Below are 114,260 nucleotides of genomic sequence, written 5' to 3' on the forward strand. Positions count from 1 at the left end.
GTACGCCGCGGTCCTCGGTCGACACGCCGCGAAGGCCCTGCCAGCACCGAGCCGGCAGGGCCTCCGGCGTCGGGTGAGCGTCAGGCTTGCCTCGAGCCTCGGCATCGACAGCTGGCTGGCGGCGGAGCACGCCTCCGGAGCGCGCCGCCGCTCCCGCGCTCGGATGGCCGGCTCCGGCCGGCAGCGCGGGCAGTCCGACAACGGAGCCGGGGCTTGCCGCACGCCCGCCGACCCCGCGCAGGCGGCTGTCCGGGGCTCGCCGGCCAGGCGGCGGTGAGCGGCCGTGGACGGCTCTGGACGGTGGGAACCGGACTGCGCCCGGGCCGAGGCTTCCCGAGTCGGGAGGCACGGACCGCGCCTCCTCGTCCAGGAGGCAACGATGACCCCTCAGCTCGCCACCTCTGCCGGCCTCGGGCCGCTACCCTTCCCCGACCCGCTGACCCGCGCCCGTCCCGCACGCGCGTCGAGCGCTCTGGTGCTGCTTTCCGCTGCCCAGTTCCTCGTGCTGCTCAGCGCATCGATCGTCAACGTGGCGCTTCCCTCGGTGCGCAGCGGGCTGCAGCTGACACCGGCCGCGCTCACCTGGGTCGTCAACGCCTACGTCGTCGCGTTCGGGGCGTTGCTGTTGACCGGCGGCAGGGTCGCCGACGTCAGGGGGCAGCGCCGCACCTTCCGGGCCGGCCTGGCTCTGTTCACGGCGGCGACGCTGGTGGCCGGGCTGGCACCGAACGCCACCGTGCTGCTTGCGGCACGCGCGCTGCAGGGAGCGGGGGCCGCCCTGCTGTCCCCGGCGGCCCTCGCGCTGCTGCTCCGACTGCACCCCGAGCCGCGGCAGCGGGCGGGAGCGCTCGCGGTCTGGGGCGGTGTGTCCGCCGCCGGCGGCGCAGCCGGGGTGCTGCTCGGCGGGGTTCTCACCGCATGGCTCGGATGGCGGTGGATCTTCCTCGCCGCCGTCCCGTTGGGGCTCGCGACGCTGGCGCCCTCCGCCGCGCTGCTGCCCGCCGACCCGGCTCGCACGCGTCGCGCACTGGACCTGCCCGGCGCGGGGCTGGTGGCCGCGACGCTGGTGCTCCTGACCTACGCGGTCGTCCATGGCGGGAGCACCGGCTGGACGACGCCTGCAACGCTCGGCAGCGCCGCCGCCGGCGCCGCGCTGCTGCTGGTGACCGTGGCCGTCGAGCGGCGAGAGCCCGACCCGCTGCTGCCGCTCGGACTGCTTGCCGACCGCCCGGTGCTGCGGGCCAACACGGCCATGGCACTGCTGGGAGCGACCTGGGTGGGGCTGTTCGTGCTGCTTGCCCTCTACCAGCAGCAGGTGCTGGGCTGGTCACCCCTGCGCTCGGCGGTGACGCAGCTCCCGCTTGCGCTGGCCAACGCGGTCGCGGCTGCCGCCACGGCTCCCGCCGCGCGACGACTCGGTGCGCGTGCGACCACGAGCGGCGCTCTGCTCCTGCTGGCGGCCGGGCTCGCTTGGCTGGGCGCGGCGGCCCAGACCGGCGGCACCTTCCTGCGCTCCCTGCTCGGCCCCACCGTCCTGATCGGTCTCGGCATCGGAGCCGCCTTCGTGCAGCTCACGTCCGCGGCCACCATCACCGTCCGCCCGCACGAGACCGGCGTGGCCGGTGGCCTGATCAACACCACCCGCCAGATCGGCGGTGCTCTCGGCCTGGCCGGCGCCCTGGCCATCGCCGCCGCACGCACCTCCTCGGTGGACGTCGTGCCTCACACCGCCGCCCTGGCGGCCGGCTACCGCGCCGGACTGCTCACCCTGGCCGCCGCCGCTGCGCTCGCCGCCGCCGTCACCGGGACGGCACACCGGCCGACGCCCAGCTCCTGACCCGACTCCCACCTCCCAGCCACCCCCCACGAACGAGGAGAGCTCGATGTCCGTCACGGCCCGCCCCTCCGTCGACCTCACGGCCAAGCCTTACCTACGCGGCCACTACGAGCCCGTCGTCGACGAGATCACCGCAACCGAGCTCCAGGTGCACGGCACCCTGCCGACCGAGCTCGAGGGCCGGTACTTCCGTAACAGCCACAACCCGATGCCCGGCGTCACTCCGACGAACTGGTTCGCCGGCTCCGGCATGATCCACGGCGTGCGCCTGCGCGCCGGCAAGGCGGAGTGGTACCGCAACCGCTGGGTCCGCACGCCCGCTCTCGAGGGCGTCCCCTACCGCCGAGCCGACGGCAGCATCGATCTGACCGCCAGCGTCGCCGGCACCAACGTGATCGAGCACGCCGGCAGGATCCTCGCCCTGCAGGAGCAGAACCTGCCCTTCGAGCTCACCCGCGACCTCGACACCGTCGGCCCGTACGACTTCGCCGGCAAGCTGCAGACCTCCATGACCGCCCACCCGAAGGAGGACCCGGTCAGCGGTGAGCTGCACTTCTTCTCCTGGTCCCCCTTCCCGCCGCACGTCACCTACTACGTCGCCGACCGCGACGGCGACGTCGTGCGCGCCGAGGCGGTTCCCGGAGCAGGCCCGACGCTGCAGCACGACTTCGGGCTCACCGCCAGTCACGTCGTGTGGCTGGACATGTCGCTGGTGTTCGACCACACGGCCGCCGGGCTGCCGTTCTCGTGGAGCGAGACCTACACGCCGCGGATCGGGGTCATGCCGCGCACCGGCCCGGCGACCGTGCGGTGGTTCGAGATCGAGCCCGGCGCGCTGCTGCACGTCGGCAACGCCTACGAGGACGCCGAGGGCAACATCGTCGTGGACGGCCCCCGATACGACCGGTCCGCCTGGGAGGTCACCGACAAGTTCAGCCGGGGCGCTCCGGGCTGGCTCGAGACCCCGAACGGCGGCGCGGTAGCGACCCGCTGGGTGCTCGACCTCACCAGCGGCAAGGCCTCCCAGCACCACGTCGACGACTTCGTCACCGAGTTCCCGAGCATCAATGAGGACTACCTCGGCCGCCAGAACCGCTACAGCTACGCGATGGCCTCACCGGGCGGCGGGCTCGACGGGTACGCGGTGGTCAAGCTGGACGCCACCACCGGGCAGACCCGCATCGCCGAGACGGGCCCGGACCGCATGCCGGGCGAAGCGGTGTTCGTCCCGGCGCAGGGCGCCAGCCGCGAGGACGACGGCTACCTCATGACCCTCGTGAGCGACATCGCCGCCAACGCCTCTGCGCTGCTGGTCCTCGACGCCGGCAGCCTGGAGACCATCGCCGCCGTCGAGCTGCCCCGCCGGGTCCCCTCCGGCATCCACGGCAACTGGATCCCGGACGCCGACCTGCACTGACCGGCGCAGCAGCATCCGCCACGGCGCGGGGCCCTTGCAGGGCCCCGCGCGGCCGGGCGTCACCTTGCCTGCAGCTCCCGCTCCCACAGCGACTCGCACACACCGGCGACCGCGAAGCGCAGGTGCCGCCGGTAGGTGCCGAACGGCAGGCCGAGCCGGCGGGCGGCGGCCTCGTGCGTGGGCGCACCGGAGAAGTACGTCGCCACCAGCGCCGCGTGCGCCTTCACCCCGGCCAGGTCACGGCGCAGGCCCTCCACGGCTTCCTCCACCACCGCGCGCAGGACCACGACCGCGTCCTCACCCCCCGCTCGGCACAGCGCACTGTCGAGCAGCCGGTTCGTGGCGAACCCCTCGGGGTGACGCCAGGTCCGCAGGGCCAGGCGCACGCTCTCGTCGAACTCCTCGCGCTCGAGCCGCAGCTGCGAGACGTCACGCGCGCCCTGCGCCTGCCGCGGGACGCTCGGGCCCTGGCCTGCGACACTGGCCGGAACCTGCTGGCGGACCACCGCGGCGAACCAGTCCTCGAACGGCTCCAACCGCCAGTCGCTGACGAACAGCCCGTACGTGCGGCCGCCGACCACGGCCCGCTCGCCGGAGTCAGCCATCGCACTGCCCAGCCGCGCCGCCCACGCCTCGACGTCCTGGTACACGAGGAATCCCTGGGCCCGCCCGCTCGCCCGGTAGGCCTCCACCAGGCCTCGCCAGTGGTTCAGCTCGAGCACCGGAGAAGGCTGCTCGTAGGCCGCCGGGTAGACCGCGAAGCGCGTGACCGCGAGGTGCTCCCCCGACCGGGCCGGGCGGGTCTGCGTGCTGTAGCGCCACGCCGCCGCCACCACCGGGTCGATGGCCACCTCCTCCGGGTCGGGAGGCGCCGGCAGCGTCAGATGCGCGGAGAACGCGACCAGGTCCCCGGTCCGGGTGTCACGGAAAACGTGGAAGCCGGCGGGCTGGCGCGCGTACCAGAACCGGACGAGGGCGGCCGACTCCGCCCCCTCGACCTGCTCGGCCAGGGCCGCGACGTGCTCGAGCAGCTCGGGACGCATCACGTCCTCGTAGACCCCGCCCTGCCGGGACCAGGCGTACATGTCGCGCACGATCGGCACGTCGCGGTAGAGGTAGATCGCCCGGCCCATCGCCTCCAGCATCGCCGACTCCGGCGCCTGCCTGGCCTGGCGCAGGTGCTCGCGCAGCAGGCTCTCGCGGACCGCCTCGAACGCCTGAGGCGCACGCCACCGCAGGTCTGCGACCAGGACTTCGCGGGCCGCGTCGTGCGGGAACAGCCCCTGCGGCGCCGACTCCATGAACGGCAGCTCGCGCAGCCACTGGAACAGCGCGGGGACGTCCTCGTCGGTGAGCGCCGCGTGCAGAAGCTCCTCCGTGGTCGTCCACGCCTGCGCCGCGACCTCGAGCGCGCGGCGGTGCCGAGCGGAAGGAACTTCCCCGATCAGGCGCGTCATCAGCACCGCGAGCACCTCGGCCTGCGGGGCCCAGTCCTGCTCCTCGGCGCCCGACCCGCGCGGCACCGCTGCGGTCAGCGACAGGACGAGGGGGTTGCCGCCGGCGAACGCCAGCCGGGAGGCGACATCCTCCGCCCGCACGCCCCGAGCTGCCAGCAGCGCCGCGGACTCCTCCACGTTCAGCGCCGCAAGCTCCAGGACCTCCATGGCGGTGGCCCAGCCCGCGTCCACCGACCACTCGACCTCGGGGGCAGTGCGGCCGCTGACCACGACCAGCGCGCCGGGCGCCGACCTCGGAAGGAACCGTTCACGCAGCCACGGCTCCAGCCAGCGGCACTGCTCGAAGGTGTCCACCACCAGCACGGCACCGGGCTGCTGGAGCAGCGCTGCGGCGGCATCCTCGAAGTCCTGCGGGGACGGGCCGATGAAGTGCCCGTCGAGCTCGACGACCGTGCGCCCGGCCGCCCGGGCCTCCTGCGCCCAGAGCCGGGTCAGCGTCGACTTCCCGATCCCGCCGGGGCCGTGCACCCACAAGAGCGCGACAGCGCCAGGGTCGTCCAGGGCGCGCCGGAAGACCTCGCACTCGCGTCGACGCCCCACCAGGGCCTGCGCGCGGGCGGCGTGCAGCCGCCGCGCCAGCGGTCCCGCGCCGGTCGTGCTCGTCGTCGCGTTCTCCTCAGGGGGCATGGGCTCCTCCTGCAGTCCGCCGCTTCCCCAGCTCCTTCGCCGTCGGGCCCTGTCGCCTGATCATGCCAGTCGCCCGGTCGGCACGAGCGCGCTCCACCGGGCGCGAGCGGGCCGCCGTGGACGCTCGTGGCCCCTCGTGGCTGGACCCCTGCGGGACCGAGGGTGAGGACGAGCGGGCGCCACGGGCGCGCCCGACGTCCCACCTCGAGAGGCAGACCCATGAACACCAACGCCACGCACGGCGACTCCACCGCGGACGTGGGCATCGACGACGCCGCTCCCGTCATCACCCGGGACAGCATCGTGGTCGGCGCACCCCTCGCGCTGGTCTGGGACGTGCACACCGACCTGCTGTCCTGGACGGAGTGGCAGCCGGGGGTGGGCGGGCTCGAGCTGCTCACCGAGGGGCCGCTGCGCCCCGGGACCTCGTTCCGCTGGTGGGTGGAGGGCCTGGACGTCACCTCCACGGTCCGGCAGGTCGAGCCGTACCGCCGCCTGGTCTGGGGCGGCCCGGCCAACGGCATCGACGGTCGGCACGTCTGGGAGTTCGAGACGGTCGAGGGCGGCGTGCTGGTCCGCACCGCGGAGTCCTGGAGCGGGGAGCCGGTGGAGGCGGACGTGGCGTACGCGCAGGCCGCGCTGGACGCCTCCCTCGCCCAGTGGCTGCGCGGGCTCAAGGGCCGCGCTGAGGCACTGGCCGCCGCGGCTGCTGCCCATTGAGCCACGCGGACAGGAAGCCCCGCAGGTCGATGACCTGCGGGGCGCCCTGTCGATTGCTCAGACTCTAGGCTCGTCGCCGGGACCACGAGCTCTCCGTGAGGTGGGAGCCCCGTCGCTCAGGCTCGTGCAGCGAGGCCCGCAGCGACCCCACGGGCGAAGCCCCACGCGAAAGCAGCCAGGGTGCCCACCGGGTGAGGGCCGTGCGGCCGCAGCGTGGTCAGCATGCGCGCGACCTCGAGCGCCGGGATCCGCAGCTCGCCGTCCTCGTCGCCCCAGGCACCGGCGGTGCCGACCGCGGCCTGCATCCGTGTCACCGCCGCCCACGGCCCGCCCGTCCCACGCCAGACGCGCTTGCTGCCGTGCACCTGCCGTTCCTGGCCCTGCGCGTCCAGGAACGGCAGGACGTAGCTCATGCTGCGCCCCTTGGGATGCGGCGCGAGAAGGTGCAGCCGGCCGGCATGCACCGGGGTCGGCCCCGCGGTCACTCCCGCGATCTGCACCGTCCCGGACACCTCCAGCGCGTGCACGGGGTCGGCCAGGACCGCGGCGAGGTCCGGGGCATGCACGTGCAGCCGAGCCTCGGCAGCGCGGGGGACGCCGTCGACGAACAGCACCCCGCGCATGCGCTCGGTGAAGCGAAGCCCGCGGCGGGGAGCCAGCCGCTGCGCCGGCGCACGGCGCGCCACCTCCACGGCCGCGTCCTCCGGCAGCTCGGGACGCACCGCGACCGCATGCTCAGGCGCCCGCCACGCCGGGTCGCCCAGGAGCGCCCGGACGAGCCGCTCCACGCAACGCTCAGCGACGGCCGCGATCGTCAGCGAAGGGTTCGCGCCGGTCGCTCCCGGCAATGCCGCGCCATCGAACACGTAGAGCCCCGGATAACCGTGGACCTGGCCGTCGCTGTCGACCACACCGGCGCGTGGGTCCTCGGACATCCGGGCACCTCCGAGGTTGTGGACCGTCACCGGCTGGCGCAGCAGCCGCCAGGTGGGTGTCACCAGCGGCTCCGCCCCCAGAGCGCGGACGAGCTCGCCAGATGCGGCCTGCTCGGCGGCGTACAGCGCGGAGTTGCGCGCGACGTCCCAGCGAACCCGCAGCCTGCCCCGCGGCGTCAACTCGAGCCGGCCGTCGGCCCTGTCGCGCCCCATCGCCAGCATGACCAGCGTGCGGTCGTCGTCCTGCTCCAGCGTCGAGGCGAGATCAGCGGCTTCGCGCACCACCCTGCGCGCCCCACTGCGCAGCAGAGCAGCAACGTGTGCCGGGAGGGCCGCAACATCCAGCATCCGCACCAGCTGCGCCAGATGCCGTGAGTAGCCGCCGTCCTGCAGGACGAACCACGAGTCCCGTCCCTCACCCTGCGCGCGCACCAGCGCAGTAGTCGTGATGGTCGGCCCTTGCGAGGGGTACGCGGCGGCCGCCGTGCCACGGCCGAAGCTGAGGAAGTCGCCGTTGCCGGAGAACCCGTGCCCCAGGGCGGTGGACAGCGCCGGCAGCGTCCGCAGCTCGTCACGGTTGCGCAGCAGCAGCTCCGTCGTGCCCACCGCGCCCGCGCACAGCACGACCGTGGCAGCGGTGACCGTGCGCTGGGTCGACCGGTCGCCGTCATCCGGGTCGTGCTCCCGCAGCACGACCCGGAACCCCGGCCGCAGCGGCTCGATCGACACGACCTCGGTCAGCGTCCCGATGTCAGCGCCGCAGGACTCAGCCAGCGCGAGGTAGTTCTTGTCCAGCGAGTTCTTCGCCCCCGTGTTGCAGCCGATGTCGCACTCCCCGCAGAACGAGCATCCCGGCTGCGCCACGCCGAACCGGTTGACCACCGGCGTGGACGGGTCGCCGAAGGTGATCGCCAGGTTCGGGCGCAAACTCGTGCTGGCTCTGCCGGTACGTTGGTGCGCCTCCTCGACCAGCAGCGTCTTCGGTGGAAGCTCGCCGGTCGCCGGGTCGTGCTGCACGGGGCCGACGCCGAGCATGGTGGAGGCCAGGTCGTAGTAGGGGTCGAGCTCTGCGCGGGTCCAGCCCGCCGGCCACTGCTCGTCGAACACCTCGGCAGGTGGACGCAGGGCGACGTTCGCGTAGACGAGCGAGCCGCCGCCGTACCCGGCTGCACTGATGGACATGATGTCGTTGAGCGGCCGGACGTCGTAGAGGCCATGCCCGCACGGCCACAGCCAGCCGTCGTCGATGCGCGTCACCTTCCGCGGGAAATCCCCGGGCCCGAAACGGCGGCCACGCTCCACGACAGCGAGGTCCACTCCTGCCTGCGCGAGCCTCGCGGCGGCGACGGCTCCCCCGAAGCCCGTGCCGACGACCAGCGCGGCGTACGAGTCCTTGGACAGGCGATCGACGGTTCCCATACTCGGCCTCCTCGGCTCGTGACGATCAGGCAGCGGCGGAACGCAGAGGAGCGACCGACTCGACGCTCGAAGCGTGGCCAGCAGGGCGAGACCCAGCTGGACCGGGCTCGACGTGGCCCCCGATCAGAGTTGCGAGCTGCCGGCGACGTCGCCGCCACGGCTCCGCCCGCTGCTCCGCGAGCTGCGCGCGCCGGGAGCCGGGCGCGTAGAGCCATCGCGCCCACGGGCTGCGCGGCTCGGCCAGCCTGCTCGCGGGCACCAGCCCCACCACGGGCACGACGACGCAGACCAGGGCCAGCCAGAGCTTGCCCTTCAGCGCGGTGACGACCGCGACCCCCAGGTTGAGACCGACGTAGCCGACGACGACCCACCGTCCGGCCTCTTGCCGGGCTGTCGCATCCGGGATGCCCAGAGGCGCCCAGCCGACGAGCAGCATGAGGGTAACGCCGGTGACCACGAGCACTGCGTCGATGGATGCGCGTCCCTGCTCCTGCCAGTACACGTCCTCGAGGTGCAGCAGCAGAGCGAACTCGTCGAGGACCAACCCCGCGCCGACGCCGAACATGAGACCCAGGAGGTCGCGCCACGGAGTCACGGGCGCAGCGGTGAAAGCCAACAGCCCGCTCGCAAGCATCAGCAGGACGCCGAACAACTCGTGGTGCAGGTGGACTCCCCGCACCGAGATGTTCCCAGGCCACCACCGCACCTGCGCCCGGATCAATCGCGTGCTCGTCCTGCTCGCAGCAAAGGCACTCACGAGACCGGCAAGCAACAGGAGAACCGGCTGCTTGCCGGGGTCCACGATGCTCGTCTCGTAACAGGCGACGAGGGTCTCCCAGCTGTGACGAGGTGGCACGACGGCGCTCCTTCAACTCGATGAGCTAGGACGGCCCGAGCGTCACATCTGGCATGGGCGCTCCGACAGCGTCCGGAGGGGTCCACGACTGTCTGGGAGCGTCCGCAAGACAGCGGGACAGCGCCCCGGAGCACGCCCCAGCACGAAACCGGGGCGGAGCGTCCCTCACCGTGGCGCTCGTACGTGCAACCTCAGCTATGCACACGGTCGCCGATGAGTCGGCTGGTCGACGATCGTCAACGCGGGCATGAGCCGCATCACCGTCCAGTGCCACGTCACCCTCGACGGCCTCATCGAGTCACCGCCGGAGGCGCTGCTGCCCTACATGAGCGACGAGGGCCGGCAGGCCACCTTGGAGCTCGCCCTCGCCGTCGACGCGCTGCTGCTGGGGCGGGTGACCTGGGAGCGGTTGGCGCCCGTGTGGCGCGAGCAGTCCGGCCCGTTCGCCGAGCGGCTCAACGCGATGCCGAAGTACGTGGTGACGTCGACCCTGACCGCGTTCGACGCCTGGCCGCACTCGCGAGGCGTCCGCTACGCCGACGTCGCGGCCCTGCGCGAGCAGCACGACCTGCTCGTCTACGGGTGCGGGGCGCTGGCCCGCGACCTGCTGCGCGACGAACTGCTCGACGAGATGCACCTCAACATGACGCCCGTGGTCGCCGGTCGCGGCAGACGCCTCTTCGACGAGCCCTCGGACCTGCTGGCCCTCGACCTGGTCAGCACGCACCCCTACCCGACCGGCGCACTCCGCCTGGTCCTGCGGCCGTCGCCGGGCCCAGAGGCCCACGGCAGCGCCGGGGGCAGTTGACGGAGGCGCGGCGGGCTCCGCGGCGATGCCGCCGACGGGCCCTGCCCCGGTAGCAGCGGGCATGATCGCGTGCCACCTCGTGCCCGCGCCATCGACCTCGGTCACGACAGCTGCGGGACATCACACGCTTCTCGGCGCACCGTGCACGCACTGCCCTCGCGATCTACGAGGACCAGCACCCCGACGACAGCAGAGCGCGCGAAGCCATCGAGGCGGCTGAGGCCTTCGCCCGATGGCGGCCGACGCGGCGCAGCCCAGCGGTCGATCGCGTGGGCGGCGCACCGCGCAGCCCGTGAAGCCGAGACACCGGCGGCGCGGGATGCGGCGAAGGCTGCCGCGCACGCAGCCGCAAGCGCCTACCTGCATCCTCTCGCCGACGCACATCAGGTCAGGCACGTACTCGGGGCAGCAGCCCTCGCAGCTCACGCACTCGAACTGCTCGCCGACGGGGACTGCGCCATCGGGCAGCGGGAGATCGCGCAGGCAGGAGCGTGTGCACCGCCCGGACTCCGCGCCGTGCTGACCAGGCTGCCACCGGCCCCGTCGGGCGGCGGCAGGGCGGGCGAGCTGATGCGCGCCCTGGACCGGTCCCTGCGCGACTGACAGGCGCTTCAGCTCCAGCGCCGGGTCCCGGATCGAGCGCGACGGGATGAGCACCCCCGCGCGACAAGCTCGGGTGCGCCAACCGCCCGTCCCAGCGCAGCCGGTCAGTCCGAGAAGGCCTGCCAGCAGATGTCGTTGCGGCGGGCCTGGTCGTCCAGGACCAGCAGCCGGACCGGCTCGGGAAGCCGAGCGCGCTGCCATCCGGCGCTCACGTCGGGCTGCATCCGCGTCCGGGGCTCGTGTGCTGCGTACGGCCTTGATCGCGTAGGCGGCAGCACCGAGGTCGTGCTCGGCGACGTGCCCGACACACGCCGCCTGTCCGGCGGCGTAGGCGGCGAAACGGGCGGCTCCCCGGAGGGGCCTGGCAGCACCCATGGCGTGTCCAGCGGCGGCGCGCGCCTGCATCATCGGCAGCTCGCCCCGAGCCCGTGCGCGGGCGGCTGCGATCGCATCGCGCGGTCGGGCATCGTCCGGCCGCTCGCGTTCGCGTGCTCGAGGACGTGCTCGGCGCAGTCGGCCGCCCACAGCGCCAGCGACGGATGGTCGTGATCGGACAGGGTGTCGCCGCGACGCACGGTGACCATACGGGGGGTCACGGAGGCCGGGCGGGATCACAGCGGCCGCGTTCTCGGAGGCCCGGAGGCGACGGGACGGCTCACCCGGTGAGGCTGCCAGAGCGACACCATCGGCGTCGAGGCGACGGCCTGCCGCTCGTGCCCGATGGCAGCGCTGCCGCGGTCGCATGGCCTGCCGGAGGTGCACAACGGCGCAGCGCCTTTGGCTGAGACGCCTGAGGCCACGTCCCGCGCGGGGCCATTTGTTCAGTTGCCGTTCAGCCGCGACGGGGTCGATCTCCGCACGTCTCGAACGGCAGGCTACGGCTCGTAATCGAGTCATCACCACATCAGGAGAACGAGATGAAGAAGCTCCTCTCTGTCGCCGCGTCCGCAACGCTGGGCGCCAGCGCCCTCGTCCTGTCCACCCCCGGCACGGCGGTGGCGGGCAACTGCACGCCCATCGACGGCGGCGGCTACCTGCACTACTTCTGCGGCAAGGTGTTCAACCGCGCCACGAAGAGCGTCGCGGTCGCCAAGGGCAGCCCGTCCACCTTCTACAAGTACGTCGCCCCCGGCGGCTACGCCGGCTCGGACGGCTACGGGACCCCCGGGGTCGACATCGACGGGTTCCGCATCCCCTTCGGCTGCAGCATGACGTGGACCTACGTCGGCTCCGCCCCGTCCCGCTACTCGACCGACGGCGTCGGCGCCTGGTACAAGATCAACGACCTCACCCAGGTGACGATCAAGACGGTCACCTGCTGATCTCGCCCACTCGTGGAGCGCCCGGCCGGCGGCAGAGGCCGGCCGGGCGGCAAGCAGCGTGCTCGCAGACAGCAGCACCTGCCTGCAGGTCCTCGTCGTCGGTCGAGCGCTGGGGACCTCGACCTGACCCCGGCGAACGCCCGGCGCAGGACCGGCGGCACGACCGGGCCCAGGCGGGGTCCGGCCGGCGCCGACGGCAAGGACCCGCGCTGGCACCCGCTGGGCAGGTCGTCCCGTCGCCCGCCGCTTAGGGTTCGGCTCATGACGCAGGAGCCGCCGGACGACGCCTTCCGGGTCGTGACGTGGAACGTGAACTCGGTGACGGCGCGCGTTCCGCGCATGCTCGACTGGCTGGCCGCGACGCGCCCGCACGTCGTGTGCCTGCAGGAGACCAAGTGCACCGACGACGCGTTCCCGGTCGCGCAGGTGGCCGAGCTCGGCTACGAGACGGCGTCGCACGGCAACGGCCGGTGGAACGGTGTGGCGGTGCTCTCGCGCGTCGGGCTCGCCGAGGTCGTCCGCGGCCTGCCCGACGCCCCGGGCTACCCGGGTCCGAGGGATGTCGAGTCGCGGGCGGTGGCGGCGACCTGCGGCCCGGTGCGCGTGTGGTCGGTCTACGTGCCCAACGGCCGGGAGCCCGGGCACGAGCACTACGCCTACAAGCTGCGCTGGCTCGAGGCGCTGCGCGGGGCCGTGACGGCGGACGCGGCCGGCAGCCGCCCCTTCGCGGTGCTCGGGGACTTCAACGTCGCGCCGACCGACGCCGACGTCTGGGACGCGAAGGCGTTCGCCTCGTCCACCCATGTGACGCCGGCGGAGCGGGCCGCCCTGGCCGGGCTGCGCGAGACGGGCCTGTCCGACGTGGTGCCGCGCGCACTGAAGTACGACATCCCGTTCACCTACTGGGACTACCGCGCCGGCATGTTCCACAAGAACCTCGGGATGCGCATCGACCTCGTGTACGCCAACCCCGCGTTCGCGGGCGCCGTGGCCGATGCCTACATCGACCGCGAGGCACGGAAGGGCAAGGGCGCCTCGGACCACGCCCCGGTCGTCGTCGACCTGCGGCTGCCTCCTACGGTGGCGCCATGAGCGCGATCCCCACCTCCGTGATCTCCGCCGGCTCGCTCCTGGGCGGCTACCTGACCGGGCGCGCCACCGGCGTACGCCCGGCCGGCGGGGTCGTGCTGCTGGCGGGAGCTGTCGCGTGCGGGCGCCGCTGGCGGCGCACCGTCGGCCCGGCCCGGACGGCGGCGCTGCTCGCGACGTACGTCGGGGCGTTCGGGGCCTCCCACCCGCTCGCGAAGCGGATCGGCGCCTGGCCCAGCGTTGCCGTCGCCACCGGAGCGGTGGGGGCCGCGGCGTACGTCCTCGCCGACCGGTCAGCGCGCGGCTGACGCGTCCGCGACGGCAGCCCGCAGCAGCGCCTCCCGCTCGCTGATCTTCACCCGACGCCGCCCGGAGGCGACCCCGAGAGCGAGCTCGGCCTGGTCGATGGCGCGCCAGCCGTTCCAGCCGACCACCTGGACGCCGCGCGCGGCCAGCAGGCGGTCGACGTCGGCAGGCTCGCGGTGCGGTGCCCGGGGCAGCCGCTCGAGGTCCTCGAGCAGGGCACGGACCGTCTCGTGCGCGTCGTGCTTGTTCGTGCCGATGACCCCGGTCGGGCCGCGCTTGATCCAGCCGGCGACGTACTCGCCCGGCACCGGCTCCCCGTCCCGGAGCACCCGCCCGCCGGCGTTCGGGATCACGCCGTCGCGCTCGTCGAACGGCAGGCCCGGGATCGCGAGCCCGCGGTACCCGACCGAGCAGAGCACCAGCTGCGCGTCCAGGACGGACAGCTGGCCGGTGCCGGCGGCGCCACCGCTGCCGTCCAGCACGGTCCGCTCGACCTGGACCCCACTGACCCGCCCCTCGCCGAGGACGGCGTCCGGCCGTTGCAGGAAGCGCAGGTGCACCCTGCGCGGACGGCCCGCCGCAGGCCGCTCCGCCCAGCCCCGCAGCACCTCCAAGTTGCGGCGCAGCGTCGCGTCGGCCGCCACTGCGGCCTCGCTCGCCTCGTCGAGCTCGAGGTCGGCGGGGTCGACGACGACGTCAGCGCCGGCGATGTCCCCGAGCTCGCGCAGCTCCTTGGTGCTGAAGCGTGCCTGCGCCGGGCCGCGACGGCCGACGATCGACACCTCCTCGACCTTGCTGTCGGCGAGGACGCGGAGCACGTGCTCGGGCATGTCGGTCTGGCGCAGCGCGTCGATGTCCTTGGCCAGCAGCCGGGCGACGTCGAGGGCGACGTTGCCGAGGCCCACCACGACGACGCTGCGCGCCTCCAGCGTGAAGCGGTCGACCTGCGCGTCGGGGTGGCCGCAGTACCACGCGACGAAGTCGGTGGCGGAGAAGCTGCCGGGCAGGTCCTCTCCCGGCACGCCCAGCCGACGCCCCAACGCCGAGCCGCACGCGACCAGGACCGCGTCGTAGTGCTCGTGCAGGTCGGCGACGGTGATGTCCCGGCCGACCTCGACGTTGCCCAGGAACCGGACGTTCGGCTGCTCGAAGACCCGGTGCAGCGTGGCGGTGATGGAGCGGATCTTCTCGTGGTCCGGGGCGACGCCGTAGCGGACCAGCCCGAACGGGCAGGGCAGCCGGTCGAAGACGTCCACGGCCTCGTGGTGCTCGGCCAGCGCGCCGGCGGCATAGACACCCGCCGGCCCGGAGCCGACAACGGCTACGCGCAACATCGGCCCACTCTGTCACCTCGCCGCGTCGGGCGCTACGGTCGGCGCGGGCGCGGCGCACGACCGGAAGCGGCCGCTTGCAGGAGGGGGCCGCGAGTGACGGGCAGCGTGGGCGCGGTGGCGGGGCAGCTGCGGGACGCGCAGCCCGACCCCGGCGAGCGGCAGGCGTTCGTGGTCGACGTGCTGCACGACGCGCTCGGCGCGCTCGTCACGGCCGACCCGCCGGCGCTGCGCAAGAAGTTCCGCAAGATGGCCGCCGAGCCCTTCGCGTTCTACCGCGGCAGCGCCTGGCTCTTCTACGCCGACCTCGCGCCACTGGCCGACCCCTACGCCGACGAGCGCACCGGGCGCGTGTGGATCCAGGGGGACCTGCACGCGCAGAACTACGGCACCTACATGAACGACCGCGGGCGGCTCGTCTTCGACGTCAACGACTTCGACGAGTCCTACGTCGGGGCCTTCACCTGGGACGTCTCGCGGATGGCCGCCTCGCTCTACCTGCTCGGGGTGCAGAAGGCGCTGCACGACGACGACATCGACGAGATGGTCACGACGTACGCCCGGTCCTACGCCGAGCAGGTGTGCCGGTTCGCGACGGAGGAGAACGACCAGGACTTCGCCCTCCGGCTGGACACCACGACCGGTGCGCTGCACGCCGTCCTGCAGGCCGGGCGGCAGGGCAGCCGGGTCCAGCTGCTGGAGCGCAACACCGCCATCGAGGGCTTCGAGCGGGTGTTCGTCGACGGCCCCGGCGTGCGCCGGCTGGACAGCACGGAGCGGGAGGCGATCGAGGAGGCGTTCCGGGCGTACCTGCAGACGATCCCGGAGGAGAAGCGGCGGCCGGTCAACAGCTACCGGGTCAAGGACGTCGTCGGCCGGTCCGGTTTCGGCATCGGCTCCGCCGGGCTGCCGGCGTACAACATCCTGCTCGAGGGCGCGACCGAGGCGCTCGAGAACGACGTCATCCTCTCGATGAAGCAGGCGAACGTCGCCGCGCCGAGCCGTGTGGTCACCGACCCGTCGATCGCGGGGTACTTCCTGCACCACGGCCACCGGACCGTGCTCTCCCAGCGCGCGCTCCAGGCGCACGCGGACCCCTGGCTGGGCTACACCCAGGTCGACGGCACGGGATACGTCGTGGCCGAGCTCTCGCCGTACGAGGCCGACCTCGACTGGGACGACCTGGCCGACGACGACCTGCTGCCGGTTCTCGCGGCCCTCGGGCAGGCCACCGCCAAGGCGCACTGCGTGGCCGACGAGACCGCCGACACGACCCTCGTCCCCTTCTCCACCGAGGAGGCGATCGCGGCAGCCATCGACGGACAGGGCGGGGTCGAGGAGTTCGCCGGGCAGATCCGCGACGTGGGGCGGGTGTACGGCGAGATCGCGCGAGCGGACTACTCGCTCTTCGTCGACGCCTTCCGGAACGGCGTCATCCCCGGCCTCTGACGGTTTCCACACCTGTCGGCCCCGGGCGCAACCAGGTTCCGACGCGTCCCGCGGACGACTCCACGCTGTACGTCGACCTCTACATCCCCTCGACGTCGAGCTGGGTGCCCGTGGGCCCACCGTGCAGGTGTTCTTCTACGGCCCTACGGTGGACGCGCCGGTCGACCGCTCCCTGGACGCCGGGCGCATCGCCACCACCGACGCCGCCGAGGCCAGGCAGCTGGTGGCGGCCGCGAGGAGCTGGCACGCGCAGGGCACCATGCGCCGGCCGCGAACGGGCTGGAGAACGTGCTCGACCACCTCTCCCACCGGATGACGGGACGCGGGGGCGAGGGCAGCCCTGCTGCGCGACACGCAGGCGCTGCTGACCTCCTCCGGCGGTGGCGGCACCGTCGCCGTCTGCTCGCTCTGACGCCTCCTGCACGAGTGACCGGCCCGCGGCGCTACCCGCGGGCCCGTCGTGCTTCGTCCTCAGGCGTCGGGAGGCGCGGCGTAGCGCGCCGCGATCGCCGCCGCACGCCCGTGCAGGGCGGTGCGCAGCTCCACCGGTGACAGCGCCTCCGCCGCAGCGCCGAGCTGCCACAACGCCCAGGTCGCGTGCCGGATGTCCTGGAATGCCGCCTCCAGCCGCAGCCAACCGTCCGGGTCGGCCCGCTCCCCGCTGACGGCCAGGGCCGTCCGGTCGAGCTCCTCGCGCCGCTCGGGCCGCAGGCGCAGCGACACCAGGACGCGCTCCCCGCTATTCCTGAACCGGGTACCCCGCGCGGCCCAGACCTGCTCCAGGTCCACCGGGCCCGGCCGCTCGGCCGGCTCGTCGAGCTCCTGCGCAGCGAGGACGCGGCAGACCCGGTAGGTCCGGTCCTCGCCTGCCCGTGTGGCCAGCAGGTAGCCCTGGCCGCGGACGACGACCAGCCCGACGGGGCTCACCGTCCGCCAGCCCGGCTCACGGCCGACCGGCGCGTAGCGGATGCGCACCAGACGGCCCGAGACCACCGCTTGCCGCAGCTGGGCCATCACCGCCTGCGGAACCTCCTCCGTCTCGCGCAGCCGCCGGGAGAGCAGGTCGGCCGCCGGGTCGATGAGCATCCGCTGCGCACCGTCCACCGCCCTGTCCCGGTGGCTCTCGGGCAGCGCATCGACGACCTTGAGCACGGCAGCCGCGAGCGCCGGCCCGAGCCCGAGGGCCTGCACCCCCGGCCGCGAGCCCGCGACGAGCAGGGCGACCGCCTCGTCGTGGGTGAGCCCGGTCAGCTCCGCCTGGAAGCCGGGCAGCAGCGCGAAGCCGCCGTGCCGGCCGCGCTCGGCGTAGACGGGGACGCCGGCCGCGGACAGCGCCTCGATGTCGCGCAGCACGGTGCGGGTCGACACCTCGAGCTCGCGCGCGAGCGCGGCAGCGGACAGCCTCCCGCGCTGGCGCAGCAGGAGAACCAGAGCGACCAGCCGATCAGCCCGCACGCCCGAGATCCTGGCAGGAATACCTGACACGAGGTGACGTCATTGGCAGCGAGGCTGGTCGGTACCAGGGGCTCGAGCCGATCGGCCCCGTACGCAGGAAGAGGGCTTCTCGTGACCATCGAACGCTCTGCGATCAACCCGTGGGCCTGGTCCGTGCCGCTCGGCTACGACCAGGCGCAGGCCGTGTCGGGGCACGCCCGGACCGTCTACTGCTCGGGCCAGGCCGCCATGAGCAGCGACGGGGCTCCCCAGCACGCCGGCGACATGGCGGCGCAGCTTGCCCTCAGCCTGGACAACCTGCAAGCCGTCCTCGAGGCCGCCGGCACGGCACTGGCCGACCTGGTGCGGCTCACCGTCTACACCACGGACGTGGACGCGCTGTTCGCGCACTACGCCGTGCTCACGTCGCGGCTGGTGGCCGCCGGGGCCGCCCCCGCGACGACGGTGCTCGGCGTGACCAGCCTGGCGCTCCCGCCCCTCCTGGTCGAGCTCGAGGGCACCGCCGCCGTCTGACCGGGCCCGCCGGCTCCTGCGTCACACCGTCGTGTCCCTGGGGCTGTCGGAGTGGCCGCGCACGGAGCCGGCGTGGGCGCGGGCCGTCGGGTCGCGCCGCACCTTGATCAGGCTCGCGACCGTCGTGACCGTGAGGATGACCGCGATGATCCCGAGCGAGAGCAGTGTCGGGATCTCGGGCACGTCGTCGTTGACCGTGTGGCCCCAGTGCAGGATCAGCTTGACCCCGATGAGCGCGAGGACGAGCGCCAAACCAGTGGACAGGTAGACGAGCCGGTCGAGCAGCCCTTGCACGAGGAAGAACAGGGCCCGCAGGCCGAGCAGGGCGAAGGCGTTCGCCGCGAAGACGATGAACGTCTCCTGGGTGACGCCGAACACCGCCGGGATCGAGTCCAAAGCGAAGAGGAGGTCGGTGCTGCCGATCGCCACGAGCACGATGAACAGCGGCGTGACCACGCGCTTGCCGTCGATGCGCGTGACCAGCCGGCCCTCGTCGTACTCGGTCGTCGTGGGCAGGACGCGCTTCACGCCGCGGACGAGGGCGTTCTCCTCGATCTCGGGGTCCTCGTCGCGGTGCCGGTACAGCTGCACCGCCGTCCACACGAGCAGCAGGCCGAAGAGCAGGAACATGAACGAGAAGAGCTCGAGCAGGGCGGCGCCGAGCGCGATGAAGATCACGCGCATGACGAGCGCCAGCACGATGCCGAAGGTCAGCACCTTCTGCTGGTGCCGATCGGGCACGGCGAACGTCGTCATGATGATGACGAACACGAAGAGGTTGTCGACCGACAGGCTCTTCTCGACCAGGTAGCCGGCGAAGTACTCGGTGCCGTAGTCCCAGCCGGCTATCGCCCCGAGCACGAGGCCGAATGCCACGGCGACACCGATGTAGAACACGGACCAGGCCGTCGCCTCGCCGAACCCGACGTGGTGCGGCCGGAGCGCGCCGACCGCGAGGTCGAGCGCCAGGAGCGCGAGGACGAGTCCGACTGTGGCAGCCCACGCCGCCGTGGTGACCTCCATGAGCGGACGCTACCGCGAGCGGCATCGGCCGTGCAGCGCGCGTGCACCCGCACGCAGCGGGCCCGCGGCCGGACGGCCGCGGGCCCGCGGACGTTCTCGTCTCCTCAGACGTCCGCGCACTGCCCGTGGCCGCGGCCCGTGGCCGTCGTGCCGGTCAGCGTGGGCGGCGTGGCGTTCCCGTCGCAGCGGAGCTTGCCCTTCACGGCCGTCCCGCTGAGGTCCGGCGGGAGGGAGGACGTCGTGCCGTCGACCCGCACCTGCCCGGCGACCTCGGCATCGACGAGGCGCAGCATGCGCGTGGTGCCGGTGACGGCCACGGTGCCGTTGACAGCGGTGTCGGTGAGCGCGACCACCCTGGCCCCTTCAGCCACCAACGAGCCGCGGATGCTGCTGCCGTTCGCGACGAGCGACGCGCCCGGCCCGACCTTCACGGCCCCGCGCACGTCGGCGCCGGACAGACAGGTGACACCCGAGGCCAGGGTGAGCGGGCCGCTGACCCGACCGCTCAGGGACGTGGTGCAGGCCTGCGGCGCGAGCGCGGAGAGCCGGTCGTACTCCGCTTGCGTGACCGGCAGCACGGTGCCGTGGCGCGGCCGCGCCGGCAGCTGGTAGCTCGTCGACAGCCTCCAGCTGCCGGACTCGAGGTCCGTGGTCTCGAAGGGGACGTATCCGCGCCCGCCGTTCTCGTCAATGAAGAGGTACCACTTGTCCTCGGTGTTCGACTTGAAGACCGTCGGCCCCTCGGCCTGGCTGACGACCCCCTGTCCGATACAGGTCTTGATCATGCCCCAGTTCCTCGACAGCACCGAGTCGGCCTTCTGCTGGAACGGGAACTTGCCGCACGGGGCCGCCGTGGACCGTCCGCGCTCGTCCTTGGTGAAGCGGTAGTAGGTGTCGCCGTTCTTGATGACCGTGGAGTCGATGACGGCATAGCCGGGGTCGTACCAGACCTCGGGCTCGGAGAACGTGTGGAAGTCCCGGGTCGTCGCGTACATCATCTTCTGGTACTGGCTACCGGTGTGGTTCGGGTCGTCGGCGGCGTAGATCTTCGACGCCCAGAACACGACGTACGCGCCGAGGGCGTCGTCGTAGTAGGCCTCGGGCGCCCAGGTGTTGCCGGCTTCCTTCGGCGAGACCAGGACGTGCCGCTGCTCCGACCAGCTGACCAGGTCGGTCGACTCCCAGACCTCGATGTAGCGGCTGCCCTGGGCCTGGGCGCGGGTCCAGTCGCCGTTCCCGTAGATCTTGAGGTCGGTGGCGATCATGTAGAACTTGTCGCCCTCGGGCGAGCGGATGATGAAGGGGTCGCGCAGCCCCTTCTCCCCCACCTGCGAGGTGATGACCGGCTGGCCGCCATCGAGCTCGCGCCAGCGCAGCGGGTCGTTGCCCTGGCTCAGCGCGAAGTAGATCTGCTCGCCGTTGGCCGTCCCCTCCCCCGTGAAGTAGGGGAACGTGTAGCCCTTCAGCGGAGCCTGCAGCGGGCGCTTGCGCACCTTCGCCGTCACCTTGACGGTCTCCGTGGCGCTGCCGTTGGTGACCGTGGCCGTCAGCTCGACGGCCTGGTCGCGAGCTGCGGGGCGACGCACGATGCCGTCGGCGGACACGATCGACGCGTTGGCCGACCTCCACGAGACCCGGGAACCGTGCTTCCCTGAAGTGGGCAGCGTCAGGTTGCCCCGGACGTCGTCGGCGTTGTTCACGACGAGCGCCGCGGCATCTCGCTGGGCCTTGTCGGCGTCGCTGAACTCGGCAAGGACGCGGACCTCGAACGACCTCGTGTCCGAGACCCCGCCGCTCGTGAGCGTGGCCGTCAGCACGGCGCGCACGTTGCCCGCTCCAACCGCCGGGCGGGTGACCCGGCCGCTGCTCGTGATCACTGCCGCGTTGCTCGTGGACCAGGTGATGGCGGACCCGTTCGCCCCGCTGGTGGGCAGCGGGAGGTCGTTCTCCAGGTCCCACAGCGGGCCGAGGTCGAGCGCGGCCTTGTCGAGGGCCACGGCTCGGGAGGTGACGGCGCTCGCCAGCTGAGCCACCTCGCGCGGGGCAAGTGCGCGGTCGTAGACGCGGAAGTCACGCAGACGGCCGTTGAAGTACCGGTCACCTGAGTAGAGCGAGCGGCCGATGTAGTTGGCGGTGGTCACCCCGTTGCCGATCCCGCCGGGGGTGATCGTGACGTTCGTGTTCCGGCCGACCTCCAGCCCGTTCTCGTAGATCACGCCGACACCGCCGCTGAGCGTGTAGGCGATGTGCTTCCACACTCCCCGCGTGAGGTTGCGGCTGGGGGACGGGCGCGTGGTCTGCTCCGTGCTCCAGTTGCCGGTCGCGATGGTCGTCCGGTAGTCGTTGCCCGTGGTGAACAGATAGCCGTTCCCGTACGCTCCGCTGGAGTTGCCCATCCCCCAGATGAAGTACGGCGTGGCCTGCCCGGTGTTGATGAGGACGTCCGCGGACACCGAGATCGAGCTCAGGCCCGCCATCACGTCGTTCGGCATGCGGACGTACGTGTTCGATCCGTTGAAGGCGAGGCCCTGCCCCGGGGCCTCGACCGCCGTCCCGTGCAGGGTGCCGTTGCGGCCGTTGCCGGAGGAGTCAACCGCGACTCCTCCGGTGTCGCCCTGCAGGCTGTAGTGGAGGAGCAGTCCCTCGGTGACGTCGGCGGCGCGGGCCGGCGCGGGGCCGGTGGCCACCGTGCCGACCAGCAGCGACAGGGACAGGGCCGAGGCAAGCGCCCCCAGACGAGCCCTGGGACGCGGGCCGGAACGGCTTTTGGTCGGGGTCCCGCGGCGGCGGACGTGCATCGGCTCTCCTCGCTACGACAATGTGAGCGCTAACAGCTGACCCGCGACAGTGTTGGTGGACCCGGGGCGGAGCGTCAACGGCAGGCCGGTCACGATCCGGCCACGGACACGACAGGCCCTGCCGGAGGTCGGCGGGGCCTGTCGTCCGAGCGTTGCGGCGTCGGTCAGAGCGACACGAGCATCGTCCGCGACACGCGCTTGCCCCCGGCGGAGGCGGTCACCGACAGCCGGTACTGGCCCTTGACGGCCTTGCCCCTGATCCGCTTGTTCCACACGATGGCCCGCTCGCCCTTGCCCACGACCCGCGCGGACAGCTTCGTGTACGTGCCCGTCTTCCCCTTGCGCACGGGGGCAGCCTGCAGCGTCACCGTCGATCGCTTGTCGACCGTGATCTCCACCCGGACCGAGGCCTTGGCCACCGTCGTGCGGCAGCTGCCGCGGGCCCTCAGCCCGCACAGCGCCAGCTTCGGCGCGGCCGGCTGCGCGACCGGCCCGGTCGTCGGCGGTGCCGGCGGGGCTGGGGCGACCGGGGGCGCCGGCGTGGTGGGCGGAGCCGCGGCGCCCTGCGGGGTGGGGGCGTACGCCAGGCCCGTCGCGGCGAGGCGGCCGACGGTGTTGGCTCCGCTGTCGAGGAACCACAGCGCCCCGTCGGGGGTGAACGTGAAGTCCTCGACGCGGTAGTTGCCGAGGGAGGCGTAGGAGAGCGACCCGTCCGGGTTCGCCCGCGCGAGGACTCCGGTCTTGGCCCCGTCCACCTCCACCTGCATCGCGAAGTAGACCAGGCCGTCGGGCCCGCGCTCCATCGCGTGCGGAAGGTAGTCGCCCTCGAAGCTGATCGTGCGCGGGGTCGTGCCCTGCAGGTACCCGACCGTCCCGCCGCGGGCGGGATAGGTCATCCCGCCCGGGGCGAACTGCGCCCACCACAGCCGGCCCTGCGCGTCGAAGGCCAGGGAGTTGAGCCGCTCGGCGCCCCGGTCCGGGATGGGGATGTTGACCTGCCGGCCCTCGGGGGTGAGGTGCTTGAGGTAGCGCCAGCTGTCGCCGTACCAGACGGACCCGTCCCCGACGGCGACCAGCGGCCCGTCGTCGTAGTCGGCGGGGTAGCGCTGCAGGTGCGTGGCTGCGCCGTTGATGCGGCGGACCTCCTCACCGATCGAGTCGGTCTGCCAGACGCCGCCGTCAGCAGCCGCCGCGAGGTCCTCGGTCACCCCGTCGTTGCTGCTGCCGTCGTCCACCAGCGCGATCTGGCCCCCCGGGGCGATGCGCGAGACCGCACGGTTCACGTCGTGGCTGAACCAGAGGTAGCCGCCGGAGCTCACGATGTTGTCCGGGCCCCAGTCCTCGTCCAGGTCGTCCGGCTCGTACGCGTAGGGGATCTCGGTGATCTGCCCGGTCGCCGGGCTCACCACGCCCAGCCGGTGCCCCTGCCGCTGGGTGAACCAGAGGTTCCCGTCGGGCCCGACGACGATCTCGCGGGGGTTGCTGTCGGCCGTCGGGATCGGGAACAAGTCGACGGTCGCGGCCCTGGCCGCTGACCGCTCCGCCCCGGGCGAGGCGGCCGCTGCGGCGGGAGCCGCCAGCGCGAGGACGGCGGCGGCGACGGGCAGGGCACGAAGAGCGTTTGCGAATCGCACCCGAGGCAGTCAAGCAAAGCTCGGCCGTTTCCGGAACCCGTACGGTTCGCCCCGTCGTGTCCGGAAGCGGTCGGGGGCGTGAACAACCGGCGACTCAGACCTCGATCTCGGCGAGGACGCGGGGGATCTCCCCCAGCAGCTCGCGGGCGAGGAAGCCGAGCTTGCCCACGGACGCCGCCAGCCGGTCACCGGCCCGCTTGTGCAGATGCGCCCCCCACACGGCCGCCTGGGCCGGCTCGGCGCCCCGAGCGGCCAGGCCCACGACGACGCCCGCGTGCACGTCGCCGGAGCCGGAGACGCCGAGGCCGCTGCCCCCGCTCTCGTCGCGCCAGGACCGGCCGTCGGGGTGCGCGGTCCAGGACTCCGCGCCCCCGCTCGTCACCACGGCCGAGGTGGCCCGGGCGGCGGCGAGCACGGCCCCCCGGACGTCGCGGTCGACGCGCTCCCGCTCGACGCCGAGCATCATCGACAGCTCGAGGTTGTTCGGAGTCAGCACCGTCCGGCCGGCAGCACCCTGCAGCCCGGGACGGCCCTCCTCCACGACGGCCACCGCGAGCGCGTCCAGCACGATGCTGCAGGGCGCCTCCCGCAGCACGCGCCCGGCCAGCTCGACGGTCTCGTCCTCCCCGACCATCCCGGGGCCGACCAAGGTGGCCGCCGCGTCTGCGGCCAGCTCGAGGACGCGGTCGGCGCCCGAGGGGTCGATGCCGCCGGACCGGGTCTCGGGCAGCGCCCGGACCAGCGCCTCCGGCAGCGCGACGGCGAGGTGGGGCGCCATCGACGCTACCGTCGCGACCTGCAGCTTGCCGGCGCCGCAGCGCAGCGCGGCCTCGGCGGCCAGCAGCACCGCGCCGGGGGTCTCGGCGCTGCCGCCGACGATGAGCGTGCGGCCGCGGGCCTCCTTGTCCTCGCCTGGCGCGGGCAGCGGCCACTGGCGCAGCACACCCGAGGTGACGACGACAGGGTCAGACATCGCCGGCCGGCACGTCGGGCTCGTCGGTGACCGCGGCGCCCTGGGCCTGCAGGTGCGTGGTCTCGTTGTACGTCCGCAGCCGCAGGCTCGCGCCCGAGCGCCCGTAGGTGGTCACGGACGCGTTCGCCAGCGTGTCGTCCTTCTGGATCGCCAGCACCTCCTGCTCGGTAAGGCCCTCCAGGACGTACCGGAAGACCATGATCACTGCTTCGTGCGCGACGACCAGCACGTCCTGGCCACCGCAGTCGAGGCGGATCGAGTCCAGCACGCTGCGGACCCGCAGCGCGACGTCGGACCAGGACTCCCCGCCCGGGGGCCGGTAGTAGAACTTGCCGAGGTGGTCACGGCGGGCGGACTCCTCCGGGTACGCCTGCCGGATGCCTGCGCCCGTGTAGCCGTCGAGGACACCGAGGTCGCGCTCGCGCAGGCGCTCGTCGCGGACGAGCGGCAGCTCGATGCCGGCCGCACGCAGGGCGATCTCCGCGGTGGAGCTCGCCCGGGCGTACGGGGAGCAGAGGGCGACCGTCGGGGGCCCGGCCTGCCGGGAGAGCCACCCCCCCAGGCTCTGGGCCTGCGCCCGGCCGGTGTCGGTCAGCGGCACGTCCGGGTCCCGCGTGGACAGCTCGAGGCGTGGCGAGCCGGCCTCCCGGGCCGTGCGGTCGGCGACGTTGCCGGTGCTCTCGCCGTGGCGAGCGAGCCACAGCTGCCGCGGCCAGTCCGAGTCGATCACGCGGCTGGCGTACCCACCGGCGGCCCGCTCGACGCGCCGAGCGGTGCCTTCAGGGGGCGGGCGGCCGGTGGGGCGTCGCGGCTAGCCTGCCGCGATGACGGTACGGACGGTGCTGCGCGGGGCCAGGTGGCCAGGGGACGTCGCGATGCAGGACGGGCGGATCGTGGCGGTCGGCTCGATCGAGCCGCTGCCGGGCGACCGTGTGGTCGACGTCGCGGGGGACGTCGTGACGGCGGGGCTGGTCAACACCCACCACCACCTCTTCCAGTGGGCGACCCGCGGGCGGGCGGTCGACAGCGACCTGTTCGGCTGGCTCACGACGCTCTACCCGCTGTGGCAGCGGCTGGGCCCGGAGGACGTCCACGCAGCGGCGGTCGTCGGCCTCGCGCAGCTCGCGCTGACCGGGTGCACCACCGCCGCCGACCACCACTACCTGGTGCCCCGCGGGGACGACTCCGTCTTCGACCGGATCGCGGACGCGGGCCGCGAGGTCGGGATCCGCATCGCGCTCGCGCGCGGGTCCATGGACCTCGGGGAGTCCGCCGGAGGGCTGCCCCCGGACTCGGTGGTCGAGGACCGCGACGCGATCCTCGAGAGCACCGCCGCGGTGGCCGACCGGCTGCACGACGGGGCGCGGGTGCAGGTGACCGTGGCCCCGTGCGCCCCCTTCAACGTGACGCCGGAGCTGATGCGGGAGTCGGCCGCTCTGGCCCGCTCGCTCGGCCTGCGGCTGCACACGCACCTGGCCGAGACCGTCGACGAGGAGCGCGACTGCCTCGCCCGCTTCGGCCGCCGGCCGGTCGACCTGCTCGACGAGCTGGGCTGGATCGCCGACGACGTCTGGGTCGCGCACGGCATCCACTTCGACGACGCCGAGGTGGCGCGGCTCGGCGCGGCGGGGACCGGCGTGGCGCACTGCCCGTCGAGCAACGCGCGGCTCGGCGCCGGACTGTGCCGGGTCACGGACCTGACAGCGGCGGGCGTGCCGGTCGGGCTGGGCGTCGACGGCGCCGCGAGCAACGAGGTCGGTGGGCTCTTCGCCGAGATCCGGCAGGCGCTCTACGTGGGCCGGCTGCGCGGCGGCGCCGATGCGCTGGGAGTTCGCGACGTGCTACGTCTCGCGACCGAGGGCGGCGCCCGCTGCCTGGGGCGGGACGACATCGGCCGGCTCGAGCCCGGCGCGCGCGCCGACGTCGCCGTCTGGCCCGGCGACGACATCGCCGACATGCCGGACCCGCTGGCCGCGCTGGTGCTCGGCCCGGACCGGCTCGTCCGCCATCTGTACGTCGAGGGGGAGCCGGTCGTGGCGGACGGGGAGCTCGTGGGGCTCGACCTGCGGGCCGCGCGGGAGCGGCTGGCCGGGCGGGCGCGCCGGCTCTGGGACTAGGCCTGCTCGGGACGGGGCCTGGCCCGCGCTGTCACCCGACCCCCCCGCCGCCCCGGGGGCGACGCCGGGGCGCTCCCGTCCACCACCCCTGGCGGCGGGCTACCTGTACTCGGCCGTCAGGTTGGTGACACGGGTAGGCGGCTGGCGGGGACGGCGCCCTTGAGTGCGTGGTGTGCTCGTTCATTGTTGTAGTGCTCGAGCCAGGGGACGAGGGCGGCGGTGCGTTCGGCGTTGCTGGTGAAGACCTGCCGGTAGGCCCATTCGGCTTGCAGGGTGCGGTTGAAGCGTTCGACGTTGCCGTTCTGCCAGGGGCAGTGCGGCTTGATGAGGACGTGCCTTGCGCCGAGGTCGTGCAGCACCGACGTCATGTCGGCGCTGCGGGTGTAGGACCAGTGGTTGTCTGTCATGACCCGCTCGACGGTGGTGATTCCGGCGGCGCGGAAGGAGGCGGCGGCGCGGGCCAGGAACGCGGCGCAGGTCGAGCCCTTCTCGTCGGGCAGGACTTCGGAGTAGGCGAGCCGGGAGTGGTCGTCGACGGCGGAGTGGACGTAGTCGAACCCGATCCGGGCCTTCTTCTTCGCGGCGGTGCTGCCCATCTGGCGGCCGTGGGCGCGCCAGCCGCCACCGTCGGGGATCCGGCCGATCTTCTTGACGTCCATGTGGATCAGCTCGCCCGGCCGGGCGCGCTCGTAGCGGACCGCGGTGGTCTTCGAGGCCCGGATCCGGTCCCCGGTCAACGGGTCGCACTCGGCCAGCCGTGGCACGTCGTGCCGGCGCAGGACCCGGGTCACGGTGCGCTCAGGGACCCCGCACTCGGCGCCGAGCCAGGCCGGGCCGCGCCGGTGCTGAGCGCGGGCAGCGAGCACGCGCTGCTCGGCCTCAGCGCTGGTCCGGGTCGGGGTCGAGTGAGGGCGCGAGGACCGGTCCAACAGGCCGGCCGGTCCTTCGGCGTCGTAGCGGGCCACCCAGCGGTGGGCGCACTGGCGGGAGACGCCGAGCTCCTTGGCCACGTGCGCGACGGGGCGCCCGTCGGATCGGACGCGCCGCACCAGCAGGAGCCGCCCATGAACGGTCAGGCGGGCGTTAGCGTGGGCCACGAAGACCTCCGGGTTTGGTGACTGACTTCGCAATCACCACCGCACCCGGAGGTCTTCGTCATGATCAAGCCGACACGCCCGCTGTCACCGACGTCCTGGCCGAGTACAGCTACCGGGCTCGCTCCACGACAACGGCGGCCTGGATAAGCCCGGCGTGCCGGCGGTAGCGCCCGCGCAGCCGGCGCACCCCGGATGGGCCCTCGTCCACCAGCGCGGTGACGACGAAGGCCTGCGCCTCAGCCTCGAGCACCACCTCGCCCTGGTCGAACTCGAGCGGGACTCCGGTGAGCGGGAACCACGCCTTGTAGAACGCCTCCTTGGCACAGAACAGCAGCCGGTCCCAGTTGGCGTCGGGCCGGCCACGGGACAGCAGGAGCAGCCGCTGCCGCTCGGCGGGGCGTGCGACGAGGCCAAGCACCCCGTCGGGCAGCGGCTCGTCGGGCTCCGCGTCGATGCCGACACCGGCGACGTCGGCCGCGTGCGCGACGGCCGCGGCGCGGTAGCCGGCGCAATGGGTGATGGACCCGACGACGCCCGTCGGCCAGAGCGGCTCGCGGCTGGGACCGGAGAGCACCGGCCCCGGTGGGAGGCCCAGCCGGGCCAGCGCCTCGCGGGCGCACCGCCGACCCGTCGCGAACTCCGCCCGGCGCTTGGGCACCGCCGCGGCCACGAGCAGCTCCTCCGCGGGGAAGAGCGGGGCCGGGGCGCAGTCGTCGTACGCCTCGGCGACGACGACGGACGCCGGCAGGAGCGAGGCCAGCCCGGAGCCCGTCGGCCCGGCCGGCCCGCTCAGTGCGCGGCCTCCCGCACGAGGACGGGGACGCGCTGCACGAGGTTGCTGGCCATGCCCTGCCGGTTCCACGCCTGGTCGACGGGCTGGACGTTGCCGGCCTCGTCGGTGGCGCGGCAACACAGCACGGTCGGGCCGGGCACCGTCGCGTCCCACGCGAAGGACCACGACCTCCAGGCCCAACGCCCCTCGTCGGCGCCGAGGGACGCCTCGTGCCACTCGGCCCCGCCGTCCGTGCTCACCTGCACCCGCGCGACCGGCGCCATCCCCGACCACGCCCGCCCGGTCAGCACGTGACGGCCGGTGTCCAGGACGCGCGCCCGGGTCATGAAGTCGGGGAAGCCGGGTGGCTGCAGCAGCGCACGCGGGCGGATGCGGGTCACCGGCTCGCCGTCCTCGTCGCCCTGCTTGAGCCGGTAGGCCACGGTGTTCTGGAACCCGTCGAAAGGACGGTCCAGCACGGAGATCTCGCGCAGCCACTTCACCGACGCCATGCCGTACCAGCCCGGCGCGACGAGCCGGAGCGGCGCCCCGTGCTGCGGCGGCAGCGGGACGCCGTTCATCTCGTAGGCCAGCAGGACCTCGGGCGCGGTGGCGTCGGCGACCGAGAGGCCGCGGGCGTAGTCCTGCTCGACGCCCCGCTCGATGCCGTGGTCGTGCCCGGTGAAGGAGACGTCGACGGCCGAGGGCAGCAGCCCGGCCTCGGCGAGCAGCGGGGCCAGCGGCGTGCCCGTCCACTCGGCGGTCCCCACGGCCTCGTCGAGCCAGGGCTGGCTGACCGGGCGCGGCAGCAGGCGGGCCCGCCCGTTGCCCGCGCACTCCAGCGTGACCCGGGTGGTGACGCGTGGCCGGTCCCGCAGGTCGGCCAGCGAGAGGGCCAGCTCTCGCTCCACGGCGCCGGACACGCGCAGCGTCCAGGTGGCCAGGTCGACGTGCGGGATGTCGTAGTGCACGAGCAGGTAGTGCATCCCGAGCGGCGTCACGTCGTAGCGCAGCGCCTCCAACGGGAGGCCGGAGTTGCGCGCCGCCAGCCGCAGCTCGTCGAGCGACACGGCCTCGTCCGGCTCGGCGATGCGGGCGGCGGTCTCCAGCAACTGCTCGCTCATCGAAGCCTCCGCGCTGAGGGCGGCTCAGGAAGCCGCTCGGTAGGGATTGCCCGAGGAGCCTACTGCGCCCGGCACCTCTGCCCTCGCTGCCGCCCCGCACGCACGAGCCCGCCGCTCAGAGCTTGATGAGGCCGCCGTCGCCGTCGAGGTGGTCCACGTCCGAGTCGTCGAACCAGCGGCCGCCGTCGCCGAGGTAGCGGAAGCGCACCGGGCGGCCCGTGGGCAGGGTGACCGCGACACTGCGCGTGCCGTTGCTGCGGCGGCGCAGCAGGTGCGCGCCCGGCTTCCAGTCGTTGAAGTCGCCGACGACGGAGACCGGCCCCTCGTGCGCCTGCTCGTCGATGACGAAGGTGACCTTGATGGAGTCGTGCTCCCCAGTGCGCTGACGGCGGATCACGGCTGTTCCCCTCGCTTCGTCGTGCCCGTGCCGGGCGTCTGACTGTCCTGCCCCCGCGCACGCCGCGACGGAGCGCCCGGCCGTCGTCGCCCGGTGGACGCATTCTGAGGCACCTCGCCCCGGCCCGGCGGAATTTGTCGGGCGTCGGCGCGTCGAAGCCGGCGCCCCACGGACGTCCGGGCGAGCCGCCGCGCGCGGCCTACCATGCGCCATGCAGACCTACTCCCGGGACGGCCTCGTCTTCCCGGTGCGCGACCAGGGCCCGCCCGACGGCGAGGTAGCCGTCCTGCTGCACGGCTTCCCGCAGGACGCGTCGGCCTTCGACGCCGTCGCCGCCCGGCTGCACGAGACGGGGCTGCGCACGCTCACGCCGACCCAGCGCGGCTATGCGGCAGGCGCGCAGCCGCGGGGCCGGCGGGCGTACGCCCTGCAGGAGACGACCGCCGACGTGCTCGCCCTGCTGGGCGCGGCGGGCGTGGAGAGGGCGCACGTGGTCGGGCACGACTGGGGCGCCGGCCCGGCGTGGGCGCTCGGGGCCGCGCACCCGAGCCGCGTCGCCTCGCTGACCATCCTGTCGACGCCCCACCCCGCGGCGATGGCCCGCTCGCTGGTGCGCAGCACGCAGGCGCTGCGCTCGGCCTACATGGCCTTCTTCCAGCTGCCCGGGCTGCCGGAGCTGGTGCTGCGCCGCCGGCTGGCGCCGCTGCTCCGGGCGTCCGGCCTGCCCGCCGAGCACGTGCGCCGCTACACGGACGTCCTGCGGTCCGACGGGGTCGCGACCGGAGCGCTCAACTGGTACCGCGGGATCCCGTTCTCGTCCCGCCCGCTGCTCGGCCCCTCCCGCGTCCCCACGACCTATGTCTGGGGGCGGCACGACCCCGCCCTCGGCCGCGCCGCGGCCGAGCGGACCGGCGCCTTCGTCGAGGCTGCGTACGCGTTCGTCGAGCTCGACGCCGGGCACTGGCTGCCGGAGACGCGCCCGGGCGACGTGGCCGCAGCCGTGACCGCCCGGGTGCGGGAGGCGGGCCGGGCGTGAGGCGCTAGAGGCGGACGCGCCGGGGGTTGGCGAGCAGTGGGTTGGCGAGCAGTGGGTTGGCGAGCAGGGTGTCCATGCCGTACGTCACCGAGACCTCGTCGGCGCGCTCGACCGTCGTCTCCACGGACCGCTCCCTCCGTCGTCTGCCTGCTGGCCGGAGCCTGCGCGGCGCCTCCTGGGGGCGTCGCAGGGACAGCCTTCCCCGCCTCTGTTGCCGGCAGGTGACGTGCGTGTTCAGATCGGGCAACCGGGCGGCGGCGCCCATCCGGACCGCCTCCTCTGATGAGCGACCGAACGGTGGCTGAACGCTCAATCACCGACTACCATGACGTCATGTCCGAGACGGCGTTGCGATCCCCCCGCTGGCTCTCCGCGGACGAGCAGCGCGCCTGGCGGGCGTACCTGCAGGCGACGCGGTTGCTCGCCGAGCACCTCGAGGCCCAGCTGCAGCGCGACTCCGGGATGCCGCACGCCTACTACGAGATCCTCGTCCAGCTGTCCGAGACCCCGGACCGGCGGCTGCGCATGAGCGAGCTGGCCGAGCGCACCCGCTCCTCGCGCAGCCGGCTCTCGCACGCGGTGGCCCGGCTGGAGGACGCCGGTTGGGTGCAGCGCACCAACTGCGCGGAGGACCGCCGGGGCGCGTTCGCCGAGCTGACCGACGCCGGGTTCGCCGCGCTCGCCGACGCCGCGCCCGGCCACGTCGAGGCCGTGCGGGCCTACCTGGTGGACCGGCTCACCCCGGCGCAGGTCGTCCAGCTGCGCGAGATCAGCGAGGCGGTCCTCGCCGGGCTCGACGGGCAGACGGCCGCCGACGGCGTCGGCCCGGGATGCCCGCATCCCTCCGACGGCTGACGAGGGCCGGCGCCGCCGTCTCCGACACCCGTCTACAGACAGCTCCTCGGCCACGGCCGTAGCTTCCGGAGACCTCGGACCACGACGTGCCGCGGAGGTCGCCGGATGCCTGTCCCCCTGTCCACGGACGTGCCGTCCCCCACCCGGGGCCGGACGCGCCCGCGCGGTCGGCGAGCCGCCACCCTCACGGCCTTCGCCCTCGCGGTCGTGTCGCCGTTGGCGGCGGCACCGTCGGCCTCGCCGGCGTCGGCCGCCCCGGCACCGGCGCCTGCGGTCCCGACCTTCGTCGACGGCCTCTCGCAGGCCGTCTTCTCGACCAGCCGAGCGGACTGGGTGACCCAGGAGCTGTGGGTCGAGGCCGAGGTCGACAGCGACTTCGACGGCAGGAAGGACCGCATCCACGTCGACGTCACCCGGCCGAAGGAGACCGTCACCGACGGGCTCAAGGTGCCGGTGATCTACGAGGTCAGCCCGTACTACTCCGGTGGCTCGCGGGTGACCAACTGGGGCGTCGACCACGAGATCGGCTTCCCGCCCTCGACCAAGGGCGACTGGGACCGCAACTGGACGGCGCCCAACCGGAGCCCGAACATCTCCGACACGTTCGAGAACGTCTGGCTCCCCCGCGGCTACGCCGTCGTGCACGCCGAGTCCGTCGGCACCGGCCACTCGGACGGCTGCCCGACCTCGGGGGGGCGCAACGAGACGCTCGGGGCCAGGGCCGCGGTCGACTGGCTCAACGGCAACGCGGTCGGCTACACGTCGCGCACCGGCAGCGAGACGGTCGTCGCCGACTGGACCACCGGCAGGACGGCCATGATCGGCACGTCCTACAACGGCACGCTGCCGACCGCGGTCGCCACGACCGGGGTCACGGGCCTCGAGGCGATCGTGCCCATCTCCGCGATCTCCAGCTGGTACGACTACTACCGCGCCAACGGCACCGTCCGCGCTCCCGGCGGGTACCAGGGCGAGGACCTCGACGTCCTCGCGGACTACGTCTACTCGCGCGCCGACCGCGCGGTCTGCCGACCGGTCATCGACGCTCTCGTAGCGCAGCAGGACCGGTCCACGGGCGACTACGGCCCGCTCTGGGACGAACGCAACTACATGAATGACGCTTCCAACATCAAGGCTGCGACGATCGTGGCCCACGGCCTGAACGACTGGAACGTCCAGACGAAGCACGCAGCGGTGCTCTACGAGGCGCTGAAGGCCAACGGCGTCCCGCACCAGATCTACCTGCACCAGGGCGGCCACGGCGGAGCGCCGCCGGACGTCATGCTCAACCGCTGGTTCACCCGCTACCTCTACGGCCAGCAGAACGGCGTCGAGAGCCTGCCGAGGGCCTGGGTCGTGCCGCAGGGCGGCACCGCGGCCAACCCGCAGCCGCAGCCGGAGTGGCCGGCGCCGGCGGCGGCCCCCGTAACGCTGTCGCTGGGCAGGAGCGCGGACGGCACCGCGGGCAGCCTCGGCCTGCTGCCGACCGCCGCGGGCACGACCGAGACGATCGTGGACGACGCCACGCAGACGCTGGCCACCCTGGCGACCGCCGCCACCTCCCCGAGCCGGGCCGTCTACAAGACCGCTCCGCTCATTGCCGACACCCGCATGAGCGGCACGACGACGGCCGCGCTGAAGGTCTCGTTCAGCAAGCCGGCCGCGAACCTCTCCTTCGCCCTCGTCGACTACAACCCGAACGGCACCGTCAAGCGCGTCGTGACGCGCGGCTGGGTGGACCCGCAGAACGCCGGCGGCCTCCACGGCAGGGGCACCCCGCTCGTCCCGGGGCAGCAGTACTCGGTCACGTGGGACGCGCAGCCGCTCGACTGGGTCTTCGTCAAGGGCCAGCAGCTCGGCATCGTCGTCTACTCCAGCGACCGCGAGTTCACGGTCCGCCCCGCGCCCGGCACGCAGCTGACCCTGGACACGGCCGCGAGCAGCATCACCATCCCGATCGTCGGGGGCGCCACCGCGTTCGCGACCGCGACGGGCGTGAGCGCCCCGACCGCCTCCGTCGCGCTGACCCCGGCGGCGCCGACCGGCTCCGGTGGCTGGTACACGGGCGACGTCGGCGTCGACTGGACGGTCGCCGACGGCGGCGCGCCCGTCACCACGTCCGGCTGCACCGACACCACCATCACCCAGGACGGGGCCTTCACCCTCGCCTGCACCGCCACCAACCTGCTCGGCACCGGCACGGAGTCGGCCACCGTACGCCGGGACGCCACCTCCCCCACCGTGACGCCCACGGGCGTGCGCAACGGCGGCACCTACGGTGACTCGACGACACAGGCCCTTGCCTGGACGGTCGGCGACGCCACCTCCGGCGCCGCCTCCTCGACCGCGACGCTCGACGGGACGGCCGTCACCAACGGCGCCACCATCGACCTGTCGACGCTGACGCTCGGGGCGCACGCTCTCGTTGTCACCGCGAAGGACGTCGCGGGCAACACGACGGTGGCCACCATCACCTTCACCGTGGGCACGTCGACCACCGACCTGCAGGCACTGGCCGACCGCTACCTCGCCGCCACGGCCATCTCGCAGGGCACCGCGACGAACCTGCGCAACCGGCTCGAGGGCGCGGTCGAGGCGCTCGCCGAGGGCGACACGGTCAAGGCCGCGCGCTACCTCACCCAGTACGTCGAGCACGCGCAGCGCCGCGTCGACGACCCCGCCGCCCGGGCGCTCCTGATCCGTGACGCCCGCGCCCTGCTCGCGCAGCTGCAGCCCGGCTGACCCCGCTCCCGCCCCGCCGGGAGGCCCGGCGGCAGCTCGCCACGAGCCGCCGCCGGGCCTTCGGGCGTCCCGGAGCCGAGCTCGGGTAGAACGGTGCCGGGCCGCCGCGTACCGGCGGGCTGTCCGCCTGAACACCTGGGAGCTTCCTCGATGACCTACGTCGCAGCCGACGACCGCTACGACCGCATGCCCTACCGGCGGACCGGCCGGAGCGGGCTCAAGCTCCCTGCCCTCTCGCTCGGCCTGTGGCAGAACTTCGGCGGCGACCGCCCGCTGGAGACCCAGCGCGCCATCCTGCGTCGCGCGTTCGACCTCGGCGTCACGCACTTCGACCTGGCCAACAACTACGGCCCGCCGTACGGCTCGGCGGAGGAGAACTTCGGCACCATCCTCGCCAAGGACTTCGCCCCGTACCGCGACGAGCTCCTCATCTCCACCAAGGCCGGCTGGGACATGTGGCCGGGCCCCTACGGCGAGTTCGGCTCACGCAAGTACCTGCTGGCCAGCCTGGACCAGAGCCTGCAGCGCATGGGCGTCGACTACGTCGACATCTTCTACAGCCACCGCCCGGACCCGGAGACCCCGCTCGAGGAGACGATGGGCGCGCTCCACTCGGCCGTGCAGCAGGGCAAGGCGCTGTACGTCGGGATCTCGTCCTACTCCCCCGAGCGCACCCGGCGGGCGGCCGAGATCCTTCGGGAGCTGGGGACTCCGCTGCTGATCCACCAGCCGTCCTACTCGATGCTCAACCGCTGGATCGAGAACGGCCTGCTCGACACCCTCGACGAGGCCGGCTCCGGAGCGATCGTCTTCTCCCCGCTCGCCCAGGGCCTGCTCACGAGCAAGTACCTCGGCGGCGTGCCCGAGGGCTCGCGGGCGGCGCAGGGCGGCAGCTCGCTCTCGAACGACATGCTCACCGAGGAGAACCTGCAGCGCGTGCGTGCCCTCAACGCCGTCGCCGAGCGGCGCGGGCAGAGCCTGGCCCAGCTGGCCATCGCCTGGGCGCTGCGCGACCCGCGCGTCACCTCGGCCCTGGTCGGCGCCAGCAGCGTCGGCCAGCTCGAGGACAACGTCGCCGCGCTGGACCGGCTGGACTTCACTGCCGAGGAGCTGGCGGAGATCGACGAGCACGCGCAGGACGCGGGCATCGACCTGTGGCGCGGCGAGTCCGCGCACGGCTGAGCCTTCGTGCGGGACGGCGCGCCACCGCTCCGCTCCTCGCGAAACTGGCCCCCGTCGGGCAACGATTCCGGCGGGGGCTGCACCCCGACCGCCCTTCGATCGCTAGGGTCCCCTCGTGCCGCAACTGCTGACGACCGATCGCCTGCTGCTCCGTGACTGGGAGCCCGACGACGCCGAGGCCGCCCTGGCGGTGTTCGGCGACGCCAACGTGGCGCGCTGGCTCACCCCTGCCCTGACGCGGCCCGCCGACGCCGAGGAGATGCGTGCGCACCTCGAGCGCTGGGCCGCCGAGCAGCCCAAGCTCGACCCGCCGTTCGGTCGCTGGGCGCTCGTCCGGCTCGAGGACGACCGGGTCATCGGGGGCATGGAGCTGCGGCCGCTCCCGCCGCACAACGAGGACGTCGAGATCGGCTGGCAGCTGGCGCCCGGTTTCTGGGGCCACGGCTACGCCACCGAGGCCGCGCGCGGCCTCGCGGGCTGGGCCTTCTCCCAGGCGACCGACGAGGTCTTCGCGGTGGTGCGCCCCGGCAACGAGCGCGCGACCGCGGTCGCGACCCGCATCGGGATGCAGTGGGTCGGCGAGACGGACAAGTACTACGACCTCGTGCTGCAGGCGTACCGGCTGCGCCCCTCCGACCTGGCAGAGAGCGCGCCGGCACGCTGAGCCCGCGTCACCGGCGGACGTACTCCCGCATGCCGCGGGCGTACAGCCGGGTGTAGCCGGCGATCATCAGCCGGGCCACCGGCGGGGCGAGCCGGGCGAAGGGCTGGACGGGCCGCGCGACCGAGCGCGCGCGGAACGTCACCGCGCCGTTGGCCGCGCGTTGCACGAGGAAGCTCTCCTCCCCCTGCTCGGGGTGGAGCGGCAGCGTGCCGTAGGCGAACCCGTAACGGTCCGGCTCGTCGACCACCCGGACGATGCGGCACGTCGCGACGATCGCGGCCACCCGCAGGTGGACGGCGAGCGCGACCACCGTGCCCTCCTCGAGCACCGGCGACGGCGGGGCGACGCGGATCCGGGCGCCGCGGTGCGCCGCCCAGGTGTCGAGGCCGCGCCGCGCGCGCTCCCACACGTCGTCACCGGCCCCCAGCGCCGCCACCGCCACCGACTCGTTCCACCCCGGCGGCACGACGCCGTCCTCCAGGCTCACGCCCACCTCGTCGTAGGTCAGCGGCCGCCCCGCCTCGCGCTCGCTGAGGTCGACCAGGGCGCGCTCGGTGGGCGCGCGCAGGACGAGCGTCCGCGGGCGGCGGCCCGCACCGCTCACGAACTCTCGCCCGCGCGGGTCTGCACCTCGCCGGCGAGCTCGTCCAGCGCGGTCTCGAGCGCCTGCTGCAGGCCGGCGGGGGCGTCGGCCTCGAAGAAGCTCAGGTGCAGGGTCACCTCGCTGGCCCCGGCCCCGCCATCCGTCACCTGCAGCCAGCCGGCGTACGCGTCGGCCCCCCGGCTGCCCCACTCCACCCGGAACTGCTCGGGCCGGCTGCGGTAGAGCCCCTCCGCGTCGAGCTCCTGGCCGCCGACCGTGCCGTGCACGTGCACCGCGTCGGGCCCTGTGGCGGACACCTCGTCCAGCGCGGGCACCCAGCGGTGCACCAGCCCGGGGTCGGACGCCACCTCGAAGACGACCTCGCGCGGTGCCGGCATCCCGCGGCTCGCCTCGAACTCCTGGTTGGACGCCATCGCTCCTCCTCCGAATCCCTGCCGGCGCCGGGGTAGGCGCTGGCTCCCGGGCTGCCGTACCCACGCGCCCTCGGTCGGAAGCGCGCCGCGGTGCCGGCCTCAGCCCTTGCCCCCTCCCTTGCCCCCTCCCTTGCCCCCTCCCTTGCCCCCTCCCTTGCCCTTCGCCTGGCCGTTGCCCTTGCCCTTGCCGCGCTCCCCGCCGGCTGCCCGCTGCTCGCGCCGCTCGGCCTTGGCGGCCCGGTCGCGCTGCTTCTCCGCCTGCCGACGCGCCTGCTCGGCGGCCTTGTCCGCCCGTTGCCCCCGCGCCCGGGCGGGTGGCCGCGCTGATCCGGCCTCCCGTCGCGTCGCGGGCGGCGCTGTCGTCCGGGGTGCCGTCGTCGCTGGCGGCCTGGTGGAGCGAGGGCTCCGCGATGCGGCCGGGCTGCCGGCCGCGACGGCTGGTGCCGAAGCCGGCCGGGCGGCCACGCCCGGGACGGACGGCGCGGTGATGGCGCCCGGCGATGTCGGGGCTGTCGTCGGGGATGTCGTGGGGGCGCCCGCAGCCACCCCCGGCGCCGGGCCCCCGTCCAGCAGCACGGGGGCCACGAAGGCGGCGCCTCCCAGCAGCGGGACGAGAGCGGCGGCGGCCCAGGCGAGGCGGTGGCGCGGGCCAGCGGCCGGCGGGCGCGCAGCGTCTGCCGGAAGGAGCGGGGCAGGCACGACCGTGGTCGGCGCGGGCGGGACGGCCGCTGCCCGCGCCTGGGCCACGGGGGCCGCCGCTGCACCGACGGGGTCGGCGCCCTCCGCGAGAGGCTCCAGCGCGGCGCGGACGGCGTCCGGAGCGGGCCGAGCCGCGGGGTCCTTGGCGAGCAGGGCGCCCACGACGGGGGCCAGCAGGGGTGACGTGGTCGGCGCCGGGTCCTGCTCCAGTGCAGCGTGGACGATCTCCACCTCGGAGGCGCCGGAGAACGGCGCACGTCCCTCCGCCGCGAAGTAGAGCGTCGCCCCCAGGCCCCAGAGGTCGCCGGCCGCTGTCGCCGCCTGCCCGCGGGCCCGCTCCGGAGCGAGGTACGCCGCCGAGCCGACGATCGTCCCGGTCGCCGTCAGCGCCGCCTGCCCGGGCCCCAGCGCGATCCCGAAATCGGTGATGACCGCCCGTCCCTCGACGAGCATGACGTTCGCCGGCTTCACGTCGCGGTGCAGCACGCCCGCGGCATGGATCGCCTCGAGGGCCTCGGCGAGGTCCCGGCCGACCCGGGCCACCTCGGCCGGTGGCAGCGCCCCGTCCGCCTGCACCCGCTGGTGCAGCGACTGACCGTCCAGGAGCTCCATGACCAGCCAGAGCTGCCCCGGAGCGGGCTCGAGCACGTCGAAGACCGTGACGGCGTACGGGCTGCGCACGCCCGCCGCCGCCCGCGCCTCGGCGAGCGCCCGCGCGTGTTCCAGGCCCCCGTCCGAGCCACCCGGCCCCTCGGCGAGCCGGACCTGCTTCAGGGCCACGCGCCGCCCCAGCAGCTCGTCGCGCGCGACCCAGACCGTCCCGCCGCCGCCCCGGCCGGCGACGTCGAGCAACGTGTAGCGCGAGCCGATCGACGAAGGGCCGCCGCCGGTCACCCGGCGCCCGGCAGCCGCACCTGCACGCGGCCGGCCTCGACGCGCACGTCGAACGACGGCTGCGGCGCGGTGGCCGGGCCCGCGACGACGTCGCCGTCGTCCAGCCGGAAGGTGCTGCCGTGCCACGGGCAGGTGATGCACGCCTCGCCGTCGACGTCGTGCACCCGTCCCTCGTGCAGCGGGCCGGACAGGTGCGAGCACTTGTCGGCGAGCACGTCGATCGACTTGCCCCGGCGCACGGCCACCACCGGGGCCTCCCCGACGAGCCGGCGGACCGGACGGCCGTCGGGCAGGTCGTCGATCGCGCACAGGTCGTGCCAGCCGGGAGTTACGAGGTGCGGGACGTCCTCGACGTGGTTGGCGCCCGCGGCCTGCCGGTAGGACAGGTGCCCGCCGAGGAAGCCGCCGGCCATGACGGCGCCGAACCCGGCGTACGACAGCGCGCGGCCCGCCGCCCGCCTCCCGCGCAGCCGGGCGGCGAGGCTGGCGGCGTACAGCGCGAGGCCCGCGGTGTTGGCCACGGCGTGCACGAGGCCGACCCGCTGCTGCTGCGGGTGCAGCTCGGCCCAGTCGACCAGCCCGGCGGCCGCGGCGGGGGCCGCGGAGGCGATGCCGGTCGCGATGAGCACCGGCACGGCGGGCCCGGTGCGCGGGACCAGGTCGAGCACCGCCGCCGAGGTCCAGGTGCCGACCGGGACGAGGACGAGCGCGGGGTGCAGCGGGTGCCCGACGGGGACCCCGTGCAGCAGGTCGGCGATGCGCGCCTGCTTCTCCCCCACCGCGTGCACCGCCTCGCTCAGCGGGCGGGCGACCTTGTCCAGCAGCGCGGCCTCCTCGATCGCGTGCATGCCGCGCTCGATGGCGCTCTGCAGCGGGCCCGGGAGCCCTGAGCTGCGTCCGATCATCGATCCTGGTGCCCATGCCATGTCCGGCCTGATTCCCAGGGTCCGGCGTCGCGGAACGTCGCTGCGGCACCACCGCTGCGGCACGGGCGGCCGGGTGCCGGCGGCACGCCGGGCGGGGCGCGCTGTGCGGGGGCCGGCCCCGGCGCTGTGATTGCATCTCGGCACCGACGGCGCCGCCGTCCCACCGCATCTCTGGAGGCAACAGTGGCCGGCTCCACCCCCCGGGCGCAGCACCTGATCGACGGCACGTGGGGCGCGGCGGCGGGCCGCACGTTCGACGTGCTCGACCCCGCGACGGGCGAGCTCGTCGGCAGTGCGCCGGTCGCCGAGGCGGCGGACGTGCGCGCGGCGCTGGACGCGGCGCTCAAAGCCCGCGACGCGTGGGCCCGCACGGCGCCGGCCGAGCGCGGGGGCTGGCTGGCCCGGGCCGCGTCCCGGGTCGCCGCGGCCGCCGACGAGCTGGCCGAGCTGACGACGCGCGAGATGGGCAAGCCGTTGGCCGACGCCCGCGGCGGGGTGCTCGCCGGGGCCGGGACCCTGGCGCAGTACGCCGAGCTGGGGCCGTTGCACCGGGGCAAGGCGCTGCAGGGCGGGTGGGCCGCGAGCGACCTGATGATCCCGCAGCCGCGTGGAGTGGTCGCGGCCATCGTGCCGTGGAACGACCCGGTCGCGGTCGCCTGTGGCCTGCTGGGCGCCGCGCTGGTGACGGGCAACGTCGTGGTGCTCAAGCCGAGCGAGCGGGCGCCGCACACGCTCGTACGCCTCGCCGAGCTGCTCGCCGAGGACCTGCCGCCCGGGGTGCTCGGGGTGCTGTGCGGCGACGGCTCGACCGGCGCCGAGCTCGCCGGCGCGCCGGAGGTCGACCTCGTCGCTCATGTCGGGTCCACCTCTGCGGGGCGGTCGATCGCGGCGGCCACGGCGCGGACCGGGGCGAAGGCGCTGCTGGAGAACGGCGGCAAGGACCCGCTGCTCGTCGACGCCGGGGTCGACCCCCGCTGGGCCGCGGCCCAGGCGGCGCTGGGCGCCTTCGCCAACGCCGGCCAGATCTGCACCTCCGTCGAGCGGGTCTACGTCCACGCCGACGTCGCCGAGGAGTTCCTGGCAGCCCTCGTCGAGCGGGCCGAGGGCCTCCGCCTCGGGGCCGGGGCCGACCCCTTCACCGAGCTCGGCCCGCTGGTCGACGTGCGCCACCGGGACGAGGTCCACCGCCACGTGACCGAGGCCGTGGCCGCGGGGGCACAGCTGCTCTGCGGCGGGAAGCTCCCCGACGGCCCGGGCGCCTTCTACCCCGCCACGGTGCTGGCCGGCTGCACCTCGGACATGCTCGTGATGCGCGAGGAGACGTTCGGCCCGGTCGCCCCCGTCCAGGTCGTCCCGTCGTTCGAGGCGGGCCTGGCTGCGAGCGCGGAGTCCGAGTACGGCCTCGCGGCCACCGTCCTGACCGCCGACATGGAGCACGCGCAGCGGGCGTGGCGCGAGCTGCCGGTCGGCACCGTCAAGGTGAACGCCGTGTTCGGCGGAGCGCCCGGGGGCGCGGCCGAGCCCCGCGGCGCCAGCGGCGCCGGCTTCGGCTACGGCCCGGAGCTGCTCGACGAGATGACCACGACGAAGGTGGTGCACGTCGGCACTCCGAGCCGCACGGCGTGATGAATCAGATCTGACGCGGTTTTCGGGTCGTGCGCGGCTGGGAATGCTGATCTCGTCCCCGAGCGAGCGAGGAGCATTCAGCATGAGCACCGTCGAGCAGTCGATCGACGTCGAGGTCCCGGTCTCCGCTGCCTACAACCAGTGGACGCAGTTCGAGACGTTCCCCCAGTTCATGGAGGGCGTCGAGCGGATCGACCAGGTCAGCGACACGATGACGCACTGGGTGACCGAGATCGCCGGCCAGAAGCGCGAGTTCGACGCGGAGATCACCGAGCAGCACCCGGACGAGCGGGTCGCCTGGAAGTCGGTCGACGGCACGACGCAGGCCGGCGTCGTGACGTTCCACCGGCTCGACCCCAACACGACCCGCATCATGGTTCAGATGGACTACTCGCCCGACGGCTTCGTCGAGCAGGTCGGCGACAAGCTCGGCTTCGTCGAGCGCCGGGTCAAGGGTGACCTGGAGCGCTTCAAGCGGTTCATCGAGAGCCGTGGCGGCAACGAGACCGGCGCCTGGCGCGGCAACGTCGACGCGCCGCCCACCGCCTGACACCAGCACTCGAAGGGCCGTTTCCTACTTCAGGGAACGGCCCTTCTGCTTGTTCTGCCGGCAGTCCCCGAGGCCCCACGGCGGCTTGCGAGGCGGCTAGCCTCGAGTGTGCTCGCTGACGTCGTCGCCCTGCTGGAGTGCCCGGTGTGCGCAGCCCCGCTCGCGTCCGCGGGAGCCGCGTTGCGCTGTGCCGAGGGGCACTCGTTCGACATCGCCCGTCAGGGGTACGTGACGCTCCTACCGCCGTCCGGGCGCCTCGACACCGGGGACAGCGCCGAGATGGTGGCAGCCCGGGCGGCGTTCCTCGGCGCGGGCCACTTCGACCGGTTGCGGGCGGCAGTGACCGCACAGGCCGTGGCGGCCGCGGAGGGCTCGCCCGGCTGCGTGCTCGACCTCGGAGCGGGCACGGGGTGGTACCTCGCCTCCGCGCTCGAGGCCGCACCGGGGCGCCTGGGGCTGGCGCTCGACGCGTCCAAGCCGGCCCTGCGCCGGGCGGCCCGCGCCCACGTACGGGCCGGCGCCGTCGCGTGCGACGCCTGGCACCGGCTGCCGGTGCGTACGGGGGCCGCGGCCGTCGCGCTGAACGTCTTCGCACCGCGCAACGGCGCCGAGCTCGCTCGCGTGCTCGCGCCCGGTGGAGCCGTCGTCGTGGCCGCGCCCACGGCCCGGCACCTGCACGAGCTCGTAGCCGGCCTCGGCCTGCTGACCGTGGCGCAGGACAAGCGGCGCCGGGTGGACGCCGCCCTCGGCGCGTCGTTCACCGCGACGGCCGAGGAGACGGTCGAGCACCGCGTCGACCTGTCCCGCGCCGAGGCGGCCGCCCTCGTCGCGGCGGGGCCGAGCGCCAGGCACCTGGGCGCGGAGGAGTTGAGCCGGCGTACGGAGGCCCTCGACGAGCTGACGTCGGTGACCGTCTCCGTCACCGTCACCACCTACCGCTCGCCCACCTCCCCCCGCTAATCATGCGCACGGGGGTCAGTTGTCCACGGCCGCGATGGCCGGCGGCAACTCACCGCCCGCCCTTCAGCAGCGAGGGGTGGGGTGGGGCGCGGTCAGGAGGTGGAGGTGAAATCTGCTTCGCGGATGCGAGCTTCCTGCTCCAGCGCCTCGCGAGCAGCCCGGGCGAGCCCGCGCTGCGGCCAGTGCTGCAGGTCGTACTGCTGAGGCAGCTTGGGGTGAGAGTGCGTCGTGCCCGCCTGCTGGGTGGGGACGACCCGCTCGGCCAGGAAGACCAGCTCGCGGTCGCCGACGGCCTCGGCGAGCGCGGGCAGCAGCCCCGATCGCTGCTCGTTGGCGAGGTCGACCGTGGTGTCCGTGAGGGCACGCAGGGCCACGCCCGCCGCCTCGGACTCCGGGTCCAGCCCCTCGAGGGCGACGACCCGCTGCTCCAGGGCGTCCAGCCGCGCCGTCACCGTACGGGCGTGGTGGTCCCCGTCGGACAACGACTCGCGCACCACCGGGAGCAGGAAGTGGCGCTCGTACACGCTGACCCGCACCGCCTCAAGGGCGAGCTTGCCGACCAGGGCACGGGACCCGCGCAGCCCCTCCGCGTGCTCGTCGCGGGCCAGCTCCGCGAGCTGGGCGAGGTCGTGCACGTAGCCGGCGAAGAGGGCGTCCAGGGGGACTCGACTGCTCATGCGCAGCCGGTACCCGCAGGCCCGCCCCGGCATGCCGCCGCGGCCCGCACGTGATCAGCCGGCAAGCGCCCGTGCAGCCGCGTCCAGGACCTCGTCGGCCGGGACGTCGAGCAGCTCCGGCACCGGGTGGTCGGCGAAGACGTCCCCCACGTGCCACGGGTCCGAGGCGTCGCCGTGCCAGAGGACGACGTGGCTGCGGTGGACGGGCGGGCCCCAGCGCGCCGGCGGGGCGGGCCCGAAGACGGTGACGGACGGCCGCTCGTAGGCGAAGGCCAGGTGGGCGATCCCGGTGTCCCCCGAGACCACCAGGGCCGCCTCGGCCACCAGGGCGGCGAGGTCGAGCAGGGACGTACGCCCGGCGAGGACGTCCGCCGCGGGCAGCCCGGCGCGGGCGGCGAGCTCCCCGGCCAGCGCCCGCTCCGTACCGGACCCGGTGACCACCACGCGCCGGCCGGTGCGGCGCAGCTCGGCCGCCACCGTGGCGAAGCGCTCGACCGGCCAGCGTCGGCTGGCGTACGCGGCGCCGGGGTGGACGACGACGGCTCCCGGCACGGGGGCGGCGACCGCCGGCCGCTCGAGACGCAGGTCGTCCGGGGCACACGGGCCCAGGGTGCCCGCGACGAGACGGCACCACCGCGCGCGCTCGTGCTCGTCCGGCCGCCACTGCGGCCCGTCGACCCCGGCCTCCGCGCTCGCGAAGGCGACCAGCCGACCGGGGCGCAGGCCGGCCAGGAGCCGGTGGCTCTGCGGCCCGCTGCCGTGCAGGTTGACCGCGAGATCGGGCGGCTGCCGCAGCGCCGGCGGCGAGCCGTCGAGGCCGCCGACGTGGAGGACCTCGTCGACGGCCCCGGTGAGCAGGGCGACCGGGGCCAGCGCCGACGGCGCCGCCAGCACGAGCCGGTGCCCCGCCAGCGCCCGACGCGCCCCGCGCAGGGCGGGCACGGCGGTGAGCAGGTCACCGAGGCCGAGAGCGCGCAGCAGCAGCGCAGTCGGCCGCGGGTCGGGTGCCCTGCCCCGTCCGGCGTCCGGCAGGCCTACGGCCAAGAGCTCTCGACGCTCGCCGCGACGAGCAGCTCACGGACCTCGCAGCCCTGCGGCTGCTTGAGCGCGAAGAGCACGGTCTGCGCCACGTCCTGCGGACGGTTGAGCTTGGCGTCCGGGCCCGGCTTGTACTGCGGGTCGCGGTCGTCGAAGAAGTGCGTCTGCATGCCACCCGGGATCAGCAGCGTGACGCCGATGCGGCCCTGGGTCTCCGCGTTCAGCGCACGGGTGAACCCGACCACGCCGAACTTCGAGGCGGAGTAGGCGGTGGCGTCCGACAGCGCGCGCAGGCCGAGCGTCGACGCGACGGTCACGACCTTGCCCTGGCTCTCGAGCAGCGCCGGCAGGGCGGCGCGGACCACGGCCGCGGTGCCGAGCAGGTTGACGGCGATGACCCGCTCCCACTCCTCGGCGGCGACGTCCTCGAGGCGGCCGCACCGGTCGATGCCGGCGGCGGTGACCACCGCGTCGAGGCCCCCGGCCCGCTCGGCGACGCGACGGACGGCCGCCTCCGCGGCGCGGGTGTCGGCGATGTCGACGAACTCGTGGTCGACGTCCGCCTCGGGTGCGACCCGGTCGAGGACGTACGCGGTGCCGCCGTCGGCCCGGACGGCCTCGACCACAGCGGCGCCGAGCCCGGACGAGCCGCCCGTCACGAGGACGCGGCCGACGGGGTTGCTCATGTTGTCTCCTTCGTGCTTCAACGAATCAACCAAGTGCGCATCAGACATCCGCGAATTGCGAATTGCCGCTCGGCAGTGCGGCGCCGCGGTCCCGGGCCGTCTTGACCAGAGCCGTGGTCGAGCGGCCGTCGAGGTAGGGCAGCACCACGGCCGCGCCGCCCCAGGACCGGACCAGCGTGGACTCGGGCAGCTCGGTCCCGGCGTAGTCGCCGCCCTTGGCCCAGACGTCGGGCCGGAGGCGGTCCAGAGCGGCCTCGGGGGTGTCCTCGTCGAAGACCACCACCGCGTCGACGCAGGCGAGTGCCTCCAGCACCCGGCGGCGGTCGCCATGCGGCTGCAGCGGGCGCTCCGGGCCCTTGAGCCGGCGCACGGAGGCGTCGCTGTTGAGGCAGACGACGAGGCAGTCGCCCAGCGCCCGGGCCGCCTCCAGCGTCGCCACGTGGCCGGCGTGGAGCAGGTCGAAGCAGCCGCCCGTGGCGACCACCGTGCCACCGGCCGCCCGCGTGGCGGCGATGACGTCGGCCGCGCGGTCCTGCCCGCCGACGACCGGCGCCACCGTCGGCCCGGCTCCGTCGACCCGCACGGCCGAGGCGCCACCCGCCGCGACGAAGGCCGAGGCGGCGGCGACGGCCCCCGCGACGGCCTCGCTGGCCAGCGCCCCGTCGGCGAGCAGCCCGGCGGCGGCGGCGGCGAAGCGGTCCCCTGCGCCGCAGGGGTCGGCGCACGGCACGAACGGCGCCGGCACGACGAGCGGTGCGCCCTCGCCGTACGAGAGCAGGGCGCCCCGCGCCCCGAGGGTGACGGACACCGCCGACGCGCCCCAGCCGCGGACGAGCGCGTCGCCCCGACGGCTCGCCGCCGCGACCGCCCCGTCGAGGTCGGCCGGAACCCCGAACTCCACGGCCGCCCGCGCGGCCTCCGAGCCGTTCGGCGTGCACAGCCGCGCCCCGGGCACGGGGGACGCACCCCGCGGGTGCGGGTCCCAGACGAGCGGGACGCGCGCGGCGGCGCGGGCGAGCAGCGTGCGCAGCGCGGGCGAGGCGGTCGCGCCGCGGCCGTAGTCCGCGACGAGCACCGCGGACGCAGCCGCCAGCGCCTCCGTCACCTCCGCGCCCGGGTCCCCTACGGGGCCGTCGGCCCCGCCGGTGTCCAGCCGCACGAGGGACTGGCCCGCCGAGCGCACCCGCGTCTTCACCGGCGTGCTGCCGCCCCAGGCCAGCGGGACCAGCCGCAGGTGCGGCTCGAGCAGGGAGCGCAGCCGGGACGCCGCCGCGTCGTCGGCGAGCGGGGCGACCAGGACGACCTCACGGCCGTCGCGGGCGGCGAGCAGTGCGGCGAGCGCCGCCCCTCCCGGCCGCGGCCGCTCCTCGCGCACGTCGAGCACCGGCACCGGGGCGTCCGGAGCGACCCGCTCCACCGCGCCGACCACGTCGACGTCGAGCAGGGCGTCCCCGACGACGACGAGCGGCCCGCTCACGCGGGCGCCGCGCTGGTCAGCGGGGGCTCCGGCAGCTCGATCCGGGCCGCGTCGACGTCGATGACGCCGAGCGCGGCGTCGAACGCCGCACAGAGCATGTGCAGCCCGACGAGGTGCAGCTCCTGGACCGTCGCGGTGAAGGGCGCCTCCACCGCGACCGCCTCGTCCGCCTCGAGCGCCAGCGGGTTGGGCCGTGGCCCGGTGAACGCCCAGGTGGTGAGCCCGGCCGCGCGGGCCCGGCGGACGGCGGCCAGCACGTTGGGGCTGCGGCCGCTCGTCGACATCGCCACCAGGACGTCGCCGGGACGGCCGTGGGCCTCGACCTGCCGGGCGAAGACCTCCTCCACCGGGTAGTCGTTGAGCAGCGCGGTCAGCGTCGAGGTCTCGGCGTGCAGGGCGATCGCGCTGTAGGGCGCCCGGTCGTCCCGGTAGCGCCCGACGAGCTCGGCCGTGAGGTGCTGGGCCTGCGCCGCGCTGCCGCCGTTGCCCAGCGCGAGCAGCCGCCCACCCGCGGACAGGACCTCGGCCAGCCGGGCGCCCCAGCGCTCCAGCGTCGCCGTCTCGGTCGTGAAGCCGTCGAGGGCTTCGGCGAGCACGTGCAGGTGCGCCTGCCCGGTCGGGGTGCAGCCCGTCATCGGACCGCCTCGCGCGAGCTCTCGGCGAGCAGGTCGATCTCGAGGTCGTCCCCGTCCTCGGCCCCCAGGCCGGGCGCCGCGCCGGACGTCTGGTGCAGCACGTCGGCGTAGACCGCCTCGGTGTCCAGCGCCACCCGGTCCCAGTTGTAGCGCGCCCGGGCCCGGTCGATGCCGGCCAGCCCGTATCCCTCGCGCCGCATCGGGTCCGACAGCAGATGGCGCAGCACCTGGGCCAGCTGGTCCGGGCGGCGCGGCGGGACGAGCGCGCCGGTCGTGCCGTCGACCACGGTGTCCTGCAGGCCGCCCACGGCGCTGGCCACGACCGGCAGCCCGCACGCCATGGCCTCGAGGGGAACGATCCCGAACGGCTCGTACCACGGCACCGTGACGAGCAGGTCGGCCGCGCGCAGCAACGAGGGCATCTGGGTGCGCCCGACCCGGCCGAGGAACACCACCCGGTCGGCCACCCCGTGCTGCTCGGCGACGGCGCGCAGCCGGCGTACCTCGGGGTCGGAGTCGAGCTCGGAGGGCTCGGGGCCGCCGGCCACGAGGAGCTCGGTGTTGCGCAGGGACGCCAGCGCGCGGATGACGTCGTCGACCCCCTTGCGCGCGACCAGGCGCCCGACCACGAGCAGGCGGTACGCCTGGCCGGCCGTCGGCAGCTCCAGCGTCGCGCCGGTCGGGGTGAAGTGGTCGACGTCGACGCCGCAGGGCACGACCGAGACCGCGGTGCGGCGCGCGCCCATGCGGACGAGCTCGAAGACCTCGTCGCTGCAGGTGGCGATGATGCGCGCCGCGTCATGGCAGACGGCGCGCTCGACGCGGATGCGGTCCTCCGGGCTGGTGTCGGCCGCCCCCTGGTGCCGGCGCTTGACGGTGCCGAGGGCGTGGAAGGTCTGCACGACCGGGATGCCGGTCCCTTGAGCGGCCAGCAGCGCGGCGAGCCCGCTCATCCAGAAGTGCGCGTGCACCACGTCGGGACGGTCCTGGGCGAACCGGGCGGCGAGCCCGGCCGCGAGCTCGCTCATGTGCGGCAGCAGGTCGTCCTTGGGCATCTCCGCGGCGGGGCCGGCCGACAGGTGCTCGACCGCGTAGCCGTCGGAGACCTCCACCCGGTCCGGCAGCGCCGGGGAGTCCCGGCGCGTGTAGACGGTGACGTCATGGCCGCGGCGCGCGAGGGCAGCCGCCAGCGCCGCGACGTGCACGTTCTGCCCGCCCGAGTCGATGCCCCCGACGCTCGCCAGCGGGCTGGCGTGCTCGGAAACCATGGCGACCTTCATCGCACCACCTCTCTCAACAAGCGGTCCCAGTCGCTGAGGAAGCGACCGAGGCCGTAGCGCTCCAGCGCGTACGCCCGGGCGGCCTTTCCGGCCAAGCGGGCGGAGTCCGGATCAGACATGAAACCGCGGACTGCGTTCGTCAGCACGTCGATCCGTGTGCTGAGGCACCCGGCTTCTTCGGGTACCGCCTCGACAGCCTCTGTGGAAGCGAGTACCACGACGGGCATGCCGAGATGCATCGCCTCGATGAGGGAAAGCCCCAACGAGGTCCAGCGCAGCGGGTGCACGTAGACCCGGCGGCGGGCCAGCTCCGCGTGCATCGCCGACTGCGGCGGGTCCTCGTGCAGCGCGACGCGGGACGGCTCGAGCCCGAATCTCTCGTGGAGGCCGGCCAGCCGCATTCCGAAGACGTCGAGCGGCGCCGCTTCCGCGAAACGCGCCAGCAAGTCACTCCCCGTGACCCGACCGCGACGCACCGGCTCATTGATGGCGATCCCGGCCCGCTCCAGCTCGCCGGTGTAGAGCTCGCCGGGGTCGACCACGCCGTGCTCGACGACCACCGTCGGCGCACGCCCGCTGTCCCAGAACAGCTCGTTGAAGTAGGTCACGTGGGCGACCGGGATGTCGTCCCGTTCGGCCAGCGGGTGCCGGCTGAGCGGCACCTCGCCCTTCGGGGTGTTGTGCTCCACGTACACCGCGGGCAGGTCCACCCCCGGCTCGCGGCCGAGCCACTCGCGGACGAGCTCGAGGTCACGCGGGCGCTGCAGCACGACGACGTCGATGTCCTCGTCGCGCAGCTGCTCCGGGGTCACCTCCCGGGCGCCGGCGGGCCAGTCCCAGGTGTGGGCGCGGCCGCCGCCGTCCGCGCCGCGGCCGGGGACGACCGGGAGCAGGTACTCGTGCCCGCCCTGGACGAACGAGGTCGTCCACGAGCCGTGCACATGCCAGAGCAGGATCCTCACGCAGAGCCCCTCAAGACCTGACCCCTCACAGTGGTGCGCCTCCTAGCTTCTCTACTGCGGCAGCGACGTCCTCCGCGGTGACGGAGGCGAGACACGGGTGACCGGGCACGGGGCACTCGCGGGCGCGGGAGCCGGCGCACGGGGCCGACGGGTCGCCCAGCAGCACCGTGGGCACGCCGTACGGGGCCCAGCGCACCGCGGGAACGGTGGGCGCGAACAGCGACACGACCGGGGTGCCGACCGCCGCGGCCAGGTGAGCCGGGCCGGTGTTGCCGACCACGACCGCCCGTGCACCGGCGAGCAGCGTGGCCGCCTGGCCGAGCGAGGTGCGGCCGCCGAGGTCGACCCCGGACCGGCCGGCCACCTGCGCGGTGAGCCCGCGCTCGCCGGACGAGCCGGTGACGAGCACACGCCAGCCACGGGCGGCCAGCGTCTCGACCGCTTCCGCGCATCGTAACGGCGTCCAGGCACGCGCCGGGACGGACGCGCCCGGGTGCAGCACGACGTACGGCTCCTCGGCGAGCGCGGCGACGTCGCCCGGCAGCGGCGGGAGCGGGCGGCGTACGGCCAGCCGCCCGTCGTCCCCGGCCGGCAGCGCGTAGCCCCCCGCGGCCGCCAGCGCGAGGTGCCGCTCCGGCTCGGGCACGTCCACCGACTCGTCGACCAGGTGCCGGACGTCGAGCAGCGAGCCCGGGTAGTCGTTGCTGGTCGCCACCACCCGCGGCACCCCGGCCAGGCGCAGCACCAGCGCGGTCGGCAGCGCGGACTGGTGGAAGGAGGTGAAGACGAGGGCCTCGTCGACCGCGAGGGCGCGGACCCGTGACACGACGTCGGCGACGGACCGTTGGTCGACCGCCGGCGCATCCCCCACGATCCACGGGCACCGCCACGTCACGACCTCGTCGACGCCCGGCAGCAGTCCGGCCGCGGCCTCCCCCTCCGGGCCGGCGAGCACGACTACCTCGGCGGCGCCCGCGGCCACGGCGCGGATGGCGGGGCCGGTGACGAGCATGTCGCCGGCGCTGTCGAGGCGTACGCAGAGGACGCGCCTGGAGGGTCGCGGGGCGGTCGGGACGAGGGTGCGGAGCGCGTCGCCCGGCCCGGTCACCGACGGTCCAGGGCCGCAGCGGCGGGCTCGAGGGACGTGCCGCCCGCGGGCGCCGGCTCGGGGACGCCCGTGTCGTCGCCCAGGAGCATCGCGACGGCCTCGGTGATGTCGGCGGCGGTCTCGTCGGCCGCGGCGACCTCCGCCGGAAGGGTCACCGGGGTGGGGACGAGAACGCCACGGGCGCCCGCCGCCCGCGCTGCCCCCATGTCCGCGCCGATGTCGCCGACGACCGCGATGCGGGAGGGCTCCACACCCAGCCGCCGGGCGGCCGCGAGGACCATGCCCGGGGCCGGCTTGCGGCAGGCGCAGCCGTCCTGCGGGCCGTGAGGGCAGACCCGCACGTCGTCGAAGGGCCCGACCAGCTCGGCCAGGCGGGCGTTCACCGCGTCGACCTGCTCGCGGGTGAGCAAGCCGCGGGCGATGCCGCTCTGGTTCGTGACCAGGCCGATGCGGACGTCGCGCGCCCGCAGCCGGTCGACGGCAGCCCGGGCGCCGGGCACGAGCTCCACCCGGTCGGGGTCGCCGTTGTAGGGCACGTCCACCACGAGCGTCCCGTCCCGGTCGAACAGGACCGCCGCGGGCGGCAGCGGGCGCCCTGAGGGCGCGCTGACGCCGACGCTGCGGACGACACGCGGAGAGCTCACGCCCGGACTCTAAGCGGAGGATCGGCGAAAGGCAGCCACTGACCCCCTCGTGTCTCCTAGATCCGCAGCGGGCCGATGGCCCGGCCGGGCTACCCGCCCGGCCGGCGCCGCCACCCGGGCGGGCCATGCGTGCCGGGCCCCGCGACACGACGGCGTGACCGGCGCGGATCGCGGGTAGGCGCTCGTCGATCGCCGAACGGTTGATCACTGCACGCGACGAAGGAGAAGGTGCCATGGCCGGGTTCCCCGCCACGCAGCTCGAGGAGCAGGACCTGCTGCGCGAGCTCGCCCACCTGCACGAGACCCGCACCGAGACGCTGCGGCACGGCTCGGACGACGCGCTGTCCGCGCACACCGAGCGCACGGCGGAGCTGGAGGCCGAGTACCTGCGCCGCCACCCCGAGCGCGAGGTCGACCCCGCCCGGCTGCGCTCCGGCGCACGCGCCCGCGACGCCGGCTGACCGGGGGTGCCCATGCGAGTCGTCGTCACCGGGGCCTCCGGCAACGTCGGCAGCGCGCTGCTGCGCGCGCTGCACTGGGCGCAGCCCGACTGGGATGTCGTCGGGCTGGCGCGCCGGCCACCGGAGGCGCGCCTGCCGGAGGCGGGCACCGATGTCACGTGGCACGCCGTCGACGTCTCCGACCCGGCGTCACCGGACGCGCTGCGCTCGGCCCTGGCCGGCGCCGACGCCGTGGTCCACCTCGCCTGGGCCATCCAGCCCAACCGCGACCAGGCGTACCTCGCGCGGGTCAACCTGGACGGGACCCGGCGGGTGCTCGACGCATCACGCGCGGTGAGCGCGGCGCACCTGGTCGTCGCGTCCTCCATCGGGGCGTACGCCCCGGCCCCGGCCAAGCCCGTGGTCGACGAGTCCTGGCCCACCACGGGCATCCGGACCTCGCACTACAGCCGGCACAAGGCAGCCGTCGAGCGCATGCTCGACGCGTTCGAGAGCGCCGGCCCCGGCCCGGCGGTCACCCGGCTGCGCCCGGGCCTGGTCCTGCAGGCTCCAGCCGGGTCGGAGATCGGCCGCTACTTCCTCGGCCGCCTCGCGCCGCTCGTACGCGCCGCCCGCTCGGCGCTGCCGGTGCTGCCGCTGCCGGACGGGCTCGTCGCGAACGTCGTTCACGCCGACGACCTCGCCGACGCGATCGTCCGCATCCTGCAGCGCCGCTCCCCCGGCGCCTTCAACATCGCCGCGGACCAGCCGATCGACCCGGCGACCATCGCGCGCTCGCTGCGCGCCCGGCGCATCCCTATCCCGTTCGCGGCCCTGCGCGCCGGTACCGAGCTCAGCTGGCGGGCCCACGTGCAGCCCACGGACGGCGGCTGGCTCGACATGGCGCGGTACGTCCCGCTGATGTCGACCGCACGGGCCAAGGCGGAGCTCGGCTGGGCGCCACGGCACACCGCCGAGGAGACGCTCACCGCGCTCGTCGACGCGCTGGCCGACGGGCAGGGCTGGACCACGCCGGTGCTCGCGCCGCGCTGACGTACTCGGAGGCGTCGACCACGCCGGCCACGCGCCCGGGGGGCCTCACTCGTCCTCGGGCGCCCGACGGCTGCGCGCGGCCCGGACCGCCAGGGGCCACGCGTACCAGAACGCCGCGAACCACACCACGGCCAGCGCGACCAGGCCTCCGACGACCCGGCCGGACTCCAGGACCACGTCGAGGACGAGGAGGACGGCCGCGGTCATCGCGAGCGCGAGCGCCAGCAGGCCGAGCTGGAACATGCGGTCCGCTGCCGAGACGAGCTCGGCCTTGAGCCCGCGCCGGAAGACGGCCCGGTGGAAGCTCGCCGGCGCGACCAGCATCGTGGCGGCGAACAGCGTGAGCACCAGCGTGACGACGTAGACGCGCTCCTGGAACGCCGTCAGGTCGTTGAACCGCTGCTGGAAAGGGATCGCGAGGACCGCGGCGAAGAGGAACTGCACGCCGGTCTGGGCGACCCGCAGCTCCTGCACCAGCTCGCCGAGGTTGCGGTCGAGCTGCTGCTCGCGGGTCTCGCCACGCGCCTCCCGCAGCTCGTCCGCGCTCCGCTTGACCATGGCCGCCTCCATCTCCGAGCCGCCCGTGCACCGGATCCACCGGGGCGGGACGGCGTACCACCGTTTGGTGCCGACCCCTCCGGGTAGCCGGTGCATCATGACGATGTCCGACCCGCGCCCCAACAACATCCCCGGCCTCGAGCCAGGCGGCGGGGTGCCTCCGGGCGAGACGCCCCCCGCGGAGGGCAGCGAGAGCTGGGCCGGCGGCCAGGCGTACCACCAGCCAGACCTGCCGCACGCCACGTTCTGGAACCGCTTCGGCCTCGTGTCCGTCATCGCGATCGGCGTGCTCGTGGCTGCGCTCTTCGTGGTGTGGGCGGTGGTCCGCGCCGTCGATCTCTGACCGGCCTCGAACCGGCCTCAGCCGGACCGGCCGCCGTAGCGAAGGGCGTAGAACGTCACCGCTGCGGCGGCCGCGACGTTGAGCGAGTCGATGCCCGCGTCCATGGGGATGCGCACCCTCACGTCGGCCGCTTCAAGCGCCCGCCTCGTGAGCCCCTCGCCCTCGGTGCCGAGCAGCAGCGCGTCGCGGTCAGCCGGCGGCAGCTCCGGCAGCGCGACGGACCCTTCGGCCGGCGTCATCGCCAGAAGCCGGAAACCCGCGTCGCGGATCTCCGAATAGCAGTCCGGCCACCGCTCGAAGCGCGCGTACGGGACGGCGAACACCGCGCCCATCGACACCTTCACCGCGCGGCGGTAGAGCGGGTCGGCGCACCGTGGTGTGAGCAGCACCGCCTCGACGCCCAGGGCGGCCGCCGCGCGGAACACCGCACCGAGATTCGTGTGGTCCACGACGTCCTCGAGCACGGCGACCCGGGACGACGACCGCAGCAGGTCCACCGGTGCCGGCAGCGGCAGGCGCTGCATCGCCGCCAGCGCCCCGCGGTGCACCGCGTAGCCCGTGACCGTCCGCAGCAGCTCCTGGTCCGCGAGGTACGCCGGCGCCCCCGCGGCGGCGAGCGCAGGCGCGATACCGGGCAGCCACCGCTCCTCCATCAGCGCCGAGCGAATGCGATAGCCCGCCTGCACCGCGCGCAGGATGACCTTCTCCCCCTCGGCCATGAAGAGCCCCTCCGCCGGCTCCCGGACGCGCCGCAGCGCGACGTCGGTGAGGTCGGTGTAGTCGTGCAGCCGTGGGTCGTCCGGGCTCTCGATCCGCTGGGCGTCGACACCGTTCCCGTTCACCGGGGAATTGTCGCGGCCGGCGCGCTCCGGGGCGCGCCGGGAGGTGCTCCTGCCTCGGACGGGGAACAACATCGGGGTGATCGTGCATCTGATCGCCGACTACGGGCAGGGCGACCTCGCGTTCGCCGAGGTGCGGCAGCGGCTCGCGCTCTTCCTGCCGGAGGCCGACGTCGTCTACACCCCGGTCCCACCGTTCGACACGCTCTCCGCCGGCTTCTGTGCCGCGCAGCTGGCCCTCACCGAGGGGCCGGCCGACCGGCTCGTCTACTCCAACGTCGCCCCGCGGAAGGACGAGGACGCGCCTCGGAGCGACAACGGCGGCGAGGGCCTGGTGGCGGCCCGGATGCCCGACGGGTGCCTGGTCGTCGGCGCGAACTCGACGTACGCGTTCTCCTTCGTGCGCTCGGAGGCGGACGAGCTGGTGGAGGTCGAGGTGCCGCCGTCCGGCTCGCAGTTCCGCTCCCGCGACGCCTTCCCCGCCCTGCTCCCCCGGCTGCTGGCCCGCGACCCCGCGCTCGGCACCCGCCCGCTCGACCCCGCGACGGTCCCCCCTCCGCCGGAGGGCTCCGTCGCCTACGTCGACGGCTACGGCAACCTGAAGACCACGTGGTCCTCGGCGCCGGCGCCGTCCGGCACGACGGTGACGGTGACCATCGGTGGCAGGTCCCTGGCCGCCACCGTCAGCGACGGGACCTTCGACGTGCCCGCCGGGGAGATGTCGTTCGCGCCGGGGAGCAGCGGCTGGACGGGCCGCGACGGTGAGGTGAGGTGGTACGAGCTGCTCCTGCGTGGCCGCAGCGCGGCCGAGGCGTTCGGGTTCCCGGCGGCAGGGGCCCGGGTCCACGTGTCACCGCGGGGCCGGCCCTGACCTGACGTCAGAGCACCAGCTGCACGATGGCGACCACGCCGACGGCCACGATCAGCCAGCGCAGGACCGGCGCGGGGATGCGTCGGCCGTACCTGCCGCCGAGCGCTCCGCCGAGCAACGCGCCCGCCGCCAGCAGCGGCACCACGGCCCAGTCCACCGGCGCGGCGAAGGCGAAGAGCACGGCGGCGACCCCGTTGACGATCGCTGCCAGCACGTTCTTCGCGGCGTTGACCCGGTGCAGGCTCTCGTCGAGCAGCGAGCCCATCAGCCCGAGGAGCAGCACGCCTTGCGCCGCCCCGAAGTAGCCGCCGTAGACGCCGGTGAGCACCACGCCGCTCGCGAGGCCGGCGCCGCCGTGGTGGGCAGGGCGGCGGTCGCGGGCGGCCATCCGGCGCGCGAGCCACGGCTGGAGCAGCACGAGCACGCAGGCGATCGCGACGAGCACCGGGACGACCGCCTCGAAGGCGTCGTCCGGCAGGACGAGGAGCAGCACCCCACCGATGAGGCCGCCCAGCGCCGACAGCGGCCCGAGCCGGAGCAGGCGCGCCCGCTGCCCGGCGAGCTCGCGGCGGTAGCCCCAGGCGCCGCTGACCGAGCCCATGACCAGGCCGATCGTGTTCGTCGCGTTCGCCGTCACGGGCGACAGCCCGACCGCGAGCAGCGTCGGGAAGGTCACGAGCGTCCCGGACCCGACGAGGGTGTTGATGCCGCCGGCCGCGACCCCGGACGCCAGGACCGCGACGGCCTCCCCCGGCGTCACGCAGGACCGGGGTACGAGCGCGCCGACACGCGGCGAAGGCTAGCTGGCGACCCGCGCCCGCCCCGCGCTCAGGCCTCCGGCGGCGGCGCCCAGTAGGTCGGCAGCGGCTCGCCGGACGTGCCGGGGGCGTCGAGGTGGGCGGTGTGGCGCAGGGTGATGCTCATGCGCGGGCCGGCGGCCCGGGCCTGCTTCGGCACCGTGTGCTCCCACTCGTGCTGGCAGGCGCCCCCCATGACCACGAGGTCACCGGCGCCCGGCTGCAGCTCGAGCGCGGTCCTGCCCCCTCGAGGGCGCAGCAGGAACCGGCGGCGCGCCCCGATCGAGACGGTCACCACGAGCGGGTTGCGGTGGGTGTTGCGGTTCCGGTCGCCGTGCCAGGCGACCGAGTCGCGCCCGTCGCGGTAGAGGTTCACCCACACCCGGTCGAACTGCACCCCGTAGCGCCGGGACACCGACTCGGAGACCGCCCGCAGCGCTGCCGGCACCGCGTCCGGTCCGTCCTCGCTCACCGCGGTCGACCAGCCCGCGGTCAGCCGCGGCTCGGGGACGGTGGCGTCGTACATGTGGACGGTGCGCTGGGAGAAGCGGCCGGTCTCGACCAGCTCGGCGAACAGCTCGTCGGAGCCGTGCAGCCAGCCCGGGCAGTACTCGACCCAGCTGCGCTCGTCGAGGTCGAAGCGGCGCAGGCCCGTGAAGGAGTCGTCGGGCGTGCTGGGGCCTCCGTCGAACAGCGAGCCCTGGTAGGCGATCGAGGACGCCACGGGATCAGCCTACGTCCGGCCGCGGCCGCGAGCGGGCCGGCGGGGCCGTGTGGTTAGGTTAGCCTAAGCGCCGTGTCGCGGACCGAGCCGATCGCTGCCGCGCCGCGCGGCACCGACCCCGGTCGGAGGCCCGACGGCGTCGCCACCTCCCTGCCCACGGCGACGACCGCCCGCGGCGGGCTCTGGCGCCGCGCCGGCGGGCTCGGGATCGCGGTCGGGCTGCTCGTCGCGGTGAGCCTGCTGAGCATCGCCGTGGGCTCGCGCGCCCTGTCCCTCGGCACGGTGCTCGACGTGCTCCTGCACCCCGATGACTCGACCGCCTCGACCGTGGTCCACGACCTGCGGGTCCCCCGCACCCTGCTCGGCCTCGCGGTGGGCGCGGCGCTCGGCCTCGCGGGGGCGCTCATGCAGGCGGTCACCCGCAACCCGCTGGCCGACCCCGGCATCCTCGGAGTGAACGCGGGAGCCGCGGCGGCCGCCGCCATCGCCATCAGCCTGCTCGGGCTCACCGACCCCGCGCAGTACGTGTGGCCCGCCCTGCTGGGAGCGGCGATCACGTCCCTCGTGGTCTACGGGCTCGGCGCGACCGGGCGCAGCGGGGCGACGCCGGTCCGGCTCGCGCTGGCCGGGACCGCCGTGTCCGCCGCACTGGGTGCCTTCACCCAGGCGCTCAGCATCAGTGACCCCGGGACTTTCGACGCGATGCGCTTCTGGCAGGTCGGCGCCCTCTCCGGGCACGACATGTCCACGCTCGTCCAGGTGGGGCCGTTCCTCGCAGTGGGCGCGCTCATCGCGCTCGCCCTCGTGCGGTCGCTCAACGCCCTCGCGCTCGGGGAGGACACCGGACGGGCGCTCGGCGCGCACGTCGGGCGTACCCGGGCCTGGTCCGCGCTGTCCATCCTGCTGCTGTGCGGGGCCGCGACGGCCGCTGTCGGCCCGATCGCGTTCGTCGGGCTCACCGTGCCGCACGTCGCCCGCGCCGTCGTCGGCCCCGACCAGCGCTGGGTGCTGCCCTGGTCCATGGTGCTGGCGCCGGTCCTGCTGCTGACCGCCGACGTGATCGGCCGCGTCGTGGCCCGGCCCGGGGAGCTGCAGGCAGCGTTCGTCACCGCGCTGATCGGCGCCCCCGTGTTCGTCGCGGTGGTCCGCCGGCGGAAGGTCGCCCAGCTGTGACATCGACCCTCCCGGGCCGCGAGGCCGTCGCGGAGCGCCGCCCGCGGCCGTGGCGGGTGCTGTCCCTGGCGGGCGGCGCGCTCTCGCTGCGCTGGACGCTGCGCCCGCTCGTCGTCGGGCTGGCCCTGGCGGCCGGGGTCGTCGTCGTGGCGGTCTGGAGCATCACGACCGGGGACTACCCGCTGCCACTCGCAGACGTGGTGCGCACCCTGCTCGGCGGGGGGACCTCGGCGACGGAGTTCATCGTGGAGACGCTGCGCCTGCCGCGGGTGCTCACCGCGCTCATGGTCGGCGGCTGCCTCGGCCTGGCCGGCTTCGTCTTCCAGAGCCTGTCGCGCAACCCGCTCGGCAGCCCCGACGTCGTCGGCTTCGACAACGGCGCCGCCCTCGGCGGGCTCGTCGCCATCCTCTTCCTCAGCGCCGGCACGGCCGGCACCGCGGCGGGAGCGGTGGTCGGCGGCCTGACGACCGCGGGCGCCATCTACCTGCTCTCGTACTCCCGGGGCGTGCAGAGCTACCGGCTGATCCTCATCGGCATCGGCGTGAGCTCCGCGCTGGTCTCGGTGAACAGCTTCCTGCTCACCCGGTCCTCGGTCGACCGTGCGCTGAGCGCTCAGGTCTGGCTGGTGGGGAGCCTGAACGGCCGGGGCTGGGAGCACGTACGCCCCGTCGCGGTCGCGTTCGCCGTGCTGCTGCCGATCGGGATCGTGCTCTCGCGGAAGCTGCGCATGCTCGAGATGGGCGACGACGCGGCCAAGGCACTCGGCGTGCGGGTCGAGCGTGCGCGGCTCGGGCTCCTGGTCCTCGCCGTCGCCGCGACCGCGGTCGCCGTCGCGTCGGCGGGGCCGATCCGCTTCGTGGCGCTGGCCGCCCCGCAGATCGCCCGCCGGCTCACCCGCAGCCAGGGTGCGGGCGTGCTGCCGGCGGTGCTCATGGGCGGGCTCGTCCTCGCCGTCGCCGACCTCGTCGCCCAGCACCTGCTCGCCACCGCGCTGCCGGTCGGCGTCCTCACCGGGGCCGTCGGCGGCCTCTACCTGATGTGGCTGCTCGCGTCCGAGTGGCGGAAGGGGCGCTCGTGAGCGCATCGGCGCAGGCCTCGACCGGGGGGGCCCGCCTGCACGCGGAGGGGCTGACCCTCGCGTACGACCGGCGGACCGTCGCCGAGGGCCTCAGCGTGTCCATCCCGGACGGCTCGTTCACCGTCATCGTCGGCCCGAACGCCTGCGGGAAGTCGACGCTGCTGCGGTCGCTGGCCCGGCTGCTGGCGCCCAAGGAGGGGACGGTCTTCCTCGACGACCAGCCGCTGCGGTCGTTGCCCTCGAAGGAGGTGGCCCGTCGCCTCGGCCTGCTCCCCCAGTCCTCCATCGCCCCGGACGGCATCACCGTCGCGGACCTGGTCGCCCGCGGGCGCTACCCGCACCAGAAGCTGCTCCGGCAGTGGTCGCCGGACGACGAGGCCGCGGTGACGCGCGCGATGGCCGCGACCGACGTCGAGGGACTTGCCCTCCGGTTCGTCGACGAGCTCTCCGGCGGCCAGCGGCAGCGGGTGTGGCTCGCCATGGTGCTGGCGCAGGAGACGCCGATCCTGCTGCTCGACGAGCCGACGACCTTCCTGGACATCGCCCACCAGGTCGAGGTGCTCGACCTGTGCGCGCAGCTGCACGAGGACGAGGGGCGCACGGTGGTCGCCGTCCTGCACGACCTCAACCTGTCCTGTCGCTACGCCACCCACCTCATCGCGATGCGCGACGGCCAGATCATGGCGGCCGGGCGGCCGGGCGACATCGTCACCGCCGAGCTCGTCGAGGACGTGTTCGGGCTCGCCTGCCGGGTGGTGCCCGACCCGGAGACCGGCACGCCGCTGGTCGTCCCGGCGGCCCGGCAGCGGCGTCGCTCCGCAGCCGCTAATTCCCCCGCAGAAAACTCTCCCGGCGGTTGAACCGCCCGGCCCGCAGTCCCGTGTAAGGCATTGCGAGTGTTGCCGCAGCCGCAGCCCCTCCCGTCCTGTCCGGGATGCTGCGGCAATTGCGGCATGCTCGCGCACGTCCTCAATCGTGCGCCGGGGGGAAGGACCGATAAACGTTCGGCACAGGCGCCGTCCGGCGCTGGGCGGACGAGCTCCCCTCGCGCTCCATCCTCGCCACGGCGAGGGAAGGAGAGGCAAATGCCCCGCAAGAAAGCCCTCATCGCCGTAGCCGTGCTCCCGCTCGCGGCTGCGGTGCTTCCGCCCACCCAAGCCGGGTACGCCGCGTCCCCGACGGTCGTCGACCCGAGCCTCGCGGTGCGCACGGTCGCCAGCGGCCTGGTCGCGCCGACGAACCTCGCGTTCCTCGGCCCGGACGACATGCTCGTGACGGAGAAGACGACGGGCCGGGTCCAGCGCGTGACCAACGGCGCCGTGTCGACCGTGCTCGACCTCGCAGTGAACTCGAACTCCGAGCGTGGCCTGCTCGGGATGGCGCTGCACCCGGGCTTCCCGGCGACGCCCTGGGTCTACCTGTTCTGGACGCAGAGCTCCACCGGGGCCGACTCGACCGTGGCCGCAGAGGTCCCGATGCTGGGCAACCGCGTCGACCGCTTCGTCTGGAACGGGTCGACGCTCACGCAGGACCGGGCCATCATCGCGACCCGCTCGCGGCAGAACGACGCGACCAACGTCAACGCCGCCGGCCAAGTCGTCGAGCGCGGCAACCACAACGGCGGCAAGATCGCCTTCGGCCCCGACGGCAAGCTCTACATCGAGCTCGGCGACCAGGGCCGCCGCGGCCAGTTGCAGAACCTCGCCGACGGCCCGGGCTGCGTGACGGCCCTTCCCTGCCCGGCGATCCCTGCCGGCAACCAGCCTGACGACCAGCACGGCGGCCCGGAGCCCGACAACGCACACCTCACCGGCGCGATCCTGCGGCTCAACGACGACGGCAGCGCTCCCACCGACAACCCGTTCTACGCCGCCGGCACCGAGCGCGGCGGCGAGGTCGGCGCCAACTGGCAGAAGGTCTTCGCCTACGGCGTGCGCAACGCCTTCGGCTTCGCGTTCGACCCGATCAGCGGCGACCTCTGGGACTCCCAGAACGGCGACGACAGCTTCGCCGAGATCAACCGCGTGCCCGCCGGCTCGAACCTCGGCTGGGTCCAGACGATGGGCCCCCTCGCGCGTCAGGCGCAGTACCGCGCGATCGAGTCGGCCCCGCCCTTCGCCGGGCTGCAGCAGACCCGTTGGGACCCGGCGAACGTCAACAACGTGCAGTCCTCCCCGGAGCTGGCGCTCGAGCGGATGTTCAAGGTGACCGTCGGTGGCACCACCTTCAAGGCGGACCTGAGCGGCTCCCGCGAGGTCCCGGTCAACTCGTCCGCGGCCACCGGTGAAGCAACGTTCGTCCTTCTGGCGGACGGCTCGCTCAAGTACCGGCTCGAGGTCGCCAACATCGCCGACGTGCGCATGGCGCACATCCACCTCGGCGGCCCGGGCCAGAACGGCCCCATCGCCGTCAACCTGTTCAACGACCCGGCCGGCGTCACCGTCGACGGCGAGACGCGGATCGCCGAGGGGCGCATCACGCCCGCCGACGTCATCGCACGGGCTCCCGGCTTCGACGGGTCCATGGCCGAACTGCTCCGCCGGATCAAGCAGGGACGGGCGTACGTCAACGTCCACACCGCCGCCCTGCCCGGAGGGGAGATCCGGGGACAGCTCTCGGCCGTCAACGGGCGCGTCCTGTCGCACTACCAGGACCCGGCCCTGAGCTGGAAGTACGAGCTGGCGCCCATCGGCCTCGGCTTCCAGGACGGCAACGCGCTCGGCAGTGCCTACCACGGTGACCTGTTCGTCGGCGCGGCCCGCAACGTGCTGCTCGGGGGCCAGATCTTCAAGATCGACCTCAACAGCCGGCGTACCGGGATCTCGTCCACCGACAAGCGCCTGCACGACAAGGTCGCCGACAACACCGAGAAGTACGGCATCACCGAGAGCGAGACGCTCCTGTTCGGCCAGGACTTCGGTGTCGCGACCGATATCCGTACCGGCCCGAACGGCAATCTGTACGTCGTCTCGAACAACCTCGGCGACGTCTACGAGATCTACCGCAAGTAGCCCTGCATAAGGCCGGAGCCCCGGGACGCGACACGTGTCCCGCGGCTCCGGCCTTCGTGCGTTGCACTGGCCGGCGTGGCGCCGCCCGAGCTCGACGGCCCCCGGGGACACGCCGCGTGTCGTACGGCGAAGCTCGACCTGGTGAGCGCTACGTGCCACGGGCGCGAGCGAGGCTCGAGGCGTCTCCTGCCGCTCCCACGACACCGCACGCCGCATGCCACGTGCCGCGCATGGGGACGCGGAAGAGGCCGGGGCCCGCCGCGGACACGCAACGGTGCCGCACGGCGGGCCTCGGCCTCGTCGGTCGAGGGGCGGTCAGGCGGGAGCCGGCCCCCTGCGCTGCAGCAGCAGGGCGATCCCGCCTCCCCCGGCCGCCCCGCCGACCAGGGCCGCGCCGGCCATGGCCGCCAGCAGGACGCCCCACGGGGGCAGCTCGCCGTCGTCGTCGGAGCCGGTCGCGGCGGCCGCGGCCAGCGTGTCGGCGACGAGGGTGGCCGGGCTCGGGGCAGCACTCGTGACGAAGTCGACCTTGAGCGAGGCGGACAGGCCGTTCGCCGCGAACGTGAGCCAGTGGTTGCCGATGGGCGTGTCGAGCGGCAGGATCACCGACCCCGCCAGCCCGCCGGCGGCATCGGCGGCGACCGTGGTGAGGGTGTCGGTGTCGTCGATCGTCACGATGACGTCGGCCGAGGCTGGGAATCCCGAGCCGGTGAAGGTCAGCTCACCGCCGGCGGTCGCCAACGAGGCGCCCAGGGTGACGGTCGCCCCGCCCGCGCTGGCACTCGCCCCCGTCGCGGAGGTGGTGCCACCGGCAGCGGCCGCACCACCGGCCGCCCCTCCGGGCGTACTCGCCGAGCCGGTCGAGCCCGCCGCCGCGACCACCGTGAACCCGGCCGTGAGCGTCGTGGGCGGGTTGGGGGCGAGGAAACGCAGCCAGTGGGCGCCGGCCGAGGTCGTCGCGGGAACCGTGACGGTGCCGGACACGTCGCCCGAGGCCGAGATGGCGAACTGCTGCAGGATGTCCTGGTCGTCGAGCTTGATCGTCAACTGCTCGCCGGCGGGAAAGCCCCTGCCGGTGAACGAGATCGTGCCGCCCGGCGTCACCGACGAGCCGCTGAGCGTCGCCTTCGCACCGGTGTTCGCGTCGCTGCCGCTCGACGCGGCGCCCGTGGCCGCGCCCCCCGCCGTCGAGCCCCCGGAGGCACCGCCCGAGCCCGAGCCCGAGCCGCCCGCAGTCGGCCCGGAGCCGGACGAGCCCGACCCGGAGCCGGACGATCCCGACCCCGCTGAGCCGCCCCCCGACGACCCCGAGGCCGCCGCCCGACCCGTCACCCGGAACGTGGCGGACTTGACGCTCGTCGCGGGGTCGGGGGCCAGGAAGCGCAGCCAGTGCGTGCCGTTCGCGGTGGCGGCCGGGATCGTCACGGACCCGGAGACCGAGCCGTCGGCGCCGATCCGGAACGTCTTGAGGATGTCGGCGTCGTCGAGCTTGACCGTCAGCGTCCTGCCGGCCGGGAACCCCGTCACCGAGAAGCTCATGGCCCGGCCCGCCTGCAGCGTCGTGGCCTTGAGGCTCGCCGCTGCCCGGCCCGCGTCAGCAGGCGTCGACGAGGACGGCGTGGGTGACGGCGAGGCGCCGGCGGCGGTGACCGTGAAGTTGTCGGAGCGGACGCTGGTCGACGGGTTGGGCGCCAGGAAGCGCAGCCAATGCGCCCCCGCCTTCGTCGCCCCGGGGATCGTGACCGTCCCGTCGACCGAGCCGTTCGCCCCCACGGTGAACGTCGTCAGGATCGCGTCGTCGTCGAGCTTGACCGTCAGGGTCTGGCCCGCGGGGAACCGGCTCGCGCTGAACGTCAGGTCCCCGCCCGCGGTGACCGTGCTCCTGCTCAGGCGGACGGCGGCCGCCGTGGGGGACGCGGTGGGCGCGGGGGTGGAGGTCTGCGACGGCCGGGGCTGCGGGGGCGCGGAGACCGTGAAGTCGGCGGACCGGACGCTGGTCGAGGGGTTGGCGGCGAGGAAGCGCAGCCAGTGGGTGCCGGCGGCGAGGTCCGCGGGGATCGTCACGCTCGCGTCGACCGTGCCGCTGGCGGAGATCGGGTACGTCGACAGGATCGCGCCGTCGTCGATCTTCACGGTGAGGGTCTGGCCCGCCGGGAAGCCGGTGACGCCGAACGAGAGCGCCGAGCCGGCCTGCACGGAGGCCGCGCCGAGGGAAGCGGCGGCGGGAGCCGGGGCCGGCGGGGTGGGCGCCCCGGTCACCGTGAAGTCCGCCGACCGGACGCTGGTCGAGGGGTTGGGGGCGAGGAAACGCAGCCAGTGCGTGCCGGCCGCGACCGTGCCGGCGATGGTCACGGAGCCGCTGACGGTCCCGTCCACGCCGATCGGGAAGGTCGTGAGCGTCGTGCTGTCGTCCAGCTTCACCGTCAGCGTCTGGGAGGGCGGGAAGCCCGTGCCGCTGAACGAGATCGACTGGCCGGCCTGCACGGCCGACGCTCCGAGGGACACCGCGGCGGGGGCCGGGGCCGAGGTCACGGAGAAGTCGGCGCTCCTGACGCTCGTCGCGGGGCTCTGTGCGAGGAAGCGCAGGGTGTGCGCCCCCACCGCCACGTCCGACGGGATCGTGACCGTTCCGGTGAACGAGCCGTCCGCGCCGGCAGTCAGGGCCGTCAGCGTGCGGGCGTCGTCCAGCTTGACGGTGACGGTCGCCCCGGCCGGGAACCCGACGCCGGACACCGGAATCGCGCTTCCGGCCTGCACCGAGGTCGCGCCGAGGGTCACGGCTGGGGGCACGGGGGCGGCCTGCACGGTGAAGTCCGCGCTGCGCACGCTGACGCCCGGCGTGGCCAGCAGCTGGAGCCAGTGGGTGCCGGCGGTGGTCGCGCCGGGCACGGTCACGGACGCGGTCAGCGTGCCGTCCGCGCCCGCGACGAAGCGGCCGTCGGCTTCGGCCGGGTTGCTCAGGGTGGTCGTGCTGTCCAGCTTCACGGCCACGCGCGCCGCTGCAGGGAGTCCCACGGCCGTGAGGGTGACCGCGGTCCCGGCCGTGACCGGGGCGGCGGGCACCGTGGCCGCGGCGACCCCGAACGGCGCGCTCTTGATGCTCACGCCTCCGGACGCGAGGAAGCGCAGCCAGTGCGAGCCGACCGCGGCGCTCGGCGGCACGGTCACCGAGCCGGCCAGCTTGCCCTCCCCGTCGACCACGAAGCGCCCGTCACCCTCGGCCGGGTTGGCGAGCGTCGCCCCGTCGTCGATCGTGACCGCGATGCGCGCGCCCGGCACGAAGCCCGTGCCCGTGAAGCTCTGGGCTCCACCTGCGTGCAGGGTCGCGAGCCCGAGGCTCACGCTCGCCACGGTGACGTCGGCCCGGATGCTGACGCCGTTCGCGGCGAGGAAGCGCAGCCAGTGCGGCCCGACCGGCGTGTCAGCGGGGATGACGACGACGCCCGAGAGCGCGCCGTCGGCCGTGACGCCCCACCGTCCGTCGGACTCCGTGGGGTTCCGCAACTGCAGGCCGTCGTCGATCTTGACCGCGACCCGCGCGTCCGCGGCGAAGCCCGTGCCGCTGAACGTCACCGTCCCGCCCGCCGGCACGCTGGCGTTGGCGAGGGTGACGGCAGGCCCGGCGCTCGCGGCGATCGCTGCACCGCCGACGACGGCGCTGCCCGTGGCGAGGACGAGCGCACCGAGCAGGGCGGCCAGCAGGCGCGGCCGGCGTCCGGTGAGGACGAGCCGCCGTCTCGGGCGCGGCGCGCGGTGGGATCGGGTCGGGCTCACGGTCGGTCACTCCTCGGGACGGACAGCTTCGGGTCCTGCGTCAGGCGGTCCGCGACGGCGGCACCGATGGTGCGCAGCACGTCGGGGCGTACGAGCTCGGGATGGGTGCAGGCGACTTCCATGACGTCGAGCTCGCCGGTCAGGTGAGCCCCCCATCCGGAGCGGTCGAGCGAGCCGTCCGGGACCGCGAAGAGCGGCCGGTCGACGGGCGTGGTGGCGGCCACGAAGAACGCGTCGCCCTCGAGCGTGCCGTGCCGGTGGGAGCGCATCAGGGCGGCGTTGTTCGCGACGACGCCGACGACCGCGGCGAGCGTGCCGGCGTCGAGGCCGCCCACCGCGCTGCCCTGGGCGCGCAGGTGCGCGATGACCTCGTCCCGGCGCAACGGCTGCGGCAGCGGCGCCGCCGTCGGGTCCACGCCGGCCATGAGCAGCAGCGCCGTCAGGGCGTCGGACTCGTCGGGCGGCGGCAGGCTCGCCCACTGCTCGCTCGGGTACGCGTCGAGCAGGGCGACCAGGCCGACCTGCTCGCCCGCCTGCTGCAGCTGCACCGCCACCTCGTGGGCGATCACGCCGCCGACCGACCACCCCAGCAGGTGGTACGGCCCCGCGGGCTGCGCCGCACGGATGCGCCGCACGTAGTCGGCCGCCATCTCCTGCAGCGAGGCGGGCAGCGTCGCGGTGCCGTCGAGCCCCTGCGCCTGGACCGCGTAGACGGGCCGGTCCTGCGGGATCTCCTGCAGGAGCCCGACGTAGCACCAGCCGAGCCCGCCGGCCGGGTGCAGGCAGAACAGCGCCGGCGCCGACCCACCGGAGCGGAGCGGGAGCAGGCCGGCCAGCGCGTCGCCGGCGCGGCCCTCCTCGACGAGCTCGGCGAGCCCGGCAGGGGTCGGGGCCGCGAACACCGACGCCAGCGGGACGTCGCGCCCCAGCACGGACCGGGCCCGGGCGGCGAGCTGGGCGGCCAGCAGCGAGTGCCCGCCCAGCTCGAAGAAGCCGTCCTCCGGCCCCACGCGGTCGAGGCCGAGCACGTCCGCGAAGAGGCCGCAGAAGGCTTCCTGCATGGGCGTGCGGGGGACGGCGTCGGCCCCACGGACGTCCCGCTGCGGCTGCGGCAGCGCCGCGCGGTCGAGCTTCCCGTTGACGGTGACGGGCAGCGCGTCCAGGAGGACGTACGCGGTCGGCACCATCGCATCGGGCAGGGCCGCCGTCAGGTGCTCGCGCAGCTCGGACACCTCGAGCGCGCGGGCGGGAACGACGTACGCGGCCAGGTAGCGGTCGCCCGGCCGGTCCTCGCGCGCGACGACCGCCCCGGTGGCGACGCCGGCGTGCGCCCGCAGCACGGACTCCACCTCGCCGAGCTCGATGCGCTGGCCGCGGATCTTGACCTGGTCGTCGTTGCGTCCCACGTAATCGAGGGCACCGTCGAACCGCCAGCGGGCGAGGTCGCCGGTGCGGTACATGCGCTCCCCCGGCACGAACGGGTCGGGCAGGAAGCGCTCCGCGGTGAGCTCGGGGCGGTTGAGGTAGCCGTCCGCGACCTGGACGCCGGCGAGGTGGAGCTCGCCGGCGGCCCCGATCGGGGCCGGCCGGCCGGCGGCGTCCAGGACGTACGTGCGGGTGTTCCACACCGGTCGCCCGATGGGGACCGGGCCGGCCGGGGCGTCGGGCCGGCACTCCCAAGCGGTGACGTCGACGGACGCCTCGGTGGGGCCGTACAGGTTGTGCAGGGCGACGCCGGGCAGCGTGGCGTGGAACCGCCGGGCCGTCGCCTCGGCCAGCGCCTCCCCGCTGCAGACGACGCGCCGCAGCGACCGGGCGGCACCGGCGGCGGCCGGCTCGTCGAGGAACGCCTCCAGCATCGACGGCACGAAGTGCGCGGTCGTGATCCGCTCGCGCACGAACAGCTCCGCGAGGTACGCCGGGTCACGGTGCGCGCCTGGCCGGGCCAGCACCAGGGTCGAGCCGGCCAGCAGCGGCCAGAAGAACTCCCAGACCGAGACGTCGAAGCCGGAAGGCGTCTTCTGGACCACGCGGTCGTCCGGGCCGAGCCGGTACGCGTCCTGCATCCAGAGCAGCCGGTTGACGATGCCGCGGTGCGGCACGACCACGCCCTTGGGGCGCCCGGTCGAGCCGGACGTGTAGATGACGTACGCGGGGTCGTCGGGCCCGGCCTGCGGGCCGGTCGCGGGGGCGGGTGCCACCTCCGGCGCCTCGTCGACGAGGACCACCGGGGTACCCGCGGGCAGGCGGGCCGCCGACGAGGCGTCGCACACGACGCACACCGGGTGCGCGTCCTCGAGGACGAAGGCGAGCCGGTCGGCCGGGTGGGCCGGGTCCAGCGGGAGGTAGGCGGCGCCGGCCCGGTGGGCGGCGTACAGGCTCGCGACGAGCTCGACCGAGCGGTCCAGGGCGACCGCGACCACGCGCCCCGGGCCCGCGCCCCGGGCGCGCAGCCGGGCCGCGAGCGCTGCGGCCCGCTCGTCGAGCTCGGCGTAGGTCAGCGTGCCGCCGCCGTCGGCGACGAGCGCGACGGCGTCGGGGGTGCGGGCGGCCTGGTCGGCGAAGAGCCGGGGCAGGGTGGTGGCTGGCACCGGCTGGGCGGTGTCGTTCCAGTCCCGGAGCACGAGGTCGCGCTCGGCTGCGGGCAACGCGTCCAGCTCCCCGACCCGGGCCTGCGCGCCCGCGTCGGCGATCGCGTCGAGCAGGTGGACGAGCCGGCGCTGATGGGCCTCGACGGCGTCCGGGGAGTAGAGCGCCGGGTTGGCGTCGACCTCGATCTGCAGGCCCTCGTGCTTGCCGCGCAGGTAGACGTTGACGGTGAGGTCGTCCACCGGCCCGGCGGACAGGTTGTGGGCGACGGCCGGCAGCCCGGCGAAGCGCAGGTCCGGCTCGAACGGCATCACGTTGACCTGCGGGCCGAAGAGCCGGGCCCCGCCGGGGGCCGCTCCCAGGTCGCGCCCGAGCTCCTCGTAGCGGTACCGCCCGTGCCGGGCGGCGGCGCGCGCCTGGTCCCCCACCCGGGCGACGAGCGCGGACAGCGGCTCGGCGTCGTCCACCAGCAGTCGCAGCGGGGGCACGTTCACGACCATCGCCGGGACCTGCATCGCCACGGAGCCGAGCCGTCCCATGACCGGCCAGCCGAGGACGACGTCCGGCGAGCCCGTCACCCGGGAGACCAGGAGGCCGGCCGCCGCGGCCACCAGGTGCGGCCAGACCGTCCCCATCCGGGCGGCCGCGGCCTGCAGCCGGTCGAGCAGGCCGGGCGGGAGCTCGGCCACGCTGCGTGAGAAGCGGTGCGACGTCGGGGCGGACCCGGTGGCGAGGCTGACCTGCGCGGGGCGGTCGTCGAGCTCGGCGAGCCAGTACGCGCGGTCGGCCGCGTGCCGCTCGGACTGCTCGTAGGCCCTGTCCTCGGCCACCAGGTCGCGCAGCGGCCGGAACCGCGCGGGCGGCGGGGGCTCCTGGGCGACGAGCGCCGTGTAGAGCTCCGCGGTCCGGCGGCTCAGCAGCGACATGCCGAAGTAGTCGATGACGACGTGGTGGAAGCGGTGGTACCAGAGCCAGTGGTCGGCGCCGAGCCGGAAGAGCACATTGGCGAAAAGCACATCGTGTGACAGGTCGAGCGGACGCCAGAGGTCCTGGCGCATGAGCTCCTCGGCAGCCAGCCTCGGGTCGGGCTCGCCGGCCAGGTCCACGACCGGCATGTCCCCGGGGGCGACGGGGACCGGGTGCTGCCACGGGACGCCCGAGGAGTCCTCGACGAGCCGCACGTGGAGGGCGTCGGCCTCGCTGACCGCACGCCGGGCCGCCTCCACGAGGGCGGCGGGCTCGAGCGGCCCGCGCAACTCGAGGTACTCGCCTGTGTTGAAGACTGGGTTGGACGGGTCCAGCGCCTGCGCGAACCACACCCCGCGCTGCGCGCCGGTCAGCGGCAGGCGCCGGTCGGCGTCGACGTCGCGGGGGCCGGGCACGGCAGCCGTGGTGGCCGCGTCGAGCGCGGTCACTCCGCCCTGCCGGCGGCGCTGCCCGCGGGAGCCAGCAGGCCGGCCCAGGCAGCCACCGTCGGCCGCTCGGCGAGGTCCAGGAAGGAGACCGTCGTGCCGGCTCCCTGCCAGCGGTTGACGAGCGAGAGCAGCCGTACCGAGTCCAGACCGGCGTCGATGAGGTCGTCGTCGTCACCGATCTCGGCCGGGGAGACGCCGAGGATTCCCGCGACCTCCGCACGCAGGGACTCGAGGTGCGCGGGGCGGGGCGCGGCGGTGGGGTCGCTCATGTGACGGGGCTCCTGAGGGCGAGCGGGTCGGACGTTGGAGGCGAATGCGCAGGTACGTGGCGGTCTGTCGGAGCGCCGTTGCAGCACGCAACCGCCGGGCGCTTAGCTTAGGGCAGGCTGCCCTTAGCGGATACGGGTTCAGGGGTTGCCAGATTAGGTGAGCCTTGCCTTACTCTCAGCGCCGACACTTCTTCCTGACCCCGGAGGCACCCGCATGCCCTTCTCCACGACGCGCTCGACGGGCGCCCGCCTGCGCCGCACGGCCCGCATCGCCGCCGTCGCCACCGCGAGCGCAGCGCTCGCCGTGACCGGCCTGTCCGCCTCGTCGGCGTCCGCCGCCGACGGCCCGGTCAAGAGCGGCAGCTTCCCGGTCGCGCTCGGCGTCTACGAGGTCGTCACCAACCCCTACACGGGCAAGTCCTACGTCGCGAGCGGCGGCACGCGCACCAACACCGCCACCGCGCGGATCCAGGAGGTGGACACGAAGACAGGGCAGGTCACCGGCTTCATCGAGTCCTCCGACACCGCGCCGTACGCGCTCGCCATCAACCCGGTGACGAACACGCTGTACACCGGCAACACCCGCAAGAACTCGGTCTCCGTCTACGACCTCGACACGAACACCGAGGTCACGACCATCGAGCTCGGCGTCCAGAACCGCCAGCTCGAGGTCGACACGGTGAACAACAAGGTCTACGTGACCGAGATCAACAACCAGCGCGTCGCGGTCATCGACGGCGCGACCAACACCCTCGAGGGGACCTTCGGCGTCGGCCCCGGGGCCAACGCGATGGACGTCGAGTACGACCCCGCGACCAAGAACTTCTACGTCGTGCACCTGGCCGGCGACGTCACCGTGATCGACGGCAGGACGAAGAAGATCAAGAAGGTCATCGCGCTCCCCTCGACCTCGCAGAACATCAGCGTCGACCCGAAGACCGGGCTCGGCTTCGTGACCGGCTACAGCACGGGGTCGGTCTCCGTCATCGACACCAAGAAGCTGTCGCTGGTCAAGACCGTCGACGCGGGCAACAACAACGGCGGCCTCGGCATCGACCTCGACGAGGGCAACCACACGGCGTACTTCACCAACCAGGGTGACGGCACGCTGTGGGCGATCGACACCGCCACCGGCGACCTCAAGTGGTCGCTCCCGGTCGGCCCCCGAGCCAACACCCCGGCCGTCGACACGCTCTACGACCAGGTCTTCGTGACCAACAAGGGCGACGACACGGTCGCGATCGTGAAGCCGGCGGCCAGCGCGGCGGACGACCGGTCGACGGCCGCCCGGGTGCTCGCCGCGCTGAGGCCGTACGCGAAGGCCGACACCGACCTGCACAAGGCGCTCAAGGACCTCGAGCGCGCGCTCTCCCGTGGCAACTGGACGACCGCGGGCGACCTCGTCGCCTCGCGGGAGGGTGTGCGCTACCTCGCGCGCGCGGTGTCCGAGCTGCGCGCCGCCGACGCTCCCGCGCCGGCCGCGATCCTCGAGGAGATCGCGGGGCTGTGACCGCCCCCGGTCGTCCAGGTATCGACGGGACCGTCGCCCTCGTGACGGGCGCGGGCCGCGGCATCGGCGCAGCCGTCGCCTCCGCCCTCGCCCGGGACGGTGCCTCCGTCGCCGTGCTGGACGCCGACGCGAGCGCCGCGGAGGACACCTCCGCGGCGCTCCGCGCCGTCGGCGCCCGCTCCCTGCCCTACGCGGTGGACGTGCGCGACCGCACCGCCGTCGACGGGGCCATGACCGACCTGGAGCGCCGGCTGGGCCCGCTCGACACCCTGGTCAACGTCGCCGGGGTGCTGCGCCCCGGCCCCGTCGCGGGCCTGTCCGACGAGGACTGGGACCTCACCTTCGCCGTGAACGCCACCGGCGTCTTCGCGGCGTCGCGCGCCGCCGCCCGCCGCATGCTCCCCCGCCGTCGCGGGAGCATCGTCACCGTCGGGTCGAACGCCGCTGGCGTCCCCCGGGTGAACATGGCCGCGTACGCCGCCTCGAAGGCGGCCGCCGCCCAGTTCACCAAGTGCCTGGGGCTCGAGCTGGCCCCGCACGGGATCCGGTGCAACGTCGTCTCCCCGGGCTCCACGCTCACCGACATGCAGCGCTCGCTCTGGGCCGGCCCGGACGGCGCCGACGCGGTCATCGCGGGCGACCCGGGGACGTACCGCGTCGGCATCCCGCTGGGCCGGATCGCGGACCCCGCCGACGTCGCCGAGGCGGTCCTGTTCCTCGTCTCCGACGCCGCACGCCACATCACCATGCACGACCTGTACGTCGACGGCGGCGCGACTCTTCGCGCCTGAAAGACTCTTCTGGAGAACACGTGACCGCACAGCTGGAGACACCCGCCATGCCCCTGCCGGCGCAGCACGCGCTCGCCGGCTACGTGCCGGGAGCGTCGGCGTTCTTCGCCTCGCCGCGGCACACCCTCCTCGCCGAGGGCGTCGTCGCCCGCCTGCCCGACGGGACGGCGTCGAGCCGGCTCGGCGACGCCGTCCGGCTGCTGCTCGCCGACGCGGTGCTCGCCGGCGGCCCGGGGATCGTCGTCGGCGCGGTGCCCTTCGCACCGGGCCGCGGTGCTGCCCTGACCGTCCCCGAGCAGGTCACCTGGGGGGCGCCGCTCGCAGCCCCCGCCCCCGCCCCGGCCCTCCCGCCGCCGGCCGCCGGCGAGGTGGTGGTGCGCCCGGTCCCCGAGCCCGAGCGCTACGCGGCGGGGGTCGCGGCGGCCCTGGAGCGGATGGCAGCCGGCGACGTGGCGAAGGTCGTGCTGGCGCGTGCCCTGGACGTGCGCACCGCCCGCCCCGTCGACGTGCACGCGCTGCTCACCCGGCTCGCGGCGCGCGACCCGCACGGCTACGCCTTCGCGGTCGAGCTGCCCGCCGACGACCTCGGCGGGGCCCGCACCCTGGTGGGGGCCAGCCCGGAGCTGCTCGTGTCCCGCACCGACGGCACGGCCCGTGCGAACCCGCTCGCCGGCTCGGTCCCGCGCAGCCCGGACCCCGAGGAGGACCTGCGGCGCGGGCAGGAGCTGCTGCGCTCGGCCAAGAACCTGCGCGAGCACGCGGTCGTCATCGAGGCCGTCGTCGAGGGCCTGCGCCCGCTGTGCCGTTCGGTGTCGGTGACGGGCCCGTCGCTGGTGCAGACCGCCACCATGTGGCACCTCGGCAGCGGGATCACCGGGCAGCTCACGAGCCGCGAGACCACGTCCCTCGACCTGGCCCTCGCCCTGCACCCGACCCCGGCCGTCTGCGGCACCCCCGTCGACGCGGCGCGCGGCCTCATCGCCGAGGTGGAGCCGTTCGACCGCGGGTTCTACTCCGGAGCGGTCGGCTGGTGCGACGCCGACGGCGACGGCGAGTGGGTCGTCACCATCCGGTGCGGCGAGGTCAGCGGAAGCCGTGTTCGCCTGTACGCCGGGGCGGGCATCGTGCCCGGCTCCCGGCCGGAGGACGAGCTCGCGGAGACCACCGCCAAGCTCGGCACGTTCCTGCAGGCGCTCGGCCTGGACGGCGTGGCATGAGCACCGGCCCCGGCCAACTGCCCGGCTACGTCCCCTGGCCGGTGGAGTTCGCCGAGCGCTACCGGGCTTCCGGCTACTGGACCGGCGAGACGTTCGGCAGCATGCTGCGCGACCTGGCCGCACGGCACGGCGACCGGGTGGCCGTCGTCGACGGCGACCGGCGGTGGACGTACGCCGAGCTGGACGAGCGGGCCGACCAGGTCGCGGCCGGCCTGCACCGGCTGGGCATCCGCCCGCGCGACCGCGTCGTCCTGCAGCTGCCCAACGTGGCCGAGTTCTTCGAGGTCGTCTTCGGGCTGTGGCGCGTCGGCGCGCTGCCGGTGTTCGCGCTGCCGGCCCACCGCAGCAACGAGATCACGTACTTCTGCTCGTTCACCGAGGCCGTCGCCTACGTCGTCCCGGGCCGGCACGGCGGATTCGACTACCGCGGCCTCGCCGGCGAGGCGAGGGCGGCGGCGCCGACTCTGCGGCACGTGATCGTCGTCGGTGACGCCCCCGGCGACTTCACGGCGCTCGAGGACGTGCGCGCCGAGGCGCGCCCGCTGCCGGCGCCCGCCCCGTCCGACGTCGCCTTCCTGCAGCTGTCCGGCGGCAGCACGGGTGTGCCGAAGCTCATCCCGCGCACGCACGACGACTACCTCTACAGCGTCCGGGCCAGCGCCGAGATCTGCGCGCTGGACGAGTCGAGCGTCTACCTCGCGGCCCTTCCGGTGGCGCACAACTTCCCGCTGAGCTCCCCCGGCGCCCTCGGCACGCTGTACGCCGGGGGCACGGTCGTCCTCGCGCCCGACCCGAGCCCGGCGACCGCGCTCGGGCTGATCGAGCGCGAGCGGGTCACCATCACCGCCGTCGTGCCGCCGCTGGCGCTGGTCTGGCTCGACTCCGCGCCGGCACTGGGGCACGACCTGTCGAGCCTGCGGGTGCTGCAGGTGGGCGGCTCGAAGCTCAGCGAGGAGGTGGCCCGCCGGGTCACCCCGACCCTGGGGTGCGGGCTGCAGCAGGTCTTCGGCATGGCCGAGGGGCTGGTCAACTACACGCGGCTCGACGACCCGGACACGATCGTGCTCACCACCCAGGGCCGGCCCATCTCCCCCGACGACGAGATCAGGGTGGTCGACGACGCGGGCGAGGACGTGCCGCCCGGCGAGGTGGGGCATCTGCTGACGCGGGGGCCGTACACGATCCGCGGCTACTACCGGGCGGAGGAGCACAACCGCACGGCCTTCACCGTCGACGGCTTCTACCGCACCGGCGACCTCGTCCGGGTCACTCCCGAGGGCTACCTCGTGGTCACCGGTCGGGACAAGGACCAGATCAACCGCGGCGGGGAGAAGATCGCCGCCGAAGAGATCGAGAACCACCTGCTCGCGCACCCCGCGGTGCACGACGCCGCGGTGGTGGCCGTGCCGGACGCCTACCTGGGCGAGCGCAGCTGCGCCGTCGTCGTGCCCCGCGGCTCCGCGCCGACGGCCCTGGAGCTGAAGAAGTTCCTGCGCGAGCGCGGGCTGGCGGCGTACAAGGTGCCCGACCTCGTGAAGTTCGTCGACGCCTTCGCCCACACCGGCGTGGGCAAGGTCAGCCGCAAGGAGCTGCGCGAGGCGCTCGCCGCCTCCCTCCGTCGGTGACTCGCGCGCTTCCCACAAGCGCGCTTCAGCCAATCCTTCTTCTGCCGTCTCCTGAAAGAGGCCTGCCATGGCGCTGCCGCGCATCGCGCCCTACCCGCTCCCCGCGCTCGGCTCTCTCCCCCAGAACCGCGTCGACTGGCGCCCCGACCCCCGCCGCGCCGTGCTGCTCGTGCACGACATGCAGCGCTACTTCCTCGCCGCGTTCGAGCCCGGCACGTCCCCGCTGACCGATGCGGTCTCGCACATCCGCGCCCTCGCCGCCGGGGCGCGCGCGCTCGGCATGCCGGTCGTCTACAGCGCGCAGCCCGGCGGCCAGACGCGCGAGCAGCGTGGCCTGCAGCAGGACTTCTGGGGCGACGGCATCCCCGGCGACGAGGGCTCGCAGATCGTCGACGCGCTGGCCCCCGAGCCCGGGGACGTGCTGATGACCAAGTGGCGCTACAGCGCGTTCCAGCGCACCCGGCTGGCCGAGCTGCTCGCCGAGACCGGGCGTGACCAGCTCGTCATCACCGGGGTGTACGCCCACATCGGCTGCCTCGCCACGGCCAACGAGGCGTTCATGCGCGACGTCCAGGCGTTCGTCGTGGCCGACGCGCTGGCCGACTTCTCCGCGGAGCACCACCGCCACGCCCTCGAGTACGCCGCCCAGCGCTGCGCGGTCGTCCTCCCCGCCGCCCGGGTGCTGGAGGAGCTGACCGCGAGCACCGCGGTGGCCGGGCGCTGAGCCACAGGCCGCCCGTGGGCTCCGGCCAGGCGGGCGAGAAGGGCGGGAGGCCCGCGTCCGGCGGCGGCAGCTCGGCGGCGGCCCGCTCCGCCGCGGCCGTCAGGCTTCCCGCCTCCTCGCCTGCGGCCGACGCGGCTCGCGCGACGGCGGTGGGGAGCACGCGGCCGAGGCCCGCGAGCTCACGCTCGGCCCGCAGGGCGAGGGCCGCCTGCTCGGCGAGGGCCGTGAGCAGTTCCAGGTCGCCCTCGGCCCCGGGGCGGGACTCGTCGCGGTCGAGCACCGTGAGGCCCCCGAGGACGCGGTCGTCGTCGACGACGGGCACGGCGAGCATCGCGCGCGGCACGTACCCCGTCCCCTCGGCGACGTCCCGCGCGAACCGGGCGTCCGCCCGCAGGTCCCCCACGGCCACCGGCTGCCCGGCCATGACCACCCAGCCAGCGATGCCTCTGCCGGAGGGCAGCCGCCTGCCGGTGACCTCGTCCTCGCCGGCCCCGGAAGCGGTCGTGTAGACCAGCTCGCGCTCGTCTCGCTGAGCAACGCCAGCGAGACGCCCGGGCGCCGACCGGGTGCACCGCCGGGCCCAGCGCGGCCGCGACCCGGCCCAGCTCGGCGAGCAGCGCGCCCGCGCTCGGCTCGGTCACGCCGCCCCCTCCGGATCCCCGGGGAAGGGCCCGAGGGCGCCTCACGCCCCGCTCAGGCCCCCGACGCCAGCGTCTGCTGCACGGTGTCCAGGATCGTCGTGGCGGCGAGCGGGCCACCGGCGCTCATCCACGCCGAGCCGTCGACGGGCACGATCCGGTGCGCCGCGTAGGCCTCCAAGTCGGAGAAGCCGGGCGTCTGCCCCGCCTGCACCAGGGCCTTGGCGCTCGCCTCCGCGCCCGTGCCGGTCTGGCTGGCGCCCCCGCCCGGGCCGGCGCCGCCGCCGCCGAGGGTGCCGAAGAAGACCCAGTCGGCGTCGATGTCCTGCAGGTTCTCCAAGCTGATCGGCACCGAGTGGCCGGGGCCGTCCATGTCCTGGGAGGCCGGGCGGGTCAGCCCGAGGTCGGCCACGACCTTGCCGGGCAGCAGCTCCTTCATGAGGACCTGGGGCTGGCCGGACCAGCGCACGATGCTCACGCTCGCCCCGGCGTTCGGGCCGAGCGCGGCCTTCACCTGCTCGACCCGGGTCTCGTAGTCGGCCAGGACCTTCTCTCCCTCCGCGGCGCGGCCGAGGGCCTCGGCCTCGGCGGCGAAGGCGGCCTTCCAGTCCTGGCCGCCCTCGCTGACGAAGACCGTGGGCGCGATGCCGCGCAGCTTGCCGATGACGGACTCGTCGGAGGAGGTCGTTCCGTCGACCAGGATCAGGTCGGGCTGCAGCGCCGCGATCTTCTCCAGGTCCGGGGAGCCGATGCCGGCGACGACGGGGATGGCCTTCGCCTGCGCCCCCAGGTAGTTCGGCACGCTGCTCTGACCGCGCCCGTTCGTCGTGCCCACCGGGGTCACCCCGAGGGCCAGCGCCCCGTCCAGTGTGGGCTCGCTCAGGGCGACGACGCGGGACGGCCGCGCCGGGACCTCCACCCGGGCGCCGGACGCGTCCGTGATCGTGCGGGTGCCCCCCGTGGGGGTCGACGACCCGGTCGACGCGTTGTCGGCGTCGTTCCCGGACGAGCAGCCGGTGACGGCGAGGGCGGCGAGGGCGGCGCCCAGCAGCAGGCGGGAGAAGCGCGAGGCCAACATGGGGGCACAGCGTAGCCGACAGGTTAGGGATGCCTTACCTATCCTGACCTACCTGCTGTGCTCAGCAGCGTCGTCAGCCCTTCGGCGATCCCGCCCCGCCAGCAGGCCTGGTCGTGCCCGCCGGCGAACTCGCGGTAGTCCAGCGCGTACCCCCGCGCGGCGAGCGCGTCGCGCAGGCGGCGCGCCGGCTCCAGGCTGACCCACTCGTCGGTGCCGTTCTCCAGGAAGAAGCGCACCGGCACCGGCTCGGCGCGCAGCACGTGCCGCGTGACCGCCTCGGGCCCGGGCAGCGGGTCGTTGGGCCACCACCACGAGCCGGACTGGGCCAGGACCGCGCCGAGGCGCTCCGGGGCGTGCAGCGCCGCGTGCGCCGCGGCCAGCCCCCCGAGGCTCTGCCCCGCGACCACGGTGAGCGCGGGGTCCGCCGTCGCTGCCAGCTCGGCGGTGGCCCACGGCGCCAGCTCGCGCGCGAGGAACTGCGCGAAGCCCTCGGAGCAGGACAGGTCCCGGAACCGCTCCTGCCTGCTCCCGGCTTCGGGCAGCACCGCGACGAGCGGCGGGACCAGCCCCTCGGCCACCAGGTTGTCCAGGGTCGGGACGATCGAGAGCCGCTCGAGCCACATCTCCCCGTCGAGCAGGACCAGCAGCGGGTACGGCCCCCCGCCCGCGCGATGCCCCGCCGGCGTGTACGCCCACACCGCCCGCGCCGGCCCGTACGCCGCGCTCGCCACCTCGTGCCGCGTCACGCTGCCGCGGCGCACGCCCGGCCGCGCGCGCAGGTACGGCTGGGCGGGCGCGTCCGGCAGCTCCGCGACCGACCGCGCACCGACCCCCGGCGGCTGAAGCAGGATTCGCCCGTTCAGCGGGTCCGGTACGCCACGCCCCGCCGCCAGGGCCCGCAGCGCGGCGGCGTCCCCGTCGGGCCCGGGCACGAAGACGTAGCTCCCCCGCCACGTCGCGGGCAGCCGGTACGACAGGTGCCACAGGTCCGTGCCCGGCACCCGCTCCATGAGGCTCTGCTCGAGCCGGCTGCGGTCGGTGAGCTTGTTGGCCAGCAGCAGGACCCGTCCCGCGTCCCCGCGCCAGAGGAACGTCACGACGCAGTAGCCGGCGGCGTCGACGGCGCCGATCAACGGCGTGCCCTGCTCGGCGGCCTCCGCCCAGAGCCGCTCGACCGCGTCCGGGTCGTGTGCGAGCTCGCGGCGCAGGGTGGCGATGCGCGGCCCGGCGCAGACGGGGGCGGGCCAGGGCCGCGGGAGGCGCGGCGGCGTGCTCCCCGCGGGCAGCCCGACGCTGCGGTCGCTCATGGCCCCTCCCTCCGCCGCGGCGGGGAAGCGTACCCAGCACAATGCGCCCCGTGGCAGACGCGTTGACCTTCTTCCCCGCGCACGAGCGCACCGACCTGCTCGCCGCACCGGTGGCCGCGGCGGTATCGGCCTGGTCCCCGTCGTTCCCTGTGGAGGACGTGGTCGTCGCCGAGATCGACGCAGCGGCCGCGGACACGGCCGAGTTCTGCGCGCGCTACGGGGTCGGCCTCGAGGAGTCGGCCAACTGCGTGGTCGTCAGCGGCAAGCGGGAGGGCGAGGAGCGCTTCGCCGCCTGCATGGTGCTGGCCACGACCCGGGCCGATGTCAACGGCGTGGCCCGCAAGCGGCTCGGGGTCCGCAAGGCCTCCTTCGCCCCGATGGACGCCGCGGTCTCGCTGACCGGCATGGAGTACGGCGGCATCACGCCCGTCGGCCTGCCCGCAGGCTGGGCGATCTATGTGGACGTGGCGGTCGCGTCGTCGCCCCGCGTCGTCGTCGGAAGCGGGATACGTGGCTCCAAGCTCTGGCTTCCGGGTGCGGCACTCGCTGCCCTGCCCGGGGCCGAGGTGGTCGAGGGCCTGGGGCGCCCGGTCGCCTGAGGGCTCGCGGCCTGCGAACCGTCAGTCAGGAGTCCGCGTTCGGCCGTCGAGCTGCCCGCCGAGCGCGCCACCGATCCCCTTGAGCGCCTCGCCCAGCTCACTGGGCACGATCCACACCTTGTTTGAGCTGCCCTCGGCGATCTTCGGGAGCACCTGGAGGTACTGGTAGGCCAGCAGCTTCTCGTCCGGGTCCCCGGCATGGATGGCCTCGAACACCTGCGAGATCGCCCGCGCCTCGCCCTCGGCGCGCAGCACCGCGGCCCGCGCCTCGCCCTCCGCCCGCAGGACGGCCGACTGCTTGGCGCCCTCTGCCGTGAGGATCGCGGCCTGCTTCTGTCCCTCGGCCTGCAGGATCGCCGCGCGCCGGTCGCGCTCGGCCCGCATCTGCTTCTCCATCGAGTCCTGGATGCTGCTCGGCGGGTCGATCCCCTTGAGCTCCACCCGGTTGACCCGGATGCCCCAGCGGCCCGTCGCCTCGTCGAGCACGCCGCGCAGCTGGCCGTTGATCTGGTCGCGCGAGGTGAGCGTCGCCTCGAGGTTCATCCCGCCGACCACGTTGCGCAGCGTCGTCACGGTCAGCTGCTCGACGCCCTGGATGTAGTTGGCGATCTCGTAGCTCGCGGCCTTCGGGTCGGTCACCTGGAAGTAGATGACGGTGTCGATCCCGACGACGAGGTTGTCCTCGGTGATGACGGGCTGGGGCGGGAACGACACGACCTGCTCGCGCAGGTCGATCAGCGGCCGCACCCGGTCGACGAACGGCACGACGAGCGCGAGCCCGGGCCCGAGCGTCCGGTGGAAGCGCCCCAGCCGCTCCACGACGCCGGCCCGCGCCTGGGGGACGATCCGTACCGAGCGGTAGAGCACCAGCAACGCCGCGAGTGCGACGACGGCGAGGACGATCAGGCCGACCATGGGTCAGGCTCCCGTTCCGTAGACGACTGCGGTGGCGCCCTCGACGGCCATGACGTCCACCGTCTGGCCGGGCTCGAGGACGAGGGCGGGGTCGTACGACCGGGCGGACCAGACCTCTCCGGCGAGCTTGATGCGCCCGCCGCGGCCGTCCGTACGCTCCAGGACCACGGCCTGCTGCCCGACCAGCGCCTCGATGCCGGTGCGGGTGAGCGAGGAGGGCCGCAGGTGGCGCAGGGCCACCGGGCGGACGACGAGCAGCATCGCGAGGGCACTGACGCACGCGACCAGGACCTGGACGGCACCGGGGGCGCCGGCTGCCGCGGCCGCTGCGGCGGCAGCCGCGCCGGCCGCCAGCATGAGCGCGACCAGGTCCAGCGTCAGCGTCTCGACCGCGACAAGCAGCAGCGCGACGGCGAGCCATGCCGCCCACGCGTGCTCACCCAGCCATCCCATTGACAGAGCTTATGCGCGGTTCGCCCGATTCTCGACCGGTGGACGGGGAGCCAACGGGTCAGCTCGCGGCGCGCGCGCTCCAGCGGCCGTCGATGTGGTCGACGTGCAGCCGCAGGCCGAAGGCGTCCGAGAGCGGCTCGGCCGTGAGGACCTCCTCGACCGGCCCGGCGACCACGACGCCCCCCGCGCGCATGAGCATGGCGTGGGTGAAGCCCGGCGGGACCTCCTCGACGTGGTGCGTCACCAGCACCAGGGCCGGGGCGGCAGGGTCGGCGGCGAGGGCGGAGAGCCGGCGCACCAGGTCCTCCCTGCCGCCGAGGTCGAGGCCCGCGGCCGGCTCGTCGAGGAGCATGAGCTCCGGGTCGCTCATCAGCGCGCGGGCGATCTGCACGCGCTTGCGCTCGCCCTCGCTCAAGGTGCCGAACCGCCGGTCGGCCAGGTGGGCCGCGCCCATGGCCGACAGGAGGGCTGCCGCCCGGGTCTCGTCGACCCGGTCGTAGGCCTCGCGCCAGCGCCCGACGACCGCGTAGGACGCGGTGAGCACGACGTCACGGACGCGCTCGTCGGCGGGCAGCCGGGAGGCGAGCGCGGCGCTGGCCAGCCCGATGCGGGGGCGCAGCTCGAAGACGTCGACCGCGCCGAGCGTCTCGCCGAGGATCTCGACGGTGCCCCGCGTCGGGTGGACGAGGGCGCCGGCGACCTGCAGCATCGTCGTCTTGCCGGCGCCGTTCGGCCCGAGGACGACCCAGCGCTCCCCCTCGCGCACCCGCCAGTCGACCGAGTCCAGGATCGGGTTGCCCTCCCGGACCACCGTGACGCCGGACAGCCGCAGCACGTCCTCGCGGCCGTCCTCGAGGCCGTCCTCGAGGCCGTCCTCGAAGGCATGGTCGTCGCGGGCAGGCAGCCGATCCGTCACGCCGCGCACCTTACCCACGGCTGCGCGCCGCCCGGCGGCCCCTCCTACGCTGTGACGCCGTGCTGGAACTGCCGCGCTCCGCCCGCCTGGCCGCCTGGGGCGGCGCCGTCCTGCGTGGGGAGGTCAGCCCCGACGACGCGGTCGACGCGGTCGTCGGCGAGGACACCCGCCACGTCGTCCTCGGCCTGCCCGGAGCCGACGGGGAGGTCGGCCTCGCCCTCGCCCTCGGCCTGCTGCGGGTCGAGCGGGCGACCGGCCTGACGCTCGCGCTGCCGGTCCCCGGCGACCCGCGCGGGCTCGCCGGGCCGCCGGCCTTCACCGCCGCCGCCGTCGAGGCCGGCGAAGCCGTGGTCAGCGCGGGCAGCCCGGACGGCACGGCACACGGCCTCGTGCCGGAGGTGCTCGCGCTCGGGTCGAGCGGAACTCTCGTCCGCTGGCACGCGCAGCCCGCCCGGCCGGTGCCCTTCGGCTCGGCCCCCTCGCTGCGGGAGGCGGACGCGGAGCTGACCGTCGCGCTGCGGGAGGCGACCGAGGAGCTGGTGCGCCTGGACGTGGCGCGCTGGCGCCCGGAGCTGGCCGAGGCGCTGGCCCAGCTGCGCGGCAACGGCCAGGCCGACCCGCTCGGCCCGGGCTACTCGCAGCGGGCGCGGCGCGTTCTCGCGACCGCCTCCCGGGTCGCGGCCATCGCCCGCCTCGCCGGCGAGGAGCCCGGCGCGGCGGTGAGCGCCGGCCAGATCGGCATGCGCAGCGCCGCCCTCGGCCGACTGGCGGCGGCTGGGCGGCGGGCGGTCGCCGCGGCCGTCAACTCCCCGCTGGAGCCGACGGGCTGACGGCGGGCCGCCCCGGCTACAGCACCGACCGGTAGACCTCCAGCGTGCGCTGGGCGATCGAGTCCCAGGAGAAGTGCTCGACGGCACGCTTCCGGCCCGCCTGGCCCATGGCCCGCGCCAAGGCGGGGTCCTCGACCAGCGCCTGGATGGCGGCGGCCAGGTCGCCCACGAACCGGCCGGGGTCGGTCGGCGTGCCCGAGCCGTCGGGGACCTGGGAGATCGGCACCAGCGTGCCGCACTCACCGTCCGCCACCACCTCGGGGATGCCGCCGGTGGCGGTCGCCACGACCGCCGTCTCGCAGGCCATCGCCTCCAGGTTGACGATGCCCATCGGCTCGTAGATCGACGGGCACACGAAGACCGTTGCGTGTGTCAGGACCTGGATCACCTGCGGCCGGGGCAGCATCTCCTGCACCCAGACCACACCGGAGCGCTCCCGCTTCAGCTCGCCGACAAGGGTCTCGACCTCGGCGGCGATCTCGTTGGTGTCCGGGGCGCCGGCCAGCAGCACCACCTGCACGTCGCGGTCGAGCCGTTCGGCAGCGCGGAGCAGATATGGCAGCCCCTTCTGCCGGGTTATGCGGCCGACAAAGACGATGTACGGGCGCTCGGTGGAGATGCCGAGCCGCTCGAGCACGTCCGTGCCCGCGTCCGGCGCGTACAACTCCGTATCGATTCCGTTATAAACGACCTGCACGCGGTCGGGGTCGAGCGCCGGATAGGCCCGCAGCACGTCGGCCCGCATTCCTTCGCTCACCGAGATCACCGCGGCCGCCGACTCCAGCGCCGTCTTCTCCACCCAGGAGGAGAGGGCGTACCCACCGCCGAGCTGCTCGGCCTTCCACGGCCGGTCGGGCTCGAGGCTGTGCGTCGTCGCCACGTGCGGGATGCCGTGCAGCAGCGACGCCACGTGCCCGGCGAAGTTCGCGTACCAGGTGTGGCTGTGCACCAGCTGCGCGCCCGCGCAGTCGTTGGCGATCGCGAGGTCCACGGCCATCGTGCGCAGCGCGGCGTTCGCGCCGGGCAGGACGGCGGAGTCGTCGTACGCGGTGACGCCCTCCTCCTCCCGACCGGCGCCGAAACACCTGACGCGCAGATCGGTCCCCGCACGTCTCAGGGCGGCCGAGAGGTACTCGACGTGGACGCCGGCACCTCCGTAGACCTCGGGCGGGTACTCACGGGTCAGCAGATCGGCGCGCACGGGAGGGAGGTTAGACCCTCGACGCGGACGAGCAAGAGGGGCAAGGTGACTGAGGTCACCTCCAGAGGGGTAGCGTGCGGATCATGGCTGACGTCCTCGCGATCGTGCTGGCCGGCGGGGAAGGCAAGCGGCTCATGCCGCTCACCGCCGACCGTGCAAAACCCGCTGTTCCCTTCGGCGGCAATTACCGCCTGATCGACTTCGTGCTGTCGAACCTCGTGAACGGCGGGTTCCTCAAGATCGTGGTGCTGACGCAGTACAAGAGCCACAGTCTGGACCGTCACATCACCCAGACCTGGCGCATGTCCACGCTGCTCGGCAACTACGTGACGCCGGTCCCCGCGCAGCAGCGGCTCGGCCCGCGCTGGTTCGCCGGCAGCGCCGACGCGATCTACCAGAACCTCAACCTGATCGACGACGAGCGGCCCAAGTACGTCATCGTCTTCGGCGCGGACCACATCTACCGCATGGACCCGCGGCAGATGCTCCAGCAGCACATCGAGTCCGGCGTCGGCCTGACGATCGCGGCCGTCCGCCAGCCGCTGTCGCAGGCCGACCAGTTCGGGGTGATCGAGACCGAGACCGAGGGCCCGGACGCGGGGCGGCGCATCTCCCGGTTCCGGGAGAAGCCGAAGGACGCGGTCGGGCTGCAGGACGCCCCCGACCAGGTCTACGCCTCCATGGGCAACTACATCTTCACCACGCGGGCGCTCGTCGACGCGGTGACCCGGGACGCCATGACCCCGGAGAGCAAGCACGACGTCGGCGGCAACCTGGTCCCGATGTTCGTGGACAAGGGCGACGCGCAGGTCTACGACTTCACCCAGAACGTCGTCCCCGGCTCGACCGAGCGGGACCACGCCTACTGGCGGGACGTCGGGACGCTGGACTCGTTCTACGACGCGAACATGGACCTGATCTCGGTCCACCCGGTCTTCAACATGTACAACTACGACTGGCCGATCCTCTCGATCTACGACCCGATGCCCGCGGCGAAGATCGTGCGCGGCGACGAGGGCCAGGAGGGCCAGGCGCGCGGGTCCATGGTCTCCCCCGGCGCGATCATCTCCGGCTCGTGCGTCTCGGACTCGGTGATCTTCCCCCGCGTCCAGGTGCGCAGCGGCGCCAACGTGTCGGCCTCGGTGGTGATGGACGACGTCGTCGTGGAGCGTGGAGCGGACGTACGCCGGGCCATCCTCGACAAGGGCGTGGTCGTCGCGCCGGGCGCGCAGCTGGGGATCGACCACGAGTACGACCGTGCCCGCGGCTACACGGTGTCCGAGTCCGGCATCGTCGTCGTCGGCAAGGGGCAGCGCGTCACGCCCTGACACCTGGCCGGCGGGGGGCGCCGCGGGGCGGCCTCGGCCCCGCGCCCGGTGGTGCCCCGACCCGGCCCTGGGACGGTGGCCGGGCTCGACCTCCCGGCGCCCGGGAGCGGAGGGGCCGGACGCTGGGGTGGCCCGGGCCCGGTCGCGCCGTGGCGCCGGTAGCCTGCCGCCCGTGCCCGCGCCTCGTACGTTGCTCGTCACCCTCACCGGCACGGACCGCCCCGGCGTGACGTCCCGGCTCTTCGCCGGCCTCGCCGCCGCGGACGTGGCCGTGCTGGACGTCGAGCAGGTCGTGATCCGCGGGCGGCTGCTGCTCGGCGCGCTCCTCGAGGCCCCGGGCGCCGCGCAGGCCTCGGCGATCACCACCGCGGTGGAGGCCGTGGCCACCGAGCTCGGCATGGAGGCCGTCGTCTCGGCGGGAGCCGACGAGGCGCCAGAGGCGCTGGGCTCGCGCAGCCTGGTCACGGTCCTCGGGCAGCCGCTGGTCCCGGCCGCGCTCTCGGCCATCACGGGCCGCATCGCCGACAGCGGCGCCAACATCGACCGGATCAAGCGCATCGCCCGCTACCCGGTGACCGCGGTCGAGCTGGAGGTCTCCGGGTCCGACCCGCTCCGGCTGCGGACCGTCCTCGCCCGCGAGGCCGCCAACCAGCGCGTCGACGTCGCCGTGCAGCGGGTCGGGCTGCACCGGCGCGGCAAGCGGCTGGTCGTCATGGACGTCGACTCGACCCTCATCCAGGGTGAGGTCATCGAGATGCTCGCCGAGCACGCCGGGGCGGAGGCCGAGGTCGCGAAGGTCACCGAGGCCGCCATGCGCGGCGAGCTGGACTTCGCCGCCTCGCTGCACGCCCGGGTGGCTCTGTTGGAGGGGCTGCCCGAGTCGGTGTTCGGCGAGGTGCGCGCCGCCGTGCGCCTCACGCCCGGCGCGCGCACGCTCGTCCGCACCCTCAAGCGCCTCGACCACCGGGTCGCGGTGGTGAGCGGCGGCTTCACCCAGGTCGTCGACCCGCTCGCCGCCGAGCTCGGCCTCGACTTCGCCGCCGCCAACACCCTCGAGGTCGTCGACGGCCGCCTGACCGGCCGGATCGTCGGCGACGTCGTCGACCGGGCGGGCAAGGCCACCGCGCTGGAGCGGTTCGCCCGCGAGTGCGACGTGCCGCTGGAGCAGACCGTCGCGATCGGGGACGGGGCCAACGACCTCGACATGCTGGCGCGCGCCGGCCTCGGCGTCGCCTTCAACGCCAAGCCGGTGGTCCGGGCGGCGGCGGACACGGCGGTCACCGTGCCGTACCTCGACGCGGTCCTCTACCTGCTCGGCATCCCGCGCGAGGAGGTCGAGGAGGCCGACGCCCTCGACGCGGCCGCGTCCGCCGTCTGACCAGCGGCTAGGCTCGACCGGCCGTACCCACCGTCGACGCCCCAGGAGCCCGGGTGATCCGCAACGTCGTGCTCGGGAAGCTGCGAGCCGGTGCCGACCCGGCCGTGCTCGAGGAGGGGCTCGACGGCATCCGGCGGCTGCAGGTGGACGGGATGCTCTCGGTCACGGCCGGCCGGGACGCCGGGCTGCGCGAGGGCAACTGGGACTACGTCATCACCGCCGACTTCGCCGACGCCGACGCCTACCGCAGGTACGACCTGGACGAGGAGCACAACCGGCTGCGCCGCGAGTGCTTCGCCGTCGTCTCGGAGCAGGTCGCGCGGGCGCAGTTCGCCTTCTGAGGCGCAGCGCAGAACACCGAACCACGAAGCGCGAACTGGGCTTCAGGCGCGCGGCGTCTCCGCCCGCACGAGCCGGCACGAGGACGACGGCGTGTCGGCCCACGCGGAGGGGACCTCGATGACCGCGATCCCCGTCGTGCGCAGCTCGGTCGGCTGCCCGGTCAGCTCCGAGACCAGCTCGCTCACGGAGGGGTTGTGCCCGACGAGGACGGTCAGGCCCGCGTCGTCGTCGAGGCCGCGCACCACGCGCAGCATGTCGCCCAGCGAGGCCTCGTAGAGGCTCTCCTCGTAGACGATCGGGGGCACGTCGGTGCCGTACGGGCTGATCAGCCCCTCGACCGTCTCCGCCGTCCGGCGGGCGGGCGAGGAGACGATCAGGCCGGGCTTGCCGACAGCGCCGGCCAGCCACTCCCCCGCGGCCTTCGCGTCCTCCCGGCCCCGGGGCAGCAGCGGGCGGCCGAAGTCCTCCACCGCGATAGGACGGTCGGCCTTGGCGTGGCGCACGACGACGAGGGTGGGCATGACGTCAGCCTGCCACCAGCGCGCCGCCGGGTGACGACCCGGGGTGGATCACGCCCCGATGGCGTGGACCCCGCCGTCGACGTGGACGATCTCGCCGGTCGTGGCGGGGAACCAGTCCGACAGCAGCGCCGCGACCGCCCGGGCGGCGGGCTCCATGTCCGTGACGTCCCAGCCGAGCGGCGCGCGGTCGTTCCACACGTCGGTCAGCTGGTCGAACCCGGGGATGTGCTTGGCCGCGGTGGTGCCGAGCGGGCCGGCGGACACCAGGTTGACGCGCACGCCCTCCTTGCCCAGGTCACGCGCCAGGTAGCGGGCGGTCGACTCGAAGGCGGCCTTGGCGACGCCCATCCAGTCGTACTGCGGCCACGCCACGGTGGCGTCGAAGTCGAGGCCGACGACCGAGGCGCGCTCACCGAACAGCGGCTTGCAGGCCATCGTGAGCGACTTCAGGGAGTACGCCGAGGTGTGCAGGGCGACCGAGACGTCGTCCCAGGAGGTGTTGAGGAAGTTGCCGCCGAGCGCCGCCTGGGGGGCGAAGCCGATCGCGTGGACGACCCCGTCCAGCCCGTCGACGTGCTCGCGCAGCCGGTCGGCGAGGGTGTCCAGGTGCCCGCTGTCGGTCACGTCGAGCTCGACGACCGGGGCCTTCTGCGGCAGCCGGCCGGAGATCGCCCCGGTCAGGCGCAGCGCCTTGCCGAACGAGGACAGGACGACCTGGGCACCCTCCTCCTGCGCGATGCGCGCCACCGAGAAGGCGATGGAGCTCTCGACCAGCACGCCGGTGACGAGAAGGCGCTTGCCCTCGAGGATTCCCACAGCGAACGCTCCTTCTGGTGTCTTGCGTTGACTGGACGGCTCGGACGCGCCGAGCCCGTCAGTGGCCCATGCCGAGGCCGCCGTCCACCGGCAGCACCGCGCCCGTGACGTACGCACCGGCGGGCCCGGCGAGGAACCCGACCACGCCGGCCACCTCGTCGGGGGTGGCGAGGCGGCCGAGCGGGACCGAGCCGAGGATCTCGGCCCGCCGGGCCTCGCCGAGCACCGCGGTCATGTCCGTCTCCACGAAGCCGGGGGCGACGACGTTGACCGTGATCCCGCGCGAGCCGACCTCGCGGGCGAGCGACCGGGCGAGGCCGACGAGGCCGGCCTTGGACGAGGCGTAGTTGACCTGCCCCGCGCTGCCGGTGAGCGCGACGACCGAGCCGACGAGCACGATGCGGCCGCGGCGCAGGCGGAGCATGCCCTTCGTGGCCCGGCGCGCCACCCGGAAGGCGCCGGTGAGGTTGGTGTCCAGCACGTCGCTGAAGTCCTCGTCGGGCATGCGCATGACCAGCTGGTCGCGGGTGACGCCGGCGTTGGCCACGGCCACCTCGACCGGGCCGGCCACCTGCTCCGCGGCCGCGAAGGCGGCGTCCACGTCCGCGCTGCTGGTCACGTCGCAGCGCACCCACGTGACCCCGGCGGGCGCGTCGGCCGGCGGCTCGCCGGACCGGTACGTCGCCGTCACGGTGTCCCCGGACTCCACGAACGAGCGGACGACGGACAGCCCGATCCCGCGGTTGCCCCCGGTGACCAGCACGGACCGGCTCATCGTTCTCCCTCGTCGTGGCGTCGCTCGGCTCTCCGCCGCGGCCCGGACCCTACCGGGCGGGCGGTGCCCCGAGGCAGACGGGCGCGGCTCCGGGGTGCCAACGGCGCCACGGCGACGTAGCGTTGACGACGTGGCAGGCGCAAGCCGGCGTACGGAGCCGGTCTATCAGATCACCGGCGCGGCGCGCGGCCTCCAGGAGGACCAGGGCGGCCGGGCGCGGCGCTACGCGATCTCCATGGGGATCCGCACGGTCTGCTTCCTGCTCGCGGTCGTGACCGACGGGTGGCTCCGCTGGGCGTTCGTCGCCGGAGCGGTCGCGCTGCCCTACCTCGCTGTCGTCCTCGCCAATGCCGGCCGGGAGACGGTGCGTGACCTGCCCGGCACGATCCTGCGGCCGGAGCGGCGTGCCCTCTCGGCTGGTACGGCAGCACCACTGGAGAAGGGGCGTTCGGAGGGCTGACCTCGACGCCGGTTGGTGCTTCACTTTCCTCACGCGCTTCGCACCCCCGTCGGAGCGTGTGGTGCGGTGCCGGGCGGCCTCCCCCGTGGCAGCCCGGCATCGCCCCCGGGGGCCGCAGGACCCCTCTTGCCGGGCGTGCGAGGCGCCTCAGCCGACGTGGACGACCGCGTCCGTCGGCAGCTCGCTCTTGGCCACCCGCACCAGCGCCAGGACGACCACCGCAGCCAGCGCCAGGATCCCCGCGCCCCACCAGAAGGCCGTGCTGTAGCCGTGCACGAAGGCCTCGAACTGCAGTTCCGGGCTCGGGGTGCGGCTCTCCAGGTAGCCGGTGACCGAGCTGGAGTAGAACGAGCTCAGCAGCGCGGTGCCCACCGCGCCACCCACCTGCTGCGTGGCGTTGACGAGGGCGCTCGCGGCCCCCGCGTCGTGCTCCTCGACGCCGACCAGGGCGACGTTCGAGAGCGGCACGAAGAGCAGGCCGAGCCCCATGCCGATGAGGATCAGGCCCGGCAGCACGTGCGTGGCGTACGCGGTGTCGACCCCGATCTGCGACAGGACCGCCATGCCGCTGCCGGCCACCAGCCCACCGGCCACCATGAGCGGCTTCGGCCCGGTCCGCGTCATCATCCCGGTGGCGAACGCGGCGGTCGCCAGCACCGCGGCGGTCAGCGGCAGCGAGGCGACACCGGACCTGATCGGGCTGTAGCCCAGCACGATCTGGAAGTAGAACGTCAGGAAGAGCAGCGCCCCGAGCAGTCCCGCGCCGGCGAGCAGCGAGGCGATGTACGTGCCGCCGCGCGAGGGGTGCAGCGGGATCCGCAGCGGGAGCAGCGGGTGGTTGCTGCGCCGCTCGATGAGCACGAAGCCGGCCAGCAGGACGACGCCCGCCGCGATGAAGCCCAGGGACACGGCCGAGCTCCAGCCGTAGGCCTCCTCGCCGGCCTTGGTGAAGCCGTAGACCAGCGCGACGAGCCCGGCGCTGACGACGACGGCGCCGGGGACGTCGTAGCGGGTGTCGCCGTGCGCCTTGCTCTCGGAGACCAGCGGGACGGCGGCGGTGACGGCGATCGCTGCGACCGGGATGTTGACGAGCAGGCACCAGCGCCAGTCGGCGTACTCGGTGAGCACGCCGCCGAGGACCAGGCCGATGGCAGCGCCGCCGCCGGCGATCGCGCCGTAGACGCCGAACGCCTTGGCCCGCTCCTTGCCCTCGGTGAAGGCCACTGTCAGCAGCGCGAGCGAGGCCGGGGCGAGCAGCGCGCCGAAGACGCCCTGCAGGGCGCGCGCGGCGTACAGCTCGACGCCGCTCTGCGCCAGCCCGCCGACCGCCGAGGCGATGGCGAACCCGGCCATGCCGACGATGAAGGTGCGCTTGCGGCCCCAGTAGTCGGCGATGCGGCCGCCGAGCAGCAGCAGGCCGCCGAAGGCGAGGGCGTACGCCGTGACGACCCACTGCCGGTCGACGTCGGAGATGCCGAGCTCGCGCTGCGCGTCCGGCAGGGCGATGTTCACGATGGTGCCGTCGAGCACGACCATGAGCTGGGCGAGCGCGATGACGGCCAGCGCCCACCAGCGGCGCGGGTCGGGCGGCGCGGCCTGGGCAGCGGCCGGGCTTGTCGCAGCGGGATAAGACACGGTCTACCTCGGTTCACAGGTGCAGGTGGGGCGATGGGCGGGGAGCGCCCACCGCCGGTCAGGCGGAGCGGAGGACCGGCAGCAGCACGGTGTCGACGACCTCGGCGCAGAACGCCTCGTCCACCGGCTGGCCGGCGGTCAGCCGGGCGAGGACGAGGGACGGGCCCAGGTCGTGGAAGAGCCGGACGCCGGAGGCGCCGGGCCCGAGCTCACCGCGCTCGACCGCACGCTCGACGACGCGCGCGCTGGTCCGGCGGTGCGGCTCGGCCAGCCGCTGCTGCACCGCCTCGCACATGCGCGGGTCGGTGCGGACGGCGTGCGCGACCGCGGCGAAGATCTCCGGAGCCCGGTCGCCGGCGGCGAACGCTCCGAGGAGGGCCAGCAGGTCGCCGCGGAGCGTGCCCGTGTCGGGCACCTCCTCCGGCCGGTGCTCGTGCGCCAGCGCGTCGACGATCAGCTCGGCCTTGCCGGCCCAGCGGCGGTAGATGGTCGCCTTGCTGGCGCGCGCCCGCTTCGCGAGCGCGTCCATCGTCAGCGCCTCGTAGCCGACGTCGACGAGCAGGTCGAGGGCGGCTCGGCACAGCTCCGCCTCACGGCTCGTCTCGGTCGTCGCCGTCACGCGGCCCCCGTTCCTGTGTACGGAACGGTTCCGTACACAGAACGGTACGGTTCCGTACACCACTCCGTCGAAGACCTCCCACGATCGGGCGCCCGGAGCGTCAGCCGCCGATGGCGGACATCGGACGCGGCGGCTGGAGGAAGCCCGGCTCGTCGATGCCGTGCCCGGCCAGCTTGGCCTGCGTGGCGCCCCGCAGCAGAGCGGCGAGGGCGGCGTCGTCGCACCCCGAGCGCAGCGGGCCGCGCAGGTCGACCTCCCCCCGGGAGAACAGGCAGTTGCGGATCTGGCCGTCCGCGGTGAGCCGGATGCGGTCGCACGCGCCGCAGAACGGGCGGGTGACCGAGCCGACGACGCCGACCGGCCCGAGCAGTCGGCCGTTCTCGTAGACCTGCCACCGCTCGGCGGGCGCGCTCCCCCGATGGGCGGGGTCGGGCTCGAGGTCGAGCTCGGCGCGCAGCAGGCCGAGGATCTCCTCGGCGGTGACCATCTGGGCGCGGTCCCACGCGTGCTGGGCGTCGAGCGGCATCTGCTCGATGAAGCGCGGCTCGTAGCCGGCTCCCAGGGCCCAGCGGGTGAGGGAGGCCGCCTCGTCGTCGTTGACCCCGCGCAGCAGGACCGCGTTGACCTTGACCGGCGCCAGCCCCGCCGCGGCAGCCGACGCCAGGCCGCTGAGCACGTCGTCCAGCCGGTCCCGGTGCGTGATGGCGCGGAAGCGGGCCGGGTCGAGGGTGTCCAGCGAGACGTTGACCCGGTCCAGCCCGGCGGCGGCTAGCGGCCCGGCCAGGCGCTCCAGGCCGATGCCGTTGCTGGTCAGGGAGAGGGCGGGCCGCGGGGTGAGCGTCGACAGCCGCTCGACCAGGCCGACGATCCCCCGGCGCAGCAGGGGCTCGCCGCCGGTCAGCCGGACGTCGCGGACGCCGAGTCCGACCGCGACCGTCACGACCCGCACGACCTCGTCGTCGGTGAGCAGGTGCGGCTTCGCCAGCCAGTCCAGGCCCTCGGCCGGCATGCAGTACGTGCACCGCAGGTTGCAGCGGTCGGTCAGGGAGACGCGCAGCGAGGTCGCGACCCGCCCGTACCGATCCGAGAGCATGCCCCCAGCCTAGGTACCGTCGAAGGGTGCTGCGCACCCTCCGGCAGCCGCGCTGGCTCGGGCTGAGCGCGGTCATCGTCGTCGCCTGCCTGGTCTTCGCGCGGCTGGGCATGTGGCAATGGCACCGCGCCGAGGGCAAGTGGGACGCGAACGACGCCATCACCGCGGCCTCCCGCGCCGAGCCCGTCCCGGCCGGCGAGCTGCTGTCCGTCGACGCCGGGCCTGCCAAGAGCGTGCAGTGGCGACAGGTGACGCTGACCGGCACCTACCGCACGGACGACACCGTCCTGGTGCGCAACCGCAGCCAGGACGGCGAGCGCGGCTTCCACGTCCTGGTCCCGCTGCAGCCGGCCGACGGGCCGGCCCTCCTCGTCGACCGCGGGTTCGTCCCGGCCGGTGCGAGCGCGACGACGAGCCCGAAGGTGCCCGCGCCGCCGACCGGCACCGTGACCGTCGTGGGGCAGATCCGCCCCGCGGAGCCCTCGAACGAGCGGCAGTCCAAGCTCGAGCAGGTGGGCGACTACCCGACCGTCACCCGCATCGACCCGGCCCGCCTGGTCCCGCAGCTGTCGCTCGCCCAGGCGTACGCCGGGTACGTCCAGCGGACGGCGGAGACGCCCGCGCCGGCCGAGGTGCCCGCCGCCCTCGACCTGCCCGAGGCCGACGTCGGCATCAACCTCGCCTACGCCTTCCAGTGGTTCGTGTTCATCGGCGTCGCCCTGGTCGGCTGGTTCGTGCTGCTGCGGCGGGACACCCGCGAGGCCGCTCAGGCCGGCGGGAACGGCAGCGCTCCGACGCCGAGCACAGCGGCCGTCGGCTGACCGCATCGCGCGGTAGACCGGACGCGTGGTTCCGGCGCGTCCTCCCGCTCCAGCGGCGGGGCCGGCGGTTCCCTGATGTACGTGACGAGGGACACAGCCCCTCCTAGCCTCACGAGGAGGTGAGCGCAGTGGGAGAGCTACCGCGACGGACCGCCGAGCAGGAACGCCACGCCGGCGAGCACGTGCACGTGCCCGGCCGGGTGCGCGTCGGGTCGCCCGGCGACGGGGAGCCCGGCGAGGACGACTGAGGCGGGCCGGGCACGCCGGGGTGGCGCAGGCGCAGGGCCGCAGCGGCGTGGAGCCCGGTCAGCCTTCCGCGTTGGCTGCCGGCATCACCAGCGCGGGCAGCGCCTGCCCGATCGGCGCGTGCACGATCGCGTCGGCGGTGTCGTCGTACGCGGTCTCCCCCTGGTTGACGACGACGAGGGCCGCGCCCGCGGCCTGCGCCGCCCCCGGCAGCGAGGCGGCGGGCAGGACCTGCAGCGTCGTGCCGATGGCCAGGAAGAGGTCGCAGGAGCGCGCGGCGGCGAAGGCGCGGGCCAGCACCTGCTCGTCGAGCGACTGGCCGAAGCTCACGGTCGCCGACTTCAGCACGCCGCCGCAGACGAGGCAGGCGGGGTCCTCCTCACCGGCCTCGACGCGCGCCAGCACCTCCGCCATGGGGACGTGCCGGTGGCAGCTCAGGCACTCGGCTTCCCACATGGTCCCGTGCAGCTCGAGGACGAGGCCCGGTGAGCTGCCGGCACGCTGGTGCAGGCCGTCGATGTTCTGCGTGGCGAGGGACACCAGGCGCCCCTGCCGCTCGAGCTCCACGAGCGCGAGGTGCCCCGCGTTGGGCTGGGCGGCCCAGCCGGCGTTGTCACGGCGCAGCGCCCACGCGCGCCGGCGCAACTCGGGGTCGGCGACGTACTCGTCGATGTCGAGCATCCGCACGGCCGACGGGTCCCGTGTCCAGATGCCGTTCGGGCCACGGAAGTCCGGGATCCCCGACTCGGTGGATATACCCGCGCCGGTGAGCACTGCGATCCGTCCCGCGGCGGCCACCAGCCCCGCCGCGTCCTCGATGCCGTCCTGCGCCTCCATCACGGGCGACGGTACGTGCCGCATCGCCAGCGCGCACGAGAGGCTCCTTCGAGGTGCCCCCAGCCGCGCGGCCGGGAAGGATGCCCCGTCGTGACCGTGTCTCCGGAGGAACCAGCGGGCGCGCACGCCGACGAGCGCCCGACGCGGGAAGACGGCTTCGCCCCTCTCGCCGACTACGCGGGGATCGGCGACGGCCGCTCGGTGGCGCTGATCGCACGGGACGGCTCGATCGACTGGTGGGCCGTGCCCGACCTGCACGGCGTCCCGGCGTTCGCCGCCCTGCTGGACCCGGAGGACGGCGGGCGTGTCGCGCTGCGCCCGGTCGAGCCGTTCACTGCCGAGCGTGGCTACGTGGGGGACACGAACGTCGTCGCCACCGAGTTCACGACCCCCTCCGGACGCGTCCGGGTCACCGACTCGCTGAACACCGGCGTGGCGGGCCGGCTGCCGTGGTCCGAGCTGGTCCGCCGGGTCGAGGGCCTGGACGGCTCGGTGGAGCTCGCGTGGGACGTCGCGCCGGGCACCGCGCTGGGCGTGCTCGCCCCTTGGGCCGAGGAGACCGCGTCGGGGGCGCTGCTCGCGCTGGACGACACGACCATGGGCGTGCGGTTCAGCGGGGAGCAGGGGCACGAGGTCACCGGCCGCTCGGTCCGCGGCTCGTTCGTCACGTCCCCCGGCTCGCGCAGCCTGCTGGCCGTGGTCGCGACGTCCGGCGAGCCGCTCTACCTGCCCGACGCCGAGCAGCTGGACGCACGGATCGAGCGCACGATCCGCGGCTGGCAGGACTGGTCGGACACGCTGTCCTGGTCCGGCTCGTGGGAGAAGGCCGTACGCCGGGCGGCACTCGCCCTCAAGCTGCTGCTCTACTCCCCCACCGGCGCGATCGCCGCGGCGGCCACGACGTCCCTGCCCGAGCGGCTCGAGGGCGGCAAGAACTGGGACTACCGCTACACCTGGGTGCGGGACACGGCGTACACGCTCGACGCCTTCGTCCGGCTGGGGCTCCACGAGGAGGTGCACGCCGCCGTCTCGTGGCTGCTCGCGACGGTGGAGCGGCACGGCCCCAGCCTGCAGCCCTTCTACACCCTCGACGGGGAGCTGCCCGCCGGCAGCAGGCGGCGTGACGCGCCGGGCTACCGACGGAGCGCACCGGTGGTCGACGGCAACGACGCGGCCGGGCAGCTGCAGCTCGGGCCCTACGGCGACCTGTTCCAGACCGTCTTCCTGTGCGTGCAGGAGGGCCACGTGCTGGACATGCGCACCGCCCGGCTGCTGGCGGACCTCGCCGACCGCTGCTGCGACGACTGGCAGCGCCGCGACGCCGGGATGTGGGAGCTGCACGACGAGCAGCACTTCACGCTGTCGAAGATGAGCTGCTGGCAGGCGCTCGACCGGGCGTCCCGGCTGGCCGACTCCGGCCACCTGCCCGGCAACCCGGGCCGGTGGCGGGCCGAGGCCGGGCGGGCCCGCGACTGGGTCGCCGAGCACTGCTGGTCCGAGCGCCGCCAGGCCTACACCCTGCACGCGGGCACCGACGAGCTGGACGCGGGCGTCCTGCTGGGAGCGCGCTTCGGCTTCGACCGCGGCCCGCGCATGGCCGCGACGATCGACGCGGTCCGGGAAGAGCTCGGCACCGGCCCATTGCTGCACCGCTATTCCGGAATGCAAGAAGAGGAAGGCGCCTTCCTGGCCTGTTCGTTCTGGGCGGTGGAGGCACTGGCCTTCACGGGCCGGCTCGAGGACGCCAGGAGGCTGATGGACGACGTGCTCGCGCTCACGGACGGGCCGGGGCTCCTCAGCGAGATGATCGACCCGCGCGACGGCAGCCTTCTCGGCAATCTCCCTCAGGCGTTGAGCTACCTCGCTCTCGTCAACGCGGCATGCGCTGTCGACGAGGCCGAGCGCGGGGAGGCCTAGCCTCACCACCGGCCGCCCGGGACCTGCTGCCGAGTGTTCAAGGACTGACGGTCCGAGCGTCTCCCGCGGAACAGTCGGATGCGGCGGAAGCTCCTAGCGTCCTCCTCGTCAGCAGTACCCACCGGCGAATCCCGAGGAGCTCGAGATGTCGAAGCAGTACGCGGCCCGGACCTGGCTCACAGCGGTTGTCAGCGCGGGCATCGGCGTGGCCGCCCTCGCCGCAGCCCCCGGCGCGGCGAGCGCCGCCGAGCGGCCCGAGGGCGTCGTGGTCAACGCCGGCACCGAGGACGCGGTCGAGGGCAGCTACATCGTCGTCCTGGCGCAGGAGGGCGCGGCTCCGCCGAGCGAGACGGAGGAGGAGGTGAGGGAGGTGGCGTCCGACTACGAGGCCGTGGTGGAGGACACCTTCACCGCCGCCGTCGACGGCTTCGTGGCCACCATGGACGCGCGGTCGGCCACCGAGCTCGCCGCCGACCCGCGGGTCGACTACGTGGAGCAGAACCAGGTGCTCTCCATCGCCGCCACCCAGTCGCCGACCCCGGCCTGGGGCCTGGACCGCATCGACCAGCCGGCCCTCCCGCTCAACAGCTCCTACACCTACACCGAGAACGGCACGGGCGTCCGCGCCTACGTGATCGACACCGGCATCCAGACCAACCACGCAGACCTCGGCGGACGGGCGGTCAACGGCTTCGACGCCATCGGGGACGGCCGCAACGGCCAGGACTGCAACGGGCACGGCACCCACGTCGCCGGCACGATCGGCGGCAGCGCGTACGGCGTGGCGAAGAAGGCCTCGCTCGTCGGGGTCCGTGTGCTCAACTGCGCGGGCAGCGGCACCACCGCAGGCGTCATCGCCGGCGTCGACTACGTCACCGCCAACGCGGTGAAGCCCGCTGTCGCCAACATGAGCCTCGGCGGCAGCGCCTCCGCCGCACTCGACGAGGCGGTGCGCCGCTCCATCGCCTCCGGCATCACCTACGCGATCGCGGCCGGCAACAGCAGCACCAACGCCTGCAACACCAGCCCGGCCCGGACGCCCGAGGCGCTGACCGTGGGTGCGACCAACGTCGCCGACAGCCGGGCGCCCTTCTCGAACGTCGGCACCTGCCTCGACCTCTTCGCCCCCGGCGAGCGCATCACGTCCGCCTGGATCGGGGCCGCCACCGCGACCAACACCATCAGCGGCACCTCGATGGCCTCGCCGCACGTGGCCGGCGCCGCCGCCCTCCTCCTGCAGCGCAACCCCGGCGCCACCCCGGCCCAGGTCGCAGCGGCCCTGACGGCGGCCGCCGTCCCCACCGTCTCCGACCCCGGTGCCGGCTCGCCGAACCGGCTGCTCCAGCGACCGGCCAGCGGCACGCCTGCGCCGCCCGCGACCGTCACGTACACGAACGGCACCGATGTCGCGATCGTCGACCTGGCGACGGTGAGCTCGAACATCGCGGTCGCCGGGCGTAGCGGAAGCACCAGCAGCGTCCGCGTGACTGGCACCGTCAAGCACACCTACCGTGGCGACCTCGTGGTGAGCCTCGTCGCACCCAACGGCCAGGCCCACGTGCTGCACGACCGGGCCGGCGGCAGCGCGGACGACCTCGCCCTCGACGTCGTCGTGCCCGTGGCCAACCAGCCGATCAACGGCCTGTGGCAGCTGCGCATCCAGGACGCCGCCTTCGCCGACTCCGGCTACCTGGACACCTGGTCGCTCATCGTCTGAGCCCCGGCCCCGGTCCGAGCCGCACCCGGCGCCGCGCGAGCGGCACCGGGTGCGGCTCGTCGCGTCGTCGCGATCTGCCCGGGCAGGATGGACCCATGGACCTCGGTTTGCAGGAGCGGGCGTACGTCGTCACGGGCGGGAGCAGCGGGCTCGGCTTCGCGACCGCGCAAGCGCTGGTGGCGGACGGGGCGCGGGTCTCGCTGTGCGCCCGCGACGAGGACGCGCTGCGGGCGGCCTGCGACCAGCTCGGCGGCCCCGACCGGGCCCTTCCCATCGCCGGTGACCTCGGCGAGCCCGGCACCGGCACCCGCGTCGCGGCCGCGGCCGTCGCCCGGTACGGCCGCCTGGACGGCGCGCTCATCAGCGTCGGCGGGCCGAAGCCCGGCACGGCCCTCTCCCACCCCGACGAGGAGTGGCGCGCCGCGTTCGAGACCGTGTTCCTCGGCGCCGTCCGGACCGCGCGCGCCGTCGTCAACGCCATGTCGCCCGAGGGCGGGTCGATCGTCTTCGTGCTGTCGTCGTCGGTGCGCTCCCCGATCGAGGGCCTGGCGCTGAGCAACGGGCTCCGCCCCGGCCTGGCGATGGTCGCCAAGAGCCTCGCCGACGAGCTCGCGGGGCGGCACATCCGCGTGAACGGGCTGCTGCCCGGGCGCATCGACACCCCCCGGATCCAGCAGACCGACGCCGCCAGCGGCCGGCCCGTCACCTCCCGGCGGGAGTGGGAGCGGCAGATCCCGCTCGGCCGGTACGGCGAGCCGGAGGAGTTCGGCCGGGTCGCGGCCTTCCTGCTCTCGCCCGCGGCGTCCTACGTCACCGGCACGATGCTCGCCGTGGACGGCGGCCTGCTCAGGTCGTACTGAGCACCGCCGACGCCGGCCCTGCCGCGCGCAGCTCGGTGATGCGCTCGGCCGGGAGCGGCCTGCCGAAGTGGTAGCCCTGGGCCTTCTCGCAGCCGAGGGCCTTCAGCTCGAGCGCCTGGTCCCGCGTCTCGACCCCCTCGGCCACCGCGACGAGGCCGAGGCTGTGCGCCAGGCTCACCACCGCGCCGACGATCTGGCCGTCGCGCCCGGCCGTGCCCATGCGGGCCACGAAGGACCGGTCCACCTTCAGCTCGTCCACCGGCAGGCGGTGCAGGTAGCTCAGCGACGAGTACCCGGTGCCGAAGTCGTCCACGTAGAGCCGCACGCCCAGGCCCTTGAGGCTGTGCAGCATCGCCTCACTGGCCGCGACGTCCTCCATGACGGAGGTCTCGGTCAGCTCGAGCGCGATCGCCGACGGGCGAACGCCACTTCCGGAGATCGCGGTACGCACGATGTCGGGCAGGAGCGGGTCGTCGAGCTGGCGGGGCGAGAGGTTGACGCTCACCGTCAGCCCCGGCCCGTCGCCGCTCGACCACGCGCGTGCCTGCCGGCAGGCGTCCTGCAGGACCTGCGCGCCGATCGGCACGATGAGCCCGGTCTCCTCGGCCAGCGGGATGAAGCGGTCGGGCGCGAGCAGCCCCTCCTCCGGGTGCTGCCAGCGGACCAGCGCCTCGACGCCCACGAGCCGGCCGGTGGGCAGCGACACGATGGGCTGGTAGAAGAGCCGGAACTCGCGGCGCTCGACCGCCCGGTGCAGCGCGCTGCGCGTCGCGAGCCGTCGGCTCGCCCGCTCCCGCATGGCCTGGTCGAACACCTCGAAGGACATGTCCCCGCGCTGCTTGGCGCGGTACATCGCGGCGTCAGCGTTCTCGATCAGGGCCTCGGGGCTGTCCAGCGGGCTGCGGCCCAGCGCCATCCCGATGCTGGCCGTCACGAAGAGCTCGGTGCCCCCGAGGACGAACGGGCGCGCGAGCACCTCCTTGACCCGCTCCGCGATCTCGACCGCGTGCGGCTCGTTGCGCACCCCCTCGCACAGGATGATGAACTCGTCACCGCCGAAGCGCGCAACGGTGTCGTGCGGGCGTACCGCCGAGCAGAGCCGGCCCGCGACAGCCCGGATGAGCTCGTCCCCCACGCGGTGCCCGAGGCTGTCGTTGACGTCCTTGAACCGGTTGAGGTCCAGGAAGAGCACGAGCGTCCCGGTCCCGTCGCGTCGCGACCGCTCCAGCGCAAGGGTGAGCCGGTCGAGGAAGACGGTGCGGTTCGGCAGGTCGGTCAGCGGGTCGTGCGCGGCCTGGTGCGCGAGCCGGGCCTGTGCCCGCGAGTGCTCGACCGCGAGGTGGGCGAGGCGGGCTCCCGTCGCCGCGGCGCGCAGCGCCTCGCGGGACGGGGCTCCGGGGGTCGAGCGCACCAGCGCGAGCGCGACGTGCGTGCCCCCCTCGGCCACCGGCGCGGAGACGAGCGTCAGCCCCCGCACTCCGGCCGCGCGCGCCGCGGCGCCCGTGGACGGGCAGCGCCGGTCGGTCCCGACGTCGGTGATGACGGCCAGCCGGTCCGCCCCGCCGCCGGCCCCACCCTGCAGGAGCAGCTCCGCGGCGACTTCGCGCACGCACCGCTGGTGGTCCGCGGGAAGGGTCGGCGCCACGACGGCCGACACGTCGGACAGCGTCCCGAGCAGGACCGCGCACCCCACACCCTCGAGCTGCTCCTCCAGGGCGGTGGCCAGCTCGCCGAGGACCGAGTCCACCGGCTCACCGCGGGCCAGCAGCTCCAGCACGCGGGCCTGATGCGTCTGGAAGGCGTCGGAGCGGCGGCGCTCGGTGATGTCGCGCAGGCTGAGCACGATGCCGTCGACCGCGGCGTCCCCCCGCAGGTCGGTCACGCCGGCCTCGGTGTGCTTCCACGCACCCGGCCGGCCGAGCCGGAGCTCGATCCGCTCCGCCGGTGACCCGTCGCGCGGCAGCCGCGTCAGCCGGTCCCGCGCCTCCTCGGCGTCGTCCGGGTGGACGAAGGCGAGCAGCGGCTCCCCCTCCAGCGCGCCGGCGGGAACCCCGAGCAGCGGCCGTGCCGCCGGGCTGGCGTAGCGCACCCGCAGCTCCTCGTCGAGGACCACGACGAGGTCGGACACGTCCTGCACGAGAGCCCGCCACCGCGCCTCGGACCGGCCGAGCGCGTCCATCACCTCGGCGCGGGCGAGGACCTCGCCGAGCACCCCGGCGGCCGCGTCGAGCACGGCGAGCTCACCGCGCTCGAAGCCCTCGGCCCCCTGCCGGTCGAAGGTGCACAGCACGCCCACCTGCCGGCCTCGCACCCGGACCGGAGCGGCCAGGCAGTCCTGCCAGCCGGCGGCCTGCAGCAGGGCCGGGATCGGGGGCTGGATCGGGGGCTGGATCGGGGGCTGGGGGGCGGTGCGCCCGGCCCGACCGGGCAGCCGGCCCACCAGCAGGGCGGCGAGGGAGCCGGCCCGGGGCCGGACCACCCGCACCGGCTCCCGCTGGCGCAGCAGGGCAGCGGCGAGCGGTGGGGCCGCGGCGGCGTCGCAGCTCCAGCGGCTCGGGCCGCCCGGCCCGGCGGCGTACGTCGTCACCACGCGGTCAGCGACGACGTGCAGCCGGGCGGCGGAGCACTCGAAGGCCGGCAGCAGCTCGTGCAGGAAGCCGGTGAGGGCCTCGTGCGGGTCGCTCGCCCCGGCGAGCATCCCGTGGGCCTTCGTCAGCCCCAGCAGCCGGACGGAGCCCACGTGCTGGGCAGCGACGGCGCGGCTGCCCAGGTGCAGGACCGCGAGCGCCACGATGCAGCCCGGGGCCACGAACGGCGACCAGAGCCACGCGCCGAGGAAGAGCACGCCGAAGGCGATCGTCATCGCCGCGTTCAGCAGGGAGCGGCCGAGGCCGGCCCGCGTCGCCCCCTCGGCGGGCGCGCCTCCGGTCAGCCGGATCGCCACGCCCACGCTCGCGGAGTTGACGACCAGCATCAACCCGACGGCCAGCAGCAGGGGCGGGAGGTCGTCCGGCGTGAGCGGGCCGGCGCCGCGCATGGCGCTGAAGACCCAACTGGCCAGCCCCACCGCGGCGCCCCACTGGGCTGCGTTGAACGCGGCCTTGCCGGCCGGGACGCGCAGCGCGGCCTGCGACACGACCTTCGCGACTCCCACGAGAACGACGAGCAGCTCTCCCGGCAGCAGGGCGAGCGCCGGAAGGACGGCCGCTTCGAACAGGTCGAGCCGGTCGGCCTGGCGCCCGGTCGTGATCTTCAGGCAGAGCGCCCCCGCGACGGCGAGGCACGCTGTCAGGGCCACCACGGCGAGCGGGGCGGGAACGTCCGGTGCGTGCGCGGTCCGGCCCGCCGCGACCCCGGCGCCGGCCGCCACCACGGCGAGCACGATGCCGAGCGCGGCGACCTCCAGCCGCGGATGTCGCGGGCGTCCGGCGCGCTCGACCTGCTGGTGCAGGGCCTGGGCCACGCCTACTCCCAGGCTCCGTACCACGCCGAGCCGGGGCCGGTGGCGCCGTACGGCCGGTCGTCCGCGCGCCGCTCGGAGAAGGACGCGCCGCTCCAGTTGCGACCGCTCCAGTTGTGGCCGCTCCAGTTGTGGCCGCTCCAGTTGTGGCCGTTGGGCCAGGTGACGTCGGTGAACGCCACCCGCCCGAGCGGGGAGGCGAGCCAGGTCGGGGCCGCCCAGACGCCGGTGGTGTAGCCGACGGGGTCCCACGTGGCCAACTGGGCGGTGATCAGGCCGTCGAGCAGCAGGCCGTGCAGCAGCCCGCCGACGCCCACCGTGCGCATCTGCAGGCTCCCGCGGCTCAGCACCAGGGACCCGAGGCCGCTGGACCGCTCCAGGCCGACGTTGGCCTTGCCCGCCGGCGCCTCGCGCGCGGCCGCGTACGCGTCGACGATGCCGGCCCCGGCCCCGGCCTCGACACTCGCCGCCGCCTCGTCGTCCGGCGCCGTCGCGTCGCCGGGGGCCGGCGGCCGGGCCGTGGCGACGAGCGCGTGCTTCACCTCGTCCGGGCCCCAGCCCGGGCGGGCCTGCACGACCAGCGCGGCAATGCCCGACACGACGGCGGCGGACATGGAGGTGCCGCTGCCCGAGCGGTACGCCCCCTGCTCCGCAGGCGGGTACCTGGCGTCCAGCGTGCTCCCGGGCGCGCGCAGCGACCGGAGCCGCGCCCCCGGGGCGACGATGTCCGGCTTGGCGAAGCCGTCGCGCGTGGGGCCGCGGGAGGAGAAGGCGGGCAGCACGTCGTCATCGATGGGCGCGGTGCCGCGGTCGTCGACGGCGCCGACGGAGAGCACGAACGGGTCGTCGGCCGGCTTCGTGACCGAGCCTGCCGCCGGCCCGACGTTGCCGGCGGCGACCACCACGACCACGCCGGCCTCCCAGGCCCGCTCGACCGCGTAGTTCAACGGGTCCGTGCGGTAGGACTGCTGGGAGTCGGTGCCGAGGGAGAGGTTCAGCACGTCGATGCCGTAGACGTCGCGGAAGGACACGACCCACTGGATCGCGGCGAGCACGGTGCTCACGTCGGTGGCACCGTCGCGGCCGGCCACCTTCACCGACAGCACGCGGGCGCCCGGGGCGACCCCCGGCTCGCTGCCGGTGCCCGCGATCAGGCCCGCGAGGAACGTCCCGTGGCCGTAGCCGTCGGCGCAGCTGCGCTCGCCGGACAGGTCGTAGCAGGAGTCCACCCGGCCGGTGCGCTCGTCGCGGACCTGGACGAGCCGCCCGGCCAGCTCGGGAACGTCGGACACGCCGGTGTCGACGACGGCGACCGTGCTGCCCGTCCCGTCCTTCCCCTCGGCGGCGAGCTCGGCCACCCGGGTCGCGGCCTGGTACGCCGCGACCCCCGGAGCCGCCGGTCCCGCCCCTGCCGCCCCACCCAGCACTCGCATCGGGCGGTCGGGCGAGACGTCGACCACGCCGGGGGCGCTCGCGACAGCGCGTGCCGCGTCCGGCGGGACGGTGGCGACGACCCCCGAGACGATCGGCAGCCGGTCGCGCACCGTGCCGCCGACGGCTCGCACGGCGTCGGCGGCGGCTCGCACCGAGCGCGCGCGCACCACGACGTCCAGATCGCGCGCGACCTGGCCCTGCTGTGTGCTCGGTGGCTGCGCGGCGGCGGAAGGGCCGCCCGCACGCTGTGCCGCCGCCGTCTGCTGTGCCCCTGCCTGCACCCCTGCCATGGCGAGGCACCCGGCCGCCAGGGCCAGGCCGGTACCCCGCACCGCTCGAGCGACCATGAACCGCCCTCCCTCGTCGGAGGTGCCGTACCCCGCGACGTCGCATCGCCTAACATTGCGCACTCAGTGGACCACGCAACGTCACTCGCGCGGCTCAGGCGTCGAGGCCGCCGACCCTCAGCGTCTCCCCCTCGCACGCGATGCGCACCTGCAGAGAGGGCCGGGCGGACGTGGCCGCGAGCCGGCGCGCCCCGTGCAGCAGCGCGTCGAGGTCGTCGTCCACCCGCGCGGGAGCGTGATGGGTCAGCACGAGCGTCCGAGCCCGGGCCTGCACGGCGAGCGCCACCGCGTCGGCGACGGTGGCGTGGCCGTACGCGTCGGCCAGCGCGCGCTCGGAGGCGAGGAACTGCGCGTCGTGCAGCAGGACGTCGACGTCGCGCACCAGGTCCCCGACCTCCGGCGGGCAGCCGAGCGCGGGGGCGTGGTCGGGCACGTAGGCGCAGGACGAGACGCCGTCGGACACCCGGTAGCCGTACGTGCGCCCGCCCTTGTGCGTGACCTCGGCCGCATGCACCAGGAAGCCCGCGATCACGTGGCGGCCCGGCTCGAGGCCGCGGAAGCGCCAGCTGCCCCGGAGCCCCTCGGGCGTGATGGGGAAGGCGGGCGGCGACATCGACTGGCTTAGCAGGTCCCTGGCGCTGCGGCCGTCCTGCGCCGGCAGGTAGACGTCGACCTGCGACCCGCTGCGGTCCCCCGCCGCGAAGAACGGGATCCCCTGCACGTGGTCCCAGTGCAGATGGGTGAGCAGGATCGCCCCGGAGTACGCACGGCCGCCCAACAGCCCCGACAGCCGGCGCAGGCCGGTCCCCGCGTCGAGGCAGAGCGTGGGCGCGAGCTCGTCGTCCCGGCAGACGGCGACGCACGAGGTGTTGCCGCCGTAGCGGACGTGGTCCGCCCCCGGGGCCGCGAGCGACCCGCGGACGCCGAGCAGCAGCAGTCTCACGGCGTACCTCGACTTCCCCCGTGACCCGCTGCTGCGGGCCTCGGCCGGCCCGGACGCCGAGCGCGTCGCCGCCGAGGCTAGCGACGCAATTCCGGCGTCCGCGACCTCTGGGCGATTATGCTGGCGCGAGCCCGGGAGGGGCCTCGATCACCCCTGGCCCCGGGCGACGGCTGCGCCCGCCGGGCGACGGCCGTGCATCGCGCGCTCAGCTAGCTGGAGGCAGCGTGCCCGGCCTTGCGCTCGAGACGGGTGCGTCGGCCGCGCCCTGGGGCTACGACAACCCTGAGGCATACATCCCGGGCGACCGCCGGGCCGCGCTCTCGGCGGGGATGCCGATGCCCGAGCGGGTCGTCGGCGCGGCGCTGTTCGCCGACATCTCCGGCTTCACCCGGCTGACCGAGGCGCTGGTCGAGGACCTTGGCGCGCAGCGGGGGGCCGAGGAGCTGGCTGCCACTCTGGGGCGGGTCTTCGACCGGCTGCTCGGCGAGCTCCACCGCTTCGGCGGAAGCGTCATCTACTTCAGCGGCGACGCGGTCACCTGCTGGCTGAACGGCGACGACGGACTGCTCGCCGCTGCCTGCGCGCTGGCGATGCAGTCCGCGCTCGACGACGTCGGCCTGGTGACGACGCCGTCCGGGATGCGGGTCCGGCTCGGCATGAAGATCGCCATCGCCGTCGGCCCCGCGCGCCGGTTCGTCGTCGGCGACCCGGACATCCAGCTGATCGACGTGCTCGCCGGCTCGCTCATGGACCACCTGGCCGACGTCGAGAGGACGGCCGGGCGGGGGGAGGTCGTCCTCGACTCCTCCGCCCTGACCACCCTCGACGGGCGCGTCGTCGTGGCCGGGCGACGGACGCTCCCGTCCGGCCGGGAAGCGGCGGCGCTGCGAGCGGTCGTCGTCGACGTGCAGCCCCCGCCGCTGCGGGCCGAGCAGGCCGAACTGCCCGAGCAGGTGGTCCGGCAATGGCTGCTACCGGCGGTCTACGAACGGATGCGCGCCGGGCACGGGGAGTTCCTCGCGGAGATCCGGCCCGCCATCCCGCTCTTCCTGCGCTTCGGAGGCATCGACTACGACAACTCCCCCACCGCGGCCGCGGACCTCGACGAGCTCATCGTCCAGGCGCAACGGGTCATCCACCGCTTCGGCGGAAGCGCGCTTCAGCTGACGCTCGGGGACAAGGGGGCGTACCTCTATGCGGTCTTCGGCTCGCCGATAGCGCACGAGGACGACGCGGCGCGCGCCTGCGCCGCCGCGCTGGAGCTGCGCTGCCTCGAGAGCCGGACGGCGGCGACCGGGATCTCGATCGGGATCGCGCAGGGCCGGCTGCGCAGCGGCACGTACGGGCACGCGACGCGGCGCACCTTCTGCTGCCTCGGGGACGCGGTCAACCTCGCGGCCCGGCTGATGGCGGCCTGCCCGCCCGGGGAGGTGTACGTCTCCGCGGCCGTCGCGCGGTCGGCCGGCGACGGCTACACCTGGGCGGCGGTGCCCGACCTCCCGGTGAAGGGCAAGGCGGTCCCGGTCGCGGTCCGCCGGCTCGTGGGCGACTGCCGACGGGCCGTCCCCGCCGCTCGACGCCATGCCCTTCCCATCGTCGGCCGCGAGGAGGAGCTCGCGCTGCTGCGCGACCGCCTGCACCGCGCCGTCACCGGTGCCGGCCAGGTCGTGGCGGTCAGCGCCGAGGCGGGGATGGGCAAGTCCCGGTTGATCTCCGAGCTCCTGGAGCAGGCACGTGCCGAGGGCGTCCACGCCTACGTCGGCGAGGCGCAGGCCTTCGGGACGAGCACGAGCTACGCGGCCTGGCAGGACATCTGGGCCGGGCTGCTGCGCGTGGACCGGGAGGCGTCGGCGCAGGACCAGCTGCTGGCGCTCGAGTGGCACTTCCGGCTCAGCAACGCCGAGCTGCTTCCACGTCTGCCGCTGCTCGGGCCGGTGCTCGGCACGTCGTTGCCGGACAACGACCTCACCCGGTCCTTCGAGGGCAAGCTGCGCAAGGCCTCCCTGGAGGCCATGCTGGCCCAGTACCTCACCCGCCGCGCCGCCGACGAGCCGCTCGTGCTCGTGCTCGAGGACTGCCACCGGCTGGACCCGCTCTCCCGCGACCTGCTGGACGTGGTCGTCGCGGCGGCCGCCTCCCTGCGCGTTCTGCTGGTCCTCGCGTACCGCCCGACCGACGACACCGTGAACGCCCTGGGGCTGGGCCGGGCGGCGCACGTGAGCGAGCTGGCCCTCGGCGAGCTCGGCGAGCACGCCGCGCGTCGGCTCATCGAGGTCAAGCTCGAGCAGCTCTTCGGGGTGCGCGAGCCCTCGACGGCGCTCGTGCCGCTGGTGGCCGAGCGGTCGGAGGGCAACCCCTTCTACATCGAGGAGCTGCTCAGCTACCTGCGCAGTCAGGGGGTGGCCCCTGACGACGAGGCCGCGATCGCCGGGCTCGACCTGCCCGAGAGCCTGCAGAGCCTGGTCCTCAGCCGCATCGACACGCTGACCGAGAGCCCGCGGCGCACCCTCAAGGTGGCCAGCGTCGTGGGCCGGTCGTTCTCGACCCGGACGTTGCGCGGCGCCTATCCCGAGCTCGCCGACGAGGGGCTCGACGACAGCCTGGACGCGCTCAGCGCGAACGAGCTCGTGCTGCCCGACCCGGGCGCGGAGCTCGCGTCGTACGTCTTCAAGCACGGGGTGACGCGCGAGGTCGCCTACGAGAGCATCCCCTACGCCGTCCGCGCGGTCCTGCACGAGCAGGTCGCGCGCCACATCGAGGCGGTCGAGGGCCCTGGCGTCGAGCGCCGGCTGGACCTGCTGGCCCACCACTACTGGCACAGCGGCAACGACGGCAAGAAGCGCGAGTACCTCGCCCGCGCCGCCGAGGCGGCCCGGACGGCATACGCGAACGCCGCCGCCATCGACTACTACGGCCGCCTGACGCCGCTGCTCGACGAGGCCCACCGGGCCGAGACGCTGCTCAAGCTGGGCAAGGTGCTCGAGCTCACCGGGGCGTGGACGGAGGCGGAGGCGGTCTACCGCGAGGCCCTCGACCTCGGCGAGCGGCACGAGGACCGGCTGACCGTGGCGTGGGCCCTCACCGCCCTGGCCGAGGTCGCGCGCAAGCAGGGCCGCTACGACGAGGCCGCCGACGGGCTGGAGCTCGCCGGGCTGGCCTTCGCCGCCCTCGACCACCCGGCCGGCACCGGGCAGGTCCTCCACCAGCGCGGGACGCTGGCCGCCCAGCGCGGCAACTACGCCGAGGCCAGCGCGTCGTACGAGCAGAGCCTGGTGATCCGGCGCCGCCTCGGCGACAAGGCGAGCGCCGCGTCGCTGCTGAGCAACCTCGGGGTCATCGCCGAGTACGCCGGGGACTATGCCCGCGCCCGGGAGCTCAACGAGCGGGCGCTGGCCCTGCGTACCGAGATCGGGGACCGGTGGGCGATCGGCGTCTCGCAGAACAACCTCGGCATGATCGCCCTGCTCGAGTCCGACTGCGCGACCGCTCGACGGCACTTCGAGGAGTCGATGCGGATCAACGTCGAGGTGGGCGACGTCTGGATGGTGGCCATCTCGCACAACAACCTGGGCAACGCGAACCGCGGTCTGCAGGAGTACGCCGCCGCCCGCCACCACTACGCGCAGAGCCTGCGGTCCTACCGCGCCTACGAGGACAAGTGGGCGCTGAGCATCCTCTACGAGGACGTGGCCGTGCTCGCGGGGCTCGTGGGCTCGCCCGGGCCTGCGCTCCGTCTGGTGGCGGCGGCCGAGCGGCTGCGCGACGAGATCGGCAGCCCCCGCTCCCCCGCCCAGCAGGCCCAGCTGGAGGAGGCGCTCGGCCCCGCGCGCGAGGAGCTCGGGAATCGGGCCGAGAAAGAGTGCTCCGCAGGCCAGGCCCTCGACCCGGCGGAGGCCTTCGCGCTCGCGCTCCGGGTGTGCACTGCGGGATAGGCGTCTGGCGTGCCGCCTGTTGCTGTGCGCTGGCGATGTTCACCATCCACCCGGTGCCGAAACGGTCGATGCACCTGCCGAGCTCGTCGCCCCGCTCGACACGCTGCGCCGCGAGGCGGCCCAGCACGGCGCGTCCCGGTTGACCGCAGATGTGGGGCCAGTCGCTCGGCCGGGAGGCGTTGGCCGGGTGTGCGGCGACCCCGCCGTCAGCACCGTGGTGGTTGGCAAGCACGGTGGTGGGCGGGGACGGAGCGATGCTCGACGTCGAGGAATACGGGCACCTGGACGGGGGAGGGACGTTCCTCGGCCCGGGGAACCCGCTCGCGGTCGATGACACGGCGCGCACGGTCGCCGGTGCTCAACGCGGAGCGCTGAGCGTGCGGGACGGCGGATGTGTGTTTCCCGGGCGCGCCCGGCCGCCGGCGTGGACGGACGCCCATGACGTCGTTCATCGGGCCGATCACGGCCCGACCGATGTGGACAACTTGATACTGCTGTGCCGGAGTCATCACCGGACCGCGCACGAGGACAAGTGGCCTGTCGAGCACGACCCACGCGCCCCGGCCTGTTCCGGTTCCGCCACCCCCCGCCAGGACGCCTGGCTCCGCGCCCGGCGCACCGTCGACCGCAACCGCGGAGGAACCCTGCCCCCACCTGGCTCGACGAGTGAGCCGCTCCCCCGCCCCCGCCACACTTGCCCCGTGACCGAACGCCGGCTTCAGGCCCACGCCAGGGTCCGCCACGAGCCGGACCGCTCGTACACCGTGCTCGTGCAGGGGCCCGACGGCGAGCGGGAGGTCGGCACCACGGCCGAGACCGGCCGGCTCGGCCCGCTCGCCCGCAGCGGTGCCGCGCGCCTGCACGGGGTGGACGAGGCCGAGGTGGAGCTGGTGTCCCTGGACGTGCCGAGGCCGCCGTACGGCCGGGACGGGCAGTGGGTGCGCGTGGTCCAGGTGGAGAACCTGCTCGACCCGTCGGAGGCGGAGCTTCTCGGACGCCCGGGCCGCGCGAGCTGGCTCGGGGGCGAGGGAGCCTGGCTCGTGCTGCTGTCCGGTGGCGCGGGTGTCTTCCCCGGCGAGCACCTCGACTTCGACCCGGACGTGACGCCGGCCGAGGCCGCCGAGATGGAGGCCTACGTCGACGGGGACCGGAGCTGGGACCAGCAGCGTTAGCGGCTCAGGCCCACAGCTCCGCGACGAGCACGTGGGCGATCGCGAACGCGCCGGCGCTGTGGAACAAAGGCAGCGGCGAGCAGCTGTGCCGGCGATCACCCCGAGGCCGACAGCTCCGCGTCGTCCTGGAGCCGGAACTGGGTCCGGTAGAGCTCGGCGTAGAGGCCGCCCTGGGCGAGCAGCTCCTCGTGCGTCCCGCGCTCGCGGACCCGGCCGCCGTCGACGACGAGGATCAGGTCCGCCTCGCGGACGGTGGAGAGCCGGTGGGCGACGACGATGCTCGTACGCCCGGCCAGGGCGGTGTCGAACGCGCGCTGCACCGCCGCCTCGGACTCGCTGTCCAGGTGCGCCGTCGCCTCGTCCAGCACGACGACCCGCGGCGCCTTGAGCAGCAGCCGGGCGATCGCGAACCGCTGCTTCTCACCCCCGGAGAGCCGGTAGCCGCGGTCCCCCACGACCGTGTCCAGCCCGTCGGGCAGGGCCTCGACCAGGTCCCAGACCTGTGCCGCGCGCAGCGCCTCGGCCAGCTCCGCGTCCGAGGCGCCGGGGCGGGCGTACAGCAGGTTCGCCCGGAGCGTGTCGTGGAACATGTGGGCGTCCTGCGTCACGACGCCGATCGCGGCCCGCAGCGAGCGCTGCGTGAGGTCGCGGACGTCGACACCGCCGACGCGCACCATCCCGCTCGTGGCGTCGTAGAGCCGGCTGACCAGCGCGGTGATCGTCGTCTTCCCCGCCCCGGACGGCCCGACGAGCGCCACGAGCTGGCCGGGCTCGACGCGGAAGGAGACCTCGTGCAGGACGTCCGCGGACGTCCGGGAGTCGTGCGTCCCGGCCGCCTCCAGCGACGCGAGCGACACCTCGCTCCCCGCCGGGTAGCGGAAGGTCACCGCCTCCAGCTCCACGCTGGCGGGGGCGTCGGCGGGCAGGTCGCGGGCGCCGGGCCGGTCGTCCACCATCGGCTTGAGGTCGAGCACCTCGAAGACACGCTCGAAGCTCACGAGCGCGGTCATGACGTCCACGTGCACGTTGGACAGCGCGGTCAGCGGGCCGTACAGCCGGATGAGCAGCGCCGACAGGGCGACGAGCGTGCCGACCTCGAGCGCTCCGTCGATGGCCAGGATCCCGCCGATGCCGTACACGAGCGCGGTGGCCAGTGCGGCGATGAGCGTGAGCGCGGTGAAGAAGACGCGGCTGTACATCGCGGAGATGACGCCGATGTCGCGCACCCGGGCTGCCTTGGCGGAGAAGTCGCGCTGCTCCTCGTCCGGACGGCCGAAGACCTTCACCAGCAGGGCGCCGGAGACGTTGAAGCGCTCGGTCATCGTCTGGCTCATCGCAGCGTTCAGCTGCATCGACTCCTGAGCGATCGCCTGCAGCTTGCGGCCCACCCAGCGCGCGGGAAGGACGAAGACCGGCAGCAGCAGCAGTGCGACCAGCGTGATCTGCCAGGACAGGTACGCCATCGTCGCGACGACCAGCACCAGGCTCACGACGTTGCTGACGACCGCGGACAGCGTCGTCGTGAACGCCTGCTGCGCGCCGATGACGTCGCTGTTGAGCCGGCTGACGAGCGAGCCGGTCTGCGCCCGGGTGAAGAACGCGATGGGCATCGCGGACACGTGGCCGAAGACCCGGCTGCGCAGGTCGTAGATCAGGCCCTCGCCGATGCGCGCGGAGTACCAGCGCTGGACGAGCCCGACCACGGCGTCGAGCAGGGCGAGCCCGGCGACGGCCAACGCTCCGATCACCACGACGCGCCTGGCCTGCGGGACGACCCCGTCGTCGATGATGACCTTGAAGAGCAGGGGCGTGACGACGCTGATCGCGGCGCTCGCGACGGTCAGCGCGAGGAACACGGTCAGCTCGAACCGGTACGGCCTGCCGAAGCGCAGGATCCGCACCAACGTGCCGCGCGACAGCTTGTGCCCGGCGACCTTGCCTGCGTTCTGGTACGAGCGCAGGGCCATCCACTGCGAGTGCGACACGTGCCTCCTCCGGCCGTCCGGGACCGTTGACAGGACGACCGGTCAACACAACACAGGGCCCGCGGGCGGGAAGTCCCGCCCGCGGGCCTGTTTCTCGCTGAGCGGACGGCCCGTCAGGGCCGCGCGGTCCCGTTACGAGGCTTTCTTCCCGCGCGTGGCTCCCCCACGGCCGCGCAGCTGGACCCCGGACTCGGTGAGCATCCGATGGACGAAGCCGTACGAACGGCCCGTCTCCTCGGCGAGGGCCCGGATGCTCGAGCCGCTCGAGTACTTCCGCTTCAGCTCGGTGGCGAGTTTCGCCCGGTCGTTGCCTGTGACCCGGGCGCCCTTCCTCAACTGATCGGCCACTCCGTCGCCTCCTCGGGCGTCCCACCGTCGGTCGTGCCGGCCCCTCCCGACGATCAGGAGCGGCGTGTCCGGGGTGTACCCGAATGATCGCCCCGAACACGTCTCGAAGCGGTCACAGAGCGAAAACTTCTAGTGATCCAGTGTGCAAACGTTCCCGGTGGGCCTTCGGCCACCGAGGACGTGCCGCACGCTGCTCTCAGGCCAGGGCGACGAGGTCGGCGTACTCCGGGTTCCAGAGGTCCTCGACCCCGTCGGGCAGCAGCAGGACGCGCTCCGGGTCGAGCGCGTCGACGGCCCCCTCGTCGTGGGTCACGAGGACCACGGCGCCCTTGTAGCCGGCGAGCGCGGCGAGCACCTCGTCGCGGCTGGCCGGGTCGAGGTTGTTGGTCGGCTCGTCGAGCAGCAGCACGTTCGCGCTCGACACGACGAGGGTCGCGAGCGCGAGCCGGGTCTTCTCGCCGCCGGACAGCACGCCCGCCGGCTTGTCGACGTCCTCGCCCGAGAACAGGAAGGACCCCAGCACGCGGCGGGCCTCCAGCTCGGGAAGGTCCGGGGCGGCCGAGCGCATGTTCTCCAGCACGGTCCGCCCGGGGTCGAGCGTCTCGTGCTCCTGGGCGTAGTAGCCGAGGCGCAGCCCGTGGCCGGGCTGGATCTCGCCGGTGTCCGCCTTCTCGACGCCGCCGAGGATGCGCAGCAGCGTCGTCTTGCCGGCGCCGTTGAGCCCGAGCACGACGACCC

97 protein-coding genes and 2 pseudogenes (1 of these 99 running past the window's edge) are annotated in these 114,260 nt (G+C 74.4%); 44 read left to right on the plus strand and 55 right to left on the minus strand.

From position 1 onward, the window contains the following. The first annotated feature begins 379 nt into the window (after positions 1-379). Both G9H72_RS08720 and G9H72_RS08725 read left to right on the plus strand, forming a co-directional pair. The gene (locus G9H72_RS08720; protein ID WP_166169996.1) at positions 380-1,837 is read left to right on the plus strand and encodes an MFS transporter; all 1,458 of its coding nucleotides are present in this window, start codon (positions 380-382) and stop codon (positions 1,835-1,837) included. A 46-nt stretch (positions 1,838-1,883) separates the two neighbouring features. Beyond that, the gene (locus G9H72_RS08725; RefSeq protein ID WP_166169998.1) at positions 1,884-3,254 is read left to right on the plus strand and encodes a carotenoid oxygenase family protein; all 1,371 of its coding nucleotides are present in this window, start codon (positions 1,884-1,886) and stop codon (positions 3,252-3,254) included. Positions 3,255-3,313: 59 nt separating this feature from the next. Here G9H72_RS08725 and G9H72_RS08730 read toward each other — a convergent pair whose 3' ends face one another. Beyond that, the gene (locus G9H72_RS08730; protein WP_166170000.1) at positions 3,314-5,398 is read right to left on the minus strand and encodes an ATP-binding protein; all 2,085 of its coding nucleotides are present in this window, start codon (positions 5,396-5,398) and stop codon (positions 3,314-3,316) included. A 219-nt stretch (positions 5,399-5,617) separates the two neighbouring features. Between G9H72_RS08730 and G9H72_RS08735 the strand changes: the two genes are divergently transcribed. After that, positions 5,618-6,118, plus strand: coding sequence for an SRPBCC family protein (locus G9H72_RS08735; RefSeq protein ID WP_166170002.1), 501 nt, complete (start codon positions 5,618-5,620; stop codon positions 6,116-6,118). 116 nt (positions 6,119-6,234) lie between these two features. Here G9H72_RS08735 and G9H72_RS08740 read toward each other — a convergent pair whose 3' ends face one another. Then, positions 6,235-8,472, minus strand: coding sequence for a GMC oxidoreductase (locus G9H72_RS08740; RefSeq protein WP_166170004.1), 2,238 nt, complete (start codon positions 8,470-8,472; stop codon positions 6,235-6,237). A gap of 25 nt (positions 8,473-8,497) precedes the next feature. Next, positions 8,498-9,274 carry a hypothetical protein gene (locus G9H72_RS08745; RefSeq protein WP_196790973.1) on the minus strand — a complete coding sequence of 259 codons (777 nt, stop codon included), beginning with the start codon at positions 9,272-9,274 and terminating at the stop codon, positions 8,498-8,500. Positions 9,275-9,575: 301 nt separating this feature from the next. Here G9H72_RS08745 and G9H72_RS08750 point away from each other — a divergent pair, with 301 nt between their 5' ends. Further along, positions 9,576-10,136 carry a dihydrofolate reductase family protein gene (locus G9H72_RS08750; protein WP_166170006.1) on the plus strand — a complete coding sequence of 187 codons (561 nt, stop codon included), beginning with the start codon at positions 9,576-9,578 and terminating at the stop codon, positions 10,134-10,136. Between the two features lie 707 nt (positions 10,137-10,843). On the opposite strand, the pseudogene G9H72_RS23390 reads toward G9H72_RS08750, so the two are convergent. Next, positions 10,844-11,354 (minus strand): annotated as a pseudogene (locus tag G9H72_RS23390) (putative immunity protein). 302 nt (positions 11,355-11,656) lie between these two features. Between G9H72_RS23390 and G9H72_RS08760 the strand changes: the two are divergent. From G9H72_RS08760 to G9H72_RS08770, 3 genes are all read left to right on the plus strand, one after another. Beyond that, positions 11,657-12,061: a hypothetical protein gene (locus tag G9H72_RS08760; RefSeq protein ID WP_166170008.1), complete on the plus strand. Its 405-nt coding sequence runs from the start codon at positions 11,657-11,659 to the stop codon at positions 12,059-12,061. A gap of 261 nt (positions 12,062-12,322) precedes the next feature. Further along, positions 12,323-13,153 (plus strand): exodeoxyribonuclease III, encoded by an 831-nt coding sequence (locus G9H72_RS08765; protein ID WP_166170010.1) that lies wholly within the window; start codon positions 12,323-12,325, stop codon positions 13,151-13,153. Then, complete coding sequence (locus tag G9H72_RS08770; protein WP_166170012.1) at positions 13,150-13,458, plus strand: hypothetical protein; 309 nt, start codon at positions 13,150-13,152, stop codon at positions 13,456-13,458. Before G9H72_RS08765 ends, G9H72_RS08770 begins: the two co-directional genes overlap by 4 nt. Here G9H72_RS08770 and G9H72_RS08775 read toward each other — a convergent pair. Next, positions 13,444-14,790: an FAD-dependent oxidoreductase gene (locus G9H72_RS08775; protein WP_166170014.1), complete on the minus strand. Its 1,347-nt coding sequence runs from the start codon at positions 14,788-14,790 to the stop codon at positions 13,444-13,446. The genes G9H72_RS08770 and G9H72_RS08775 overlap by 15 nt on opposite strands. A 114-nt stretch (positions 14,791-14,904) precedes the next feature. Between G9H72_RS08775 and G9H72_RS08780 the strand changes: the two genes are divergently transcribed. Continuing rightward, positions 14,905-16,236 carry a DUF2252 domain-containing protein gene (locus G9H72_RS08780; protein ID WP_166170518.1) on the plus strand — a complete coding sequence of 444 codons (1,332 nt, stop codon included), beginning with the start codon at positions 14,905-14,907 and terminating at the stop codon, positions 16,234-16,236. Between the two features lie 471 nt (positions 16,237-16,707). On the opposite strand, the gene G9H72_RS08785 is transcribed toward G9H72_RS08780, so the two are convergent. Beyond that, complete coding sequence (locus G9H72_RS08785; RefSeq protein WP_166170016.1) at positions 16,708-17,691, minus strand: helix-turn-helix transcriptional regulator; 984 nt, start codon at positions 17,689-17,691, stop codon at positions 16,708-16,710. Positions 17,692-17,808: 117 nt separating this feature from the next. On the opposite strand from G9H72_RS08785, the gene G9H72_RS22355 reads away from it, so the two are divergent. Continuing rightward, positions 17,809-18,204 carry a RidA family protein gene (locus G9H72_RS22355; RefSeq protein WP_166170520.1) on the plus strand — a complete coding sequence of 132 codons (396 nt, stop codon included), beginning with the start codon at positions 17,809-17,811 and terminating at the stop codon, positions 18,202-18,204. Between the two features lie 21 nt (positions 18,205-18,225). Here G9H72_RS22355 and G9H72_RS08795 read toward each other — a convergent pair whose 3' ends face one another. The 5 genes from G9H72_RS08795 to G9H72_RS08815 all read right to left on the minus strand — a co-directional run bounded on the left by G9H72_RS08795 (position 18,226) and on the right by G9H72_RS08815 (position 25,362). Continuing rightward, on the minus strand, positions 18,226-19,227 hold the full coding sequence (locus tag G9H72_RS08795) for a TerC/Alx family metal homeostasis membrane protein (RefSeq protein WP_166170019.1): 1,002 nt from the start codon (positions 19,225-19,227) through the stop codon (positions 18,226-18,228). A gap of 104 nt (positions 19,228-19,331) precedes the next feature. Next, a complete protein-coding gene (locus G9H72_RS08800) occupies positions 19,332-22,025 on the minus strand; it encodes an immunoglobulin-like domain-containing protein (RefSeq protein ID WP_166170021.1) in 2,694 nt (897 codons plus the stop codon). A gap of 164 nt (positions 22,026-22,189) precedes the next feature. Further along, positions 22,190-23,659: a Vgb family protein gene (locus G9H72_RS08805; protein WP_166170023.1), complete on the minus strand. Its 1,470-nt coding sequence runs from the start codon at positions 23,657-23,659 to the stop codon at positions 22,190-22,192. Positions 23,660-23,753: 94 nt separating this feature from the next. Beyond that, positions 23,754-24,632, minus strand: coding sequence for an NAD(P)H-hydrate dehydratase (locus tag G9H72_RS08810; RefSeq protein WP_166170025.1), 879 nt, complete (start codon positions 24,630-24,632; stop codon positions 23,754-23,756). Further along, on the minus strand, positions 24,625-25,362 hold the full coding sequence (locus G9H72_RS08815; RefSeq protein ID WP_166170027.1) for a histidine phosphatase family protein: 738 nt from the start codon (positions 25,360-25,362) through the stop codon (positions 24,625-24,627). The genes G9H72_RS08810 and G9H72_RS08815 overlap by 8 nt, the downstream gene beginning before the upstream one ends. Before the next feature lie 94 nt (positions 25,363-25,456). On the opposite strand from G9H72_RS08815, the gene G9H72_RS08820 reads away from it, so the two are divergent. Then, complete coding sequence (locus tag G9H72_RS08820) at positions 25,457-26,749, plus strand: 8-oxoguanine deaminase (RefSeq protein ID WP_166170029.1); 1,293 nt, start codon at positions 25,457-25,459, stop codon at positions 26,747-26,749. Positions 26,750-26,865: 116 nt separating this feature from the next. Here the strand turns inward: G9H72_RS08820 and G9H72_RS08825 are convergent, their stop codons facing one another. The 4 genes from G9H72_RS08825 to G9H72_RS08840 all read right to left on the minus strand — a co-directional run bounded on the left by G9H72_RS08825 (position 26,866) and on the right by G9H72_RS08840 (position 30,139). Next, positions 26,866-27,846: an IS481 family transposase gene (locus G9H72_RS08825; protein ID WP_166170032.1), complete on the minus strand. Its 981-nt coding sequence runs from the start codon at positions 27,844-27,846 to the stop codon at positions 26,866-26,868. Between the two features lie 109 nt (positions 27,847-27,955). Beyond that, complete coding sequence (locus tag G9H72_RS08830; RefSeq protein WP_331272116.1) at positions 27,956-28,516, minus strand: 4'-phosphopantetheinyl transferase family protein; 561 nt, start codon at positions 28,514-28,516, stop codon at positions 27,956-27,958. Between the two features lie 119 nt (positions 28,517-28,635). Next, positions 28,636-29,742 carry a sulfite oxidase gene (locus G9H72_RS08835; protein WP_166170034.1) on the minus strand — a complete coding sequence of 369 codons (1,107 nt, stop codon included), beginning with the start codon at positions 29,740-29,742 and terminating at the stop codon, positions 28,636-28,638. 115 nt (positions 29,743-29,857) lie between these two features. Continuing rightward, entirely contained in the window at positions 29,858-30,139 is a 282-nt protein-coding gene (locus tag G9H72_RS08840; protein WP_166170036.1) for an isoamylase early set domain-containing protein, read from the minus strand. 211 nt (positions 30,140-30,350) lie between these two features. Between G9H72_RS08840 and G9H72_RS08845 the strand changes: the two genes are divergently transcribed. From G9H72_RS08845 to G9H72_RS08865, 5 genes are all read left to right on the plus strand, one after another. Continuing rightward, positions 30,351-31,175: an alpha/beta fold hydrolase gene (locus G9H72_RS08845; RefSeq protein WP_166170038.1), complete on the plus strand. Its 825-nt coding sequence runs from the start codon at positions 30,351-30,353 to the stop codon at positions 31,173-31,175. Positions 31,176-31,508: 333 nt separating this feature from the next. Continuing rightward, complete coding sequence (locus G9H72_RS08850) at positions 31,509-32,030, plus strand: MarR family winged helix-turn-helix transcriptional regulator (protein ID WP_196790975.1); 522 nt, start codon at positions 31,509-31,511, stop codon at positions 32,028-32,030. A 105-nt stretch (positions 32,031-32,135) separates the two neighbouring features. Continuing rightward, positions 32,136-34,772 (plus strand): Xaa-Pro dipeptidyl-peptidase, encoded by a 2,637-nt coding sequence (locus tag G9H72_RS08855; RefSeq protein WP_196790976.1) that lies wholly within the window; start codon positions 32,136-32,138, stop codon positions 34,770-34,772. A 150-nt stretch (positions 34,773-34,922) separates the two neighbouring features. Continuing rightward, the gene (gene mgrA, locus G9H72_RS08860; protein WP_166170040.1) at positions 34,923-35,954 is read left to right on the plus strand and encodes an L-glyceraldehyde 3-phosphate reductase; all 1,032 of its coding nucleotides are present in this window, start codon (positions 34,923-34,925) and stop codon (positions 35,952-35,954) included. A 115-nt stretch (positions 35,955-36,069) separates the two neighbouring features. Further along, positions 36,070-36,618 (plus strand): GNAT family N-acetyltransferase, encoded by a 549-nt coding sequence (locus G9H72_RS08865; RefSeq protein ID WP_166170042.1) that lies wholly within the window; start codon positions 36,070-36,072, stop codon positions 36,616-36,618. 7 nt (positions 36,619-36,625) lie between these two features. Here the strand turns inward: G9H72_RS08865 and G9H72_RS08870 are convergent, their stop codons facing one another. The 4 genes from G9H72_RS08870 to G9H72_RS08885 form a co-directional block, all read right to left on the minus strand. Further along, positions 36,626-37,222 (minus strand): DUF1990 family protein, encoded by a 597-nt coding sequence (locus G9H72_RS08870; protein WP_166170044.1) that lies wholly within the window; start codon positions 37,220-37,222, stop codon positions 36,626-36,628. Then, on the minus strand, positions 37,219-37,635 hold the full coding sequence (locus G9H72_RS08875) for an SRPBCC family protein (RefSeq protein ID WP_166170046.1): 417 nt from the start codon (positions 37,633-37,635) through the stop codon (positions 37,219-37,221). Before G9H72_RS08875 ends, G9H72_RS08870 begins: the two co-directional genes overlap by 4 nt. A 99-nt stretch (positions 37,636-37,734) precedes the next feature. Next, on the minus strand, positions 37,735-39,228 hold the full coding sequence (locus G9H72_RS08880; RefSeq protein ID WP_166170048.1) for a serine/threonine protein kinase: 1,494 nt from the start codon (positions 39,226-39,228) through the stop codon (positions 37,735-37,737). Then, positions 39,225-40,133, minus strand: coding sequence for a Rieske 2Fe-2S domain-containing protein (locus tag G9H72_RS08885; RefSeq protein ID WP_231126698.1), 909 nt, complete (start codon positions 40,131-40,133; stop codon positions 39,225-39,227). The genes G9H72_RS08880 and G9H72_RS08885 overlap by 4 nt, the downstream gene beginning before the upstream one ends. 204 nt (positions 40,134-40,337) lie before the next feature. On the opposite strand from G9H72_RS08885, the gene G9H72_RS08890 reads away from it, so the two are divergent. The 3 genes from G9H72_RS08890 to G9H72_RS08900 all read left to right on the plus strand — a co-directional run bounded on the left by G9H72_RS08890 (position 40,338) and on the right by G9H72_RS08900 (position 43,290). Next, a complete protein-coding gene (locus tag G9H72_RS08890; protein ID WP_331272117.1) occupies positions 40,338-41,780 on the plus strand; it encodes an aldehyde dehydrogenase family protein in 1,443 nt (480 codons plus the stop codon). 82 nt (positions 41,781-41,862) lie between these two features. Next, positions 41,863-42,330, plus strand: a complete 468-nt coding sequence (locus G9H72_RS08895) for an SRPBCC family protein (RefSeq protein WP_166170050.1) — start codon at positions 41,863-41,865, stop codon at positions 42,328-42,330. Positions 42,331-42,438: 108 nt separating this feature from the next. After that, on the plus strand, positions 42,439-43,290 hold the full coding sequence (locus G9H72_RS08900; RefSeq protein ID WP_166170052.1) for a putative RNA methyltransferase: 852 nt from the start codon (positions 42,439-42,441) through the stop codon (positions 43,288-43,290). Between the two features lie 92 nt (positions 43,291-43,382). Here G9H72_RS08900 and G9H72_RS08905 read toward each other — a convergent pair whose 3' ends face one another. The 9 genes from G9H72_RS08905 to G9H72_RS08945 all read right to left on the minus strand — a co-directional run bounded on the left by G9H72_RS08905 (position 43,383) and on the right by G9H72_RS08945 (position 51,797). Then, on the minus strand, positions 43,383-43,967 hold the full coding sequence (locus tag G9H72_RS08905) for a hypothetical protein (protein ID WP_166170054.1): 585 nt from the start codon (positions 43,965-43,967) through the stop codon (positions 43,383-43,385). Between the two features lie 54 nt (positions 43,968-44,021). Beyond that, positions 44,022-45,011, minus strand: coding sequence for a glycosyltransferase family 9 protein (locus tag G9H72_RS08910; RefSeq protein ID WP_231126699.1), 990 nt, complete (start codon positions 45,009-45,011; stop codon positions 44,022-44,024). Then, positions 45,002-45,691 (minus strand): SDR family oxidoreductase, encoded by a 690-nt coding sequence (locus G9H72_RS08915; RefSeq protein ID WP_166170056.1) that lies wholly within the window; start codon positions 45,689-45,691, stop codon positions 45,002-45,004. Before G9H72_RS08915 ends, G9H72_RS08910 begins: the two co-directional genes overlap by 10 nt. A gap of 40 nt (positions 45,692-45,731) precedes the next feature. Continuing rightward, positions 45,732-47,168, minus strand: coding sequence for a D-glycero-beta-D-manno-heptose 1-phosphate adenylyltransferase (rfaE2, locus tag G9H72_RS08920; RefSeq protein ID WP_166170058.1), 1,437 nt, complete (start codon positions 47,166-47,168; stop codon positions 45,732-45,734). Beyond that, complete coding sequence (locus G9H72_RS08925; protein ID WP_166170060.1) at positions 47,165-47,803, minus strand: D-sedoheptulose-7-phosphate isomerase; 639 nt, start codon at positions 47,801-47,803, stop codon at positions 47,165-47,167. Before G9H72_RS08925 ends, rfaE2 begins: the two co-directional genes overlap by 4 nt. After that, positions 47,800-49,083, minus strand: a complete 1,284-nt coding sequence (locus tag G9H72_RS08930; protein ID WP_166170063.1) for a glycosyltransferase — start codon at positions 49,081-49,083, stop codon at positions 47,800-47,802. Before G9H72_RS08930 ends, G9H72_RS08925 begins: the two co-directional genes overlap by 4 nt. Next, complete coding sequence (locus G9H72_RS08935) at positions 49,080-50,045, minus strand: glycosyltransferase (protein ID WP_166170065.1); 966 nt, start codon at positions 50,043-50,045, stop codon at positions 49,080-49,082. Before G9H72_RS08935 ends, G9H72_RS08930 begins: the two co-directional genes overlap by 4 nt. A gap of 25 nt (positions 50,046-50,070) precedes the next feature. Beyond that, positions 50,071-51,057 carry a glycosyltransferase family 9 protein gene (locus G9H72_RS08940; RefSeq protein ID WP_166170532.1) on the minus strand — a complete coding sequence of 329 codons (987 nt, stop codon included), beginning with the start codon at positions 51,055-51,057 and terminating at the stop codon, positions 50,071-50,073. Between the two features lie 92 nt (positions 51,058-51,149). After that, positions 51,150-51,797 (minus strand): D-glycero-alpha-D-manno-heptose-1,7-bisphosphate 7-phosphatase, encoded by a 648-nt coding sequence (locus G9H72_RS08945; protein ID WP_166170067.1) that lies wholly within the window; start codon positions 51,795-51,797, stop codon positions 51,150-51,152. A gap of 233 nt (positions 51,798-52,030) precedes the next feature. Between G9H72_RS08945 and G9H72_RS08950 the strand changes: the two genes are divergently transcribed. Together G9H72_RS08950 and G9H72_RS08955 are read left to right on the plus strand one after the other, a co-directional pair. Continuing rightward, entirely contained in the window at positions 52,031-52,258 is a 228-nt protein-coding gene (locus tag G9H72_RS08950) for a DUF6158 family protein (RefSeq protein ID WP_166170069.1), read from the plus strand. 12 nt (positions 52,259-52,270) lie between these two features. Beyond that, a complete protein-coding gene (locus G9H72_RS08955; protein ID WP_166170071.1) occupies positions 52,271-53,290 on the plus strand; it encodes an NAD-dependent epimerase/dehydratase family protein in 1,020 nt (339 codons plus the stop codon). A gap of 45 nt (positions 53,291-53,335) precedes the next feature. On the opposite strand, the gene G9H72_RS08960 is transcribed toward G9H72_RS08955, so the two are convergent. Next, positions 53,336-53,848, minus strand: coding sequence for a DUF6328 family protein (locus G9H72_RS08960; RefSeq protein WP_166170073.1), 513 nt, complete (start codon positions 53,846-53,848; stop codon positions 53,336-53,338). A 97-nt stretch (positions 53,849-53,945) separates the two neighbouring features. Between G9H72_RS08960 and G9H72_RS08965 the strand changes: the two genes are divergently transcribed. Then, positions 53,946-54,191 carry a DUF6480 family protein gene (locus G9H72_RS08965; protein WP_196790977.1) on the plus strand — a complete coding sequence of 82 codons (246 nt, stop codon included), beginning with the start codon at positions 53,946-53,948 and terminating at the stop codon, positions 54,189-54,191. A 17-nt stretch (positions 54,192-54,208) separates the two neighbouring features. On the opposite strand, the gene G9H72_RS22905 is transcribed toward G9H72_RS08965, so the two are convergent. After that, on the minus strand, positions 54,209-55,033 hold the full coding sequence (locus G9H72_RS22905; protein WP_331272119.1) for a TrmH family RNA methyltransferase: 825 nt from the start codon (positions 55,031-55,033) through the stop codon (positions 54,209-54,211). Positions 55,034-55,115: 82 nt separating this feature from the next. Between G9H72_RS22905 and G9H72_RS08975 the strand changes: the two genes are divergently transcribed. Further along, positions 55,116-55,901 (plus strand): hypothetical protein, encoded by a 786-nt coding sequence (locus G9H72_RS08975; protein WP_331272120.1) that lies wholly within the window; start codon positions 55,116-55,118, stop codon positions 55,899-55,901. Positions 55,902-55,908: 7 nt separating this feature from the next. Here G9H72_RS08975 and G9H72_RS08980 read toward each other — a convergent pair whose 3' ends face one another. Both G9H72_RS08980 and G9H72_RS08985 read right to left on the minus strand, forming a co-directional pair. After that, complete coding sequence (locus tag G9H72_RS08980) at positions 55,909-56,661, minus strand: sulfite exporter TauE/SafE family protein (RefSeq protein ID WP_166170080.1); 753 nt, start codon at positions 56,659-56,661, stop codon at positions 55,909-55,911. A 68-nt stretch (positions 56,662-56,729) separates the two neighbouring features. Further along, complete coding sequence (locus tag G9H72_RS08985) at positions 56,730-57,422, minus strand: alpha-ketoglutarate-dependent dioxygenase AlkB (RefSeq protein ID WP_166170082.1); 693 nt, start codon at positions 57,420-57,422, stop codon at positions 56,730-56,732. Between the two features lie 72 nt (positions 57,423-57,494). On the opposite strand from G9H72_RS08985, the gene G9H72_RS08990 reads away from it, so the two are divergent. From G9H72_RS08990 to G9H72_RS09005, 4 genes are all read left to right on the plus strand, one after another. Next, the gene (locus G9H72_RS08990; RefSeq protein ID WP_331272121.1) at positions 57,495-58,595 is read left to right on the plus strand and encodes a FecCD family ABC transporter permease; all 1,101 of its coding nucleotides are present in this window, start codon (positions 57,495-57,497) and stop codon (positions 58,593-58,595) included. Further along, the gene (locus G9H72_RS08995) at positions 58,592-59,674 is read left to right on the plus strand and encodes a FecCD family ABC transporter permease (protein WP_166170084.1); all 1,083 of its coding nucleotides are present in this window, start codon (positions 58,592-58,594) and stop codon (positions 59,672-59,674) included. Before G9H72_RS08990 ends, G9H72_RS08995 begins: the two co-directional genes overlap by 4 nt. Continuing rightward, a complete protein-coding gene (locus tag G9H72_RS09000; protein WP_331272122.1) occupies positions 59,671-60,534 on the plus strand; it encodes an ABC transporter ATP-binding protein in 864 nt (287 codons plus the stop codon). Before G9H72_RS08995 ends, G9H72_RS09000 begins: the two co-directional genes overlap by 4 nt. A gap of 225 nt (positions 60,535-60,759) precedes the next feature. Then, positions 60,760-62,685, plus strand: a complete 1,926-nt coding sequence (locus G9H72_RS09005; protein WP_166170088.1) for a PQQ-dependent sugar dehydrogenase — start codon at positions 60,760-60,762, stop codon at positions 62,683-62,685. A gap of 315 nt (positions 62,686-63,000) precedes the next feature. Here the strand turns inward: G9H72_RS09005 and G9H72_RS09010 are convergent, their stop codons facing one another. Genes G9H72_RS09010 through G9H72_RS09020 form a run of 3 tightly spaced genes read right to left on the minus strand, consistent with a single transcriptional unit; the run spans position 63,001 to position 70,732 of the window. Continuing rightward, the gene (locus tag G9H72_RS09010) at positions 63,001-66,459 is read right to left on the minus strand and encodes a hypothetical protein (RefSeq protein ID WP_166170090.1); all 3,459 of its coding nucleotides are present in this window, start codon (positions 66,457-66,459) and stop codon (positions 63,001-63,003) included. Continuing rightward, positions 66,456-70,463, minus strand: coding sequence for an amino acid adenylation domain-containing protein (locus tag G9H72_RS09015; RefSeq protein ID WP_331272123.1), 4,008 nt, complete (start codon positions 70,461-70,463; stop codon positions 66,456-66,458). Before G9H72_RS09015 ends, G9H72_RS09010 begins: the two co-directional genes overlap by 4 nt. Next, positions 70,460-70,732, minus strand: a complete 273-nt coding sequence (locus G9H72_RS09020; protein ID WP_166170093.1) for a phosphopantetheine-binding protein — start codon at positions 70,730-70,732, stop codon at positions 70,460-70,462. The genes G9H72_RS09015 and G9H72_RS09020 overlap by 4 nt, the downstream gene beginning before the upstream one ends. 214 nt (positions 70,733-70,946) lie before the next feature. Between G9H72_RS09020 and G9H72_RS21450 the strand changes: the two genes are divergently transcribed. From G9H72_RS21450 to G9H72_RS09045, 5 genes are all read left to right on the plus strand, one after another. Next, the gene (locus tag G9H72_RS21450; RefSeq protein WP_166170095.1) at positions 70,947-72,242 is read left to right on the plus strand and encodes a YncE family protein; all 1,296 of its coding nucleotides are present in this window, start codon (positions 70,947-70,949) and stop codon (positions 72,240-72,242) included. Beyond that, positions 72,239-73,033 (plus strand): 2,3-dihydro-2,3-dihydroxybenzoate dehydrogenase, encoded by a 795-nt coding sequence (locus G9H72_RS09030; protein WP_166170097.1) that lies wholly within the window; start codon positions 72,239-72,241, stop codon positions 73,031-73,033. Before G9H72_RS21450 ends, G9H72_RS09030 begins: the two co-directional genes overlap by 4 nt. A 47-nt stretch (positions 73,034-73,080) precedes the next feature. Next, positions 73,081-74,250: an isochorismate synthase gene (locus G9H72_RS09035; RefSeq protein WP_166170540.1), complete on the plus strand. Its 1,170-nt coding sequence runs from the start codon at positions 73,081-73,083 to the stop codon at positions 74,248-74,250. Next, positions 74,247-75,875: a (2,3-dihydroxybenzoyl)adenylate synthase gene (locus G9H72_RS09040; protein WP_166170099.1), complete on the plus strand. Its 1,629-nt coding sequence runs from the start codon at positions 74,247-74,249 to the stop codon at positions 75,873-75,875. Before G9H72_RS09035 ends, G9H72_RS09040 begins: the two co-directional genes overlap by 4 nt. A gap of 67 nt (positions 75,876-75,942) precedes the next feature. After that, a complete protein-coding gene (locus G9H72_RS09045; protein WP_166170101.1) occupies positions 75,943-76,599 on the plus strand; it encodes an isochorismatase family protein in 657 nt (218 codons plus the stop codon). Positions 76,600-76,804: 205 nt separating this feature from the next. Here the strand turns inward: G9H72_RS09045 and G9H72_RS23395 are convergent. The 3 genes and pseudogenes from G9H72_RS23395 to fes all read right to left on the minus strand — a co-directional run. Further along, positions 76,805-77,116, minus strand: a pseudogene (locus G9H72_RS23395) (GAF domain-containing protein); the annotation flags it as partial. A gap of 176 nt (positions 77,117-77,292) precedes the next feature. Then, positions 77,293-78,315 (minus strand): ABC transporter substrate-binding protein, encoded by a 1,023-nt coding sequence (locus G9H72_RS09055; RefSeq protein ID WP_166170103.1) that lies wholly within the window; start codon positions 78,313-78,315, stop codon positions 77,293-77,295. Positions 78,316-78,353: 38 nt separating this feature from the next. Further along, on the minus strand, positions 78,354-79,622 hold the full coding sequence (gene fes / locus G9H72_RS09060; protein WP_166170105.1) for an enterochelin esterase: 1,269 nt from the start codon (positions 79,620-79,622) through the stop codon (positions 78,354-78,356). 41 nt (positions 79,623-79,663) lie between these two features. Here fes and G9H72_RS09065 point away from each other — a divergent pair, with 41 nt between their 5' ends. Next, positions 79,664-80,221, plus strand: coding sequence for a YbaK/EbsC family protein (locus tag G9H72_RS09065; RefSeq protein WP_166170107.1), 558 nt, complete (start codon positions 79,664-79,666; stop codon positions 80,219-80,221). Between the two features lie 21 nt (positions 80,222-80,242). Here G9H72_RS09065 and G9H72_RS09070 read toward each other — a convergent pair whose 3' ends face one another. The 3 genes from G9H72_RS09070 to G9H72_RS09080 are packed head-to-tail and all read right to left on the minus strand — an operon-like array spanning position 80,243 to position 82,505. Beyond that, positions 80,243-81,136, minus strand: a complete 894-nt coding sequence (locus G9H72_RS09070) for an SPFH domain-containing protein (protein ID WP_166170109.1) — start codon at positions 81,134-81,136, stop codon at positions 80,243-80,245. 3 nt (positions 81,137-81,139) lie between these two features. Further along, entirely contained in the window at positions 81,140-81,589 is a 450-nt protein-coding gene (locus G9H72_RS09075) for an NfeD family protein (RefSeq protein WP_166170111.1), read from the minus strand. A gap of 58 nt (positions 81,590-81,647) precedes the next feature. Further along, complete coding sequence (locus G9H72_RS09080; protein WP_331272126.1) at positions 81,648-82,505, minus strand: ABC transporter ATP-binding protein; 858 nt, start codon at positions 82,503-82,505, stop codon at positions 81,648-81,650. A gap of 59 nt (positions 82,506-82,564) precedes the next feature. Between G9H72_RS09080 and G9H72_RS09085 the strand changes: the two genes are divergently transcribed. Next, entirely contained in the window at positions 82,565-83,335 is a 771-nt protein-coding gene (locus G9H72_RS09085; RefSeq protein WP_166170113.1) for a hypothetical protein, read from the plus strand. Positions 83,336-83,351: 16 nt separating this feature from the next. Here G9H72_RS09085 and glgA read toward each other — a convergent pair whose 3' ends face one another. After that, positions 83,352-84,536, minus strand: a complete 1,185-nt coding sequence (glgA, locus tag G9H72_RS09090) for a glycogen synthase (RefSeq protein ID WP_166170115.1) — start codon at positions 84,534-84,536, stop codon at positions 83,352-83,354. An 80-nt stretch (positions 84,537-84,616) separates the two neighbouring features. On the opposite strand from glgA, the gene glgC reads away from it, so the two are divergent. The 3 genes from glgC to G9H72_RS09105 all read left to right on the plus strand — a co-directional run bounded on the left by glgC (position 84,617) and on the right by G9H72_RS09105 (position 87,583). After that, positions 84,617-85,864 carry a glucose-1-phosphate adenylyltransferase gene (glgC, locus tag G9H72_RS09095; protein WP_166170544.1) on the plus strand — a complete coding sequence of 416 codons (1,248 nt, stop codon included), beginning with the start codon at positions 84,617-84,619 and terminating at the stop codon, positions 85,862-85,864. 172 nt (positions 85,865-86,036) lie between these two features. Next, positions 86,037-87,242, plus strand: coding sequence for a phosphoserine phosphatase SerB (gene serB, locus G9H72_RS09100; protein WP_166170117.1), 1,206 nt, complete (start codon positions 86,037-86,039; stop codon positions 87,240-87,242). Between the two features lie 53 nt (positions 87,243-87,295). Then, a complete protein-coding gene (locus tag G9H72_RS09105; protein ID WP_166170119.1) occupies positions 87,296-87,583 on the plus strand; it encodes a Dabb family protein in 288 nt (95 codons plus the stop codon). Positions 87,584-87,625: 42 nt separating this feature from the next. On the opposite strand, the gene G9H72_RS09110 is transcribed toward G9H72_RS09105, so the two are convergent. The 3 genes from G9H72_RS09110 to fabG are packed head-to-tail and all read right to left on the minus strand — an operon-like array spanning position 87,626 to position 89,696. Beyond that, positions 87,626-88,105, minus strand: a complete 480-nt coding sequence (locus G9H72_RS09110; RefSeq protein WP_166170121.1) for a SixA phosphatase family protein — start codon at positions 88,103-88,105, stop codon at positions 87,626-87,628. Positions 88,106-88,153: 48 nt separating this feature from the next. Continuing rightward, entirely contained in the window at positions 88,154-88,921 is a 768-nt protein-coding gene (gene fabI / locus G9H72_RS09115) for an enoyl-ACP reductase FabI (protein WP_166170123.1), read from the minus strand. A 58-nt stretch (positions 88,922-88,979) separates the two neighbouring features. Next, positions 88,980-89,696, minus strand: a complete 717-nt coding sequence (gene fabG / locus G9H72_RS09120) for a 3-oxoacyl-ACP reductase FabG (RefSeq protein WP_166170125.1) — start codon at positions 89,694-89,696, stop codon at positions 88,980-88,982. A 130-nt stretch (positions 89,697-89,826) separates the two neighbouring features. Between fabG and G9H72_RS09125 the strand changes: the two genes are divergently transcribed. After that, a complete protein-coding gene (locus tag G9H72_RS09125; RefSeq protein ID WP_166170127.1) occupies positions 89,827-90,156 on the plus strand; it encodes a DUF3099 domain-containing protein in 330 nt (109 codons plus the stop codon). A gap of 147 nt (positions 90,157-90,303) precedes the next feature. On the opposite strand, the gene G9H72_RS09130 is transcribed toward G9H72_RS09125, so the two are convergent. The 3 genes from G9H72_RS09130 to moaA all read right to left on the minus strand — a co-directional run bounded on the left by G9H72_RS09130 (position 90,304) and on the right by moaA (position 93,503). After that, positions 90,304-91,791 carry an MFS transporter gene (locus G9H72_RS09130; protein ID WP_331272127.1) on the minus strand — a complete coding sequence of 496 codons (1,488 nt, stop codon included), beginning with the start codon at positions 91,789-91,791 and terminating at the stop codon, positions 90,304-90,306. A gap of 58 nt (positions 91,792-91,849) precedes the next feature. Then, positions 91,850-92,410, minus strand: a complete 561-nt coding sequence (locus G9H72_RS09135; RefSeq protein ID WP_166170130.1) for a TetR/AcrR family transcriptional regulator — start codon at positions 92,408-92,410, stop codon at positions 91,850-91,852. Positions 92,411-92,510: 100 nt separating this feature from the next. Further along, positions 92,511-93,503, minus strand: a complete 993-nt coding sequence (gene moaA / locus G9H72_RS09140; RefSeq protein WP_166170132.1) for a GTP 3',8-cyclase MoaA — start codon at positions 93,501-93,503, stop codon at positions 92,511-92,513. A 26-nt stretch (positions 93,504-93,529) separates the two neighbouring features. Between moaA and G9H72_RS09145 the strand changes: the two genes are divergently transcribed. Next, on the plus strand, positions 93,530-94,324 hold the full coding sequence (locus tag G9H72_RS09145) for an SURF1 family cytochrome oxidase biogenesis protein (protein ID WP_166170134.1): 795 nt from the start codon (positions 93,530-93,532) through the stop codon (positions 94,322-94,324). 119 nt (positions 94,325-94,443) lie between these two features. After that, a complete protein-coding gene (locus G9H72_RS22360; protein WP_269205136.1) occupies positions 94,444-94,572 on the plus strand; it encodes a hypothetical protein in 129 nt (42 codons plus the stop codon). A gap of 58 nt (positions 94,573-94,630) precedes the next feature. Here G9H72_RS22360 and G9H72_RS09150 read toward each other — a convergent pair whose 3' ends face one another. Then, positions 94,631-95,407: an SIR2 family NAD-dependent protein deacylase gene (locus tag G9H72_RS09150; RefSeq protein ID WP_166170548.1), complete on the minus strand. Its 777-nt coding sequence runs from the start codon at positions 95,405-95,407 to the stop codon at positions 94,631-94,633. A gap of 90 nt (positions 95,408-95,497) precedes the next feature. Between G9H72_RS09150 and G9H72_RS09155 the strand changes: the two genes are divergently transcribed. The 3 genes from G9H72_RS09155 (at position 95,498) to G9H72_RS09165 (ending at position 99,901) form a co-directional block, all read left to right on the plus strand. Further along, positions 95,498-97,324, plus strand: coding sequence for a glycoside hydrolase family 15 protein (locus G9H72_RS09155; RefSeq protein ID WP_331272128.1), 1,827 nt, complete (start codon positions 95,498-95,500; stop codon positions 97,322-97,324). Positions 97,325-97,469: 145 nt separating this feature from the next. After that, a complete protein-coding gene (locus G9H72_RS09160; protein ID WP_166170136.1) occupies positions 97,470-99,041 on the plus strand; it encodes a S8 family peptidase in 1,572 nt (523 codons plus the stop codon). Positions 99,042-99,136: 95 nt separating this feature from the next. After that, positions 99,137-99,901: an SDR family oxidoreductase gene (locus G9H72_RS09165; RefSeq protein ID WP_166170138.1), complete on the plus strand. Its 765-nt coding sequence runs from the start codon at positions 99,137-99,139 to the stop codon at positions 99,899-99,901. Here the strand turns inward: G9H72_RS09165 and G9H72_RS22910 are convergent. The 3 genes from G9H72_RS22910 to G9H72_RS09180 form a co-directional block, all read right to left on the minus strand. Beyond that, on the minus strand, positions 99,888-103,364 hold the full coding sequence (locus G9H72_RS22910) for an EAL domain-containing protein (RefSeq protein ID WP_166170140.1): 3,477 nt from the start codon (positions 103,362-103,364) through the stop codon (positions 99,888-99,890). The two genes, G9H72_RS09165 and G9H72_RS22910, sit on opposite strands and share 14 nt — an antisense overlap. Before the next feature lie 2 nt (positions 103,365-103,366). Continuing rightward, positions 103,367-105,142, minus strand: coding sequence for a S8 family serine peptidase (locus G9H72_RS09175; RefSeq protein ID WP_166170142.1), 1,776 nt, complete (start codon positions 105,140-105,142; stop codon positions 103,367-103,369). 94 nt (positions 105,143-105,236) lie between these two features. Beyond that, complete coding sequence (locus G9H72_RS09180) at positions 105,237-106,085, minus strand: MBL fold metallo-hydrolase (RefSeq protein WP_166170145.1); 849 nt, start codon at positions 106,083-106,085, stop codon at positions 105,237-105,239. Between the two features lie 224 nt (positions 106,086-106,309). On the opposite strand from G9H72_RS09180, the gene G9H72_RS09185 reads away from it, so the two are divergent. Together G9H72_RS09185 and G9H72_RS09190 are read left to right on the plus strand one after the other, a co-directional pair. Continuing rightward, entirely contained in the window at positions 106,310-110,017 is a 3,708-nt protein-coding gene (locus G9H72_RS09185) for a tetratricopeptide repeat protein (RefSeq protein WP_166170147.1), read from the plus strand. 701 nt (positions 110,018-110,718) lie between these two features. Beyond that, positions 110,719-111,189, plus strand: coding sequence for a hypothetical protein (locus G9H72_RS09190; RefSeq protein WP_166170149.1), 471 nt, complete (start codon positions 110,719-110,721; stop codon positions 111,187-111,189). A 95-nt stretch (positions 111,190-111,284) separates the two neighbouring features. Here the strand turns inward: G9H72_RS09190 and G9H72_RS09195 are convergent, their stop codons facing one another. The 3 genes from G9H72_RS09195 to G9H72_RS09205 all read right to left on the minus strand — a co-directional run. Next, positions 111,285-113,156: an ABC transporter ATP-binding protein gene (locus G9H72_RS09195; protein WP_166170552.1), complete on the minus strand. Its 1,872-nt coding sequence runs from the start codon at positions 113,154-113,156 to the stop codon at positions 111,285-111,287. Between the two features lie 150 nt (positions 113,157-113,306). Next, positions 113,307-113,522, minus strand: a complete 216-nt coding sequence (locus G9H72_RS22915; protein WP_166170151.1) for a helix-turn-helix domain-containing protein — start codon at positions 113,520-113,522, stop codon at positions 113,307-113,309. Between the two features lie 196 nt (positions 113,523-113,718). Then, positions 113,719-114,260 carry the end of an ABC-F family ATP-binding cassette domain-containing protein gene (locus G9H72_RS09205; protein WP_166170153.1) on the minus strand. Its footprint extends 1,066 nt past the window's final position, so the window shows 542 of its 1,608 coding nt (coding positions 1,067-1,608); the start codon falls outside the window, past its right edge; the stop codon is at positions 113,719-113,721.

Source organism: Motilibacter aurantiacus, assembly GCF_011250645.1.
Taxonomy (GTDB): Bacteria; Actinomycetota; Actinomycetes; order Motilibacterales; family Motilibacteraceae; genus Motilibacter_A; species Motilibacter_A aurantiacus.

Bases quoted from the DNA above. Each gene is read 5' to 3' on its own strand.
- G9H72_RS08720 (WP_166169996.1), top strand. From the start codon at position 380: ATGACCCCTCAGCTCGCCACCTCTGCCGGCCTCGGGCCGCTACCCTTC.
- G9H72_RS08725 (WP_166169998.1), top strand. From the start codon at position 1,884: ATGTCCGTCACGGCCCGCCCCTCCGTCGACCTCACGGCCAAGCCTTAC.
- G9H72_RS08730 (WP_166170000.1), bottom strand. From the start codon at position 5,398: ATGCCCCCTGAGGAGAACGCGACGACGAGCACGACCGGCGCGGGACCG.
- G9H72_RS08735 (WP_166170002.1), top strand. From the start codon at position 5,618: ATGAACACCAACGCCACGCACGGCGACTCCACCGCGGACGTGGGCATC.
- G9H72_RS08740 (WP_166170004.1), bottom strand. From the start codon at position 8,472: ATGGGAACCGTCGATCGCCTGTCCAAGGACTCGTACGCCGCGCTGGTC.
- G9H72_RS08750 (WP_166170006.1), top strand. From the start codon at position 9,576: ATGAGCCGCATCACCGTCCAGTGCCACGTCACCCTCGACGGCCTCATC.
- G9H72_RS08760 (WP_166170008.1), top strand. From the start codon at position 11,657: ATGAAGAAGCTCCTCTCTGTCGCCGCGTCCGCAACGCTGGGCGCCAGC.
- G9H72_RS08765 (WP_166170010.1), top strand. From the start codon at position 12,323: ATGACGCAGGAGCCGCCGGACGACGCCTTCCGGGTCGTGACGTGGAAC.
- G9H72_RS08770 (WP_166170012.1), top strand. From the start codon at position 13,150: ATGAGCGCGATCCCCACCTCCGTGATCTCCGCCGGCTCGCTCCTGGGC.
- G9H72_RS08775 (WP_166170014.1), bottom strand. From the start codon at position 14,790: ATGTTGCGCGTAGCCGTTGTCGGCTCCGGGCCGGCGGGTGTCTATGCC.
- G9H72_RS08795 (WP_166170019.1), bottom strand. From the start codon at position 19,227: ATGGAGGTCACCACGGCGGCGTGGGCTGCCACAGTCGGACTCGTCCTC.
- G9H72_RS08800 (WP_166170021.1), bottom strand. From the start codon at position 22,025: ATGCACGTCCGCCGCCGCGGGACCCCGACCAAAAGCCGTTCCGGCCCG.
- G9H72_RS08810 (WP_166170025.1), bottom strand. From the start codon at position 24,632: ATGTCTGACCCTGTCGTCGTCACCTCGGGTGTGCTGCGCCAGTGGCCG.
- G9H72_RS08820 (WP_166170029.1), top strand. From the start codon at position 25,457: ATGACGGTACGGACGGTGCTGCGCGGGGCCAGGTGGCCAGGGGACGTC.
- G9H72_RS08835 (WP_166170034.1), bottom strand. From the start codon at position 29,742: ATGAGCGAGCAGTTGCTGGAGACCGCCGCCCGCATCGCCGAGCCGGAC.
- G9H72_RS08845 (WP_166170038.1), top strand. From the start codon at position 30,351: ATGCAGACCTACTCCCGGGACGGCCTCGTCTTCCCGGTGCGCGACCAG.
- G9H72_RS08850 (WP_196790975.1), top strand. From the start codon at position 31,509: ATGTCCGAGACGGCGTTGCGATCCCCCCGCTGGCTCTCCGCGGACGAG.
- G9H72_RS08855 (WP_196790976.1), top strand. From the start codon at position 32,136: ATGCCTGTCCCCCTGTCCACGGACGTGCCGTCCCCCACCCGGGGCCGG.
- mgrA (WP_166170040.1), top strand. From the start codon at position 34,923: ATGACCTACGTCGCAGCCGACGACCGCTACGACCGCATGCCCTACCGG.
- G9H72_RS08875 (WP_166170046.1), bottom strand. From the start codon at position 37,635: ATGGCGTCCAACCAGGAGTTCGAGGCGAGCCGCGGGATGCCGGCACCG.
- G9H72_RS08885 (WP_231126698.1), bottom strand. From the start codon at position 40,133: ATGATCGGACGCAGCTCAGGGCTCCCGGGCCCGCTGCAGAGCGCCATC.
- G9H72_RS08895 (WP_166170050.1), top strand. From the start codon at position 41,863: ATGAGCACCGTCGAGCAGTCGATCGACGTCGAGGTCCCGGTCTCCGCT.
- G9H72_RS08905 (WP_166170054.1), bottom strand. From the start codon at position 43,967: ATGAGCAGTCGAGTCCCCCTGGACGCCCTCTTCGCCGGCTACGTGCAC.
- G9H72_RS08915 (WP_166170056.1), bottom strand. From the start codon at position 45,691: ATGAGCAACCCCGTCGGCCGCGTCCTCGTGACGGGCGGCTCGTCCGGG.
- G9H72_RS08925 (WP_166170060.1), bottom strand. From the start codon at position 47,803: ATGACGGGCTGCACCCCGACCGGGCAGGCGCACCTGCACGTGCTCGCC.
- G9H72_RS08930 (WP_166170063.1), bottom strand. From the start codon at position 49,083: ATGAAGGTCGCCATGGTTTCCGAGCACGCCAGCCCGCTGGCGAGCGTC.
- G9H72_RS08940 (WP_166170532.1), bottom strand. From the start codon at position 51,057: ATGCTCGTCACCGGCCCCGCCATCCGCGCCGTGGCCGCGGGCGCCGCC.
- G9H72_RS08950 (WP_166170069.1), top strand. From the start codon at position 52,031: ATGGCCGGGTTCCCCGCCACGCAGCTCGAGGAGCAGGACCTGCTGCGC.
- G9H72_RS08955 (WP_166170071.1), top strand. From the start codon at position 52,271: ATGCGAGTCGTCGTCACCGGGGCCTCCGGCAACGTCGGCAGCGCGCTG.
- G9H72_RS08960 (WP_166170073.1), bottom strand. From the start codon at position 53,848: ATGGTCAAGCGGAGCGCGGACGAGCTGCGGGAGGCGCGTGGCGAGACC.
- G9H72_RS08965 (WP_196790977.1), top strand. From the start codon at position 53,946: ATGACGATGTCCGACCCGCGCCCCAACAACATCCCCGGCCTCGAGCCA.
- G9H72_RS09005 (WP_166170088.1), top strand. From the start codon at position 60,760: ATGCCCCGCAAGAAAGCCCTCATCGCCGTAGCCGTGCTCCCGCTCGCG.
- G9H72_RS09020 (WP_166170093.1), bottom strand. From the start codon at position 70,732: ATGAGCGACCCCACCGCCGCGCCCCGCCCCGCGCACCTCGAGTCCCTG.
- G9H72_RS21450 (WP_166170095.1), top strand. From the start codon at position 70,947: ATGCCCTTCTCCACGACGCGCTCGACGGGCGCCCGCCTGCGCCGCACG.
- G9H72_RS09035 (WP_166170540.1), top strand. From the start codon at position 73,081: ATGCCCCTGCCGGCGCAGCACGCGCTCGCCGGCTACGTGCCGGGAGCG.
- G9H72_RS09040 (WP_166170099.1), top strand. From the start codon at position 74,247: ATGAGCACCGGCCCCGGCCAACTGCCCGGCTACGTCCCCTGGCCGGTG.
- G9H72_RS09045 (WP_166170101.1), top strand. From the start codon at position 75,943: ATGGCGCTGCCGCGCATCGCGCCCTACCCGCTCCCCGCGCTCGGCTCT.
- G9H72_RS09055 (WP_166170103.1), bottom strand. From the start codon at position 78,315: ATGTTGGCCTCGCGCTTCTCCCGCCTGCTGCTGGGCGCCGCCCTCGCC.
- fes (WP_166170105.1), bottom strand. From the start codon at position 79,622: ATGAGCGACCGCAGCGTCGGGCTGCCCGCGGGGAGCACGCCGCCGCGC.
- G9H72_RS09065 (WP_166170107.1), top strand. From the start codon at position 79,664: ATGCGCCCCGTGGCAGACGCGTTGACCTTCTTCCCCGCGCACGAGCGC.
- G9H72_RS09070 (WP_166170109.1), bottom strand. From the start codon at position 81,136: ATGGTCGGCCTGATCGTCCTCGCCGTCGTCGCACTCGCGGCGTTGCTG.
- G9H72_RS09075 (WP_166170111.1), bottom strand. From the start codon at position 81,589: ATGGGATGGCTGGGTGAGCACGCGTGGGCGGCATGGCTCGCCGTCGCG.
- G9H72_RS09110 (WP_166170121.1), bottom strand. From the start codon at position 88,105: ATGCCCACCCTCGTCGTCGTGCGCCACGCCAAGGCCGACCGTCCTATC.
- fabG (WP_166170125.1), bottom strand. From the start codon at position 89,696: ATGAGCCGGTCCGTGCTGGTCACCGGGGGCAACCGCGGGATCGGGCTG.
- moaA (WP_166170132.1), bottom strand. From the start codon at position 93,503: ATGCTCTCGGATCGGTACGGGCGGGTCGCGACCTCGCTGCGCGTCTCC.
- G9H72_RS09150 (WP_166170548.1), bottom strand. From the start codon at position 95,407: ATGGAGGCGCAGGACGGCATCGAGGACGCGGCGGGGCTGGTGGCCGCC.
- G9H72_RS09160 (WP_166170136.1), top strand. From the start codon at position 97,470: ATGTCGAAGCAGTACGCGGCCCGGACCTGGCTCACAGCGGTTGTCAGC.
- G9H72_RS09165 (WP_166170138.1), top strand. From the start codon at position 99,137: ATGGACCTCGGTTTGCAGGAGCGGGCGTACGTCGTCACGGGCGGGAGC.
- G9H72_RS09175 (WP_166170142.1), bottom strand. From the start codon at position 105,142: ATGGTCGCTCGAGCGGTGCGGGGTACCGGCCTGGCCCTGGCGGCCGGG.
- G9H72_RS09195 (WP_166170552.1), bottom strand. From the start codon at position 113,156: ATGGCCCTGCGCTCGTACCAGAACGCAGGCAAGGTCGCCGGGCACAAG.